The 115,343-nt window shown below is 65.6% G+C and carries 95 protein-coding genes and 1 tRNA gene (2 of these 96 only partly in view); 35 read left to right on the top strand and 61 right to left on the bottom strand.

What is annotated here, in order from left to right; translation table 11 throughout:
* Positions 1–269 carry the 3' end of a hypothetical protein gene (locus QX048_RS18380; protein WP_316200592.1) on the top strand. 574 nt of this gene lie to the left of the window's left edge, so only the last 269 of its 843 coding nucleotides appear in the window; its start codon lies beyond the left edge, outside the window; its stop codon occupies positions 267–269.
* Between the two features lie 674 nt (positions 270–943).
* Here the strand turns inward: QX048_RS18380 and QX048_RS35260 are convergent.
* From QX048_RS35260 to QX048_RS18365, 4 genes are all read right to left on the bottom strand, one after another.
* Positions 944–1,120 (bottom strand): helix-turn-helix domain-containing protein, encoded by a 177-nt coding sequence (locus tag QX048_RS35260; protein ID WP_410052172.1) that lies wholly within the window; start codon positions 1,118–1,120, stop codon positions 944–946.
* Positions 1,121–1,661: 541 nt separating this feature from the next.
* The gene (locus QX048_RS18375; RefSeq protein WP_316200591.1) at positions 1,662–2,549 is read right to left on the bottom strand and encodes a hypothetical protein; all 888 of its coding nucleotides are present in this window, start codon (positions 2,547–2,549) and stop codon (positions 1,662–1,664) included.
* Between the two features lie 517 nt (positions 2,550–3,066).
* Positions 3,067–3,354 carry a conjugal transfer protein TraD gene (locus tag QX048_RS18370; protein ID WP_316200590.1) on the bottom strand — a complete coding sequence of 96 codons (288 nt, stop codon included), beginning with the start codon at positions 3,352–3,354 and terminating at the stop codon, positions 3,067–3,069.
* A gap of 1 nt (position 3,355) precedes the next feature.
* A complete protein-coding gene (locus QX048_RS18365) occupies positions 3,356–3,682 on the bottom strand; it encodes a conjugal transfer protein TraD (RefSeq protein ID WP_316200589.1) in 327 nt (108 codons plus the stop codon).
* Between the two features lie 171 nt (positions 3,683–3,853).
* Here QX048_RS18365 and traA point away from each other — a divergent pair, with 171 nt between their 5' ends.
* The 3 genes from traA to QX048_RS18350 all read left to right on the top strand — a co-directional run bounded on the left by traA (position 3,854) and on the right by QX048_RS18350 (position 9,401).
* Positions 3,854–6,865, top strand: coding sequence for a Ti-type conjugative transfer relaxase TraA (gene traA / locus QX048_RS18360; protein WP_316200588.1), 3,012 nt, complete (start codon positions 3,854–3,856; stop codon positions 6,863–6,865).
* 129 nt (positions 6,866–6,994) lie between these two features.
* On the top strand, positions 6,995–7,210 hold the full coding sequence (locus tag QX048_RS18355; protein ID WP_316200587.1) for a helix-turn-helix transcriptional regulator: 216 nt from the start codon (positions 6,995–6,997) through the stop codon (positions 7,208–7,210).
* A gap of 484 nt (positions 7,211–7,694) precedes the next feature.
* A complete protein-coding gene (locus QX048_RS18350; protein ID WP_316200586.1) occupies positions 7,695–9,401 on the top strand; it encodes a P-loop NTPase fold protein in 1,707 nt (568 codons plus the stop codon).
* 1,965 nt (positions 9,402–11,366) lie between these two features.
* Here QX048_RS18350 and QX048_RS18345 read toward each other — a convergent pair.
* Positions 11,367–11,603, bottom strand: a complete 237-nt coding sequence (locus tag QX048_RS18345) for a helix-turn-helix domain-containing protein (RefSeq protein ID WP_015663696.1) — start codon at positions 11,601–11,603, stop codon at positions 11,367–11,369.
* Between the two features lie 202 nt (positions 11,604–11,805).
* Here QX048_RS18345 and QX048_RS18340 point away from each other — a divergent pair, with 202 nt between their 5' ends.
* On the top strand, positions 11,806–12,324 hold the full coding sequence (locus QX048_RS18340; protein WP_316200585.1) for a hypothetical protein: 519 nt from the start codon (positions 11,806–11,808) through the stop codon (positions 12,322–12,324).
* A gap of 61 nt (positions 12,325–12,385) precedes the next feature.
* On the opposite strand, the gene QX048_RS18335 is transcribed toward QX048_RS18340, so the two are convergent.
* The gene (locus QX048_RS18335; protein ID WP_316200584.1) at positions 12,386–13,621 is read right to left on the bottom strand and encodes a tyrosine-type recombinase/integrase; all 1,236 of its coding nucleotides are present in this window, start codon (positions 13,619–13,621) and stop codon (positions 12,386–12,388) included.
* A 161-nt stretch (positions 13,622–13,782) separates the two neighbouring features.
* A tRNA-Ser gene (locus QX048_RS18330) sits at positions 13,783–13,872 on the bottom strand.
* Positions 13,873–14,093: 221 nt separating this feature from the next.
* Between QX048_RS18330 and QX048_RS18325 the strand changes: the two genes are divergently transcribed.
* Positions 14,094–14,438 (top strand): hypothetical protein, encoded by a 345-nt coding sequence (locus tag QX048_RS18325; RefSeq protein ID WP_315717023.1) that lies wholly within the window; start codon positions 14,094–14,096, stop codon positions 14,436–14,438.
* A gap of 38 nt (positions 14,439–14,476) precedes the next feature.
* Here QX048_RS18325 and QX048_RS18320 read toward each other — a convergent pair whose 3' ends face one another.
* The 4 genes from QX048_RS18320 to QX048_RS18305 form a co-directional block, all read right to left on the bottom strand.
* Positions 14,477–15,937 (bottom strand): trehalose-6-phosphate synthase, encoded by a 1,461-nt coding sequence (locus tag QX048_RS18320; protein ID WP_316191841.1) that lies wholly within the window; start codon positions 15,935–15,937, stop codon positions 14,477–14,479.
* A 216-nt stretch (positions 15,938–16,153) separates the two neighbouring features.
* The gene (gene otsB / locus QX048_RS18315; protein ID WP_315717021.1) at positions 16,154–16,975 is read right to left on the bottom strand and encodes a trehalose-phosphatase; all 822 of its coding nucleotides are present in this window, start codon (positions 16,973–16,975) and stop codon (positions 16,154–16,156) included.
* Positions 16,976–18,490 carry an MFS transporter gene (locus QX048_RS18310; RefSeq protein ID WP_316191842.1) on the bottom strand — a complete coding sequence of 505 codons (1,515 nt, stop codon included), beginning with the start codon at positions 18,488–18,490 and terminating at the stop codon, positions 16,976–16,978.
* Positions 18,491–18,890: 400 nt separating this feature from the next.
* Entirely contained in the window at positions 18,891–20,927 is a 2,037-nt protein-coding gene (locus tag QX048_RS18305; RefSeq protein WP_315828358.1) for a HAMP domain-containing methyl-accepting chemotaxis protein, read from the bottom strand.
* Positions 20,928–21,223: 296 nt separating this feature from the next.
* Between QX048_RS18305 and QX048_RS18300 the strand changes: the two genes are divergently transcribed.
* The 4 genes from QX048_RS18300 (at position 21,224) to QX048_RS18285 (ending at position 26,369) form a co-directional block, all read left to right on the top strand.
* Positions 21,224–21,709 (top strand): (2Fe-2S)-binding protein, encoded by a 486-nt coding sequence (locus tag QX048_RS18300; protein WP_315717018.1) that lies wholly within the window; start codon positions 21,224–21,226, stop codon positions 21,707–21,709.
* Positions 21,710–21,808: 99 nt separating this feature from the next.
* A complete protein-coding gene (locus tag QX048_RS18295; protein WP_315717017.1) occupies positions 21,809–24,154 on the top strand; it encodes a xanthine dehydrogenase family protein molybdopterin-binding subunit in 2,346 nt (781 codons plus the stop codon).
* Between the two features lie 18 nt (positions 24,155–24,172).
* Positions 24,173–24,973 (top strand): xanthine dehydrogenase family protein subunit M, encoded by an 801-nt coding sequence (locus tag QX048_RS18290; protein ID WP_315828359.1) that lies wholly within the window; start codon positions 24,173–24,175, stop codon positions 24,971–24,973.
* Between the two features lie 283 nt (positions 24,974–25,256).
* Positions 25,257–26,369, top strand: a complete 1,113-nt coding sequence (locus tag QX048_RS18285; protein WP_316173287.1) for a CaiB/BaiF CoA-transferase family protein — start codon at positions 25,257–25,259, stop codon at positions 26,367–26,369.
* Positions 26,370–26,736: 367 nt separating this feature from the next.
* Here QX048_RS18285 and hppD read toward each other — a convergent pair whose 3' ends face one another.
* Complete coding sequence (gene hppD, locus QX048_RS18280) at positions 26,737–27,855, bottom strand: 4-hydroxyphenylpyruvate dioxygenase (RefSeq protein WP_316200583.1); 1,119 nt, start codon at positions 27,853–27,855, stop codon at positions 26,737–26,739.
* A gap of 122 nt (positions 27,856–27,977) precedes the next feature.
* Between hppD and QX048_RS18275 the strand changes: the two genes are divergently transcribed.
* A complete protein-coding gene (locus QX048_RS18275) occupies positions 27,978–28,457 on the top strand; it encodes an Lrp/AsnC family transcriptional regulator (RefSeq protein WP_315717012.1) in 480 nt (159 codons plus the stop codon).
* Positions 28,458–28,549: 92 nt separating this feature from the next.
* On the top strand, positions 28,550–28,861 hold the full coding sequence (locus QX048_RS18270; protein WP_315717011.1) for a DUF1272 domain-containing protein: 312 nt from the start codon (positions 28,550–28,552) through the stop codon (positions 28,859–28,861).
* Positions 28,862–29,039: 178 nt separating this feature from the next.
* On the opposite strand, the gene fahA is transcribed toward QX048_RS18270, so the two are convergent.
* The 5 genes from fahA to QX048_RS18245 all read right to left on the bottom strand — a co-directional run bounded on the left by fahA (position 29,040) and on the right by QX048_RS18245 (position 34,718).
* Positions 29,040–30,314, bottom strand: coding sequence for a fumarylacetoacetase (gene fahA, locus QX048_RS18265; protein ID WP_315717010.1), 1,275 nt, complete (start codon positions 30,312–30,314; stop codon positions 29,040–29,042).
* Positions 30,315–30,512: 198 nt separating this feature from the next.
* Positions 30,513–31,859, bottom strand: a complete 1,347-nt coding sequence (gene hmgA / locus QX048_RS18260; protein ID WP_315750768.1) for a homogentisate 1,2-dioxygenase — start codon at positions 31,857–31,859, stop codon at positions 30,513–30,515.
* Entirely contained in the window at positions 31,859–32,815 is a 957-nt protein-coding gene (locus tag QX048_RS18255; RefSeq protein WP_316187908.1) for an MBL fold metallo-hydrolase, read from the bottom strand. Before QX048_RS18255 ends, hmgA begins: the two co-directional genes overlap by 1 nt.
* A gap of 27 nt (positions 32,816–32,842) precedes the next feature.
* A complete protein-coding gene (locus QX048_RS18250; RefSeq protein ID WP_315750764.1) occupies positions 32,843–33,070 on the bottom strand; it encodes a DUF2783 domain-containing protein in 228 nt (75 codons plus the stop codon).
* A 13-nt stretch (positions 33,071–33,083) separates the two neighbouring features.
* Positions 33,084–34,718 carry an FAD-dependent oxidoreductase gene (locus tag QX048_RS18245; protein WP_316200582.1) on the bottom strand — a complete coding sequence of 545 codons (1,635 nt, stop codon included), beginning with the start codon at positions 34,716–34,718 and terminating at the stop codon, positions 33,084–33,086.
* A 173-nt stretch (positions 34,719–34,891) separates the two neighbouring features.
* Between QX048_RS18245 and QX048_RS18240 the strand changes: the two genes are divergently transcribed.
* Positions 34,892–35,449, top strand: coding sequence for a MarR family transcriptional regulator (locus tag QX048_RS18240; protein ID WP_315750760.1), 558 nt, complete (start codon positions 34,892–34,894; stop codon positions 35,447–35,449).
* Positions 35,450–35,583: 134 nt separating this feature from the next.
* Here QX048_RS18240 and QX048_RS18235 read toward each other — a convergent pair whose 3' ends face one another.
* Both QX048_RS18235 and QX048_RS18230 read right to left on the bottom strand, forming a co-directional pair.
* Complete coding sequence (locus tag QX048_RS18235; RefSeq protein WP_315828367.1) at positions 35,584–38,037, bottom strand: adenylate/guanylate cyclase domain-containing protein; 2,454 nt, start codon at positions 38,035–38,037, stop codon at positions 35,584–35,586.
* Between the two features lie 259 nt (positions 38,038–38,296).
* The gene (locus tag QX048_RS18230) at positions 38,297–40,378 is read right to left on the bottom strand and encodes an AsmA family protein (protein WP_315828368.1); all 2,082 of its coding nucleotides are present in this window, start codon (positions 40,376–40,378) and stop codon (positions 38,297–38,299) included.
* Between the two features lie 212 nt (positions 40,379–40,590).
* Between QX048_RS18230 and QX048_RS18225 the strand changes: the two genes are divergently transcribed.
* Positions 40,591–41,265: a Crp/Fnr family transcriptional regulator gene (locus QX048_RS18225; protein WP_315717001.1), complete on the top strand. Its 675-nt coding sequence runs from the start codon at positions 40,591–40,593 to the stop codon at positions 41,263–41,265.
* Between the two features lie 267 nt (positions 41,266–41,532).
* Positions 41,533–43,167: a glycosyltransferase family 39 protein gene (locus QX048_RS18220; RefSeq protein WP_316200581.1), complete on the top strand. Its 1,635-nt coding sequence runs from the start codon at positions 41,533–41,535 to the stop codon at positions 43,165–43,167.
* A 24-nt stretch (positions 43,168–43,191) separates the two neighbouring features.
* Here the strand turns inward: QX048_RS18220 and QX048_RS18215 are convergent, their stop codons facing one another.
* From QX048_RS18215 to QX048_RS18200, 4 genes are all read right to left on the bottom strand, one after another.
* A complete protein-coding gene (locus QX048_RS18215; RefSeq protein ID WP_315750752.1) occupies positions 43,192–46,344 on the bottom strand; it encodes an efflux RND transporter permease subunit in 3,153 nt (1,050 codons plus the stop codon).
* Positions 46,344–47,270: an efflux RND transporter periplasmic adaptor subunit gene (locus QX048_RS18210; protein ID WP_316162491.1), complete on the bottom strand. Its 927-nt coding sequence runs from the start codon at positions 47,268–47,270 to the stop codon at positions 46,344–46,346. Before QX048_RS18210 ends, QX048_RS18215 begins: the two co-directional genes overlap by 1 nt.
* Positions 47,271–47,430: 160 nt before the next feature.
* The gene (locus tag QX048_RS18205) at positions 47,431–48,108 is read right to left on the bottom strand and encodes an OmpA family protein (RefSeq protein WP_316173300.1); all 678 of its coding nucleotides are present in this window, start codon (positions 48,106–48,108) and stop codon (positions 47,431–47,433) included.
* A gap of 130 nt (positions 48,109–48,238) precedes the next feature.
* Positions 48,239–49,783, bottom strand: a complete 1,545-nt coding sequence (locus QX048_RS18200) for a caspase family protein (protein ID WP_316200627.1) — start codon at positions 49,781–49,783, stop codon at positions 48,239–48,241.
* Between the two features lie 351 nt (positions 49,784–50,134).
* Here QX048_RS18200 and QX048_RS18195 point away from each other — a divergent pair, with 351 nt between their 5' ends.
* Positions 50,135–50,941 (top strand): N-acyl homoserine lactonase family protein, encoded by an 807-nt coding sequence (locus QX048_RS18195; protein WP_315828372.1) that lies wholly within the window; start codon positions 50,135–50,137, stop codon positions 50,939–50,941.
* A gap of 60 nt (positions 50,942–51,001) precedes the next feature.
* Positions 51,002–51,202 carry a hypothetical protein gene (locus tag QX048_RS18190; RefSeq protein WP_315828373.1) on the top strand — a complete coding sequence of 67 codons (201 nt, stop codon included), beginning with the start codon at positions 51,002–51,004 and terminating at the stop codon, positions 51,200–51,202.
* Positions 51,203–51,749: 547 nt separating this feature from the next.
* On the opposite strand, the gene QX048_RS18185 is transcribed toward QX048_RS18190, so the two are convergent.
* Complete coding sequence (locus tag QX048_RS18185; protein ID WP_315716992.1) at positions 51,750–52,727, bottom strand: L,D-transpeptidase; 978 nt, start codon at positions 52,725–52,727, stop codon at positions 51,750–51,752.
* A gap of 200 nt (positions 52,728–52,927) precedes the next feature.
* Between QX048_RS18185 and QX048_RS18180 the strand changes: the two genes are divergently transcribed.
* Complete coding sequence (locus QX048_RS18180) at positions 52,928–53,806, top strand: efflux RND transporter periplasmic adaptor subunit (RefSeq protein ID WP_315716991.1); 879 nt, start codon at positions 52,928–52,930, stop codon at positions 53,804–53,806.
* A 249-nt stretch (positions 53,807–54,055) separates the two neighbouring features.
* Here the strand turns inward: QX048_RS18180 and QX048_RS18175 are convergent, their stop codons facing one another.
* Positions 54,056–54,916 carry a caspase family protein gene (locus tag QX048_RS18175; protein ID WP_315716990.1) on the bottom strand — a complete coding sequence of 287 codons (861 nt, stop codon included), beginning with the start codon at positions 54,914–54,916 and terminating at the stop codon, positions 54,056–54,058.
* 430 nt (positions 54,917–55,346) lie between these two features.
* Between QX048_RS18175 and QX048_RS18170 the strand changes: the two genes are divergently transcribed.
* From QX048_RS18170 to QX048_RS18155, 4 genes are all read left to right on the top strand, one after another.
* Entirely contained in the window at positions 55,347–57,071 is a 1,725-nt protein-coding gene (locus QX048_RS18170) for a hypothetical protein (RefSeq protein WP_315716989.1), read from the top strand.
* A 212-nt stretch (positions 57,072–57,283) separates the two neighbouring features.
* The gene (locus QX048_RS18165) at positions 57,284–58,009 is read left to right on the top strand and encodes a thermonuclease family protein (RefSeq protein WP_316200580.1); all 726 of its coding nucleotides are present in this window, start codon (positions 57,284–57,286) and stop codon (positions 58,007–58,009) included.
* A 155-nt stretch (positions 58,010–58,164) separates the two neighbouring features.
* On the top strand, positions 58,165–59,352 hold the full coding sequence (locus QX048_RS18160; RefSeq protein WP_315716987.1) for a pyridoxal-phosphate-dependent aminotransferase family protein: 1,188 nt from the start codon (positions 58,165–58,167) through the stop codon (positions 59,350–59,352).
* Between the two features lie 8 nt (positions 59,353–59,360).
* A complete protein-coding gene (locus QX048_RS18155; RefSeq protein ID WP_316200579.1) occupies positions 59,361–61,460 on the top strand; it encodes a S9 family peptidase in 2,100 nt (699 codons plus the stop codon).
* Positions 61,461–61,676: 216 nt separating this feature from the next.
* Here the strand turns inward: QX048_RS18155 and QX048_RS18150 are convergent, their stop codons facing one another.
* The 5 genes from QX048_RS18150 to QX048_RS18130 all read right to left on the bottom strand — a co-directional run bounded on the left by QX048_RS18150 (position 61,677) and on the right by QX048_RS18130 (position 66,951).
* Positions 61,677–62,396, bottom strand: a complete 720-nt coding sequence (locus tag QX048_RS18150; RefSeq protein WP_316200578.1) for a ribonuclease activity regulator RraA — start codon at positions 62,394–62,396, stop codon at positions 61,677–61,679.
* A 154-nt stretch (positions 62,397–62,550) separates the two neighbouring features.
* The gene (araD, locus tag QX048_RS18145) at positions 62,551–64,287 is read right to left on the bottom strand and encodes an L-arabinonate dehydratase (RefSeq protein WP_316200577.1); all 1,737 of its coding nucleotides are present in this window, start codon (positions 64,285–64,287) and stop codon (positions 62,551–62,553) included.
* Complete coding sequence (locus tag QX048_RS18140) at positions 64,284–65,144, bottom strand: ABC transporter permease (protein ID WP_315716981.1); 861 nt, start codon at positions 65,142–65,144, stop codon at positions 64,284–64,286. The genes araD and QX048_RS18140 overlap by 4 nt, the downstream gene beginning before the upstream one ends.
* Before the next feature lie 11 nt (positions 65,145–65,155).
* Positions 65,156–65,920 carry an ABC transporter ATP-binding protein gene (locus tag QX048_RS18135; protein WP_316173306.1) on the bottom strand — a complete coding sequence of 255 codons (765 nt, stop codon included), beginning with the start codon at positions 65,918–65,920 and terminating at the stop codon, positions 65,156–65,158.
* On the bottom strand, positions 65,920–66,951 hold the full coding sequence (locus QX048_RS18130) for an ABC transporter substrate-binding protein (protein WP_316173307.1): 1,032 nt from the start codon (positions 66,949–66,951) through the stop codon (positions 65,920–65,922). The genes QX048_RS18135 and QX048_RS18130 overlap by 1 nt, the downstream gene beginning before the upstream one ends.
* Before the next feature lie 124 nt (positions 66,952–67,075).
* On the opposite strand from QX048_RS18130, the gene QX048_RS18125 reads away from it, so the two are divergent.
* The 3 genes from QX048_RS18125 (at position 67,076) to QX048_RS18115 (ending at position 72,195) form a co-directional block, all read left to right on the top strand.
* Positions 67,076–67,786, top strand: coding sequence for a GntR family transcriptional regulator (locus tag QX048_RS18125; protein ID WP_316173309.1), 711 nt, complete (start codon positions 67,076–67,078; stop codon positions 67,784–67,786).
* Positions 67,787–68,168: 382 nt separating this feature from the next.
* Complete coding sequence (locus tag QX048_RS18120) at positions 68,169–68,603, top strand: response regulator (RefSeq protein ID WP_316173311.1); 435 nt, start codon at positions 68,169–68,171, stop codon at positions 68,601–68,603.
* Positions 68,584–72,195 (top strand): PAS domain S-box protein, encoded by a 3,612-nt coding sequence (locus QX048_RS18115; protein ID WP_316200576.1) that lies wholly within the window; start codon positions 68,584–68,586, stop codon positions 72,193–72,195. Before QX048_RS18120 ends, QX048_RS18115 begins: the two co-directional genes overlap by 20 nt.
* Before the next feature lie 114 nt (positions 72,196–72,309).
* On the opposite strand, the gene QX048_RS18110 is transcribed toward QX048_RS18115, so the two are convergent.
* The 10 genes from QX048_RS18110 to QX048_RS18065 form a co-directional block, all read right to left on the bottom strand.
* Positions 72,310–72,945, bottom strand: a complete 636-nt coding sequence (locus QX048_RS18110; RefSeq protein ID WP_315750719.1) for a response regulator transcription factor — start codon at positions 72,943–72,945, stop codon at positions 72,310–72,312.
* A 461-nt stretch (positions 72,946–73,406) separates the two neighbouring features.
* Positions 73,407–73,916 carry a response regulator gene (locus QX048_RS18105; RefSeq protein ID WP_315750717.1) on the bottom strand — a complete coding sequence of 170 codons (510 nt, stop codon included), beginning with the start codon at positions 73,914–73,916 and terminating at the stop codon, positions 73,407–73,409.
* 197 nt (positions 73,917–74,113) lie between these two features.
* Positions 74,114–74,437, bottom strand: coding sequence for a PilZ domain-containing protein (locus QX048_RS18100; protein WP_315716973.1), 324 nt, complete (start codon positions 74,435–74,437; stop codon positions 74,114–74,116).
* A 34-nt stretch (positions 74,438–74,471) separates the two neighbouring features.
* The gene (locus QX048_RS18095; protein ID WP_315750716.1) at positions 74,472–75,341 is read right to left on the bottom strand and encodes a protein-glutamate O-methyltransferase CheR; all 870 of its coding nucleotides are present in this window, start codon (positions 75,339–75,341) and stop codon (positions 74,472–74,474) included.
* A gap of 29 nt (positions 75,342–75,370) precedes the next feature.
* Positions 75,371–75,760 carry a response regulator gene (locus QX048_RS18090; protein WP_315716971.1) on the bottom strand — a complete coding sequence of 130 codons (390 nt, stop codon included), beginning with the start codon at positions 75,758–75,760 and terminating at the stop codon, positions 75,371–75,373.
* A 30-nt stretch (positions 75,761–75,790) separates the two neighbouring features.
* A complete protein-coding gene (locus QX048_RS18085; RefSeq protein ID WP_315800634.1) occupies positions 75,791–76,264 on the bottom strand; it encodes a chemotaxis protein CheW in 474 nt (157 codons plus the stop codon).
* Positions 76,265–76,290: 26 nt separating this feature from the next.
* Positions 76,291–79,059, bottom strand: coding sequence for a hybrid sensor histidine kinase/response regulator (locus QX048_RS18080; protein WP_315714011.1), 2,769 nt, complete (start codon positions 79,057–79,059; stop codon positions 76,291–76,293).
* A gap of 257 nt (positions 79,060–79,316) precedes the next feature.
* The gene (gene flbT, locus QX048_RS18075; protein ID WP_315740791.1) at positions 79,317–79,712 is read right to left on the bottom strand and encodes a flagellar biosynthesis repressor FlbT; all 396 of its coding nucleotides are present in this window, start codon (positions 79,710–79,712) and stop codon (positions 79,317–79,319) included.
* 216 nt (positions 79,713–79,928) lie between these two features.
* Positions 79,929–81,479 (bottom strand): flagellin, encoded by a 1,551-nt coding sequence (locus QX048_RS18070; protein ID WP_315729343.1) that lies wholly within the window; start codon positions 81,477–81,479, stop codon positions 79,929–79,931.
* 294 nt (positions 81,480–81,773) lie between these two features.
* Entirely contained in the window at positions 81,774–82,523 is a 750-nt protein-coding gene (locus QX048_RS18065; RefSeq protein WP_315825811.1) for a histidine kinase dimerization/phospho-acceptor domain-containing protein, read from the bottom strand.
* A 669-nt stretch (positions 82,524–83,192) separates the two neighbouring features.
* Between QX048_RS18065 and QX048_RS18060 the strand changes: the two genes are divergently transcribed.
* The 5 genes from QX048_RS18060 to QX048_RS18040 all read left to right on the top strand — a co-directional run bounded on the left by QX048_RS18060 (position 83,193) and on the right by QX048_RS18040 (position 88,129).
* Positions 83,193–83,915, top strand: coding sequence for a Crp/Fnr family transcriptional regulator (locus QX048_RS18060; RefSeq protein WP_316173644.1), 723 nt, complete (start codon positions 83,193–83,195; stop codon positions 83,913–83,915).
* 237 nt (positions 83,916–84,152) lie between these two features.
* Positions 84,153–84,542 carry a response regulator gene (locus QX048_RS18055; protein WP_008968243.1) on the top strand — a complete coding sequence of 130 codons (390 nt, stop codon included), beginning with the start codon at positions 84,153–84,155 and terminating at the stop codon, positions 84,540–84,542.
* A gap of 223 nt (positions 84,543–84,765) precedes the next feature.
* A complete protein-coding gene (locus tag QX048_RS18050) occupies positions 84,766–85,080 on the top strand; it encodes a response regulator (RefSeq protein ID WP_316173645.1) in 315 nt (104 codons plus the stop codon).
* A 6-nt stretch (positions 85,081–85,086) separates the two neighbouring features.
* On the top strand, positions 85,087–87,636 hold the full coding sequence (locus QX048_RS18045; RefSeq protein ID WP_316173315.1) for a hybrid sensor histidine kinase/response regulator: 2,550 nt from the start codon (positions 85,087–85,089) through the stop codon (positions 87,634–87,636).
* Between the two features lie 247 nt (positions 87,637–87,883).
* Positions 87,884–88,129, top strand: a complete 246-nt coding sequence (locus QX048_RS18040; protein ID WP_006614403.1) for a hypothetical protein — start codon at positions 87,884–87,886, stop codon at positions 88,127–88,129.
* 123 nt (positions 88,130–88,252) lie between these two features.
* On the opposite strand, the gene QX048_RS18035 is transcribed toward QX048_RS18040, so the two are convergent.
* Positions 88,253–88,858 carry a helix-turn-helix transcriptional regulator gene (locus tag QX048_RS18035; protein WP_315825808.1) on the bottom strand — a complete coding sequence of 202 codons (606 nt, stop codon included), beginning with the start codon at positions 88,856–88,858 and terminating at the stop codon, positions 88,253–88,255.
* 315 nt (positions 88,859–89,173) lie between these two features.
* On the opposite strand from QX048_RS18035, the gene QX048_RS18030 reads away from it, so the two are divergent.
* The gene (locus QX048_RS18030; RefSeq protein ID WP_315750707.1) at positions 89,174–90,325 is read left to right on the top strand and encodes a hypothetical protein; all 1,152 of its coding nucleotides are present in this window, start codon (positions 89,174–89,176) and stop codon (positions 90,323–90,325) included.
* Positions 90,326–90,357: 32 nt separating this feature from the next.
* Here the strand turns inward: QX048_RS18030 and ipdC are convergent, their stop codons facing one another.
* The 4 genes from ipdC to QX048_RS18010 form a co-directional block, all read right to left on the bottom strand.
* Entirely contained in the window at positions 90,358–91,995 is a 1,638-nt protein-coding gene (gene ipdC, locus QX048_RS18025; protein ID WP_315715990.1) for an indolepyruvate/phenylpyruvate decarboxylase, read from the bottom strand.
* 156 nt (positions 91,996–92,151) lie between these two features.
* A complete protein-coding gene (locus QX048_RS18020) occupies positions 92,152–92,343 on the bottom strand; it encodes a hypothetical protein (protein ID WP_315715989.1) in 192 nt (63 codons plus the stop codon).
* Positions 92,344–92,484: 141 nt separating this feature from the next.
* Complete coding sequence (locus tag QX048_RS18015) at positions 92,485–93,396, bottom strand: acyl-CoA acyltransferase (RefSeq protein ID WP_316173317.1); 912 nt, start codon at positions 93,394–93,396, stop codon at positions 92,485–92,487.
* A 195-nt stretch (positions 93,397–93,591) separates the two neighbouring features.
* A complete protein-coding gene (locus tag QX048_RS18010; protein WP_316195963.1) occupies positions 93,592–94,812 on the bottom strand; it encodes a hypothetical protein in 1,221 nt (406 codons plus the stop codon).
* 147 nt (positions 94,813–94,959) lie between these two features.
* Between QX048_RS18010 and QX048_RS18005 the strand changes: the two genes are divergently transcribed.
* The gene (locus QX048_RS18005) at positions 94,960–96,144 is read left to right on the top strand and encodes a glycosyltransferase family 4 protein (protein WP_316169913.1); all 1,185 of its coding nucleotides are present in this window, start codon (positions 94,960–94,962) and stop codon (positions 96,142–96,144) included.
* On the opposite strand, the gene QX048_RS18000 is transcribed toward QX048_RS18005, so the two are convergent.
* From QX048_RS18000 to QX048_RS17960, 9 genes are all read right to left on the bottom strand, one after another.
* On the bottom strand, positions 96,145–97,323 hold the full coding sequence (locus QX048_RS18000; protein WP_316173318.1) for a glycosyltransferase: 1,179 nt from the start codon (positions 97,321–97,323) through the stop codon (positions 96,145–96,147). It lies immediately after the preceding gene.
* Positions 97,316–98,338, bottom strand: a complete 1,023-nt coding sequence (locus QX048_RS17995; protein WP_316173320.1) for a polysaccharide deacetylase family protein — start codon at positions 98,336–98,338, stop codon at positions 97,316–97,318. Before QX048_RS17995 ends, QX048_RS18000 begins: the two co-directional genes overlap by 8 nt.
* Positions 98,335–99,855, bottom strand: a complete 1,521-nt coding sequence (locus QX048_RS17990) for a lipid II flippase MurJ (protein ID WP_316173322.1) — start codon at positions 99,853–99,855, stop codon at positions 98,335–98,337. The genes QX048_RS17995 and QX048_RS17990 overlap by 4 nt, the downstream gene beginning before the upstream one ends.
* On the bottom strand, positions 99,852–100,031 hold the full coding sequence (locus QX048_RS17985) for a hypothetical protein (protein WP_316173323.1): 180 nt from the start codon (positions 100,029–100,031) through the stop codon (positions 99,852–99,854). Before QX048_RS17985 ends, QX048_RS17990 begins: the two co-directional genes overlap by 4 nt.
* Positions 100,028–101,185, bottom strand: a complete 1,158-nt coding sequence (locus tag QX048_RS17980) for a glycosyltransferase family 4 protein (protein WP_316173324.1) — start codon at positions 101,183–101,185, stop codon at positions 100,028–100,030. Before QX048_RS17980 ends, QX048_RS17985 begins: the two co-directional genes overlap by 4 nt.
* Complete coding sequence (locus QX048_RS17975; RefSeq protein WP_316169917.1) at positions 101,182–103,452, bottom strand: exopolysaccharide transport family protein; 2,271 nt, start codon at positions 103,450–103,452, stop codon at positions 101,182–101,184. The genes QX048_RS17980 and QX048_RS17975 overlap by 4 nt, the downstream gene beginning before the upstream one ends.
* Before the next feature lie 26 nt (positions 103,453–103,478).
* Positions 103,479–104,633 (bottom strand): glycosyltransferase, encoded by a 1,155-nt coding sequence (locus QX048_RS17970; protein WP_316173326.1) that lies wholly within the window; start codon positions 104,631–104,633, stop codon positions 103,479–103,481.
* A 376-nt stretch (positions 104,634–105,009) separates the two neighbouring features.
* Positions 105,010–105,702, bottom strand: coding sequence for a DUF2848 domain-containing protein (locus tag QX048_RS17965; RefSeq protein ID WP_316200575.1), 693 nt, complete (start codon positions 105,700–105,702; stop codon positions 105,010–105,012).
* A 69-nt stretch (positions 105,703–105,771) separates the two neighbouring features.
* Positions 105,772–107,097 carry a DUF3422 domain-containing protein gene (locus QX048_RS17960; RefSeq protein WP_316200574.1) on the bottom strand — a complete coding sequence of 442 codons (1,326 nt, stop codon included), beginning with the start codon at positions 107,095–107,097 and terminating at the stop codon, positions 105,772–105,774.
* 1,181 nt (positions 107,098–108,278) lie between these two features.
* Here QX048_RS17960 and QX048_RS17955 point away from each other — a divergent pair.
* Complete coding sequence (locus tag QX048_RS17955) at positions 108,279–109,583, top strand: sorbosone dehydrogenase family protein (RefSeq protein WP_316173330.1); 1,305 nt, start codon at positions 108,279–108,281, stop codon at positions 109,581–109,583.
* Between the two features lie 61 nt (positions 109,584–109,644).
* Here the strand turns inward: QX048_RS17955 and QX048_RS17950 are convergent, their stop codons facing one another.
* The gene (locus QX048_RS17950) at positions 109,645–109,890 is read right to left on the bottom strand and encodes a hypothetical protein (protein WP_315750682.1); all 246 of its coding nucleotides are present in this window, start codon (positions 109,888–109,890) and stop codon (positions 109,645–109,647) included.
* A 186-nt stretch (positions 109,891–110,076) separates the two neighbouring features.
* Here QX048_RS17950 and QX048_RS17945 point away from each other — a divergent pair, with 186 nt between their 5' ends.
* On the top strand, positions 110,077–110,250 hold the full coding sequence (locus QX048_RS17945; RefSeq protein WP_316173331.1) for a hypothetical protein: 174 nt from the start codon (positions 110,077–110,079) through the stop codon (positions 110,248–110,250).
* A 124-nt stretch (positions 110,251–110,374) separates the two neighbouring features.
* Here the strand turns inward: QX048_RS17945 and QX048_RS17940 are convergent, their stop codons facing one another.
* Positions 110,375–111,259 carry an NAD-dependent protein deacetylase gene (locus QX048_RS17940; protein WP_316200573.1) on the bottom strand — a complete coding sequence of 295 codons (885 nt, stop codon included), beginning with the start codon at positions 111,257–111,259 and terminating at the stop codon, positions 110,375–110,377.
* A gap of 38 nt (positions 111,260–111,297) precedes the next feature.
* Here QX048_RS17940 and QX048_RS17935 point away from each other — a divergent pair, with 38 nt between their 5' ends.
* A complete protein-coding gene (locus QX048_RS17935; RefSeq protein WP_315715974.1) occupies positions 111,298–111,453 on the top strand; it encodes a hypothetical protein in 156 nt (51 codons plus the stop codon).
* 6 nt (positions 111,454–111,459) lie between these two features.
* Here QX048_RS17935 and QX048_RS17930 read toward each other — a convergent pair whose 3' ends face one another.
* The 5 genes in view from QX048_RS17930 to QX048_RS17910 are tightly spaced (at most 4 nt apart) and all read right to left on the bottom strand, a layout consistent with a single transcriptional unit that may run on beyond the window.
* Positions 111,460–112,365: a polysaccharide deacetylase family protein gene (locus QX048_RS17930; RefSeq protein WP_316200572.1), complete on the bottom strand. Its 906-nt coding sequence runs from the start codon at positions 112,363–112,365 to the stop codon at positions 111,460–111,462.
* Between the two features lie 4 nt (positions 112,366–112,369).
* The gene (locus tag QX048_RS17925; RefSeq protein WP_316187923.1) at positions 112,370–113,170 is read right to left on the bottom strand and encodes an ABC transporter permease; all 801 of its coding nucleotides are present in this window, start codon (positions 113,168–113,170) and stop codon (positions 112,370–112,372) included.
* The gene (locus QX048_RS17920; protein ID WP_316173334.1) at positions 113,167–114,033 is read right to left on the bottom strand and encodes an ABC transporter permease; all 867 of its coding nucleotides are present in this window, start codon (positions 114,031–114,033) and stop codon (positions 113,167–113,169) included. The genes QX048_RS17925 and QX048_RS17920 overlap by 4 nt, the downstream gene beginning before the upstream one ends.
* 2 nt (positions 114,034–114,035) lie before the next feature.
* Positions 114,036–115,106 carry an ABC transporter ATP-binding protein gene (locus QX048_RS17915; RefSeq protein ID WP_316200571.1) on the bottom strand — a complete coding sequence of 357 codons (1,071 nt, stop codon included), beginning with the start codon at positions 115,104–115,106 and terminating at the stop codon, positions 114,036–114,038.
* Positions 115,103–115,343, bottom strand: partial view of an extracellular solute-binding protein gene (locus QX048_RS17910; protein WP_316200570.1) — the 3' end only. It continues 794 nt past the right edge of the window; the window shows 241 of its 1,035 coding nt (coding positions 795–1,035); its start codon lies beyond the right edge, outside the window; its stop codon occupies positions 115,103–115,105. The genes QX048_RS17915 and QX048_RS17910 overlap by 4 nt, the downstream gene beginning before the upstream one ends.

Below are 115,343 nucleotides of genomic sequence, written 5' to 3'. Positions count from 1 at the left end.
TTGATTTTGGAGATGTCGAACTCGCGGACTATATTAAATGCAGGGCTGGCTATTGCCCGATCATCACCAGCAACGGTCAGCCGCTTGGCCATCACGCATGGGTCGAATGCAACGGCTGGGCTATCGACGCGGCGAGCGGTGGCCTCGGTCAATCCGTGATATTTCAGCGAATAGATGACTACGTTGCCATGCGCCAGCTAACGGATATCGTCGATTACGACCAGTATGCCAAAATGCGAGGCGGAGAAGCGGGCACCCTCACAACCTAAAGCGACAAACGCCGCGCTGCGACAACGCGGCGCTGCGACGTGACGGTGTTTTCTAGTACCGAGGCGGGAGACAAAGAAATGATCCCGATGCAATCAGATAGAAAATTCGACAGCTTCGGTCCGCCCTCGTGTATCTTGCTCGTCATGGCTTGCGATCGCGTGCGGTCGATGCAAGGCAAAGCGCCAAGCTCAGCTCTAAAAAGCTTAAACACATGATGGCTAATCGTCTCCTGTGCCTCTCGTCACGCCGACCCGTTTGCAATGTTCAGTCCAGTTACTTCGCCGAAACACCCTCCAGCGCGTCGCCCATTAGGAAGTGTGACAGCATGCCGGGAATGCCAATCTCGACGTGAAGCGTATTGAACGTGTGGCGTTGAGCATTGCCAGCGCCAGGCAGGCCCGTTCTTGACGGCATCTGCCGGCAAGCTGAGAAGAACGAAATCGCGTAGATATCGCGGGATGCCCCCTCTTACTCACGATATGGCGGATCTCGCCGCAATTTGTCCGCGAGATCTTATATCTTGATCGTCTTGAGCCCCAACGACGACTTTCGGGATGGAGGCCTTCCACGGTCGAACTCAGCAACCCGCGACGACAACGGGCCGTCGTCTTCTAGCAGATCGTAGCGGAAACGGACGTACATCCGCGGGCCAAGTCTTACAAACCACGGAGTGCTACCTAATCTTCTTCATACCTCCCGGTTCCGAGGGGTTCACGTTGAACAGTTCTTGGAGCGAGCTCACGAGCACTAAACGCCGACGCCCGACGGTTGTCGTAATGAGATGCCCTGTCGCTATCAACTCGTAAAGCTTCGTGCGTCCCAAGCCGGTGACCTCGCTTGCTTCGTTAATGGTGCAGGTGAGCCGTTGGACGAACGGGACCGGCCTTGATCCTTTTGGATGGGGTAATCGGCAACCCTTCGCTTCTGTCTCCCCCTCTTCGACTGCATCCCATAGCCCCTTCTACTTCACAGAGCTCGGCGGGACGAGAGTTTGCTGGGGCGGCGATCAACGTCAATGCGGACGCTCGAGGGCTCCCCGTATACTGGAGCACAGCAGCGGCCATTCGATCGCATTTGGATATCAACGGCGGCAAGATAATTTTTTCGTGATTGAGGAGTTGATGAGCGTTCGCAGCGAGCTATTGTTTTGGAGGCCTCCGTCAGCTTGGAAGGTTTTCGACAGCTGGAATGCTCTCAACGCGCATTTGGACAACGGCAGCTCGAAACGCTATCGAACCGCAATGGCCTTTCGGCTTGTCTGAATTGGGACAGGCCCCAAGTCGACGCACTCACCCCGCGCATCCATAGGCTGGAGCCGATCAGCCAACCCTGGGCCTTGCGACTTTTGGCCTAGACAGGCGGGGATCGAAATCACGCAGTCGGAAGCGAAATTACGCAGTCTGCTCGCCGACCATCGAGAGCAGCGACGTCTGCGCCTCGGCATAGGCCTTGTCACCGGGATGGCGTGGCCTGGCCGGTGGGGGATTGAACGTGACATCCAGCAACGGCAGCGGATTGCGGCCGTTGAGGTAAAGCTCGATAAGGGCTTCGTGGAGCGCGCGCAGGAATCCAAACATGCGCTTCATCTCGTCGATGTTGGTCTTCGCGAGAAACGAATCGATCTCGGAGCCACCCTGCTTGTTATGCGCGAGGTGGTCTCGGACCTCACCGTAGACCGGCTCATAGATCTTGCGCCACGCCTTTACCTTCTTCCGCAGCTCGCGCACGTCATCAATGACAGTGTCGTGCTGCGACGACAGCGCACGCCGGTCGCCGTCGTTAGTCGCGACCACGATCTGCTCGACACCGCCATACTTGCCTTCGCCCCAGCAGCCTTTGCCGAATCCGAAGCCGCCCGGAGCGATGTCGTTCGACGCGTCGATGCGGCCGGTCCGCGGGCGGTGGTGCTTGAAGGCGACGGAAACGTCCCGCAGCAGATACACGTCGGCGACGTGCTTGCCATTCCGCAGGAATTCACGCTTCGCGTCGATCGCGATGCGGACGGGACCGACGTCGGGGAACGGCAGTATCCATTCGTGCTGCACGAATTCGGCCAGATGATGCAGCATGTCGACCGCCTGGCGGGCGGCCAGTTCGACGCTCCGGCGAGCCGCGTCGAGAGCGTCCGGATTGCCGACCTCCAGCGCGGCCGTCAGGGCCCGCTCGGCTTCCAGATAGCTCCGGAGGGAGGGTGCCGCCTTGTGCCACGCTAGTGCTATCGTCGACGGATTCGGTGGACCGAGCTTTCCCGGGTCGAGCAGCTTGTCGAGAGCAAGCAAGAACCCATCATCTTCTTTCTTATAGCGATTTCTGTGCGGGTTAATGCGCAACTTGATTCGCGATAAGATAACCAGGGCCTCATTTTGATGCGGAAGCAGCTCTTCCCTGTCTTTCTTACCTTCTCTTCGAACTCAACTATCACATTGATCTCTTCGTATTTTCGAACCCATTTGTGGGTGGCGCCCACATAAGAGGCGAAATCGTCCCGCAGTGAACCAATCCACTTTTGACGGAATTCCGAGATCTTCACGGAGCGAGAGAGCCGCCCGCTAATCACCTGCGCGAGAACACCGGCAACAACGCCGCCAAACAAGATTTGGGGCCAGATGTCCATGAGATACCCCACCAAAAAGGCAACCAACGCGCCCTCGAGTACTCCTCTATAGGCTCGGGTCCGCCACTCCCGCCATGAATATATGCATGTTGGAATTGAAGCTCGCCATCGCAGCCAGGATCGTCCTGTCATCGGTGTTGAAGCCGTACGCGAAAGGGTCAGGCAGCCATAATCGGATCGATTCAAACCATCTTGCCCGATTTCTCCCGCATCGAAGCTGGCCAGTCACAAGCTGTTCCCCCGTATGTTGCCGGGTCCGCCTCGAACGCCTGCTTCCCCTTCGCGGCCCAGAGCGCCCGCGCCCGTTCGCCCTGATCGCATTGAAGCTTGTCGGCGATGCAGAGTAGAGCGCCTAGGATGGTGGCGCGATCATCGCCGGTCAGCTCAACGACCCCAGCTTTCATGACGAGGCCACCGAGTTTGATGAGATGCCGCGTGCGCTTGCGGCGCTCGACCTGCCACGAGCGCATGTCATGTCGCGCCTTTGCGGCTTGATACCGGTTGCGCGCCGCTCGGTTGCGCAGAAGCGCCATCCATATTGCGGTCAATTGCTGGCGCATTTCGCCGCGCCCGGCTCCGAAAGAACGTGGCCCCGCGCCTCGCCCATGCCTCCCTCTTACCGGCCTCTTTCGTCTCGGCCAACACGATGAGTGCACCAGCCAATTCTTCAGCGGAGAGCATGTCGGCTCCGGTGGCGATGACCAATTCGCCCAGGTGTCGCACCTTGCGAGTTTTCAGCGTGCGCGCCTTGTCTTCGAGTGCCTTCAGGTCCGCATCAAAGTCCCTTGGTTTGCGCATGGTCGTCTCCATGGGTTCCGTTGGAGAAATGATAGCTTGGCTACCCGCGCAATGCTGTAAGATCGTCAAGATGGCCTGAGACGGGATAGTCCCTCCCGAGATTTTTTCGAGGGAGGGCGCGCTTATACGTCGTTCCGACGTACGCCTCGCTGTGTCAGTGATCTGATCGCGATGGCGATCTATCATCTTCACGTCAAGGTCATAGGCCGGAAGGCCGGGAGCAGCGCGGTGGCGTCGGCGGCCTACCGCTCCGGCTCGCGGCTGCGCGACGAGCGGCTCGGCCGTGAGCAGGATTTTTCCGGAAAGCGCGGCGTCGTCCATTCCGACGTGATGCTGCCGGAAAATGCGCCGCAGGCCTGGACGGATCGCGAGCGGCTTTGGAATGCGGTCGAAGCAGTCGAAATCCGCAAGGACGCGCAGCTGGCCCGGGAGGTGGAGTTTGCCATTCCGCGCGAGCTGACTGAGACGCAGGGGATCGAGCTGGCACGGGACTTCGTCCGCGGTGAGTTCGTGGGTCTCGGCATGGTTGCCGATCTCAATGTGCATTGGGACAGGGGTGAGGACGGCATGCCCAAGCCTCATGCCCATGTGATGCTGACGATGCGCGCGGTCGACGAGAACGGCTTTGGCCAGAAGGTGCGGGATTGGAATCGCACCGAGCTGGTCAATCGCTGGCGTGAAAGCTGGGCCGAGCTTGCCAACGAACGGCTGGCCGAGCTCGACATCGACGCGCGGATTGACCATCGCAGTCTGGAAGACCAGGGCATTGCGCTCGAGCCGCAAAGCCAGATCGGCGCGCCAGCCAAACGGATCGAGGTTCAGGGCATCGCAGGCGAAGGGTTTGAGGCTGACCGGGCCGAGATGCACCGCGAGATCGCGCGGAACAATGGCGCGCGGATCATCGCCGATCCCTCCCTTGGACTGGAGGCAATCACCCAGCAGCAATCGACCTTCACACGCCGGGACCTGGCAAAGTTTGCGCACCGGCACAGTGACGGGCTCGACCAGTTCAACCAGGTGGTGGTCGCGCTGCAGGGAGCGCTCGATCTGGTCGAACTCGGCAAGGACGCCCGCGGCGAGGGTCGGTTCACCACCCGCGGAATGATCGAGACGGAACAGCGCCTGCACCGGGCTTTCGAGCTGCTGGCGGACCGGGAGCGCCATGAGGTCCGCGACGCGGCTCGCAAGGCCGCTTTGGCGCGTGCGGAAGCGCGCGGCCTGGTCCTGTCATCCGAACAGTCCGAGGCACTCGCACATGTCACAGACGGACACGGTCTCAGCGTCGTGGTCGGCCATGCCGGGACGGGAAAGAGCGCGATGCTGGGGGTGGCGCGGGAGGCCTGGGAAGCAGCAGGCTTCGAGGTCCGAGGCGTGGCGCTGTCCGGCATTGCCGCGGAAAATCTCCAGAGCGGATCGGGCATTGCGTCGCGGACTATCGCCAGCCTTGAGCATGGCTGGGAACAAGGCCGTGATCTGCTCAAATCGGGCGAAGTGCTGGTGATCGACGAGGCCGGCATGGTCGGCACGCGCCAGCTTGAGCGTGTTCTGTCCCACGCTGCCGATGCTGGCGCCAAGGTGGTGTTGGTCGGCGATCCGCAACAGCTGCAGGCGATCGAGGCGGGTGCTGCCTTCCGGTCGATCCATGAGCGTCACGGTGGTGCGGAAATTGGCGAGGTTCGCCGTCAGAGGGAGGACTGGCAGCGCGACGCCACGCGCGATCTGGCGACCAGTAAGGTGGCCAATGCGCTCGAAGCTTACCGGACCCACGGCATGGTGCATGAGGCCAAGAGCCGCGAGCAGGCGCGCGGCGATCTGATCGACCGCTGGGACCGCGACCGGCAGACCTCGCCAGACCGGAGCCGGATCATCCTGACCCACACCAATGACGAGGTCCGGGCGCTCAACGAGGCAGCGCGCGAGCGGATGCGGGCTGCGGGCAATCTGGGCGATGAGGTGGGGGTGACGGTCGAGCGCGGCGCGAGAAACTTTGCCAGCGGGGATCGGGTGATGTTCCTGCAGAACGAGCGCGGCCTCGGCGTCAAGAACGGCACGCTCGGGACCATCGAGCAGGTCAGCGCGCAATCACTAACCGTGCAGACCGACGATGGCCTATCCGTGCGCTTCGACCTCAAGGATTACAGCCGGATCGACCATGGCTATGCGGCGACGATCCACAAGGCCCAGGGTATGACGGTGGACCGCGTCCATGTGCTCGCGACGCCCGGCATGGATGCCCACAGCAGCTATGTCGCATTGTCGCGGCATCGGGACGGGGTGGACCTGCATTATGGTCGCGACGATTTTGCCAATGCGGACCGGCTCACCCGCACCCTCTCCCGCGATCGGGCCAAGGACATGGCCTCCGATTACGACCGTGCCGATCCCATCCAGAGCTATGCCGAACAGCGCGGGATCACGTTCCGCGAGCGCGTGGCCGAGATCGTGCGCAAGATCGTGCCGGAGAAGTTGCGCGAAATGTTCGACGGCCTTCGCTCGCCTGTAGATGCCCCCGAGCCGGACCGCGGACGCAAGCCGGAGCAGGCAGCACAGGAAAGGGAAACGAGCGGTCCGGCAGCAGACCGGCGCGCAGCCGAATTGCCGGCAAGGAGCGTGGCGCAAGATACCGAAGAGAGCGCGCGTCGCGTGCGGACACGGGCTCTGGTGCGCCATGCCCGCGCCGTCGATGCGATCTTCGCTGCGCAAGAGACGAGCGGCGGGGTCACATCTGCGCAAGTCAAAGAGCTGCAGACGGCTCGCCAGGCCTTCGAAGAGGTGCGGCCCTTTGGTTCATACGATGCCGAAGCCGCCTACAAAAAGAACCCGGAACTGGCACGCGAAGCGGCGGGCGGCCAGGTTAGCCGCGCCGTCCGCGCGCTCCAGCTCGAGACCGAACTCCGCACCGATCCGAGCCGCCGCGCCGATCGCTTCGTGGAGCGATGGCAGAAGCTCGGGCAGTTGGGCCAGCGCCAGTATCAGGCCGGTGACATGTCTGGCTACAGGGCGACGCGCGCGGCTATGGGCGACATGGCCAAAAGCCTTGAACGCGATCCGCAACTGGAATCAATCCTTGCCAGCCGCAAGAAGGAGATCGGAATCGCGTTCGAGTCAGGCCGCCGGCTTGGCCAGGAATTGGCCTTCGCACATGGCATCGATCTCGGCAGAGGCCGGAGCATCGGCGTTTGACCCATCCTGTTTGCGCTCGGCCTTACGCCAGAGCACGGCGACGTGCCAAAGGCTATTGTGCGCCTAGAACTGTTTGGCTCGTCTGCTCTCACGAGACGTCAGAAACAGCCTGCAGGAGGCAGCGCGATCATGCGCGAACCAGACCGTATCGTTCGCTTGAACACCGTCCTCGCGAGGACTGGGCTGTCCCGGTCCACCATATACCGCAAGATCGCAGAGGGCACGTTCCCGGCTCAGCTCAAGATCAGCACTAACGGGAGCGGCTGGCATGAATCTGACATAAGCCGCTGGATTGCGGATCCGGTCGGATGGCGTCCGAAGGACCCGCTCGAGGAAATCCGGTGAGGACAGCGGCCTGTTCTTCTAACCAGCAGCAGTAGACCGCGGCCGGTGGCAGACCGTAGAGGCTGTCGCTATCGCGACCCGCTTCAAGGCTTCGCCCTTTACTACCTGCCATCAACCCGGTCAGAGCGCTCGAACGGCCGAAGCGTTTCGTGGGCGCTGTCGCGTTCCATCATGATACGGAACTGCGGGGCGATGTGTCGGTGTTATCCTTTCGTTTTGGCGAATTGGGGCGGCGGCAAGGACACACGTCAAAACCTGCTCCTGACGCCCTGTTCTTGGTGCCGTTACTGGGCACGGTGACGTAGTCCCGATCCAACCGCTTCCCCTGGTCGGCGAGCCTATGCCGGACACCCGAATGAACGTTTCCCGACTTTGGATTTCCTTTGCGATGTGCTCGCTTGGGCACGACGCTCCACTATACCGCCTTGGTGATGTTCGGCTAATGTTTGCTCGCTTAAGGCGAGTGGGGGGGGGGCCAGCCATCTTGACCGACGTTGAACGCACAGCGACTGACCGGGTAACCCGCGAGATTGTCCGTTTTCTGAAATCCTCCAAGTCCGAGGTACTTGCTCTCCGGGGGGCATGGGGCGTCGGTAAGACCCATCTTTGGAACAAGCTTCTTGAGGAGACCAAGGCCACCATTGGCCTCAAGAAGTACGCCTATGTCTCACTCTTTGGCCTGCAAAACCTCAACGAGCTAAAATACTCAATCTACGAAAACACTATCGACACCAAGGACGTCGGCATTGAGCCTTCGCTAAAGACGCTGCAGACCAACACCGATTTCGTCGTGAAGTCATTTGGCACGCAACTCATATCTGTCATATCGCGCTTCAAGGGTGCTTCGGCCACGCTCGAAGCCATCTCATTCCTTGCCGTCAGAGACCGCATTATCTGCATTGACGATTTGGAGCGCCGCGGCACCAACCTTAGGATCATCGATGTCCTTGGCCTTGTCTCCTACCTGACAGAGCGTCGCGGATGTAAAGTAGTTATGATCCTAAGCGAGGAGGCACTGTCCGACCCCGACGCTAAGGACCTTGCACGCTATCGAGAGAAAGTAATCGACCTGTCGCTCCTGTTTGCCCCAACCGAGGAGGAGAGCGTCAAAATAGCACTCGCCAATGACGCACCCACAACACACCTTCTCTCTGAACGGTGCATCTCACTCGGCGTTTCTAACATTCGTGTTATTAAGAAGATTGAACGGCTTTTCACTGACGTGCTGCCATTACTTAGCGGCTATCACGAAAAGGTCGCTGAACAGGCCGCATCCACCCTTACACTGTTCGGCTGGGCATACTTCTCAAAGACCGCAGAGGACGACAACGCCTTAATCGACTTTATCTTGGCCCGGCCTGAGGACTCTTTTGCCGGCATCCTTGAAGATGACGCCGAACGACCGGAACAGCATAAATGGGATATGCTTCTTGATAACTACGGCTACGCTTCAACTGACGCCTTCGATTTGGCCTTGTTCGATGGTGTCAAACGCGGCTTTTTTGACGAAGACCTCATCAAGCGTAATGCCGAGGAAATGAATGAGCGCTTGAAGCAGATGGACTCCACAAAGTCTTTCGCTGACGCTTGGGCACTCTTTCACGAGTCCTTCAAGGACAATACTCGCGATATCGTCCGCGCCTTGGTCAGCGCAATGCAGTTTCACGCAGAATTCGTGACCCCTTCGGAGCTGAACGGCGCGGTCAGCTTGCTGAAAACTCTCGGCCGCGAGCGGGCTGCCAAATATGTATTGAACCATTTTATGAAACGAAGGCAGCACGAAGATTACGCATTTTACGACCTGGCATCGCATCCCTTTGCCCAGAACATCCAAGACCCGGATGTAATTCATGCCTTTGCAGAAAAGCTCAAGACTTTCCGTGACGAGCGTTCACCGGAGGATATCCTCCACAGCATCGGCTCAAACCATGGTTGGAGCCAGGCAGATACCAAACGGCTAGCAACCCTGTCGGTCGATGATTATTATACCATGTTCAAAAGCATGGAAGGTGAGCGACTCCGTCGAGTCATCGGCGCCGCATTGGGATTTCAAGCTATTCGAGAACAAGACCAGACATATGGGAAGATAGCTGATACCGCTAAGGCAGCGCTTATCCTGATCGGAAAGGAAAGCCCGCTCAATGCTCGCCGCCTCCTCAAGTTCCATATCACTGCTGAGGATCTCGCCTGACGGCGCCACATTGGCGCTATCCGCGAACGCCGGCAGACTATGCTTCAGCAGGAAACCGCCAATTTCGGTCCCGCGACCGACAATGCGCTTCACAAGTAATGCTTAGGGCCTATCGCAGCACTCACATACGAGACTGGCACATCAAGGGGGGGGTCGTGTCAACATCAGCAGGATCGAGCGGTGATCTTTGTAGCTCGGAAATCATCGAGGTTCGCCGAGGTGCTCAAGGTCGAACCAGTCGAGCTCTCTATGACTCCTACCACCACGACCTGATCATCAGGCAATCCGGACAGGTCGCGATCAATATTCCGGGCCTTCATCACGCCGTCAATCGCTTTGGATGCCCCTGGCCTCCGTTCCCGCGTGAGGAGTACTACGAGCTCTTGCGGTTGATCTGCAGGTAATGTGCTCGCGCGATGCCGGAAGGCTCCGAGAGGTATTGCTGGCGATGAAGTTGGTCGAGGAGGCCCCCGAAGCTGCAGCCAATGGAGATCGATCCCACAGGCCTATTGATTTTTTTGAGATAATCTGCTATTGATATGCCGTTGTGTAGAAGGGCGTGATGCCCGCTTACAACAAACCCACCTGGGCTAACGTGATGTTGGCGCAGACGGTGGGCCGCCATTGAGCGTACCGTTTCTTGACTTGTGGCTGGGATCACCCGGCACCCTCTCAATCTCGGCATGGCGGTAAGCCCGAATTGAGGATCGCACTTCCCACTCGCTGGGAGGGGTGTTCCTCATGTTCGGAACCCTCTCTCGGCCTGTAAATGGTTGAGAGAATGAGCACAGATCCTCGATTTACCCCCACGCTTGTAGCGGTCATGGCTCTCACATGTGGCGCCGTGGCGATGTTGTCGGCCTATCTGTCAGGCGAAAAGCAACTTTTCACTGTTATCTCGAATGCGGCAACCCAGCTTTTTCTGGTGGGAGTTGGCGTTGTATTTGGCCAGATGGGCGGAAAGCGATGAAGTCGCTTTATCCGCAAAAGATTGGGCGCACAAAGCCGGCCAACTCAGTCAACTCAACAAATAGAATGCACGGGCTGGTTAGCGCTTTAGCGTTCGCCAGAGGCCCCCCTTGTTCAAAGGAGCATAGATAGCAAACGCTATGCACGTTGCAGCGACTGTGTCGGTCATTTAGCGAGGAAAACGTCGCGCGCCTTGCTCGTCTCTTTCATCTCCTCCACCGACCAAGTCGTCGGCTTGCCTTTGGCTGCCCAGGTGAGAGACGAATTCGTGTGCGAGCCATACTTCCGTTCGGCTTTCCGTCTTCCTCGCCGGCCAGTCATGAAGTGCCCCGAGCTCGGGGTCTTGAGAGGCCCTCCCTGCGTCCTTCGGGCAGCGGTTGCCGAGACGCCGTGCTGGGAAGCGTCATCCAACCTCATGATGTCGAGGAGTTCGCTGCCATCTGCCGCCGGCGGTCTGGTCAAAACTGGTTCATGCGGATGTCGACGCCCGTTCTCGTCCGGACAGTTTTACCTCACGAGTACGCATAACCCTCCAAGTACTGGCATTTGGGTTCGTGGAACGCTGGCGTCGGCCGCACCGCCCGGACGGGCATGCCGTCGTGAGTCCGCAGTTGGGCAGTCCGCCGACTCGTGCCGTCGTCGCCGCGCTGCTTTGCGCGATCGCATGTGATGTTAACGACCCGGTGAGGTGTGTTGCCGCCGGGCGCCCTGACCCGCATCAGCGGACTCCACGCGGATCAACTTTGGGACCAGCGCCTATCCTAATGGGAGCGCCGGCAAGCCGCGGCTCGACGATGGCCACGTCTGCGGAAACAATCGCACCAGCGTCGTCTTGCACGATGCGCGATCCGAAGCGGCCCGCATGTATCTTGCCATAGAGGCCTTGCGCCGTTGGTAAAATCTCGCATCTGAAAGGTCGGTAGAATCCGAAAAGATTCTGACGCGCCGGACAGGAAAGACCGCATCAAGGCGTTCCGGGCGAACTGACCGCGATGCCTATTTGCGACTCAGTTTCCTGACCACGTCGACCGGATCGAACCCTAAGATCTTCCCCAGCTCGATTAGCTCGACGACATCGATCCGACGCTGGCCAGATTCCATGTGGGTCACCCAGGACTGGTAGACACCCATCTTTTCAGCCAGGTCGACCTGTCTCAACCCTGCAGCCTTCCTGTGCTCGACCAGCATGGCGGCAAGCTTTTTCTGCAGTGGTGATGTTACCGATTTCGGCATCCTGGCCTCACGAGGGGGCCAGAGACATAAAACGACTTTTCAGATACCGATAAATTCGGTATTCTACGGGATCGACCCTATTTCCTTCCCAGCGTTCTCAGTGGGACTGCCGATCTTTCCCACCATCGTGGCTGCAGCGCCTCCTCTGGCCCACACCATGACGGGAAAGTGCAAACTTCCTCGAATCAGTATCGGGTGGTGAATGAGCAACGGCCCGTCGGTGCAGGCGATGAATTCAACGAGATCTCTGAGAGCAGAGGAATTGAATCTTCGGAATGAGCTTTCAGCTGATCAAACGGCTCCAGCAGAACAGCTTGAGCCTGATTTCGCCCTTGTCCAGTTAGATACGACTTTTGCCACGCTGCTGTCAGAGATGTCCGCGTTAGAGTTCCAGCACGATGATGATAGGGAGCCTCGAGAACAGGAGAACGTCCGTTCGGACGAGGCCAGCCGAGTGGAGAAGATGGAAGCGATCCTGGCTCGCGTGGCCCCTATTGAGCGAGCAATTATGGCTACTCCGGCGCAGACGATCGTAGGTCTTGGCATCAAGGCCCGCCACGCTGCCTACGTGGTGTCAGAGCATTGGGATGTGCCCATCGAACAAATCGAATGGGAAGCCCGAGCGGTTCGGCTCCTGATTGAAGCGATTTGCAAGGTTGCTGGCGTGCGGCTACCAGTTTCTATTGACGGGACTGATAAGACCAAAGATCTGCCCTGCTAGTCCAGACTACGTGAAGGCCGCCGAAGAAAAAGCTACACAGCTAGATAGGCGATCGGGCAGTTCATGCGCGGATCGAGATTATCTTTTGATCTGCACCACCACTTGACGCGCAGAATGTTGCCCAATCGGACATCAACGATTTCCGCTTCTCGAACAGATCACCGCGGCGATAAGCGGCCTCGACCTTGCTGTTGATCGTGTGGGCGAGTGCCATCTCGACCACCTCATTCGGATAGTTCGTGCGCTCGGCGGCCCAGTCTCGGAAGGTCGAGCGGAAGCCGTGCGCGGTCAGGTCCGATCGCCCCATCCGGTCGAGCAGCGCTAGCATAGCCATATTGCTGAGCGGCTTGTCGCGTTTGCCACCCGGAAACAGATACGCGCCACCCTGCTCCTTGCGTAGCTTTTCGACGATGGCGAGCGCCGCGGCCGACAACGGAACGCGGTGCTCCTTGGAGGCTTTCATGCGTCCGGCCGGCACCGTCCAGACGTTGTCTTTGATTTCTTCGGGTCGTGCGCCGATCACCTCGCCGGTGCGCGCGGCCGTAAGGATCAAGAACTCGAGCGCGCGTGCCGCGACGCCGTCTTGCGCACGCAAGGCTGTCATAAATGCGGGCAGCTCATCATAGGGCAAGGCGGCGTGGTGCTTGACCTTCCGCACCTTGGTACGTGCTGGCAGAAGCTTGTCGAGATGGCCGCGCCACCGCGCCGGATTTTCACCCTGGCGGAAGCCGCGCACAGTCGCCCAATCGAGGACGGCTTCAATCCGGCCGCGCAGCCGCGATGCCGTTTCCGGCTTCTTCGACCACAACGGCTCGATGATTTTCATCACCAGCGCAGTGTCGATGCTGTGCACCGGGAGGGAACCGACGACCGGCTCGGCATACGTCTTCAGCGTCGAGCTCCATTGCGCCGCATGCTTGGCGTTGCGCCAGCCGGCGCTGTGAGCCGCGAGATACTGCTTGGTGCACTCCTTGAAGGTTAGCGCGGCGGCGGCCTCCAGTGCGGCCTGCGCGCGCTGCGCTCGGCGCGCCTCGATCGGATCAATGCCTTCGTAGACCTGCCGTCGATACTCGGCCGCCTTCGCCCGCGCTTCGCCTAACCCAAAGATCGAGAAGGAGCCAAGGCCCATTTCGCGGGAGTGGCCGCGAAGGGTGAAGCGGAAGATCCAGGATTTGGCAGGCGTGTTTTCGCCGTCGCCTGTGACCTGCAGATAGAGGCCAGCGCCGTCGGCATACATGCCGGGCTTCTTGACCTTCGTCACCTTCAGTGCCGTCAGGCGGCCCACCAGATGCGCCATCTTTGCCTCGCAGCCCTATCCACGATGCTACCCACATCCTGCACGCGTTTACCCACGTTCTGGGGCGAACCTGCGCGGACGCGATGAAGCATCAAACGCTAAAATTGCGGCGATTTTTCAGGGGGTTGACGGACGGCAGCGAACATTTGCGAACGCTGGGATGGCGGAGAGAGTGGGATTCGAACCCACGGTACGGTTTCCCGCACACACGCTTTCCAAGCGTGCGCCTTAAGCCACTCGGCCATCTCTCCGGCGGCCCTCTCTTGGCGGGGTCGGCGGCGTTTTGCAAGCCGGGCGGGGGCCTCGGCGGCAAATTTCCCCCAAATCGCTGATAAAAATCATCAATCCGCCCTGGTTGCGGGCTCGGCCGGGGGCCGCCGCCGCTCGCCGGCCGATCGATGAACCGGCCGGCCGGCCGGCACGACCACTGATTTGCAGCCCGTCGGTCCGGCTGCACACGAGGGACCTCGCGATGCCGTCATCCACCCCTGCCCGTCTCGCCGTGCTGCTGGCGGCAGCATTCAGCCTGACTGCCGCCGGCCCGGCGCGCGCCGATCAATGCACCAAGCAGGGCGTCGACGTGACCTGCGACGACGGCCGCAAGGGGATCTGGCAGGGCGATGCGATCCTGTGGCCGGACGGGACCAAGTCCAGCCTGAAGCCGCACCCGTCCGTCATCGTCGGCAACAAGGCATCGGTGGTGGTGGGACCCGGCGTGTTCGTCGGACAGGGCAACGGGATGGTGCCGATGGACAATCCGAGTTCGCCAAACAAGCTGCGCTGCGCCGTGCTCGACGGCGTCTCCTACTGCCATTGAGCCTCGCCGCCGTGCGGCGGCGAGGTGTAACGCCCGGTTCAGTGATAGCGCGCGCCGGGCGACAGCATGCGGCCGGCCAGAAAACCCGCCGGCGCTGCAGGCAGAGGCTCGATCTCGACCTCGGCCGAGTCACCGTCCTGCAGGGTCTCGACGAAGTCGGCAAACCATTGCTGGATCGAATGGCGGCGCAGCTTCGTCATCATGATCTCATAGCGCATGCGGCGCTCGTTGAGCGGCATCGACAGCGCCATCGCGATGGTCCGCGCCATGCCGTCGATGTCATGCGGATTGACGATCAGCGCCGCGTCGAGCTCGTTGGCGGCGCCGGCGAATTTCGACAGCACCAGCACGCCGGGATCGACTGGGCTCTGCGCGGCGACATACTCCTTCGCCACCAGGTTCATGCCGTCGTGCAGCGGCGTGACGACGCCGACCTGGGCGCTGCGATAGAGGCCGGCCAGCACGCCCTGACCATAGCCCTTGTTGAGGTAGCGGATCGGCGTCCAGTCGACCTCGCCATGGCGGCCATTGACCTCGCTGACGAGGCGCGCGACCTCGCTCTGCAGATTGCCATAGGCCTCGATCGATTCGCGCGACGGCGTTGCGATCTGCAGCAGCGACGCGGCGCGCAGCAGGCTCGGGTGCATCGTCCACATCCGGTCGAACGCACTGATGCGGTTGACGAGGCCCTTGGAGTAGTCGAGCCGGTCGACGCCGATGGCGAGCTTCTCGCCATTCAGGCTGCGGCGCAGCCGCGACACGTCCGGATGCGCCACCGCCTTCGCCGCCTGCTGCGCAAACTTGTCGGCATCGATGCCGATCGGGAACACCGCCAGACGTGTGCGGCCGTGCAGCGACCTGACCACGCCATCACGCACCTGCAAGCCGAGATCGGCGCGGATGCAGGCGCTGAAGTTCTCGCGATCGTCCTCGGTCTGGAAGCCGATCAGATCATAGGCGAGCATCGCGGTGACGAGATCGCGGTGATTCGGCACGCTGTCGATGACGCTGCGCGCGGGCCACGGCGTGTGCAGGAAGAAACCGATCGGGCTCTTGACACCGAGCGTGCGCAACTCCGCGCCGAGCGACAGGAAGTGATAGTCCTGAATCCAGAACAAGGTGTCCGGCTTCTGGAACCGGAGCAGCGCGCGCGCCACGAAGGCGTTGACCTCGCGATAGGAACGATAATCATCATGCGAGACGCTGATCAGATCGCTGCGTGAATGCAGCGCCGGCCACAGCGCCGAATTGGCGAAGCCTTCGTAGTAGCCGGCATAGTGCGCAGCCGGCAGATCCAGCAGGGCAAGCGCACCTTCACCAATCTGCTCGATCTCTGCGATCGGCTCCGTCTGCGCGCCGTCGCGCACACGTCCCGACGATCCCACCCATACTGCCCCCGATTTCTCCACAACGGGCAGCAATGCTGCCGCAAGTCCGCCGGTCATTGGCTCGTTGGCTTTGCCACGTGCCACCCGATTCGAAACCACGACGAGGTTCACAGCTCCCTCCTGTTGGTCATGTCGGTTAACAGCTGTTCATCAATATGGTTCCAGGCCACCCTTTCAACCAAATGAAACCAAATTCGGGCATTCGCGCGGTGTAATCACAGCGTCAATCAAGTCAGAACGTTTCTAATCAAGAGCGACGCATGCAACATGCGAATGCATGGCGGATGGAACTAATAACGCGGCGATACCGACCCACTGCGCAGACCGCTAGGTCGATGAATTAGTTCCGTCGTCGGCGAGGCGCGCCAGGAACGCGCGCACGTCGTCCGGAGCGTCGAAATGTCCGTCGACACCGAGTGCCCGACGGCCGACCGAGAACGACAGGCCGGCGAAATCCGGCATGATCGCGAACACCGTCTCGTCGGTGACGTCGTCGCCGATGAAGAACGGCTTGCGTCCCTTGAAGGGCGCGTGCCGCATCAGCTCGCGCACGCCGCTCGCCTTGGTGAAGCCGGCATGCTTGATCTCGCACACACATTTTCCGGGCAGCACCTCGATCGGCGCCTCCGGCAACTCGGCGCGGATGCGCGACACCTCCTCGTAGATCGCCTTCTCCGCCTGCGGCGCGAGGCGATAATGCAGCGCCAGCGAGTACCCCTTGTCCTCGAGCAGAATGCCGGGGCTGAGCTTGGCGATCGCAGCGAGCCTGCGCTTCAGCTCCTTGTCCAGCGGCGGCGCCTTGATCGCATCTGCCTCACTGCCACCGCCGAGCCGCATCTCCGCGCCATGACCGCCGACGGCGGGGTAGACCTCCGGCGCGAAGATGAGATCGATGTCGTTGAGTGAGCGGCCCGAAACCAGCGCCAGCGCGCCGGAGGTTCGTTGCAGCAACGCGTTCAGTGCCTCGGCAAGGCCCGGCGGGACCCACACCTCGCGCGGTGTCGGCGCAAGATCGAGCAGGGTGCCGTCGATATCGAGCAGGATCGCCACCTCGCGAAGATGCGGCACGAGACTCACCGGCGTCGGAACGATCTCGGCGGGCTCCGCCGCAGGAGAACCGATCAGATCGGAGTTGTCGGACATCATCATCTACTCCATGACAGCGAGCGGGCGCGCCACCTGCTCGAGCGATTTACGCTCGGCCGCGATGGCATAGCGCCAAGCGACGAGCGCCGCCACCAGCATCAGCGCGGCACCGAACAGATAGCCGCCGAACACCGCGCCGCGCGCCCCGCTGTCGAGCAGCGCGCCGAACAGCGCGGGTCCCGCCACGCCGCCGATCCCGGTGCCGATGGCGTAGAACAGCGCGATCGCGAGCGCGCGCACTTCCAGCGGAAAATTCTCCGACACGGTGAGATAGGCGGCGCTCGCTGCCGGTGACGCGAAGAAGAAGATCACCATCCAGGCCGCGGTCTGCGTCGCGGCGCTCAGCACTCCGATCGAGAACAGATAGCCGGTGAGCGCGAGCAGCACGCCGGAGACGCCATAGGTGAAGGTGATCATGGCGCGGCGCCCGAGCGTGTCGAACAGGCGGCCGAGCAGCAGCGGCCCGAGCACGTTGCCGGCCGCGAAGGGCAGGATGTACCAGCCGACATGATCGGACTTGATGCCGTAGAAGTCGGTCAGCACCAGCGCAAAGGTGAAGAAGATCGCGTTGTAGAAGAACGCCTGGGCGATCATCAGCGTCAGCCCGACCAGCGAGCGCTGACGATAGACCGAGAACAGCGTATGCGCGACCTCTCGTAACGGCGTGTGGCTACGCATCCGCAGCCGCATCCTCGGCAATTCCTTTGCGCGCGCCTCGCGGTCGTGGCCGGTGACGTCGCGTTCGATCTCCGCCACGATCCGATGCGCCTCTTCGGGATGGCCGTGAATCATCAGCCAGCGCGGACTTTCCGGAATCCACATCCGCATGACCAGCACGACCAGGCCGAGACAGGCGCCGATGCCGTAGGCCAGCCGCCAGCCGACATCCGGGCCGGCGACATCAGGATCGAGCAGCACGATGGCGCCGACGGCGCCGAGCGCGGCACCCAGCCAGAAGCTGCCGTTGATCATGAGATCGGTCCAGCCGCGATAGCGCGCCGGCACCAGCTCCTGGATCGTCGAGTTGATCGCGGTATACTCGCCGCCGATGCCGGCGCCGGTCAGGAAGCGGAACAGCGCGTAGGTCGCGACATTCCACGACAGGGCGGTGGCGGCCGTCGCGGACAGATAGAGCGCGAGCGTGATGAAGAACAGCTTCCGGCGGCCGATGCGGTCGGTCAGCCAGCCGAAGCCGAGCGCGCCGAGCACGGCGCCGGCGAGATAGGCGCTGTTGGCAAGCCCGATCTCGAGATTGGAGAAATGCAGCGCCGGGCTCTGCTTGAGTGCGCCCGACAAGGCGCCGGCAAGCGTCACTTCGAGCCCGTCGAGCACCCAGGTGATGCCGAGCGCCAGCACGACGCGGGTGTGAAAGGCGCTCCAGCGGAGGTCGTCGAGCCGGGCGGGGATGTTGGTTTCGATGATACGATCCTGGCCAGCCGTGTCGCTCGGCGGCGCGCTGGATTGCGGCGCTGACGTGATGACGCGGAGGTGCGGAAAGGATGCCTGTCGGGGTGCCATGGAATCCCAATGCGACGGCGCGGGTCGCACCGCATGCTCGACCGAGAGGATGAAGCAAATGCGGCAATGAAACCCTGCCGCTGCGACCCAACGTCTCGCCGCGCGCCGGGTTCCCGGAAGTGGGGCGGGGTTCGGCGCTCGACCCGCCCGGGGGCGCAGCGTCTCCTGGGTGAGGCCCAGGCGCGCCTCATTTCAGGTGTCGTCCCGGGCAAGCGGGCGGAGCGAGCGCGACCTGGCATACCGCGTGATGCAAGATTGGGGCACGCGATCGATATCGCCCGCCACATATCGGCCGCGGCGTATGGATCCCGGCGTTCGCCGGGATGACAGCGGAGGGTTTGGCCGCGGGCTCGCCAACGCATCTGCGAGCGGTGTGAAGACCAGCCTGTCGCCGCAGAACTCACGCCGCGCGGATGTTCGCCATGAAGCGGTTGAGCTCCGCGCGCAGGCGGGCGCTTTCCGAGGACAGCGACTGGGCCGAGCGCAGCACCTCCTCCGAGGCCTCGCCGGTCTGGGTCGCGCCGCGATTGACCTGGGTGATATCGGCGGCGGCGGCCTGCGTGCCTGCCGCGACGCTCTGCACGTTCCTGGCGATCTCCTGGGTCGCGCCGCCCTGCTGCTCGACCGCGGTCGCGATCGACGAGGCGATGGTCGAGATCTGACGGATCGTGCCGCCGATCTGCTTGATCGCGGTCACCGACTCCTGGGTCGCTGCCTGCATGCCGGAGATGTGGTTGGAGATGTCGTCGGTCGCCTTGGCGGTCTGCTCCGCCAGCGACTTGACCTCGGAAGCCACCACCGCGAAGCCGCGGCCGGCATCGCCGGCGCGTGCCGCCTCGATGGTGGCGTTCAGCGCCAGCAGGTTGGTCTGCTCGGCGATCGCGGTGATCAGCTTGACGACGTCGCCGATCTCCTGCGCCGCGCGCGACAGCTTGCCGATGCGCCCGTCGGTCTCCTCGGCCTGGGCGACGGCGGATTCCGCGATGCGGCTGGACTCGCGGACCTGGCGGCCGATCTCGTCGACCGAGGCCGACAGCTCGTCGGTCGCGCTCGCGACCGAGTGGATGCGGCCGGTGGCCTGGTCGGAGGTGCCGCTCACGCGGCTCGCCAGCGACTGCGTGGTCTCGGCGGTGCGCGTCAGGGTCGAAGCCGCCTGCTCGAGGTGCTCGGCCGAGCTCGAGACGTTGGACACGATCGAGCCGACGGCGGTCTCGAACTCGTCGGCGAAGCGGATGAGCTCGGCCCGGCGCGCGGCGCCCGCAGCCTTGTTCTGGGCGTCCTGCGTCGCGGCGTCGCGCTCGGCCTTGGCCACCGCCTGGACCTTGAACTCCTCGACGGCGGCCGCCATCTCGCCGATCTCATCGGCGCGCCCGAGGCCGGGCAGCCGGACGTCGAAATTGCCCGAGGCGAGCTCGCGCATCGCCTTGCACATCGTGATCATCGGCCTGGAAATGCCGTTGCCGAGCATCAGCGCCAGCACGGCGCCGAGCGTCAGCCCGCCGATCGCCAGCATCGCGATCAGCCGCTCGATGTCCGCGATGCTGGTGTTGGCGGCGGCCTCGATGCGCTGCTGGTCGGACGCGACCTCGGATTTCAGCCCGTTCGACAGCGCGATGATCTCGGTCCCGACGACGCCCATCTCCTGTTCGAGCTTGTCGAGCGCTTTCATGTTCTCCGACAGCTTGATGAAGGCGGCGCGGTACTGCTTGATCAGGTCGCCGAGCTCGGCGACGCGCTGGGTGATCTTCTCGTCATTGGCATAGATCGTCACCAGCGAGGTTTCCAGGAAGCGCGTGCGCGCGATGGCGCCGTCGGCCGTCTTGGCATCGGGCTTGGCGATGTAGGTCCCGACCAGCGCGGACACGGTCAGGTACTGGCCGGTGAGGTCCTTGGCCGTCGTCTGCACGGACGGCAGGCCGGCGAGCGCGGCGGTGTCCGCCAGATCATCGAACTTGAAGCGGATCTTGTTGCCGATGATGCCGATCTGGTCGGTCGCCAGCTTCGCGTTCTCGCGGGTCAGGGCAACGATGCTCGAGAATGTCTTGGCGAAGGCCTGAAACTGCGCCTGCAGCTTGCCGACCTGGGCCCGCCGCTCGGCGCCGGTCGCGGCCATCGATTTGTCGATCGCGGCCTGGAGCGCCTGCTGGGCAGCGGTGGCCGCCGCCTCGTCGTCGGCTTTGCCGGTCAGGGCATAGTATCGGGCGAGAGCCTGGTACGAGACCAGCTCGCGATCGATGGTGCGGGTGGTGTCGGCTTCCGCAACGCTGCTGCGATAGGCCGCCACCGCTGCGGCGACCCGCTCGAACCCCAGATAGGAGAAGCCGATGCTGACGGCGGAGATGGCCAGCACCACGGCGAAGCCCAGGAAGATCTTGCCGCGAAATCGCAGGGTCAGAAAATTGGCACGCCGCGACTGCGGCGCAAGCTGCGCAGACATTCCCACCCCCGACACGCCATTCTTTATATTGGCCAGAAACCAACTGCCCGGCAGCAACGCACCAGAGCGTGATCAAAACTACGTCACAATGGCTAAGGGGCGGTAAATGGGCGGCATCGGCCTGCGGCCTGCGCTCACCCGCGCCGGTGCCGCCTCGCGTGGCGTGCCACATGCGACCGAATCGCCGGGGCCGCGCGCAAGACGTCGCAATGACATCAGAGACGAAAATTCGAGTTGCAAAGTCCTGAGGGCGCTGTTTCTAATCAGAATAAGAAAAATTCATCGGGAGGTTACTCGTGTCGACAGTCAAACTGACGGTGAACGGCAAGGCGGTCTCGGTCGAGGCCGAGGATCGCACCCTGCTCGTTCACCTCCTGCGGGATCATCTGAACCTCACCGGCACCCATGTCGGCTGTGACACCAGCCAATGCGGCGCCTGCGTCGTCCATATCGACGGCCGTGCCGTGAAATCCTGCACCGTGCTGGCCGGCCAGGCTGCGGGCGCCAACGTCACCACCATCGAAGGCATCGCCAAGGGTGACGAGCTGCACCCGATGCAGGCGGCCTTCCGCGACAATCACGGCCTGCAATGCGGTTATTGCACGCCGGGGATGATCATGTCGGCCATCGACATTGTGCACCGCCACGGAGGCGAGCTCGACGAGAGCACGGTGCGCGAGGAGCTGGAAGGCAACATCTGCCGCTGCACCGGCTATCACAACATCGTCAAGGCCGTGCTCGACGCTGCCGGACGGATGAAGGTCGCGCAAGCTGCCGAATGAGGCCGGCGAGAGCCGCCGTTTACCGCAATACCGAGACCACGACCGCTGCGCGCGATGGCCGCGGCGGGACAATAGAACTCCGGTAGGGGAGAGATTCGCATGGGTATGGAAGGCATTGGCGCCAGCGTCGTCCGCAAGGAGGACAAGCGTTTCATCACCGGCAAGGGCCGTTACGTCGACGACGTCAAGCTGTTGGGCATGACCTTTGCCCATTTCATCCGCAGCCCGCACGCGCACGCCAAGGTCAAGAGCATCGACTCCTCGGCCGCCGAGGCAATGCCCGGCGTGGTCGCGGTGCTCACGGGCAGGCAGATCGTCGACGACAAGGTCGGCAACCTGATCTGCGGCTGGGCCATCACCTCGAAGGACGGCTCGCCGATGAGGATGGGCGCATGGCCGGCGATGGCGCCGGAGACCGTGCGATTCGTCGGCCAGGCCGTGGCGGTCGTGATCGCCGAGAGCAAGAACCTCGCCCGCGACGCCGCCGAGGCCGTCGTGGTCGAATATGAGGAGCTGCCGGCGGTCGCCGACATGCCCTCCGCGCTGAAGCCCGGCGCGCCGCAGCTTCACCCGGAGGCCCCCGGCAACGTCGTCTATGACTGGCATATTGGCGACGAGGGGGCGGTCAACGCCGCCTTCGCCAAGGCCGCCAACGTCGTCACCCTGGAATTGACCAACAACCGGCTGGCGCCGAACGCGATGGAGCCGCGCGCGGCGATCGCCGAGTACGATGCGGCCGAGGAGCATTTCACGCTCTATACGACGTCGCAGAACCCGCACGTCGCTCGCCTGGTGCTGTCGGCGTTCTACAACATCGCACCAGAACACAAGCTGCGCGTCATCGCGCCCGACGTCGGCGGCGGCTTCGGCTCCAAGATCTTCATCTATCCCGAGGAGATGGTGGCGCTGTGGGCCTCCAAGAAGGTCGGCCGTCCGGTGAAGTGGACCGGCGATCGCACCGAGGCGTTCCTGACCGACGCGCACGGCCGCGACCACATCTCCAAGGCCGAGATGGCGCTCGATGCCGACAACAAGATCCTGGGGCTGCGGGTCAAGACCCACGCCAATTTCGGCGCCTACATGTCGCTGTTCTCGTCCTCGGTGCCGACCTATCTGTACGCGACCCTGCTGTCGGGCCAGTACAACATCCCGGCGATCTATGCCGAGGTGATGGGCGTCTATACCAACACCACGCCGGTCGACGCCTATCGTGGCGCCGGACGCCCTGAGGCGAGCTACCTGCTGGAGCGGCTGATGGAGACCGCAGCGCGTCAGCTTAAGGTCGATCCGGCCGAGCTGCGGCGCAAGAACTTCATCACCCAGTTCCCGCACCAGACCCCCGTGATCATGGCCTACGACACCGGCGACTTCAACGCCTCGCTCGACGCGGCGATGAAGGCGATCGACTACGCCGGCTTCCCGGCGCGCAAGGCGGCCGCCAAGGCGCAGGGCAAGCTGCGCGGCCTCGGCTTCTCCTGCTACATCGAGGCCTGCGGCATCGCGCCGTCAAAGGCAGTCGGCAGCCTTGGCGCCGGCGTCGGTCTGTGGGAATCGGCCGAGATCCGCGTCAACCCGGTCGGCACCATCGAGGTGCTCACCGGATCACACAGCCACGGCCAGGGCCACGAGACCACCTTCTGCCAGCTGATCGCCGAGCGCCTGGGCGTGCCGATCAGCCAAGTCTCGATCGTTCATGGCGACACCGACAAGGTGCAGTTCGGCATGGGCACCTACGGCTCGCGCTCGGCCGCAGTCGGCCTCACCGCGATCCTCAAGGCGATGGAGAAGGTCGAGGCCAAGGCCAAGAAGATCGCAGCGCATGCGCTGGAGGCCTCGGAAGGCGACATCGTCATCGAGAACGGCGAGTTCAAGGTGACCGGCACCGACAAGTCGATCGCGCTGCCGATGGTCGCGCTCGCTGCCTACACCGCGCACAACCTGCCGGACGGCATGGAGCCCGGATTGAAGGAGACTGCGTTCTACGATCCGACCAACTTCACCTTCCCGGCCGGCACCTATATCTGCGAGCTCGAGGTCGACGAGGCCACCGGCAAGACGTCGTTCGTCAACTTCGTCGCGGCGGACGATTTCGGCCGGCTGATCAACCCGATGATCGTCGAGGGCCAGGTCCATGGCGGTCTGGTCCAGGGCATTGGCCAGGCGCTGCTCGAGCACGCAATCTATGACAGCAACGGCCAGCCGGTGACGGCATCGTTCATGGACTACGCGATGCCGCGCGCCGACGACGTGCCGTCCTTCAAGCTGAGCCACACCACGACCCTGTGCCCGGGTAATCCGCTCGGCGTGAAGGGCTGCGGCGAGGCCGGCGCGATCGGCGCATCCGCCGCCGTGATCAACGCGATCACGGATGCGATCGGCAACAACAAGCTGGAAATGCCGGCGACGCCGGACCGCGTCTGGCACGCGATCCACGGCAACGCCTGATCGAACGGAGGAGCAACCATGTATCAGACGACTTATCATCGTGCCTCCTCGGTCGACGAGGCGGCGGCGCTGTTCGCCAAGGGCAGCGAAGCCAAGTTCCTTGCCGGCGGTCACACCTTGATCCCGGTGATGAAGCAGCGCCTTGCTGCTCCGTCCGATGTCATCGACATCGGCAAGATCAAGGACCTGATCGGGGTGCAGTTGTCGGGCGACACGCTCGTCATCAAGGCCGCGACGACCTACTACGACATCATGACCAATGCCGATGTGAAGAAGGCGATCCCCGCGATCGCCCATCTCACCTCGGTGCTCGGCGATCCCGCGGTGCGCGCCCGCGGCACGATTGGCGGCTCGATCGCGAACAACGATCCGGCGGCGGATTTCCCGGCGGCGCTGATCTCGCTCGGCGCCACCGTGAAGACGAACAAGCGGTCGATCTCGGCGGATGATTTCTTCAAGGGCCTGTTCACGACGGCGCTGGAGGACGGCGAGATCATCACCCAGGTGTCGTTCCCGGTGCCGGAAAAGGCCGGCTACGCCAAGATGCGCCACCCGGCGTCGCGTTTCGCGCTCACTGGCGTGTTCGTCACAAAGACGAAGGGCGGCGACGTCCGCGTTGCGGCCACCGGCGCTTCGCAGAGCGGCGTGATGCGCGTGCCGGCGATCGAGGCGGCGCTGAAGTCGAACTGGTCGGCCTCGGCGATCGACGGTGTCAGCGTCTCCGCGGCGGGCCTGCTCAGCGACATCCACGGCTCCTCCGACTACCGCGCCAATCTGGTGAAGGTGATGGCGCAGCGCGCGGTGCAAGCCGCGGGCTGACCTCACGACGCGGATCATTCCGCGCAACGGCACGACAAATTCCATGCGGCGCGCAGCGATGCGCGCCGTTTTGCTTTGCGGCATACGGCGCGCTTGCGTTGGCCTGATGCACGCGGGACAATCAAAGGATCAGGAAACGCATCGCGCGTGATGATGTTTGATTGATGCGGACAGCAGCCAAGCACACCCACCCTCCCCTGGAGGCGGAGGGTGAAGGTCACGGCGACCATCTTTGTCCGATCGACCTCATCACGCGCCGAAGCACCGCAGGGACAAGACAAACGTGCTCGACAAGACCGCACCACAGACCGAGACCCGCGCCACCGGACCGCTCGCGGGCTTCCGCATCGTCGAGTTCGCCGGCATTGGACCGGGTCCGTTCGCCTGTATGCTGCTGGCCGACATGGGCGCGGAGGTGGTGACGCTCGATCGCGTCGGTGCGCGCAAGACCATGAAGTCGGTCGCCGGCCGCGGCCGCAAGGTGATCGAGCTCGATCTCAAGGACAAGGGGGTCATCCCCCAGGTGCTCGATCTGCTCGCCGGTGCCGACGCGCTGATCGAGGGTTTCCGGCCCGGCGTGATGGAGCGGCTCGGCCTCGGCCCCGAGGTCGTGCTCGCGCGTAATCCGAAGCTCGTCTACGGTCGCATGACGGGCTGGGGCCAGGACGGACCGCTGGCGCATGCGGCCGGTCACGACATCAACTACATCTCGATTACCGGCGCGCTGGCCGCGATCGGACCCAGGGAGCGGCCGGTGCCGCCGCTCAACCTGGTCGGGGATTTCGGCGGCGGTGCGCTCTATCTGGTCGTCGGTGTGCTTGCCGCACTGCTCGAAGCCTCGAAGTCCGGTAAGGGGCAGGTGGTGGATACCGCGATGTGCGACGGCGCGGCCTCGCTGCTCGCGATGTTCTTCGACCTCACCGCGATGGGCCGCTGGACCGAGGGGCGCGAGCGCAACTTCCTCGACGGCGGCGCGCACTTCTACGGCGTCTACGAATGCGCCTGTGGCAACTTCATCTCCATCGGCTCGATCGAGCCGCAGTTCTACGCGCTGCTGCGGCAGCATGCCGACCTCTCCGATCCCGCCTTCGACGCGCAGATGGACCCGCGCGCCTGGCCGGCGCTGAAGGAGAAGCTGGTCGCGGTGTTCAAGAGCAAGACGCGCGAGCAATGGTGCGCGATCATGGAGGGCACCGACATCTGCTTCGCGCCGGTGCTGACGATGTCGGAGGCACCGAAGCATGCGCACATGGCCGCGCGTGGCGTGTTCGTCGAGCGGCACGGCGTGACGCAGCCCGCGCCGGCGCCAAGGTTCTCGCGGACGCCGTCGAATATCCGCGAGCCGGAGGTGACGGAGATCGGCGCTGTGGTGAGCGCTTGGCAGGCAGGGCGGTAAAGCTCGATCGCTGCAGCAGCGCCGATCGAGCGCTGCTCGACTGTTCCGATGTCAACGAGTTGGCTACGCCGTCGCCTCAATCTCAGTGTCGTCCCCGCGAACGCGGGGACCCATAACCACCGGCCGTCCTGAAACGACGATTATCTGTCGCCGTGCCTCATCGACGCACCCTGCGGTATGGGTCCCGAGTCGGTGCCCAACGCCGCTTACGCGCCGTCGGGCTGGCCCGGGACGACAGTTGAGAGTTTGGCGGCAAACTGCCTCCAATCACGCCGTCATTGCCAGCGAAGCCAAGCATTCCAGGGACAGACGGAAGTCTGGATTGCTCGTCGCTCCGCTTCCCGCAATGACGGCCTGCTTCCTTCGCCTACTCCGCCGCCTCCACCTTCAGCACGCCGCGGCGGATCTGGTCTTCCTCGATCGACTCGAACAGCGCCTTGAAGTTGCCTTCGCCAAAACCGTCGTCGCCCTTGCGCTGGATGAACTCGAAGAAGATCGGCCCGATCGCATTGGCCGAGAAGATCTGCAGCAACACCTTGGTGTGACCGCCAGCGACGACTCCCTCGCCATCGATCAGGATGCCGTTTCTCTGCAGGCGGGTGAGGTCCTCGCCATGTTTGGGCAGGCGAGACTCGATGCGCTCGAAATAGGTGTCGGGCGGCGACGGCATGAACGGCAGGCCTGATGCGCGCAGGCCCTCGACGGTGGCGTAGATGTCGCGGGCGCCGCAAGCAATGTGCTGGATGCCTTCACCGCAATAGATCTTGAGATACTCCTCGATCTGCCCGGAATCGCCGGCATCCTCGTTGATCGGAATCCGAATCTTGCCGTCGGGGCTGGTCAGCGCGCGCGAGAACAGGCCGGAGGCGCGGCCCTCGATGTCGAAGAAGCGGATCTGGCGGAAGTTGAACAGTTTCTCGTAGAAGCCGGCCCAGACATCCATTCGGCCGCGGCGCACGTTGTGGGTCAGGTGATCGATGTAGTACAGGCCGGAGCCTACGGGGCGCGGGTCGCGCGCGCCGGTCCACTCGAATTCGAGATCATAGGCCGAGCCCTTGGCGCCGTAGCGATCGACCAGATACAGCAGGCTGCCGCCGATGCCCTTGATGACAGGAACGTCCAAGGTCTTCTGCGATGCAGGCAGGTCGGCCGGCTCGGCACCGAGCGCGATCGCGCGGTCGTAAGCCTTGTTGGCGTCGACCACGCGGAACGCCATCGACGGTGCACACGGCCCGTGCGCGGCGACGAAGTCGTGGCCGTGGCTGCCCGGCTCCTCGTTGACGAGGTAGTTGATGTCACCCTGGCGGTACAGCGTGATCGCCTTGGTCTTGTGGCGCGCGACCGCGGCGAAGCCCATCAGCTTGAACAGCGCGTGCAGCTCGCTTGCTTCGGGGTGCGCATATTCGACGAACTCGAAGCCGTCCGTGCCCATCGGGTTGTCGGCGGAGATGGTGGCAGGAGGCGCATCGTGCGGAAATGGACCCATCGGGGGAAGCTCCTTCAGCTTGATGTGCCGATCATCTCCCGAATTCCGCGCACAGGGCATGCAAACCATTGTCATTTTCGCCTGGATATGCACGATCCATGCACGACCAGAGGAAATGGCGCATGATTTCGGTCGACAGCTTCGATCTCCGTATCCTGGCCGCGCTGCAGGACGACGGCCGGCTCACAAACCAGGAGCTGGCCGACATCGCCGGCCTGTCGGCCTCGCAGTGCTCGCGGCGCCGGATGCGGCTGGAGCAGGACGGCGTGATCGCGGGGTATCGCGCGCAGCTCGCCAGCCAGGCGCTCGGCTTCGAGCTGATTGCCTTCATCCAGATCACCCTGGCGACGCATTCGCCCGACAATGCGCAGAAGTTTCGCGCGCTGGTCAACCGCGTCGACGACATCCAGGAGGCCTACGCGCTGACCGGCGATTCCGACTATTTGCTCAAGGTCGTGCTGCGCGATCTCAAGAGCCTGTCCGACATCGTCAACAACGTGCTGATGCCGCACCAGAGCGTGGCGCATGTCCGCTCGTCGATCGTACTCGACCGTCTCAAGGAGAGCACCAGGCTGCCGCTGGCGTTGCTGCCATCGAGCTGATCCGGCCTGGCGCAAATCGAGGGAAATCCGCCATTCAACATCGCTGGCACCTCTGCGACACTCACCTGTTTCAATCACCCGGCGAGACGACCATGGCCCTGCAGCTTCGTCCCAACTGCGAGTACTGCGACAAGGACCTGCCGCCACAGGCGCAGGACGCGCGCATCTGCTCCTATGAATGCACCTTCTGCGCCAACTGCGTCGAGACGAAGCTATTCAACGTCTGCCCGAATTGCGGTGGCGGCTTCGCGCCGCGGCCGATCCGCCCCGAACACGAATGGCGGCCGGGCGTCTGCGCGGTGAAACAAGTGCCGTCGGACAAGCGCGTGCATCTGAAATATTCGGCCGAGGATGTAACTGCCTTCGTCGCTGGCGTGAAGGACGTGCCGCCGGTGGAGCGCTAGGCCCTTCCCCCCGTCATTCCGGGGCGCGCGTAGCGCGAGCGCGGAATCCATACTCACAAGCGAACGTGTAGCTCGAGCTATTCGTGGCTATGCCCTCCATCCACACTCTCGATCGTGATTATGGATTCCGGGCTCGGCCCTGCGGGCCGCCCCGGAATGACTGCGGAGGGTATGGCGGCTATTCGGCTACGACGATCGTCCCTTCCACCTCGCCGAAGCCGACGCGATAGCCCTCGCCCTGACACCAGCCGCGCATCACCAACGAATCGCCATCCTCCAGGAATGTGCGCTTGATTCCACCCGCGAGCTCGACCGGCTCGGTGCCGTTCCAACTGATCTCCAGCAGGCTGCCGCGCTGGTGCTTTTCCGGACCGGAGATGGTGCCGCTCCCCAGGAGATCGCCGACACTCATGGCGCAGCCGGACGAGGCATGGTGCATCAGCTGCTGCACGCTCGACCAGTACATGTACTTGAAATTGGTCTGCGCGATGGTCTGCGCGGCGTTGCTGCCGGAGGCGCGCAAGGCCACGTCGAGGGAGAGATCGTAGTTCTGCGCCTCCTTCTGCCGCAGGTAGGGCAGCGGCGTCGGATCCTGCGTTGGCCCCGACACGCGGAACGGCTCCAGCGCCTCCCGCGTCACCACCCACGGGCTGATCGACGTCGCAAACGCCTTGGCCTGGAACGGGCCGAGGGGCACATATTCCCATTGCTGGATGTCGCGCGCGCTCCAGTCGTTGAGCAGCACGAAGCCGAAGATCATCGCCTCCGCCTGCGCCTCGGTCAGCATCTCGCCGAGCGGCGAGGACTGGCCGATGACGACGCCCATCTCCAGCTCGAAATCGAGCCGCTTGCATGGCCCGAAGCTCGGCACGTCAGCGCCCGGCGGCTTCAGCTGTCCGCGCGGCCGACGCACTCGGGTGCCCGACACGACCACGGTCGACGCGCGGCCGTTATAGCCGATCGGCATGTGCAGCCAGTTCGGCTGCAGCGCATTGTCCTTGCCGCGGAACATGACGCCGACATTGGTGGCGTGCTCCTTCGACGAATAGAAATCCGTGTAGCCGGCGACATGGAACGGCAGATGCAGCGTAACGTCGGAGCGCGGCAGCAGCGCCCGGCTACGCAACGGCTTGTCGTCGCGCAGCCGCGGATTGTCCTGGCGCAAGAGGGCGCTGATCGCAGCCCGCGTCTTCGACCACACGGCGGGGCCGAGCGCCATGAAGGCATTCAGCGAGGATTGCGCGAACACCTCATAGGCCGGCGCCAGATCGAGCAGGCCTTCGTCCTCGAGCACCGCGAGGTCGAGGACGACGTCGCCGATCGCCACGCCGACGCGCGGCTTCGGCGAGTCGGCGGCGGAGAACACGCCGTAGGGCAGGTTCTGGATCGGGAAGTCCGAGGCCGGATCGACCGGGATGAAGGAGCGGAGCGAGGGATCGTTGGGGTGGGGCACAGCTGTCTTCCTGAGTTCGGACCATGTCTCCGCTCGTCATTCCGGGGCGCGCGCAGCGCGAGCCCGGAATCCATAGCAACGGGCAGATGTGTGGGGCACAGTGGTTGTGGCCGAGCTTTGCATCCCCACGGCCGATCGTGGTTATGGATTCCGGGCTCGCCGCTGCGCGGCGCCCCGGAATGACGGCGGAGGTCGTGGCTACGGCCGGTTCGGATCGAAGCGCTTTTCGAGCCCGTTCCAGCAATCGGCATAGTCCGGCTGCAAGGTGCCGGACTCCGCCGCATGCTTCGTGATGCGCTGGGGAAAGCGCGTCTCGAACATGAAGGCCATGGTGCCTGTGAGCTTGACCGGCTTCAACTCGCCATTGCTGGCGTGATCGAACGCCTCGCGATCCGGCCCGTGCGGCAGCATGCAGTTGTGCAGGCTCATGCCACCCGGCACAAAGCCCTGCGGCTTGGCGTCGTAGACGCCGTAGATCAGCCCCATGAACTCCGACATGATGTTCATGTGATACCACGGCGGACGGAAGGTGTTGTCGGCCACCATCCAGCGCTCGGGGAAGATCACGAAGTCGATGTTGGCGGTGCCGGCCGTCTCCGACGGCGAGGTCAGCACGGTGAAGATGGACGGATCGGGATGGTCGAAGCCGATGGCGCCGACCGGCGAGAAGGTGCGCAGGTCGTATTTGTAGGGCGCGTAGTTGCCGTGCCAGGCGACGACGTCGATCGGAGAATGTTCGAGCTCGGTCTTGAACAGCGCGCCGCCCCACTTGACGTAGAGCTCGGTCGGGGTGTCCTTGTCCTCGTAGGAGGCGACCGGCGTCAGGAAGTCGCGGGCATTGGCGAGGCAGTTGGCGCCGATCGGTCCGCGCTCCGGCAGCGTGAAGGCGCCGCCATAGTTCTCGCAGAGATAGCCGCGCGCCGGCCCCGCCGGGATCTCGACTCGGAACTTGACGCCGCGCGGGATCACGACGATCTCGCCGGGCTCCGCATCGATGCGGCCGAACTCGGTGACGAGCTTGAGGCGCCCCTGCTGCAGGACGAACATCAGCTCGCCGTCGGCATTGTAGAAATGCTGGTCGACCATCGACTTGGTGATGACGTAGACATGCGCGGCCATGCCGGCCTGCGTCGCGGCGTCGCCGGCCGTCGTCATGGTCTGCACGCCCTGCAGGAACGTCACATCGCCCGATGGCAATGGTGTCGGATCCCAGCGCAGTTGCTGCACCGTGATCTCCTGCTCGTGGCAGGGCGCGGTGCGCCACAGCCCGGCATCGACCTTGGCGAAGCGGCCGGAATGCTTCACCGACGGACGGATGCGATACAGCCAGGAGCGCTCGTTGGACCCGCGCGGCGCGGTGAACGGCGAACCCGAGAGTTGCTCGGCATAGAGCCCGTAGGCGCAGCGCTGCGGCGAGTTGCGCCCGATCGGCAGCGCGCCGGGCAGCGCCTCGGTCTCGAACGAATTGCCGAAGCCGGACATGTAGCCCGGCGTCACCTGCCCGGTGGCGCGGTTGAGCTGGTCAGGCGATGTGTTGACGTTCATCATCCTTCTCCTTGCAAGCGGGCCCACATCTCGCGGTCGCGCTCGGCGGTCCAGATCACGGGATCGTCGATGCCGCTGGCCTCGTCATAGGCGCGCGACACGTTGAACGGCAGGCAGTGCTCGTAGATGGCGAAGCTCGAGAATTTCGGATCCATCACCTCGCGCGTCGCCGCCATCGACTCCTTCAGGCTGCGTCCCTTCGCGACCGACATCTCGGCCGCGCCATACAGCGACGTGACGAAGTCGCGCGTCATGGCGATCGCCTCGCGCACGGTGGCCTCGCCCTTCAGCGCATCGCCGCGACCGGGCGCGATCGCCTTGGGATTGAAGTCGCGGATCTCGTTCAAGGTCGACGGCCATTCGCGCAAATAGGCGTCGCCGCAATAGCAGGCCGAGTGATATTCGATCAGGTCGCCGGAGAACATCACCTCGGCGTCCGGCACCCAGGCGACGATGTCGCCGGAGGTGTGGCCGGCGCCGAGTTGGATCAGCTGCACCTCGCGCTTGCCGAGATGGATCGTCATCTCGCCCTCGAAGGTCAGCGTCGGCCAGGTCAGGCCGGGAATGCTCTCGGCGTCCTGGAACAGGCGCGGGAAGCGGCCGTATTCGGAGTCCCAATCCTGCTGGCCGCGCTCGACGATCAGCCGGCGCGTCTCCTGCGAGGCGACGATGCCCTGCGCATGATAGGCCGAGGCGCCGAGCACGCGCACGGCGTGATAGTGCGACAGCACGACATATTTGATCGGCTTGTCGGTCACGGTCCTGACCCGCTCGATCACCTTGTTCGCCATCGCCGGCGTCGCCTGCGCGTCGAACACGATGCAGCCGTCGTCGCCGACGATCACCGCAGAGTTCGGATCGCCCTCCGCCGTGAAAGCATAGAGATCCGGGCCGATCTCCGAGAAGGTGACCTTCTTCTCGGCGAGATCCGTGGTCGATGCGAAACCCTTCGCCATCACTTCATTCCTTGTGTGTGCAGCAGCCTATTGCTGCTGCTGTTGTTGCTGTTGGCCGGCATCCGCCATGCTGCGTTTCGCCAGCGCGATCGCCTCGCCCAGCACACCGATGTCACCGATGTGATTGGCGAGGATCAGGACCAACGCCGCATCGAGATCGGCGCTTTCGAGGTCCGAGAGGCCGCGATGCGCTTCGACAATGGCGCGGAAGGCATCGTCGGGCTTGGCGAAATTGGAAGCGGTCGAGAGCGTCATCGTTGCGGCTTCCTCAGTTCAGGCCGGAGGCGCGTGCGACCGCCGCCGCGATCGCGGCGCGGCTCGGGTGCCGGAAGCGCGCCGCGACATAGCCATCCGGACGCAGCAGATAGGAGGTGCCGGGTTCGGCCCCGTAACGCTTGCCCGCGAAACCCTCGCCATCGGCAAGTCCATTCGGACCGCCGATGCTGACGACACCGACATCGTCGGGTACATCGATCGCCTCACCATTGGCAAAAGACAGCAGGGTGAAACGCCGGCCCTGAGCATTGAATGCATCGGTAAGGTGAAGGTGCCGTCCGTCTGCCGTCTCGAGGGGCGCATCCGGCATCGATGTTCCCGGACGAGGGCCACCGTGCCAGGCCTCGTCGTCTTCGGTCGACAACGGCGTCTGGTAGACCGAGGGAACCGACAGCCGGCCGCCATTGACCATGCGCTTGCCGAATTCGGTGTCCCTGGCGAGCGCGAGCACCACCTTGCGCAGCCGCGCTTCCTGGTGCGAATTCGGCGCCATGAAATCCGTCGCCCGCGTGGATTCGCGAATGTTTTCGTCGGCGGCCGCGCTTCGCTCCAGATGGTAGGTTTCGAGCAGCGTCGCGGGCGAGGTTCCGCGCAGCACGCGATCGAGCTTCCAGGCCAGATTCTCGGCATCCTCCAGCCCCGAATTGGCACCGCGCGCGCCGAACGGCGAGACCTGATGGGCGGAATCGCCAGCGAAGACGACGCGACCATGAATGAAGCGCTCCATGCGCCGGCACTGGAATTTGTAGAGCGAGATCCATTCGAATTCGAACTGATCATGGCCGAGCATGCGCGCGATCCGGGGCCGCACATTCTCCGGCTGCTTCTCGACGTTGGGATCGGCATAGCGGCTGAGCTGCAGGTCGATGCGCCAGACATTGTCCGGCTGCCGATGCAACAGCGCCGAGCGCCCGGCATGGAACGGCGGATCGAACCAGAACCAGCGCTCGGTGGGGAATTCGGCCGTCATCCTGACGTCGGCGATCAGGAACTGATCCTCGAACACCTTGCCGGAAAAACCCGCGCCGACCATCTGGCGCAGCGACGAGCGCGCGCCGTCGCAGGCGATCACATATTGCGCCGACAGCCGATAGGGGCCGTCCGGCGTCTCGATCGTCAGCACGACATGATCGTTGCGCTGTTCGAGCGCGGTGACCTTGTTGCGCCAGCGCAGCGAGATCTCCGGCAGCGCGTTGACGCGATCGACCAGATAGGCCTCGGCATAGAACTGCTGCAGGTTGATGAAGGCCGGCCGCTTGTGCCCGGGCTCCGGCAGCAGGTTGAACTGATAGAGCTCGGACGGACCGTGAAAGATGCGGCCGACGTTCCACACCACGCCCTTGTCGACCATCCGGTCGCCAACGCCGAGGCGATCCCAATATTCCAGCGAGCGCTTGGAGAAGCAGATCGCGCGCGAGCCCTCGCCGATCCGGTCGGCATCATCGAGCACCACGACCGCATGGCCGCGCTGCGCAAGATCGATGGCAAACGACAGCCCGACGGGACCCGCCCCCACGACGACGACCGGATGCGCGGCCGGCGTGGCCTGATCCTGGTCTTCGTGCCGATGATAGCCGAACTGAACCTTCGCCTGGCTCGCGCCCTGCCCCGGATTGGCCTGCACCATGGCTTGCTCGCCTTGTGGTTTTCTTGGACTTTCGAAGCGACGACTTTCGAAGCGACCGACATTTCCTCGGGCGAGGCATCTGGCCGTCTTGCCGTCTTGCCAGATAGTCTCACCTGCAACTATTCTAAAGCCGACGGCTTCGGCCGCGTCAACTCAAAAATCGGAGCGCGATCTTGGCGAAGCCATCTACCGCGGCGTCCAGGCGGCAGGCGAAGCCGGTCGAGGATGACCGAAATGCGGCAGTGCCGCAGGACGACGAGCGGCTCGACCTGTTCAAGTTCGCGCCATTTCGGCTCAACCGTCTGGCCGCCGAGGTGAGCGCGGCGCTCGCCGTCGAATATCGGGAGCGCTACGGGCTCGACATTCCGGAATGGCGCGTGCTGGCGACGCTCGGCTTCCGCCGCGAGGCCTGCAGCGCGCAATATGTCGCAGCGTGCACCCGCACGCACAAATCGACCATCAGCCGGGCCGTGACGTCGTTGCTGGAGCGGCGGCTGATCGAGCGCGTCGAGAACGCCGAGGATCGCCGCGAGTTCCGTCTGCGCCTGACACGTAAGGGCAAGACGCTGTACGAGGAGCTGATCCCGCGTTTGCAGCAGCGCGAGCGCGAAATCATGGCATGCCTGTCCGCCGACGAGCGCAAGACGTTCGACCGCCTGATCGGCAAGATCGAGGCAAGCCTCGATCTGATCCAGACCAGCGAGGAGGCCGATGCGAAGCAGGCCTATTGAGCCGAGCTTCGTCGGGTGGGTAAAGCGCCGAAGGCGACCCGTGCCCACCATCCTTCGTCAAACGACAGCGATGGGCACGGGGGGCGCGACACTGCCGTCGACGACGAGCAAGGCGCCACGCGCCTTTGCCCGCCCTACTTGTTAGTCGCCGACGATCGCCGCCGCTCCTCGACTTCGACCACGTCGGCGCCCTCCCCCCGCCAGCGCAGGATCTCCATCGCCAGCACCGGGTGATTGAAGCCCTTGAGATGAAGGTCGTCGATCGGCCTGGCATCGACCGACTGTTCGACGACGCCGAACACCCGGCGCGACACGATCACTTGGCCTGCCTTGGCCTCGTCGCACAGCCGCGAGGCGAGATTGGTGACGCTGCCGATCGCGGCGTATTCGAGCCGGTGCTCGAAGCCGACCTGGCCGAGCGTCGCATATCCCAGTGCGATGCCGACGCCGAACCCCAGGCTGTGGCCGCGATTTTTCCAGCGCTCCGTCAATTGGCCGATCTCGTCGCGCATTTCGAGCGCCATCTTCACCGCGCGCGTCGTGTGGTCCTCGAACGGGATTGGCGCATTGAACAGGATCATCACGCCGTCGCCGGCATAGCGATCGAGCGTGCCCTCATATTTGAAGATGAGCTTGCCCAGCGCGGCGTGATATTCACGGAGCACGTTCATCGCCTCTTCGGGCTCGGTCGTCTCGGTAAACGCTGTGAAGCCGCGCAGATCGCAGAACACCACCGTGACCTCGCGGCGGTGGCTTTCCAGCAGCGCATCATGGCCGTCCGACGACGCGATGATCTGCGCCACCTGCGGCGCCAGGAAGCGCTCCAGCCGCCTGATCCGCTCGATCTCCGCCAGTTGCTTCTCGACGCGCTCCTCGAGCGACTTGTTCCATTCGCGCAGCTGCTCGGTCTGCTCGGTGAGCTTTTCGGCCTGCTGCTGCACCGTCGCGTGGGTCAGCGCCAGCTCGCGGCCCTTCTGATCGACCTCGGTGAACAGTCGCGCGTTGCGCATCGCCAGCACGGCCTGGTTGGCGAACGTTCGCATCAGTCCGATCAGGTTCGGCGGGAACGTACCGGCCGACCGGCGGAGCACCACGAGCGCGCCGAGCACGCCCTGCTGATCGACCAGCGGCGTGAACAGCACGGCGTGAAAGCCGGCGGCAACCGCGACGTCGCGCAGCGGGTGATCGGGCGCGTTTTCCAGCTCGGCGATCGCGATCGGCTCGCCGCTGCGCACGGAGTCGGAGAGCAGGCTCGTCCGCTCGTCCAGCACATTGTGCGGGCCGTCCCGGTCGACGCCCTTGGCCTCCACCAGCCTGAAGCGGCGTTCGGCGGCCTCATAGGAATAGATCAGCACGGCGTCGGTCTTGGTGATCTCCAGCGCCCGGGCCGCCACCGTCGGCAGCACCGCATTGAGATCGAGCGAGGAGGCCACCGCGCGGCCAACCTCCTCGAGCACCCTCAGCTCATTGATCGACTGGGCCAGATCGCGCGTGCGTTCCTCGACCTTGGCTTCCAGCACGGCATAGGACTGCGCGAGCTGGCCGGCCATGCTGTTGAACTGATCGGCGAGCTCCTCCAGTTCGTCATGCGTCCTCACCTCGATGCGCTGGGCGAAATCGCCGGCGCCGAGCTTGCGCGCGCCGGCGCGCAACGCGGTGATCGGGACGAGCATGCGTCGCGCCAGCACCGAGCCCGCGAGGATCGCAACCGCAAGGCCGAGCGCGATCAACAGCGCCCCGCGCAACAGCTGATCGCGGATCGGCGCCAGCGCGTGAGCCGTGGACTGCTCGAAGAACACGGCCCAGCCGAGCTTGGGCAGCGTCGCGGCCGCCGAGAGCACCGCGTGCCCCTCGCCGTCGGTGCCGGAGGCCAGCGGCTCGCCATCCGGCGTGAGCACCGCCGCGACCTGCGGCAGCTTGGAGAGGTCCTGACCGACCGCCGGTCCCCTCGCCGAGCTCGCCAACACCTGGCCCCGCGGATCGACCACGTAGGCGGTGCCGACCTTGCCGATCTGCGCCTCGGTCATGGAGTCTTCGAGAAAGTCGAGGTCGATGTCGGCCACAGTCACACCGGCATTGAAGCCGGAATGCGCGACCGAGATCGACATCATCGGCTGCGCGCCCTTGAAGGTCACGGCGGAGAAATTGCTTCCGTGCGTGACGGTGTCGGTGAAGCGCAGATCGCGTGACAAGTCGTTGCCCGAGGCAAACGAGATCGAGGTGCGCGACACGCGGAGCTGTTCCCGGCCCTGGCCGTCGAGCTGATACAGCTGCCGCACAGCCGGCGCCTGACTCAGCAGTTGTACATAGTCGGCGCGGCGGAGCTCCAGCGTATTGGCGCTCGCCCGCGTCACCCAGCTGATCTGTCGCTGCAGATCCGAGAGCGCCTGATCGATCCGCCGGGCGCTGGCGTTGGCCTTTTCGGCCATGGCGGCGGTCAGGCTCGCCTTGGTGGACTGATAGCTGATCCAGGTTTCGGTCGCGCCATTCACGGCCAGGACGAACACGACGAGCCCGACCAGCGACACGACGTATTTGGCGAACAGGCCCTGCCGCAACGACCAGCCTCTGTTCTCGACCTCGTTCATCCGGACCCCTCACGCGCATCATCGCCGAGGTCAGCCCCGGACAAGCGCGTCCGCTGCCGTCCTCGCGGCAGCAACACTTTGGAGGCGGGACCGCTCGGGTGCGAGACGGTCCGTCGCCGGCACCCGTTTAGCACAGAATGGCATGCACAGCGGCGACCATGCCGGCGCCCCGCGCCAACTCGTTATTGCTCGGCTGGCCCTGAATCGCATGCACCGCTCGAGGAGATTCTCCGCAGGCTCGGTCGATCGCGGCTATATATTACCTATTGAAGATGCGCTTCAGAACGTCGTTCATCGGCTGGCTGTCCTGCACACCCTCCTGCAAGGGCTCGGCGGGAGCTGCCTCCGCCGCGCCCCGGCCGTCGTCGCCCGGAGGCCGAGAAACAGCACCGTCCTGAGGCGCAACCAGCGTACGGCCGCGGCTCTTGGCTGGCGGCTGCGCGGCCTGCAGTCCTTGCTGAATCAGATTGCCGATCGCCGATCCGAGATCGCCGCCGAGCAGGTCGGATTGGCCGGCCGCCGGGGCCTGCGCATTCGGGGCTGCCGTTGACGGCGCGCCGTTCGGACCAGCAGCACCGGTGGGCGCAGAATTTCCGATGAGGCCGCCGATGTCGTTGATCAAATTGTTCAGCCCGATCCCGTCCTTGCCGAACAGGCCCTGGCCCATCTGCTTGAGCCTGGCGTAGGCAGCATCCGGATTGTCGAGGATGCCGGCCATGTCGGGGTAAAAGCGCGGCTGACTCCAGGGGCCGTCGATGACGACGGGAATCCCGAGGCCTATCGGCTCCGAGGTGCGGCCCTGCCCCTCGGTCGTCATCACGAGCTTCGGCTCGACCCGCATCGCCAGCGCCCGATTCCCCAGATCGATCGTCCCCGTACCGGCGACCTTGACCAGCGGTCCGACCAGGTTGAGGTCACTGGTGGCGGCCTGTCCCCGCTCGACCTGAAACGAGGCCGAGAGCTGCGTGAGATCGGTCGTCAGTTCCTTCGAATCCTGCCATCCCGACAGCGGATTCGACGTCAGTGAGCGGATCATCTGCGCAACGTTGATGCCGCGGATCGCGCCGTCCTGGAACAGCAGGAACGCCGAGCCGCTCAGGTTGCTCATGAGAGCCTGCTGGCTGGCGCCGCTGGAGCGCAAGGCCAGCTTGCCCTGCATCCGCGCATCGAGCTTGTCGAATCCGGCGACGCTCGAGAGCAGCGGCAGCGCCCGGATGCCGACGAGATCACAGTGCATCGCATAGGCCGGATTGCCCGTGGAGGCGTCGATCACGACCTCGCCACTGGCCTGCCCCTCATAGGCGCCGAGATTGGCGACGGTCGCCTTCAGCAGGCCGCCGGCCAGCGAGGCTTCGAGATCGAGCGGCCCGAGGCGAGTCCCGGAGAGAACGACATCCGTCGCCGACAGCTTCACGCGCGCGTCGACGTAGTTCAGACCCCGCAAGTCGATTGCCGCCGTGCTCCATCCCGACGCGCCGGCAGAGCCCTGCGCGGCAGGCGCTCCCAAGTCGAGCCGGCGAACGTCGAGATCGACCTTCACCAGCGGCTTGCTCGCGAGATCGACCGAGGCCCAGCCGTTGAAATCGCCGTCGCCAAGCGTGCCGCTGAGGCCGTTGATCATCACCACCGGGCCATTCAGCCGAACGTCGGCGCGGCCGGAAAGACTCCCGCGGAATGCAGAAGCCATGTCGATTTTGAAATCGACCGGCAGCGTCTGGCGCTCAATAGGCAGCGCGGGCGCGGCCGCTGTGAGGTCGAAGGTCACCGGACGGTCGCCGGCCCGGGCCGTACCCGTGATCTTGACCTTGCCATCGGACAGAGACGCCGTCGCGCCGATGCCCTCGAGCCGATTCTCGACGCGGTCGCGCGGGTTGGAGAGGACGACGGCGCCGTCCCTGACGGTGACCCGTTCGATCCGGACCGCAGGCGCCGCTTCCGACTTCGCCGAGGCACGGCTGCGCGGCGCATTGTCCCGCAGCCGTTCGCGCAGCAGCGGCAGATAAAGTGTGGGCTTGTCGATGATGATCTCGCCGATGTCGGGCCGGCCGGACCACAGGCTCGACAGCGCCATGTCGGCCTGCAGCTTGCCGATCGTCAGCCGATTGTTGCCGTCCCGCTCCTTTGGATCCTGCAGGGTGATGTCCGTCAGGGTCGCATGCAGCGACGGCCACAGGCTGACGCTCGCCGAGCCGGCGATGCTCAGGCGATAGCCGGTGTCACGCTCGACGCGGTCCTGGATCGCGACCGTGAGGAAGCTCGCCGGAAGTCCAAAAGCCAGCGCTAGAGCGAGCACGACGATGACGGCGCCAATCAAACCGCCTGCGATCTTCAATGCCTTCATGTCGATGTCCCAAGCGCGAGGCGCGAGCGGTCTCCACGGGTTAGCGTGCGGCAATGCCGACCCGGTTCAATCCGAAATTTTCTCGGAACGAAGACCGCTCCCAGAGCGACCAAAATAGTCGGAAGCCCGTGCGTCATTATGTGACTTATGACACACTTCCGCCCGGGGGGTTTCTGTAACTGAGGCTTTGAACCGTTGCCGAAGGTATAGTGATGAGCAAGCAGGCCGAATTTGCGGTCATTCTGAAGATGAACCCGATGTTCGCCGACCTCGGCGCGGACGAGCTGCAGCGAATCTCGAGCCTCTGCCACACCCAGCATCTGTCGTCGGGCGAGGTGCTGTTCCAGAAGGGCGACCCCGGCAATGCCCTGTTTGGGGTGCGGCGCGGCCAGATTCGCATCGAGACCGGTGCCACCGACGGCAGCCGGCTGACGCTCAACTTCATGGGGCCCGGCGATCTGTTCGGCGAGGTCGCCGTGCTCGACGGGCAGGAGCGCACGGCCGACGCCACCGCCGGTGAAGCGACCGAACTGTTCGTGCTTCGCCGCGAGGATTTCCTCAGCTTCCTGGAACGCGAGCCCAAGGTGGCGATCAGGATCATTCAGCTGCTGTGCCAGCGCATCCGCTGGCAGAGCGAGCGAATGGAGGAATCGGTGCTGCAGCCGCTGCCGGTCCGGCTGGCACGCCGGCTGTGCGCCCTGGCGGAGGATTTCGGCTCCGAGGTTCATATCTCGCAGGAACAGCTTGGCGTCTTCGTTGGCGCGGCGCGTGAAAGCGTGAACCGCCAGTTGCAGGCCTGGCGCAAGGACAAGATCCTGGATCTGCAACGCGGCCGCATCCTTCTGCATGACCTGACCAAGCTGAACACGATCGCACGCAACGACTAATTGGCCGAGCGCGCAGCGTCGCTCACCGCAAATTTGTCGATTGCGGGTCCGGTCCATGGCGGGAACCGCCCGCCGTGCATCGTTTGGTATCAGCATCGGCCAAACATGATCGCAATTGGGCCACCACGCCTCACAATTTGCGACATGAACTCTTTTTAACAATTCTAACAGGGTTCAATCCGGCAGCGGAGAGTTCCATTTGCTCGCGCGCGGCGGCGCGCGGGGTGGAGCTTTGCGCGCCAGGCAAGCGTGGTTGGAAGTGACGTCATGAGTCTTGCGTTGCCGGCAATCGCCATCGAGGCCAGTGGTTCTGTTGGCCGTTGGCGCAGAGCTCTCGCGGTCTGGATCGACGCCGTGGAGGACGGCTGGGCCGTTCCGGCCTTGATCGTCGGGTTCGTCGCGGTCTGGATGGTGTATTTCTCGATCGCCTATCTCGGGGGCGATCTCCACCAGGACGTGATCGAGACCTGGTCGCTTGGACGCAGCTTCGACTGGGGTTCGACCAAGCATCCGCCGCTGATGGGCTGGGCGGCGTGGGCCTGGACCACCGTGTTTCCGCTGACCAACTGGTCGTTCAACCTGCTGGCGCTGACCAACGCAGCCGTCGGCCTCTTCGCCGTCGACCTCATCACCCGGCGTTTCGCGCGCGGTGACAAGCGGCTGGTCGTGCTGCTGTTGCTCATGCTGCTGCCGGTCTATCAACTGCATGCGCAGCGCTTCAACGCCAACGCCGTGCTGCTGTCGAGCTGGCCGCTGGCGACCTGGTGTTTCCTGCGCTCGTTCGAGACACGTCACGTCGGCTGGGCCATCGCGGTCGGCCTGACCGGGGCGCTCGCGATGCTCGGCAAGTACTACTCGGTCTTCCTGATCGCGAGCTTTGCGGTCGCAGCGTTGTGCCACGGCGAGCGTCGGGCCTATTTCACCTCGCCCGCGCCGTGGATCGCGGCGCTGTCCGGCCTGGTCGCGCTGGCGCCCCATATCTATTGGCTGGCCACGACCGGCGCCCAGCCGTTCTCGCATGCAATCGAGCATCACGTCGGCAAGACCGCCGCGGCCGCCCTGGTCGAGGGCAGCGGCTTCCTGTTGGCGATGGCCGGCATCGCCGGTATCCCCGGCCTCATATGGCTCGCCATGACGCGGCCTCGCCCCACCCGCGTGCTGAACGATGCGCTCAGCCTCGACTCCGGACTCCGGCTGCTGGCGATGATCAGCATCGGGACCGTGGTGTTCCCCGCACTGGTCTCGATCGTGTTCGGCACCGACATGCCGCCGCTGTGGGGCCTGCAGGGCATCTTCCTGTTCGTCATCGTGATCGTGTGTGGCGCGAGCTATCACGCCCCCCGCGACATCACGATCAATCTCGCCGCTGCGACGATCGCAATCGCCGCATTCGCGGCCACCGTCGTAGCGCCCTTCCATGCAGTGTACCGGAACTACGTTCCGTTGAACGAGGGTCGCAACTTCTATGAGCCGGCCGTGACCGAGCTGGACCGCCTGTGGCAGACGGCATCGAACGGCGTCCTTCCCGCCGTCGGCGGCGATGACGGCCTCGCCTTTGCCGCAGCGTTCTACAGTCCCGACCATCCGCACTATGAAATGGCGCTGGTGCACCCGCATGAGCTGCAACCTCCGTCCGAAGCGCTGACTGCGCAGGGCTGGGCGGCGCTGTGCTACGACACCGACATCTCCTGCATCTCCGGCATGCAAGCCGCGGCGGCGCAGGCGCGGCGTTCGGTGCGGGCCGATTTCACGCTCCGGACCAAGCTGTTCGGCCTGGAAGGCGCCAGCCAGGGCTTCGTTGCCCTGATCGTGCCGCCTGAGACCGCCGCGCCAGTCGACGGCGCCCCGAGCGGGGGTCTCGATCTCAGCGCACGCCGCCGCATGCCCTCGACCGCGAACTGAAACAGCTCGTTCCGGCACGTCATCTCATTCCGCAGCCGGCGACATCGCCGACGGCGGCGGCTTTGGCTGATGCGCCGCCTCCGGCCCATGGCCGGACTGCGCCTCGTCGGCGGCATCGCCGGAAGAGACGATCAGCTTGCGGCCAAGGCGGGCGAACAACGCGCCGACATCGTCCATCACCAGGAACATCGCCGGCACGAACAACAGCGACAGCACGGTCGAGAACACCAGCCCGCCGATCACCGCGAGCGCCATCGGCGAGCGGAATTCGCCGCCGGCACCGACCGCGAGCGCGCTCGGCATCATGCCGGCGACCATCGCGATCGTGGTCATCACGATCGGACGGGCCCGCTTCATGCCGGCATCGATGATCGCCTCGTCACGCCTGACGCCGGCATGGATCGCCTCGACCGCGAACTCGACCAGCATGATCGCGTTCTTGGTGACGATGCCCATCAGCATCATCATGCCGATATAGACGGGGATGGTGAGCTGCTTGCCCGTCAGCATCAGCGCGGCGATCGCACCGCCGATCGACAACGGCAGCGAGAACAGGATCGTGATCGGCTGCAGGAAGGTGCCGAACAGCAGCACCAGCACGGCGTAGACGATCATCAGGCCCGCCGTGATCGCCGTGATGAAGCCCGACGCCAGCTCGTTCAAGCTTTCGGCATCATCGGACGGGATCAGCTTGACGCTGGCCGGCATGCTCTTTCTGACCGGCAGCTCGTCGATCTGCTTGGTTGCATCGCCGAGCGCCGCAAGTCCGACGAGGTCGGCGGCGACGGTGGCCTGCCGCCCGCGATCGTAGCGGCTGATGCTGGTCGGGCCTTGGTCGAGCTTGATGTCGGCGACGACGGCCAGCGGCACGCCGCCCTTTTCGCCGTACTGCCCGAGCGGCACCCGCAACTGTTCGAGGATCTTCACGTCGCTGCGCGCCGCGTCCTCGAGCTGCACCCGGATCGGGACCAGCCGGCCGCCGGCGTCATACTTCGCCAGCGCAGGTCCAACATCTCCGATCGTGGCGACGCGGATCGTCTGCGACAGGCTTTCGGTCGAAACGCCCAGACGTGCCGCCAGATCCGCGCGCGGCTGCACCCGCAACTCCGGCCGGTCGAGCGAAGTGTCCGACACCACGTTGGAGATGATCGGAATCCGCCTCATCTGCGAGGCGAGCTCGCTCGCAACGTTGTCGACCAGCTTGGGATCCGAGCCCGTCAGCACCAGCTTGATCGGGCGCAGACCATTTTCGTCTGTGAACCAGAAACGGATGTCCGGAATGGTTTCGAGATCCTTGGTGATCTCGAGCTCGAGCTCTTTCTGGGTGATCTTGCGCTCGGTCTTCGGCGTGTAGTTGACGATCATTCCGGCGCGACGAACCTCCATCGCGCCCTGAAGCCGGCCGCCGTCGACGAACACGCTGCGGACCTCGGGCCGCTTGCGCAGGCGCGCGACGATGTCCTCGGTGACCTTCTCGGTGTAGGCGAGCTGCGCGCCTGGCGGCAGCTCGATCGCGAGCAGCGATCGCGCCGCGTCCTGCGCCGGCAAGAACCCTTGCGACAGCAGCGTCGTGCTCCAAATCGAGGCAGCGAAGATCCCGATGCCGAGCAGCACCGTGACAAAGTAGTGCTTTACCGACCACGTCACGATGCGCTGATAGGCACGCAGGATGAACCCCGGCGGCGGATCGTCGTGCTTGTGGTCCTTGAGGAAGTAGGCCGCCAGCATCGGCGTGACGAAGCGCGCCGCCAGCAGCGAGAAGAACACCTGCACCGAGACGGTGATGCCGAACTGCTTGAAGAACTGTCCGGCGATGCCGGACATGAAGCTCGCCGGCGCAAAGATCGCGATGATGGTGAGGCTGATCGCGATGACCGCGAGCCCGATCTCGTCGGCGGCATCGAGCGCCGCGCGATAGGGCGACTTCCCCATCCGCATGTGGCGCACGATGTTCTCGATCTCGACGATGGCGTCGTCGACGAGAATACCGGTCGACAACGTGATCGCCAGGAACGACACCATGTTCAGCGAGAAGCCGAGAATATCCATCGCCCAGAAGGCCGGAAAGATCGACAGCGGCAGCGAGATCGCCGCGATCACCGTGGCCCTGAAGTCGCGCAGGAACAAGAGCACGATGATGACGGCCAGGATCGCGCCCTCGAACAGGGTCGAGATCGCCGCTTCGTAATTGCCCTTGGTGAAATCGACCGACGTATCGATCAGCTTCAGCTCGACATCGGGATGGGCGGCCCTGACCTGGTCGATGCGCTTCTGGACCGCGGCGGCGACGACCACGTCGCTGGCGCCCTTGGCGCGCTTGATGCCGAGCGCGACCACCGGCTCGCCGTTGAAGCGCGCAAAGGTGCGCCGATCGGCAATCGTGTCGGTGACCGTCCCGAGATCGGCGAGCCGGACCTCGCCGCCGCCGAACAAGGGAATCATCGTGTTGGACAGCTCGTTCAGCGTCTTGGCGCCGGCAAGCGTGCGGATCGCCTGGTCGTTCTTGCCGATCTCGGCGCGGCCGCCAGCGACGTCCACATTGGTGCCGCGCAGACTCTGGCTGACATTGACGGCGGTGAGACCCATGGCCTGCAGCCGGTCGGGATCGAGCGAGACCAGAATCTCGCGCTCGACGCCGCCGATGCGCTCGACCTGGCTGACGCCGCGCACGCCCTGCAGCTCGCGCTTGACGACGTCGTCGACGAAGAACGACAGCTGCTCCGGGGTCTTGCCCGGTGAGATCGCCGCATAGGTGACGATCGGCAGGCCGATCTTGTCGACGCGCGAGATCAGCGGCTCGGTGACGTTCTGCGGCAGGTCGGAACGAACCCGGGTGACGGCGTCCTTGACGTCGTTGATGGCGCGATCGGTGTTGGTCTCGAGCGCGAACGTAATCGTCGTCACCGACAGGCCGTCGGTGATCAGCGACTGGATGTGGCGCGCGCCCTCGACGCCGGAGACGCCGTCCTCGATGATCTTGGTGACCTGGGATTCAAGCTCCGACGGCGCCGCGCCGAACTGCGCCACCGCGACCGAGATCACCGGAATGTCGGCGTTCGGCAGCCGGGTGACCGCGAGCTTGGTGAAGCTCATCCAGCCCAGGATCAGCAGGATGATGGAGAAGAGGATCGACGGCAGCGGGTTCCTGATCGACCATGCCGAAATGTTCAGTGCCATCAGCGTACCCGCGTGCGATCGATGTCTTCGGCAAACATGGTCTTGATCTGGTCGCCATCGTGCAGCGAGCTGCCAGCGTCGGCCACCACGATTTCTCCCTCTGTCAGCCCGTCGAGGATCTCGCTCGCCGTATCCGACACCAGGCCGACCCGCACCCGGCGGGTCTCGATCGTGTTGCCCTTCACGACCTGGATGGTGAGATGATCGATCGCCGTATTGGGCACGGCGACGCCGCAGCTCCGCCGGGCATCGATATTGGCGCGCGCGAACATGCCGGGCTTGAGCGACGGATTGCTGGTCAGCGCGATGCGAACATGGCCCAGCTGCGTGGTCCGGTCGACCTGCGGCGCCACCACGCGCAGGCGGCCGACAATGTCGGGTAGGTTGTCGCGAGTGATGCGCACCGGCGCGCCCGTGCCGAGCTTCAGGAGATGAACGCTCGGAACTTCGGCGTCGAGCTCCAGCTCGTTGTTCACGGCGATGCGGAACATCGGACCGGCCTGCGGCGAGGCCGGCGCACCGGCGATCGTGCGGACCTCGGTGACGAGTCCTGCGGCCGGCGCGCGCAGCGACACCGGCCGGTTCGCGGCCGCCGCCGGCGCTCCCGGCTGCGGCGGTGACGGCGTCAGGCGCGCCAGCTCCTGGTTCTCGGTAACGGTGTCGCCCTCCTTGACTAGGACGTCGATGACCCGCGAGCCTTCCTGGTCGGCGCCGACCACCGCCTCACGGCGGGCCACGACGAAGCCGGTGACGCGCACCAGATCTGAGAAGCAGGCCTTCACCGCCTTGGTCACCAGCACCTGGGCCTGCATCGGCGGCTCCTCGGCGGTGTGATGGGGACGATGCTCATACCAGTAATAGCCGGCGAACAGGGCCACGAAGACGACCGCACTGGCCGCGGACTTGAGGGATTTTGGCAGCTTCATCGGCAGGGGGATCCGGTCGGCGCGAGATGCGGGTTATGGATGCTGCGAATTTGGCACGGGGCGCTCCGACAAGGCGATGCGCCCCGCAATCCTGCGGGACGCACCCGGCCACCTCGATCTCCGGCCACGCGACCTCCGACGGCGCTTGATGGACGCGGCGCTACTTGGCCGCCGCCGTCTTGCTCTGCATGTTGACGACCTGAACGCGGCGATTCACCTCGGCGAGCGGCTGGCTCGGATCCTTCAGCTTGCTCTTGCCATAGCCCACCGTCACCAGGTCGGCGCCGGCGATGCCGAACTTCTCGACCAGATAGCGCTTGATCGAATCGGCGCGGCGCTCGGAGAGATCCTGATTGTAGGCCTCGCCACCGGCGGCATCGGTATGACCGGCGACGACGAAGGTCGACCCTTTCAGCTCGGCGTTGGTCAGCGCCCGGCCGAGCGCCTGCACCGACGGCAGCGACTTCTGGCTGATGTTGGCGGAGTTGTAGTCGAAGGTGATCTCGAGGTCGATGTTCGGCTTGGTCTTGGCGACCGCCGCGATCTCCTCGCGCTCGGCAGTGGACAGCGACCGCGTCGAGCGGCCGCGAATACTCTGCAGGAACTTGTCCTGCTCCGGCGCGACCGCGGGTGTGGCCTCCGACGGCGGCGACATCGACAGTCCCCGGGTCAGCGGCTTCTTCTGCCCGGCCAGGGCGCGGACGATCTGATCCTCGCTGACATCATCGGCCGCGAAAGCCGGCATCGTGCCGAACAAAGCGGCCGCGCTCAGGACCGTCGCGGCCAGGAGAGCCGTCAGGCCGGCGGTCATGGTCGAATTCGTTTTCGGTGCGGTCATTGCCAATCCCTCCTCACGCGAACTGATCGTCCCGGTCTCCGCCGCGCCCGGCGCGACACCCGGCTGTTCGCTGTTATGTCGGTCCGGCCTGCCGCATGGTTCGAGCCGGCCGGCCGACGCGCGCAACAAATCAGCGCACGCCGTAGGCTTCGAACTCGCGGACGATGTTGGGGTCCATCGCCTTGGCGTTGGCGATGTCGAGCGCCCCCTCCTGCGCGGCGCCGTTACGCTGTTTGGCGAGACCGCGGCCGTACAATGACGACGTCAGCCGCGGGTTGATCTTCAGCGCCGCATCGAAATCGGCGATGGCGTTCTTGACCGCGCCGCTCTTGAGGTTGACCAGCCCGCGGCTATCGAGCGCGTCGACGAAATTCGGCCGCAGCCGCAGCGCCTCGTTGCAGTCGCGCAGCGCAGGTTGCAGCTCGCCGACGACGGTGCGCGCCCAGCAGCGGTTGTTGAGCGCCTCGACGTCCTTTGGATTGATTCGGATGGTGTCGTCGAAATCGCGGATCGCCTGCGCGTAGGCGCCCTTGCTCGCATACACCTGGCCGCGCCGGTACAGCGCGCCGGCATCCTCCGGATTGGCCGCGATCTTGGCGCTCAGGCTCTTGATCGTCGGATCCTCGGCGAACGGATCCTGCGCGGGCGCTGCTGGGGCCGCGGGCGCAGCAGGCGCGGCGGGCGCGACGTTCGCGATCACGGGAGATGGCGCGGGCGCCGGCGGCGCCGGAGCAACCGGCGCGGGCGACGGGGTGTCCACCTTCTGCACCGGCGTCGGCTGCGGCGCGGGCGGAGCCGGCGGCAGCGGTGACGGCACCGGCGGCGCCACCACGACCTGTGTCGGGGTCGGCGCAGGTGCAGGTGCAGGCGCCGGCGCGGCATTGCTCTCGGCCGGCGGCGGCCTGACGCCATTGCCCGGCACGAAGGAGAAGTCCTCCGCCAGCGACGACGAGATCCACGGCACCTGCTCGCTGCGCGAGGCGCGGGTGACGCCGACGCGGGTGCGGTTCAGCGTCTCCTCGGCGGTGAGGTCGGGAACGCGGATCTCCTTCAGGAGCTCCTGCACGAACAGGCTGCGATCGCGCCCGCCATCCGTCACGACAGCGGACAGCGCCGCCGAGTACATCACCAAAGTACCGCTCGGTGCGATGACCGGCGCGAGGCCGGCCGAGGCGGTGCGGAACCTGCGCTCATAGGGATTGCGCCGGGAAGCATCGAGCAGCGCGATCTTCACGCCGGCGCCGCGGCTGTTGATCTCCTGCAGCACCTGCTCGAGGCCGATGCCGTCGCGCCGCACGTCGGCCTCCTGCCAGATCTGCGCATCGACCGGGATCATGTAGCTCTGCCGGCTCGACTGGATGCCGTAGCCGGAGAAGAACAGCAGCGCCACCGAGCCCGGCTTGATCTTGCCATAGAGCCGATCGAGGCCGCGGCGCATCGCGTCGCCGCCGGCATTTTCCAGCGTCTCGACGCTGAAACCGTCACGCTTCAACTCGTCGGTGAGATCGCGGGCATCGTTGACCGGTTCCTTGAGCGGCGCCTCGGCATCCGGATATTTCGCATTGCCGATCACCAGGGCGAAGCGGTCGCCGGCCGCGTGCGCGGGCCCGGAAACCACGGCCGAAAACGCGACGGAGAACATCAGGCCGAGCGGCAACAGCAGGCGGAAAGTCATCACGATGGCGGTCCAGCGGTCAGCAATCAGGCGCCGTCCAGCTTGCGCCGCGGCGACCATATCCCACGCGTCAGGCATTATCAAATCGCCGTGACGGCACGTCAACCGCTTGCAGAGGTTGACGAATCGTCTGAGGCGGCGACCGCCCGCAGGAGCCTCTTGCGAGCTGCGGGCCATGACACGAGCGGACCATGCAACGATCCCAATGGCTTGAAATGTGAGATGCCTCACGCTGTGTCGCGGCAGCGCAGCGTCCGGTTCGACGAGCACCGCGATTGACCTCGATGCGATTGACCTCGATCCGTGCCGATGGCTCGATGGTTGCCGCGCCCAACCAACGAGAAGGCCATCATGGGGAACGCCGCCGAGATCTACGCGCTGCGCTACGCGACGATGTCGCCGCGCACGTCGCACATGAACTTCCTGCAGCCCGATCCGCACGACAGCACGGCGCAGGACCTCGACTATTTCGTGTGGCTGATCCGCCGTGACGGGCGCGACATCCTGGTCGACACCGGCTTCAACGCCGCGGAGGCCGAGATCCGCCATCGCACCCTGACGCGCGATCCGATCGATGCGCTCGCTTCCTTCGGCGTCGCGGCGGCCGACATCCGCGACATCATCGTGACCCATCTGCACTACGATCACGCCGGCAATCTCGACCGCTTCCCGAACGCGCGCTTTCACCTGCAGGAGCGCGAGATGGCGTATGCGACCGGACGCTGCATGTGCAACGGCATGCTGCGCTACCCGTTCACGGTCGAGCACGTCACCACGATGGTGCGCCACGTCTATGGCGAGCGCGTCACCTTCCACAACGGCGACGGTGAGGTCGCGCCGGGCGTCACCGTGCACCGGGTCGGCGGCCATTCCGACGGGCTGCAGGTGGTGCGCGTCGACACCGCGCGCGGCCCGGTCGTGCTCGCCTCCGACGCCGCGCATTACTACGCCAACCTGCAGCGCCGCAGCCCGTTTCCGATCGTGCTCAACATCGGCGACATGATCCAGGGCTGGGAGATCATCGAGCGCCTCGCCGGGCATCCGGATCGATTCATTCCGGGCCACGATCCGCTGGTGACCGAACTCTATCCGCGCGTGAGCGAGGCGGCCGATGCCTACGCACTGCATGTGGCGCCGTCTCGGTCGTTTGCGAGATAGCGGCGCGGCAGGACCAAGTGACGTGACAGGAATGAGCATCGTTTCCGCCATCCCGAGGCGGTGCTGATTTTCTTCGCCGTCATCGCCCGGCTCGAACGGGCGATCCAGGACTCCGAGACGGACAGGCTCAATCACCACGGCCGCGGCGTACTGGACCACCCGCCTGCGCGGGTGATCGACGAAGCGCCGCGCGAACATGACACTTCGGTCTCGCGGCGCGTTTCGCGTCCGAGCTTTACTCATCGAGACACCCTCTTCTGAACAGAGGGCGCAGGGAGAGCCAGGCCTCGGCTGAGGCCTGCGGTCCGCCTGCGAGAAAAAATGCAGGCGGCAGAACCACAGGTACAGCCGGAATGACCCGGCCCTCCCCGCGCGATGGCTTTACGATTTATACGCAGTCTCCTCGGTGACCGGCTTGTTTGTCACCGTGGCGACGACGCGCGCATCACGCGCGCCGCGCGGACCTCAGCGTCGGGAGGCCAGGACCCTGCGACTTCACCGTCCGCAGCATGGCGTACGTCCGCGTGTTCTCACGCTGCGCCCCGCCGCGGCCATCGCATCCCACCTCAACGCGTCGTGACGTTCGCGAAAGCGCCCCTCTTCAACGAGGCGGGACGGGCGGAAGTCTCCACCTGATTTGCCCGACGGCACAAGCGATTTCTTTTTTACCGAACATCTGGACAGCCCAGATCAAGTTGAGATGACTGAATAAATTGGCCGCTACGCGCAGATGCAGATTGACGTGCTCCGTCATTGCGAGGAGCGAAGCGACGAAGCAATCCAACCGCCCCGGAATGATTGTGAACATTCAATGCAGCTCCACCTTCGCCTTCTTCGCCAGGTGGTCGCCGAGGAATCGCACGTCCCAATTGGTCAGCCGCACGCAGCCATGCGACTCCGACTTGCCGACCTTGGACGGCTCGGCCGTGCCGTGGATGCCGTAGCCGTTGCCGACCGACAGGCCGATCCAATAGGCGCCGACCGGGTTGTTCGGGCCGGGCTTGATGGTGAACGGCTTGCGCGACTTGACGCCCTTGAACTCGTAGTCCGGATTGTAGCGGTAGTTGGGATCGGCATCCCGCGAGGTGACCTTGAACGTGCCGTCGGGCGTCGGCTTTTCGTCGCTGCCGACCGTAGCGGGAAACACCGCCACCAGCTTGCCGTCCCGGTCGAACGCCTGCACCGTGCCGGCGTCCTTGCTGATGTCGAGCCGCATGATGTCCGGCGACTTCTCGTCCGGCCTGATCACATTGGCGACGGCGATCTGCTCGCCCTCCTTGTCGAAGCTGGCCTTCGGATTGAGCGCCGACAGCAGCGCCTCGCTCATGTGGAATTTCTCGGCCAGCGCCTCGCGCGGCGAGGTGTAGCCGAGCGCCGGCAGGTCCTTCATGTCCTCCATGTGCTGTGGCAGCTTCTTCAGGAACGGCCCTTTCACATCGTCACGAGTGATCGTGTAGGAGACGATCGCCGGCGCCTGGTCGCCGCGCAGCAGCGCCTCCCACAGCTCGGGCGTCAGCTTCGCATCACCGGCAAGCTCCTTGGCGCGCGCGAACGCGGCGAGCGCCTTGCGCGCATTGTCGCCGAAGCGGCCGTCGATCTCGCCGGGAGAGACATGCGCGCGATCGAGCAGCACCTGGGCGCGGATCGCCACCGGATCCATCTTCTCCTCGGCAGGCGGCCGCTTGCGCAGCTCGGCGCTGTTGACGGCGTCGGCGGTGAGCTCGGCGGAGACCGCAGGCGTGACGACGACGGCGCAGAGCAGAAGCGGTATCCAGAGCCGAAGCATGGTCGTGAGTCCCAGGTGAAAGACGGCTGACATTCGGCAGCGTCAACGTGGACCCGGCCGAGAAGTTCGGCACCATCGGCTGAACGTCGCGGCATCCTGGCGCGACTACCAGGGACGCGGGTCGGCTGGCCCGGCGGCGGTGCGTCTGCTATCCCGGCGACAGCCGTGCAATGAATTGGGTTCGCGAGGATCGGTTTCGGATGGGACATGCCGCAATTGCCGCCACGATGCGCCGGATGCCGATGCTCGCCGCCGCCGGCCTGCTGGCGATGATCCAGGCTGCGGCAGCCGATGACGGCGCGCCGAAGGGCGCCGCGGTCAGCGTGCTCAAGGCGACCAAGGCCTGCTTCGACAACACGGTCGAGGTGTCCGGCATGGTGCTAGCGCGCGACGAGACCGCCGTCAGGCCCGATCGTCCCGGCCTGAAGGTCGCGGAGGTGCTGGTCGATGCCGGCGACACCGTCACGGCCGGACAGAACCTGGCGCGGCTGACGCCGCCGGAGGGCGGCACGATCATGATCCAGGCGCCGGTCGCGGGCACCATCCTGTCGTCGAGCGCCACCATCGGCGCGTTCGCCTCCGGTCGCGGCGAGGCGCTGTTCTCGATTCTCGCCCGCAACGAATATGATCTCGTCGGCTTGGTGCCATCAGCCCAGCTCGGCAAGCTCGCGGTCAACCAGACGGCGCGGATCCGCATTGTCGGGGCCGGCGAGGTCGAGGGCAAGATCCGAAGGGTGGCGCCGACCGTCGAGCCGAACAGCCAGCTCGGCCAGGCCTTCATCGGCATCACCGGCACGGCGCGGTTGCTGGTCAATTCGTTCGGCCGCGCCGTGATCAAGATCGGCCAGAGCTGCGGCGTCGCGGTGCCGCTGACCGCCGTGCTGTACGATCCCGACGGCACGGTGGTGCAGGTGGTCCGGGCTCAGCGGATCGAGACCAAGCGGGTCGAGATCGGCCTGATGGCCGGCGGCCAGGTCGAGATCCGCGACGGCCTCGCCGAGGGCGACGTCGTCGTCACCCGCGCCGGCGCGCTGCTGCGCGAGGGCGACCCGGTGCGGCCGGTGATGGCGAGCAATTGAAAGACGCGACGCCGCAGGGGTCTGAGGGGCACGCGGCCCCACCCTCCCCTGGAGGGGGAGGGTCGTCGCGCGGCGCGCCAGCGTCGTGCGGCGGGGTGGGGTGGAGCCAGGGATGACGGTGCAAGTGGAGAGATCACCCCACCCCGCCCCACGGTTCGCTTCGCTCGCCGTGAGGCGACCCTCCCCCTCCAGGGGAGGGTGGGAGGCCGCCGAGAGGGCGGAGCATCTCAGGCGCGGGACAGGCTAAGCTCAGCTGCCGGCGTTGGCGACGTCGGCGCTGAAGCGGATGTCCTCGACCAGCGAGGACGACACGGTCGGCACCTGCTCGCCGTCGGAGCTGCGGGCGATGGCGTTGCGGGTCTTGTTGAACACGGTCTCGGCGCTCGGGCTCTTGCCGAGCTGGTTCAGCAGCTCGCCGACCAGCACGCTGTTCTGGCCCTTCGGATCGTCCAGCACCTTGCCCGGCGTCGCCGACGACAGGATCAGGGCGTTGGCCGGCGCATTGATCGGCGCCAGGCCGTGCGAATAGGCGCGGAAGCGGCGCTCATAGGGATTGCGGCGGGCGGCGTCGATCACCACCAGCTTGGCGCGCGCGCCCTGCTCGCGGACGGTGTCGAGCAGGCGCTCGATGCTGGTGCCGTCGCGGCGGACGTCGGCTTCCCGCCAGATCTTGGCGTCGACCGGGATCATGTAGCTCTCGCGTCCGGCCTGGATGGCGTAGCCACCGAAGAACAGCATCACGACCGAGTCGGGCTTGATCCTGGCCTTGAGGCGCTCGACCGCGCGGGCCATGTCGTCCTTGTTGGCATCCTCGACGACATCGACGTCGAAGCCGTCGCGGCGCAGCGCGCCGGTCAGCGCACGGGCATCGTTGATCGGCTGGACGAGCGGCGCGTTCGCGTCGGGATAGTGACCATTGCCGATCACGAGCGCGAGGCGCGCGCCGTTGCCGGTCGCCACGCTGCTCTGCTCGGAGGCCGCTGCCTTGGGCGCCTCGAGCGAACGCTTGTTCAGGGCAGCATGCGCGCCGATCGCGAGCGACACCGTGCAGAGAAGCGCGGCGGCGATCACGGCCGATCGGCGGGAAAGAGAAGGCTGCCTTGCGGTCATCACGTCAATCCTGGTCCGAGCCTGCCCATCGATGCCAAAGGGGTGCACCCTTTGGTCGCGCTGGCGCCTCTGAGGTTTGAGGGGTTGCGAGACGATGTGTCGTCTCAATGCGCGCAAATTGCGGCGCCGCAACGAAGAAAGGCTTAACCCGAACCCGCATCCCAAGCAACATCGGAACACCATTGACTTTTCAAGCACTTGAAGAGAAACGCAAATTTAACCATGACAGCGATCTCCGAACGGCCCCGGACGGACCGCCGGGAGACCACATTGCCGCCAAATCCGCCTCCCGCGCCGTGACCGCCGTCACGTTGTCTTTGGCCGTCCAGCGTGTCAGTTTGCCCGATGCATGCGCGTGACGCGCCGTTTGCCGGGCGTCTCGAGCAACGCATGCCGCTCGTCCCGCCTTCGACAACCCGCGAGTCCTCGCTTGAGTTTCCAGTATTTCGCCGGCGCGGCCTGTCGCGCACTGACGGCCCGGAAGGATGGGCCCTCGCTGTACGAGGTCTGCGATCCCATCCTGCGCCGGCCCGGCAGCGGCGACCCGCATCTGTCGAAATTCTACCGGACCGCGCTCGGGAACCCGGCGCTGCGCGCATTGCTGCGCCGTGCCGGCCTGCCCGAGTTGAACGATCCCGCTGTTCTCAATGCGCTGCGCGACGCGCTGGTCCTTGCCCGCGACAATCCGACGCCGGACTGGGAGCAGGTCGGCCGCCCCGTCGCCGATCTGGTCGACAGCGTCGCCTTGCACCACCCTGCCCCGCCGCGCCGGACTGCGGCGGCGGCCATGCCGCCGGCCGGCGAGGTCGATCGCGTGATCCGGGCCTGCGGCGCCGACCTGCTCGGCTCGTTCAGCCGCAATGGCTTCATCCCGACCTATGCCGCCTTCAACCTGATCGGCGATCCCGACATGAAGGGCCGCGAGGTCAAGATGGCGCTGCAGGGGCTCGACGCCCGCGGCTACAAGAACTCGACCTTGCTGTTCAACCTCGCCCGCGTCTTCATCGCGCGATCGCCGGCGGCCGCGGTGATCAATCCGCCGTGGCGCGGCATCGCCGAGCCGATGTGGGAGCCGGTGCAGATCCGCCACCGCTCGGCCTATTACGACGCGTTCTTCACCGAGGCGCTGCTGAGCTATCTGGAGACGGGCCTCGCGTCATCGGAGCAGACAAGCGCGGCGCGCAGCGCCATCGCCGCCATGGTCGAGTTCTGCCTGACCATCAGCCGCGAGGAGGTGCGCGGCGCCGACGGCAAGAGCTACAATGTCGTCACCGCGCTGGCGCCGCCGCCGCATCCGCGCTTCTCGCGCTTCTTCACCCAGATCAAGCAGGACCTCGGCTTCGGCATCTACGTGCCGGATTGCGACACCACGGCGTGCTCGTTCTCGGCGGCGACGCAGGCCGGCTCGGACGATCCGATGTTGAGCCAGCCGCTGCTGGATTTCTATGCGGGCTACCAGGTGCGCGCCGGCGGCAACGAGCCGCGCGTGACGGTGCCGATCAACGACAACATCGACTATGAAGGCGGTGTCGCGACCTGGATCGACAGCCTGGCCGGCGAGCGGCCCTACGGCAATGATCTCGATCCGACGTTGAACCTCGACGTGCTCGAGGTATCGTTCCGCAATCTCGGGCGCTGGCAGATCCTGGAGACGCAAGCCCGGCTCGACGTCGTCAGGCGGATCGTCGGCTTCCAGCAGCGGCTGGTGCTGAGCGGCGCCTTCGCCGACCCCCGCTCGCACATCTATTATCTGCCGGAGCTGTACTGCGCCTATTTCGGCCGCTGCTACCACGCCTTCATGGCGCTGCCGCCGGCGGCGCGGCAGGCGATCGATCCCGACGGCGCGTTCGAGCTCATTCGCCTGCGCGTGCTGGCCTATGTCGAGGACGAGTTGGTCGGCCGCGAGATGAACCCGTTCGACGCCGCGCTGGCGCTGATCGCGCTCGGCCATCTCGGCGGCGCTGCGGCGAGCTTCGCGCCCGCGGTGCATTGCATCGTGACGTCGTTCGGCGAGGGTGGCCGGCGGCATCCGTACCGCGCCTATGAATGGAACAAGATGAAGACCCCGACCCGCATCCTGGTCGGCGGCCCCGAGGTCACCTCGGCCTTCGTGCTGATGGGCCTGGCGCTGGCAAAGCGGGTGGCGGTGAACTGATCGAGCGATATGTCAGCGGCCCCGGCGGTGCACTCCCCTCCCCCTTGCGGGGAGGGGAGCACAGCGACGCCCTGGCAATAGCTCGGCTCCTCCTTTCAGCCGCCATCGCGCGAAGTTGAGCGGCTCAGCCAATCACGGCGCTGGAACCGCGGGCCGATCCGCCGCACAATTGCTCCAGCCTTCCCATCCCCAAGGACGACCCGCGCCCGTTGATGTCGATGAAACCAGCTTTGCTTGCGCTCCTCCTGCTGCTGCCCTCCGTCGCGTCCGCGGCCGACATCACCGGGATTCCCAAGATCCGTGAGGCCGATGGGATCACGATCGGGACCACCCGCATCCGGCTCGGCGGCATCGACGCGCCCTCCGTGGATCAGCTCTGCCTCAACAAGAACGGCGAGCGCTGGACCTGCGGCGTGGCGGCGCGTGACGAGCTGATCAAGTACGTCGACGGCAAGAGCTGGACCTGCCATCCGCGCTCGATCGACCGCCGCGGCCGCCAGGTCGCGCGCTGCGACGTCGATGGCGAGGACATCCAGAAATGGCTGGTGCGCAGCGGCTGGGCGCTGGCCTATCGCACCCTCTCGCATGACTACGAGCCCGACGAGGTGGAGGCGCGCGCAGCCAAGGCCGGCATGTGGCAGGGCGCGTTCATCGCGCCATGGGACTGGCGCGTGCGCAACAAGAAGACTGCGATCCTCGGGGCCACCAACCCGCCGGAGGGCGCGCGCAAAATCCTGCTCGCCTCGGCCTCGGGCCCGGTCGCGCCCTCGCCGGACTGCACCATCAAGGGCAATGTCAACGGCGCCGGCGAGTGCATCTATCACACGCCGCAGAGCCGCTGGTACGCGCAGATCAAGATGCACGTCGCCAAGGGCACCCGCTGGTTCTGCTCGGTCGAGGAGGCCGAGGCCGCCGGCTGCCGCGAAACGAGGCGCTGACGGCCCGACCCGCCGGCCTGCCGGGGCATGCCAGCCCCCCGGCTTCTCCGGCTTTTCTTAATGCGCCGCGCCACGTAAAACGACCATGGGCCGGCCGTGTGCGAGAGCCCATCACCACCCTCAACCGCCAAACCACATCGCCGAGGACACTGACAATGACCGTTCGCGCGGGCCGGGAGTTTCTGGCCATCCCGGGACCCACCACGATGCCCGACGAGGTGCTGCAGGCGATGCACCGCCCCGCGCTCGACATCTACTCCAAGCAGATGGTCGAGCTGACCGACGGCATCATGTCCGATCTCGGCAGGCTATTCGCCACCAAGGGCAAGACCTACATCTACATCGCCAACGGTCACGGCGCCTGGGAGGCGGTGCTCTCCAACGTGCTGGCGCGCGGCGACAAGGTGCTGGTGCTGGAGAGCGGCCGCTTCGCGATCGGCTGGGGCAATGCCGCGCGCGCGATGGGCGCCGAGGTCGAAGTGCTCCGCGGCGACTGGCGCCGCGCGGTGCGGCCGGCCGAGGTCGAGGCGCGGCTGCGCGCCGACAAGGAGCACAGCATCAAGGCGATCGTGGTGGCGCAGATCGATACGGCGTCCGGCGTCGTCAACGACGTCGAGGCGATCGGCCGCGCCATCAAGGCCGCGGGCCATCCGGCACTCTACATGGTCGACACCGTGGCCTCGCTCGGCTGCATGCCGTTCGAGATGGATGCCTGGGGCATCGACGTCGCGATGTCCGGGTCGCAGAAGGGCCTGATGACGCCGCCGGGTCTCGGCTTCGTCGCGGCCAATGACCGCGCGCTCGAGGCGCACAAGCGCGCCAACATGCGCACGCCCTATTGGGACTGGAGCGAGCGCGAGGGCACCGAGCACTATCGCAAATATGGCGGCACCGCGCCGGTGCATCTGCTGTTCGCACTGCGCCAAGCCATGGACATGCTGTTCGCCGAAGGACTGCCGCATGCCTTCCGCCGCCATGAGCTGTTGGCCGAGGCCGTGCGCCGCGCGGTGGCGAAGTGGAGCGAGGGCCAGGTGATCGGTTTCAACATCGCAGACGCCGCCGAGCGCTCCAACACCGTGACCACTGTGCTGGTCGGCGAAGGTTATGATCCGGCCGTGTTGCAGACCTACTGCAAGGAGCAGTGCGGCGTCGTGCTCGGCACCGGGATCGGCGATCTCCAGGGCCAGGCGTTCCGCATCGCCCATATGGGCCATGTCAACGCGCCGATGGTGCTGGGCACGCTCGGCGTGATCGAAATGGCGCTGGTGGCGTTGAAGATTCCGCACGGCCGCGGCGGCCTCGACGCCGCGATCCAATGGCTCGGCGAGAGCGTGACCCCGTAAAGGACGACATGACCGACTTGAGCACCAAGGCGCCGGTGGCGCCGCGCCATCCGCACAGCTTCACCCGTCACGGCATCACCGTAAGCGACGACTATGCGTGGCTGAAAGACGCGCGGTGGCAGGAGGTGCTGCACGATCCGTCGCTGCTGGATGCTGATATCCGCGCCTATCTCGAGGCCGAGAACGCCTATGCGGAATCCGTGCTCGGCCACACCTCACCGCTGCAGAAGAAGCTCGTCGCGGAGATGCGCGGCCGCATCAAGGAGGACGATTCCTCGGTGCCGTCGCCAGACGGGCCCTACGCCTATTTCCGCAAGTATCGCGAGGGCGGCCAGCACGAGCTGTTCTGCCGGACGCCGCGCAACGGCGGGGCGGAGACGATCGGGCTCGATGGCGATGCGCTGGCGCGAGGCCACGACTATTTCAAGTTCGGCGGCAGCAGGCATTCGCACGACCACAAGCGCGTCGCCTGGAGCGCCGACACCAAGGGCTCCGAATATTTCACCATCCGCGTCCGCGACTGGGATAGCGGCAACGATCTCGACGACGTGGTCGAGGAGACCGACGGCGGTGTGGTGTGGTCACGCGATTGCACGAGCTTCTTCTACGTCAAGCTCGACGACAATCACCGCCCGATGCAGGTGTGGCGGCATAAGCTCGGCACCAGGCAGGCCGATGACGCGCTGGTGTACGAGGAGAAGGACACCGGCTGGTTCACCCATGTGCACGAGTCGACGTCGGGCCGGTTCTGCGTCATCGCCGGCGGCGACCACGAGACATCAGAACAACGGTTGATCGATCTCGATGCTCCCGAGGCGCCGCCGCGCCTCGTGGCCGCGCGCGAGAACGGCGTGCAATATTCGATCGCCGACCGCGGCGATGAGCTGTTCATCCTGACCAATGCCGACGGCGCCATCGACTTCAAGATCGTCACCGCGCCGCTGTCCGCGCCCGAGCGCGCCAACTGGCGCGACCTCATTCCGCACCGCGCCGGCATCTACGTACTGGACCACGATCTGTATGCCGGGCACCTCGTGCGGCTGGAGCGCGCCAATGCGCTTCCGTCGATCGTCATCCGCGATCTCGCATCCGGCGAGGAGCACGCGATCGCCTTCGACGAAGGCGCCTATTCGCTCGACGCGATGGGCTCCTACGAGTTCGACACCACCAATCTGCGCTTTGCCTATTCGTCGATGACGACGCCGTCGGAGGTGTGGGACTACGACATGGTGACGCGCGCAAAAACCTTGCGCAAGCGCCAGGAGATTCCGTCCGGGCACAATCCGGCCGACTACGTCACCACGCGCATCATGGCCAAGGCGGAGGACGGCGCCGAGGTGCCGGTGTCGCTGCTGCACCGGCGCGACCTCAAGGCCGATGGCTCGGCGCCGCTGCTGCTCTATGGCTACGGCTCCTATGGCCATGCGATGCCGGCCTCGTTCTCGGCCAACCGGCTGTCGCTGGTCGACCGCGGCTTCGTCTACGCCATCGCCCATATCCGCGGCGGCACCGACAAGGGCTGGGGCTGGTATCTCGACGGCAAACGCGAGAAAAAGACCAACAGTTTCGACGATTTCGCGGCCTGCGCACGGGCGCTGATCGCGGCGAACTACACCAGCGCCAGGCGCATCGTCGGCCATGGCGGCAGCGCCGGTGGCATGCTGATGGGCGCGGTCGCCAACCGCGCGGGCGAGCTGTTCGCCGGCATCGTCGCCGAGGTGCCGTTCGTCGACGTGCTGAACACGATGCTCGACGATACCCTGCCGCTGACGCCGCCGGAATGGCCCGAATGGGGCAACCCGATCGAGAGCGAGAAGGATTTCCGCACCATCCTGTCCTACTCGCCCTACGACAACGTCGCCGCCAAGGAGTATCCCGCGATCCTCGCGATGGCCGGACTGACCGACCCGCGCGTCACCTATTGGGAGCCTGCAAAGTGGATCGCGCGGCTGCGCGCGACGATGACCGGCGGCGGGCCGGTCCTCCTGCGCACCAACATGGGCGCCGGCCACGGCGGCGCCTCCGGCCGCTTCAACCGGCTGGACGAGGTCGCGATCGTCTACGCGTTCGCGCTATGGGCGGTGGGTCTGGCAGATCGGAGCGTTTGAGCCATGATCGCGCCTGAACACCAATGTCGTCCCTGCGAACGCAGGGACCCATAACCACCGGCGGCAATTGTTGAGCGCGCTGGAGCTACGTCCCTCGTCATCACAACCGCCTGTGGTTATGGGTCCCGGCTCAAGGCCGGGACGACAGCGGAGTATGGGGCCAATCTCGCCTCGCAATCGGCGTCGCATCCGCAACGACAGCCGAGGACGTAGCGGCTACCGGTTGTTCTTCGCGCGCCACGCCGCGAAGTCGGCGGGCGTCTGCGGATCGGTCGCCGGATAGAGGCCGAGGATCGAGCGGCCCTTGGCAACTTCCTCGGCAACGAAATCCTCGAACGCGGTCATCTCGAACGTCTCGTCCGCGATCTCGTCGGCGAGATGGGCGGGGATGACGATGACGCCGTCGGAATCGCCGAGGATGACGTCACCGGGAAACACCGGCGCGTCGCCGCAGGCGATCGGGCCGTTGATCTCGATCGCATGATGCAGGGTGAGATTGGTCGGCGCGCTCGGACGCTGGTGGAAGGCGGGGATGCCGAGCTTGGCAATCTCGGCGGCGTCACGGAAGCCGCCGTCGGTGACGACGCCGGCGACGCCGCGCTGCTGCAGGCGGCTCACGAGAATTGCGCCGGCCGAGGCGGCGCGCGCGTCCTTGCGGCTGTCCATCACCAGCACGGCGCCGGGCGGACAATCCTCGACGGCCTTGCGCTGCGGATGGCCGCGGTCGCGAAACACCTCGATGGTGTTGAGGTCCTCGCGCGCTGGGATGTAGCGCAAGGTGAAGGCTTCGCCGACCATGGTCGGCTGCGCCGGGCTGAGCGGATGGACGTTCTGGATGCACTGGATGCGCAGGCCGCGCTTGAACAGCGCGGTAGCGACCGTGGCCGTCGAGACGGTCTTGAGCTTGTTGCGGGTGGCGGTGCTGAGTCTGGTCATGCGGTGCTCGTCGTTCTCCCCTCCCCCTTGCGGGGAGGGGTTGGGGGTGGGGGTCCACATCAACGGTGTCGCTTTGGGTACCCCCCTCCCCCGCAAGGGGGGAGGGAGCGCACCTCGATCGCGGAAACAGCGCGGGCTAACGCGGCGCTATGAACTAATAAATCGCGGGTTCCCCGACCGGCGCGCCGAAGCCGGTCTCCAGGAAGTCGAAGTCGCAACCGTCATTGGCTTGGCGGATGTGGCGGGCGAACATCCAGCCATAGCCGCGCTCGAAACGCGGCGCCGGCGGTGTCCAGGCGGCGCGGCGGCGCGCCAGCTCCTCCTCGGGCACGTCGAGATTGATGGTGCGCGCGGCGACGTCGAGCGTGATCAGGTCGCCATTCTTCACCAGCGCCAGCGGGCCGCCGACATAGGCCTCCGGCGCCACATGCAGGATGCAGGCGCCATAGCTCGTGCCGCTCATGCGCGCGTCGGACAGCCGGACCATGTCGCGCACGCCCTCGCGCACGAGCTTGGTCGGGATCGGCAGCATGCCCCATTCCGGCATCCCCGGCCCGCCCTGGGGCCCGGCATTGCGCAGGATCAGCACATGGTCGGCGGTGACGTCGAGATCGGGATCGTCGATCGCCTTCTTCATCGAGGGATAGTCGTCGAACACCAGCGCCGGGCCGGTGTGCCTGAGGAAGCGCGGATCGCAGGCAGAGGGCTTGATGACGCAGCCGTCCGGCGCAAGGTTGCCCTTGAGCACGGCGAGCGCGCCTTCGCGATAGATCGGGTTCGACTGCGGACGGATGACGTCGTCATTGTAGACGCCGGCGTCAGCGATGTTGTCGCCGAGCGTACGGCCGTTGACAGTGAGGCAGTCGAGATGGAGATGCTCTTTCATCCGGCTCATCAGGCCGGGCAGGCCGCCGGCGTAGTAGAAGTCCTCCATCAGATAGGTGTCGCCGCTCGGCCGGACATTGGCGAGCACCGGCACCTTGCGGCTGGCCGCCTCGAAATCATCGAGGCCAATATCGGCCCCGGCGCGGCGTGCCTGCGCGATCACGTGGATGATCGCATTGGTCGAGCAGCCCATCGCCATGGCGACCGCGATCGCGTTCTCGAACGCTGCGTGGGTCTGGATCTTCGATGGCGTCAGGTCCTCCCACACCATCTCGACGACGCGGCGGCCGCATTCCGAGCTCATGCGGATGTGCTCGGCATCGGCAGCCGGAATCGACGAGGCGCCGGGCAAGGTCATGCCGATCGCTTCCGCGATCGCGGTCATGGTCGAGGCCGTCCCCATGGTCATGCAGGTGCCGTGGCTGCGGGCGATGCCGGCCTCCATGGCATTCCAATCGGCGTCCGACAGCTTGCCGGCGCGGCGTTCATCCCAGTACTTCCAGGCGTCGGACCCGGAGCCGAGCGTCTTGCCCTTCCAGTTGCCGCGCAGCATCGGCCCGGCCGGGAGATAGATCGCCGGCAGGTTCATGCTGGTGGCGCCGAGCAGCAGCGCCGGCGTGGTCTTGTCGCAGCCGCCCATCAGCACGACGCCATCGACGGGGTGTCCGCGCAAGAGCTCCTCGACATCCATCGCCAGCATGTTGCGATAGAGCATCGTGGTCGGCTTCAACAGCGACTCCGACAGCGACAGCGCCGGCAGCTCGATCGGGAAACCGCCGGCCATCAGCACGCCGCGCTTGACGTCGTCGACGCGCTGCTTGAAGTGCATGTGGCAGGGCTGCGCGTCGGACCAGGTGTTGATGATGGCGATGACCGGACGGCCCTTCCACTCCTCCTGGGCATAGCCCATCTGCATCACCCGCGAACGATGGCCGAAGGAACGGAGATCGTCGGGCGCGAACCAGCGCGCGCTGCGCAGCTGATCGGGGCTCTTCTTGTGGCTCATGATTGCGTTCCCCAGGTCAGCACGGTCTTGCGCTCGATGGTGCGGAAGATCAGATTCTCGACCACGAGGCCGATCAGGATCACGGTCAGCAGGCCGGCGAACACCGCGGGGATCTCGAGCAGATTGCGGTTCTCGAAGATGAACCAGCCGAGGCCGCCCTGCCCCGAGGAGACACCGAACACCAGCTCGGCCGCGATCAGGGTGCGCCAGGCGAAGGCCCAGCCGATCTTCAAACCCGTGAGGATGGCGCCGAACGCCGCCGGAATCAGGATGCGGATCACATAGGAGAAGCCGCTGAGACCGTAGTTGCGCCCGACCATGCGCAGCGTGTTCGAGACGCTTTTGAAGCCGGAATGGGTGTTGAGCGCGACGGGCCACAGCACCGAATGGATCAGCACGAAGACGAGACTGCCGCTGCCGAGCCCGAACCAGATCAGCGCCAGCGGCAGCAGCGCGATCGCCGGCAAGGGATTGAACATCGCCGTGATCGTCTCGAGGAAATCGGTGCCGATGCGGGTCGAGATCGCGAGCACAGTCAGGATCGCCGCGAGAACGATGCCGGCGGCATAGCCCATGAACAGCACCTTCAGCGAGGTCCAGACGCGCATCGGGATGGTGCCGTCGCGGACCTTCTCCCACAGCGCCGCGATGGTGTCGGAGAAGGTCGGGAACAGCAGGGGATTGTCGAGATAGCTGCCATAGGCCTGCCAGATCGCGGCGAGCAAGACGATGATCAGGCTCTTGCGCACGAAGCCGTCGTTCCACAGCAGCTCGAGCACGCCGAGCTTGCGCGCGACATCTGCAGGCGCGGCGCTCGCGGGCGACGTATCGCGCAGGATGATCTTGGCTTCAGCCATGGGCGCCGTCCTCAATGCGTCGTTGCAGGTTCGGAGAACAAAAGATCATGGATCTGCTTCTCCAGGCGCGCCGCGCTGCCGTCCTCGGCCGAGACCTTGTCGACGTCGACCACCTCGGCCTTGACGCGGCCGGGATGCGGCGACAGCAGCAGAATGCGGTTGCCGATCTTGATGGCTTCGGCGATCGAATGCGTCACGAACAGGACGGTGAATTTCGTCTCGTTCCACAACTGCAGCAGCTCGTCCTGGCAGGTGCGCCGCGTCAGCGCATCGAGCGCGGCGAACGGCTCGTCCATCAGCAGGATGTCCGGCTCCATCGCCATGCCCCGGGCGATCGCGACGCGCTGCTTCATGCCGCCCGACAGCGTGTGCGGATAGGCATCGACGACGCGCGTCAGCCCGACTTTCTCGATATAGGTGCGGGCGCGGCTCTCGGCCTCCTTGCGCGGCATGCGCCGCGCCGTCAGCAGCGGGAACATCACGTTGGCGAGCACGGTCTTCCACGGCAGCAGCTGGTCGAACTCCTGGAAGATCATCATGCGATCGGCGCCAGGACCGGTGATCTCGCGGCCGCTGATGCGCATCCGGCCCTCGCTCGGCTTGATGTAGCCACCGACCGCCTTCAGCAAGGTCGACTTGCCGCAACCGGACGGTCCCAGCAGCACGAAGCGATCGGAGCGGTCGACGGAGAAGCCGACCCGCTCCGTCGCGGTGATCACCGCGCTGGAGGTCTTGTAGCGCAGGGTGACGCCATCGACGTCGAGCAGCGCGGACATCAGTTGCCCTTCAGATCATGCGCGACCGGCAGATAATAGTCGGTCCAGGCCTTGGGCTGGGTCTTGATGGTACCGATCTTGGCGAGATGGGCCGCGAACTTCATGGTGCCCTGCGGCTCCAGATTCCATTCCATCATGCCGGGCTCCTTGAGCCAGGCGAGCAGGTCATCGACCGAGGTCTTGTCGCCGGTGATCTCCTTGTAGATCTCGACCGCCGTCCTGGTATCGCTGCGGATCAGGTCCTGCGCTTCCTTGGTCGCATCGCGCACCGCCTGGATGATCTTCGGATTGGCGTCGGCGAACTTCGTGGTGGTGAAGAACTGCGCCTGGCTCAGCGGTCCGCCCATGACGTCGGGCGAATTCATCACGACATGCGCGCCGGGCACGTTCTTCAATTCGAGGAACGTGTAGGGCGGGATCGAGAAATGATTGTGCACCTCGTGCTGCGGGTTCGACAGCGCCGTATAGGCGTCGGGGTGACCGAGCTGCACGGTGTTGGCGTCGAGCTTGTTCCACTGATCGGCGCCGAACGCTTCGGCGGCCGCGATCTGCAGCACGATGGCCTGGGTCGAGACCTTGACGGTCGGCACGGCGATCTTGTCACTGGGACCGAAGTCCTTGATCGACTTGATGTTGGGATCGCGGCTGATCAGGGTCATCGGCTGCGCCGAGGTGGCGACGATGCCCTTCACGCCACCGCGGGTACGATCCCACAACAGCAGCAGATTGCCGGTGCCGGTGTTGAGGATGTCGACGCTGCCCGACAACAGCGCATCGGTCTGCGCGCCGCCGCCGGAGAAGGTCAGCCATTTGGTGGTGACGCCGGGCACGCCGAGCGCGGCCGCATGCTTCTCGATCAGCTTGTTCTTCTCGATGATGTGGCTCGGCATGTAGAAGATGCCAGGCTGGCGCGACAGCGAGATTTCGGTCTTCTGCTGGGCCTGCGCGGCGTCATTCCAGGCCGCCGCGACCAGCAGCGTGGCCAGCAGGCCGGCGGCTCGTGCGCCCGAGCGCGCGAACTTCTCGAACATGGGACATCCCTCCTCGCGTGCCGGCTCCTTCTTGACGGCCGGCGGAGAGATGCACTAATGCATTAGTGCATCTCTGACAAGGGCTGTTCTCCCCCTGCGACATTCGAGCCGGACGTCCCACCAAATGGCATTGCCCGCGACGCCTGCTGCGGTTCTCCCGCCCGAACGGCTCGATCCGAGCCGGCGCGCGGCACCGCAGGTCTTCGAGCGGTTGCGCGACCAGATCATCGCCCTCGCGCTCCCACCGGGAGCGCCATTGTCGCGGCCGGCGCTGCAGGCCGAGTTCGGCCTCAGCTCGACGCCGATCCGCGACGCGCTGATGCGCCTCGCCGAGGAAGGCCTCGTCGACGTGTTCCCGCAGCACGCGACCCTGGTCAGCCGCATCGATGTTGGTCGGGCGCAGCAGGCGCAGTTCCTGCGCCAGGCGCTGGAGCTCGAGATCGTGCGCCTGCTCGCGCTGCGGCCTGCGGCGGCGCCGATCGACGAACTCCATGCTCTGATCGCCCAGCAGCGGCGATTCGCCAGGGACGGCGACTTCGCGTCATTCACGGTGGTCGACAACGCATTCCACGAGCGGCTCTACACTGCCGCGGACAAGCACGAGCTGTGGACCCTGGTGCGCAGCCGCAGCGGTCACATCGACCGGTTGCGCCGGCTGCATCTGCCCTCACCCGGCAAGGCGCAGACGATCCTGCGCCATCACAAGCAGATCGTCGATGCGATCGCCGCGGGCCGGCCGAACGACGCGCAGACGCATCTGCGCGAGCACCTGACCGGGACGCTGAGCGACCTCGCGACCATTCGCGGCCGCTGGCCGGACTATCTCAGTGGCTAGCAGCCCCGCCCAATCGGAGGACGTGAGCGGTGTCACGCCGCACGCCGGCATGTCGTCTGTGGCCACTCCGTCCCGTGCTGGTCCGCACCGTCTGTCGCGCCGCCTGGGATCGCAAATCCTCAGACATGTGCTCAAATATTGTGCATTCGGCGCGAGGACGAGGCGATTATGGAGCGCTCCGTGCCATGCAACTACGGCGCGAGCGCCCCGAATGCAGGCCCGGCGCCCGGATAGTCCACCCTTGTCCCGTACAGGACATCGATCACCGCGCCCCATCCTGCATGTGACTTGCCCGGCGAAACGCTTGCGGCGCGCCGCGAATTGGGCAAAACCTTACAACTGACCGTTGGTCTTGCTGCCAGCCAATCGGGAGATGCGGAGCGTGGCGAAGATTCTGGTCGTGGACGACGATCCGCTCATGCAGCTGACAATTCAGCGCGTGCTCGAACGGGCCGGTCACGTCGTCGGCATCGCGGGCGACGGCCAGAAGGCGCTCGTCCGCTTCACGAGCGAGAGCTTTGACTTGGTGATCCTGGACATCTTCATGCCGGGCATGGACGGGCTGGAGGCGATGCGCTTGATCCTCAAGCACACGCCCGGCGTTCCGATCATCATGACCTCGGGACGTGCCCACAGCCCGACCTCAGTGATAGAGCCCGATTATCTTACCATGGCCACGAGGCTGGGAGCGGTGTCCGCATTGCCCAAGCCGTTCAAACCGGCAGCTCTCCTGACGATGGTTTCCGAATGCCTGGCATCGGCAGGCGATCGGGCTGCTCGACCCCGGCCAGGCCAAGATGCTGTTCCGAAATCCTGACGGCCGAACCGAAGGGCTCCTGCTCAGCGGCGCGCAGCGCGCGAGCGAGACGCCGCGGTTCGGCGGCCGCCTCACGCTGACGACGCGGCTGGCGATCGCGATGATCCTGCTGGTCGCGATCGCGGTGTTCGCCGTCGGCTGGCTCGGCTATCGCAGCCTCGAGCGGGCGCTGTTGCCGCGCGCGCTCGATCGAATCGAGTCGCATTCGCGCCTGATGGCGACCGAGCTCGAAAACTATGTCGGCGGCGCCCGGAACGACATCAACGGCTATCGCGCCTCGCCGAATCTGGCAACGTTGATACGCACACTGAAGACGGGAGCTCCCGATCCCCGCGAAGGGCTGCCGGCGCAGTCGTGGCGCGAGCGGGTCGCAACGCGCTACTTCGCCGAGCTACAGGCCAAGCCGACCTACGCGATGATCCGCCTGGTCGGGATCGAGAACGATTATCGCGAGCTGATCCGGGTCGACCGGCTCGGGCCGGGCAACACGGTTCGGATCGTTCCGGAGAACGAGCTGATCACGCGCGGCGAGCGCAACTACATCAAGGAGACGCTGAGCCTGCCGCCCGGCGGCATCCGGCTCTCGCCGATCATTCTCGACGGCAACACGACGGACCCCAAAACAGGCGTGCCGATGCTGTGCGTCGGCACGCCGGTGTTCGCGCCGGACGGCAAGCCGTACGCGATCCTGATGGTCGATCTCGACATGCGCCCGATCTTCGCGCATCTGCGCACGGCGGCCCGCCCGGGCGCGCAGCTCTATGTCGTGAACGCCCGCGGCGACTATCTCTTCCATCCCGAATCAGACCGGGAATTCGCCTCGAAACGCGGCCGATCGACGCGATGGCAGGACGATTTTCCGACGCTCGCAGGCGCGACCGGCAGCGCCGAGGGTTTCGCGCAGATCCTGCACGACGAAGCCGATCGCCCCGGCGGTGTCGCCTTTGCCCCGGCGCTGCTCGCGGGACAGGAATGGGTGGCGGTGATCGAGACGATCCCGAACACCGCCTTCATGGCGCCCGCCCTCGCCATCCGCAAGACGGCGATCGAGGTCGGCCTGATCGCGATGCTGTGCGCGGCCGCGCTCGCCTTCGTGGTCGCGCGCTCGCTGACGCGGCCGATCAACCAACTGACCCAGGCCGTCGAGGGCGTGGGGCGCGGCGAGGCGGTGAATATCCCGCTCGATGCGGTCGGCGAGACCGGCGTGCTGGCGCGCGCCTTCGCCCGCGTGCTGGACGAGGTTCGCACCAAGACCGCCGAGCTCGAGCGCGAGGTCCAGGAGCATTACCTGACCGAAGCAGCGCGCGACCATTTCGCCGCCCGCGAACGGCTCTACAGTGCCGCGGTGGAATCGTCGAACGACGCGATCGTGACGCTGTCGCTGGACGGCACCATCACCGCCTGGAATCCGGCAGCCGAGGCCATGCTGGGCTACTCCGCCGAGGAGGCCGTGGGCCGCCTTGCGGATTTCCTCGTGCCGCCCGAGCGCATGGCCGAGGCCCAGGACCTTCTGGCGCGCATGGCCCGCGGCGAGCGGATCCAGCATTTCGAGACGGTGCGGATCCGCAAGGACGGTGAGCTGGTCCAGGTCTCGCTCAGCGTCTCGCCGATCAAATCACCGACGGGCCAGATCATCGGCGCCTCCAAGATCGCACGCGACATCACCGAGAGCCGCCGGACCGAACTGGCGCTGCGCCAGCAGACCGAGGAACGGCGGCGCATCTTCGAGACGTCGCAGGACCTGATCCTCATCACCGACCGCAATGGCATCCTGGTTCAGGTCTCACCGAGCGTGGAGGCGATTCTCGGCTATACGCCGGCGGAGATGATCGGCCGCAGCGGCGCGGAGTTCATCCACCCGGACGATCTACCCAAAGCACGCGAGGAGCTTCGCGCCTCGCGCCTCGGCCTTCGGGCGCGCACCTCCGACTGCCGCTACGTCCACAAGGACGGCCGCGTGGTGACGCTGTCCTGGACCTCGAACTGGTCGGAGCCGGTGCAGCGCCACTTCTTCATCGGCCGCGACATGACCGAGAGCCGGCTGGCGCAGGAGACGCTGCGGGAGAGCGAACAGCTCGCCCGCAACATCGTCGAGACCGCGCTCGATGCCTTCGTCCAGGTCGACGACAACGGGGCCATTCTCAACTGGAACTCCCAGGCCGAGAAGATCTTCGGCTGGTCGCGCGCCGAGATCATCGGCAAGGACGTCTTCGACGTGATCACGGTCGGGGACGTCGGCGAGGAGCTGCGCGCCGCGCTCGGCCGCATCCTGATGACCGGACAAGCGAGCGCACTCGGGGTCGGCCGCCGACGCGAGGTCATGGTGAAGCGGCGCGACGGCCGCGAGTTCAAGGCCGAGCTCAGCGTGACCGCGCTGAAGACCCGCAACGGTGTCGTGCTGAACGGCTTCTTCCGCGACCTCACCGACAAGATCGCGACCGAGGAGCGGATCCGCCAGTCCGAGAAGATGGAGGCGATCGGCCAGCTCACCGGCGGCATCGCGCACGACTTCAACAACATCCTCACCGTGATCACCGGCACGATCGAGATCCTCGCCGCGGCCGTTGCCAAGGAGCCGCAGCTCGCCGCGATCACCCGGATGATCGACGAGGCCGCCGCGCGCGGGGCCGATCTCACCCAGCATCTGCTCGCCTTTGCGCGCCGGCAGCCGCTGCAGCCGCGCGAGGTCGACGTCAACACGCTGATGATCGACACGGCCAAGTTGCTGCGGCCGACGCTCGGAGAGCAGATCGAGATCGAGTCCGTCTTCCAGGACGAGACCTGCGTGGCGCACGTCGATCCGAACCAGCTCGCCACGGCGGTCATCAACCTCGCGCTCAATGCCCGCGACGCGATGCCGAATGGCGGCAAGCTCATCCTGGAGACCGGCTGGGCCGACCTCGACGAGAACTACGCGAGTCTCTACGACGACGTGCGGCCCGGTCGCTACGCGATGATCGCGGTGAGCGACAGTGGCAGCGGCATTCCCGCCGCCATCATCGACAAGGTGTTCAATCCGTTCTTCACCTCGAAGGGGCCGGGCAAGGGGACAGGGCTCGGATTGTCGATGGTGTACGGCTTCGTGAAGCAATCTGCCGGCCACATCAGGATCTACAGCGAAGAGGGCCACGGCACCACGATCCGGATGTACCTGCCGCCGGGCAGCGAAGAAGCGATCACGCAGCCCTCGGGCGACGCGCCGGCGATCGAGGGCGGCCAGGAGACGATCCTGGTGGTGGAGGACGACCGGCTGGTGCGCGGCTACGTTCTCGCCCAGCTCCATGCACTGGGCTATGCGACGCTGGAGGCGGCCAATGCCGCCGAAGCGCTGGCGATCACCAATGCCGGAGAGCCGTTCGATCTGCTCTTCACCGACATCATCATGCCGGGGACGATGAACGGCCGCCAGCTCGCATCCGAGATCCAGCGGATTCGTCCGACGCAGCGGGTCCTGTTCACCTCCGGCTACACCGAGAATGCCGTGGTGCATCACGGCCGGCTCGACGAAGGAATTCTTCTGCTGCCGAAGCCGTACCGCAAATCCGAGCTCGCCAAGATGATCCGCAAGGCGCTCGCCGCGACCGAGGCTTGAAAAACCAGGCTTGAAAAACGAGGCTTGGCCAATGCGGCCCGACCAACGCGGCCTGGCGCTTGCGGTTGCCGCTACTCCAGCTTGAGGCCCCGTGCGGGCGGCCCGGCCATCGGCTCAATTGGCGCGCGACGCCGTCATCACGATGCGGATCAGATCGGCCGCGTTGCGCGCGCCGAGCTTCTTCATGATGTTGGCGCGGTGATCCTCGATCGTGCGCGGGCTGATGCCCAGCGTGCGCCCCGCCTCCTTGTTCGAGGCCCCCGCCGTGAATTGTTCCAGGACCTCGCGCTCGCGCCGCGTCAGCGGCTCGCGGCCGGGGAAATGCAGCGAGCCGATCTTCGGCGAGGCATTCTCCTTCTGCCGCCGCGCGAACGCGCCGATCGCCTCGTTCAGACGGGCCACGATCTCACTGCCGCGGAACGGCTTCTCGATGAAGTCGAGCGCCCCGTTCTTGATCGCATTGACGGCCATCGGGATGTCGCCCTGGCCCGAGATCATGAAGATCGGAGCCGGATAGTCCTCGCCGTGCAGTTCCCTGAGAATGTCGAGACCGGACTTTCCGGGGATGTGCACGTCGAGCAGGATACAGGCCGGTGTCCTGCTCCGCGCCACCGCCAGGAGCGCGGCGCCGTCCGCAAAACAGATCACTTCATACCCACCTGCCGACAAGACCATCGAGAGGGTGTCGCGCACGGCTGGGTCGTCATCGACGACAAAAATCTCACCGCGGGAAGCTGTTTGTTCGGCCATGGGCGATTGCTCTTGCAAAGGAGAAGAAACAATGAAAGCGCGTCTTATGATACCATACTCGTCGGGTGCTTTGGGCACCCGTATTTGTACGGTTTATGATCCTAACCCACAAGTAGTAGCTGCAGATCGGTGATCGCCTTCACGAGACCATGATCTGGACACGATCTCAAGGCAGTCGTCTCGGGCAGCATGCTGCCTTGCAAAAACACATCAACGCCGACAGCGTCATGATCGACATCAAACTCTGATCGCATCGGCGTTGCCCACGTGCACCACGCCCACAGACATGCTCGGCGGCGGACGCGTGCACGGCCCTCAGCCCACGAAAATCTGCACGGCATTTGACACAAGACGTACAGCCGTCAGCCGGCCTTGCCCTCGTTTTGATCAGAGATCGGCGGGATTCGGACGTTGCATAGGATTGTGCGCCCTGGACCGCGGCTTGCGCCGATGCAGCTCTGTCAGGACCGATGCTTCGCGGCAACACTTTCGGCGGCGACGCCGCCCCAGGTGTGAACCACGGGCAGGCCGAGCACAGTCTTGCCGAGATTCGCCAGGCAGATGCGCAACGCTGCCAGATCGACTGGCTTCGGCAGGCTCTGCAGGTCGATCCCGAGCGAGCGCGCGAACAGCCGGGCCTCAATTCGCTTTGCCGCATCCATGCCGCTGATCACGATCACGGAACCGGCGAAGCGGGTATCTGCGATGACCTTGAGGACCTCGGTCCCCTCGCCATCCTCGAGCATGAGATCGAGCGTCACGCAGTCAAAGCGGTTGTTGCGCACCTCGCGGATCGCATCGCTGCACGTGGCCGCGACCGTCACGGCGTGGCCGGCCTGCTTGGCCGCCAGCGCGATCAGCGTCCGCTGCGCGGCGTCGTCGTCGACGACCAAGAGCTGCAGCGCGCGCCGTTCGCCATCATCGGCGCGCTCCGACCGGCTGGATGCAAGTTCCGAACTCATGACCGGCATTGGCCGTCCCTGGAAAATTTGACCGACGTCGTTGTCATACACGTCCGACCCTGCGGCGACGTAAAGCGGCTCTCGGAAAAAAGGCCACGCGTCTTAGGACTTGCGCAGGACCCGGGCTGGCGCGTCTCCTCGTCGCTCCGCGCGCGGAAGTTTCCCGAGCGGCGGGCGAGCAATGCGCCGTGCTGCCGCAAGGCGAACTAGTTGACGGTCGTTTCCTGGCCGGCGGAAGCGTTGCCACGTTTCTTCTTGTTCTTTCCCTTGATGAACTGGATGTCCATCTCGGAGCCGTTGACCCGGACCAGCTCGCAGCGGCGGTAGGCGAGCCCCGTCGAGGACAGCAGCAGAAAGAACTCTTTCAGATTCAATCCCTGGATCGATCCCTCGACCGTCAGCACCGCGTCGGTGTCCGAGATGGCGTTGAGCTGGCAGTCCCTGCGCCAGGTCCCGTCGATGCCCATGATGCAGACATCGTAACCACGGCTGAAGGTGACGCGCTCCGTACCTTTGTTGTCGTCAGACATCTTCGCGTCCTGCTCTATTGGGCTGCGGGAACATCTAGTTGCCCGCGGCCGCGATCCTGGGCATTCCCGGAGCGGACGCCTTCGCCGCGGAAGCGATCCCGCTCGGGCGATACAGGCCACGCCGGTCCGCGAGCGGCTTGAACACGTCGGTGAGGCCGACGACGGTCTCCGCCGCACCGAGTACGAGGAAGCCGTCCGGCTCCATCTGCTTGGCGAGCCGGCCGAAGATGTTGATCTTGGTGTCCTGATCGAAATAGATCAGCACGTTGCGGCAGAACACGACGTCGAACGTGCCGAGCTGTGAGAAGTCGTGCAGCAGATTGAGCTGGCGATGCTGGACCATGCCGCGCACGTCGGAATTGATCTGCCAGAGTTCGCCTGCCTGCTTGAAATATTTGACCAGAAGCTGGATCGGCAGCCCGCGCTGCACCTCGAACTGGCTGTAGAGGCCGGCCTTCGATTTCTCCAGCACCTCCTGCGACAGATCGGTGGCGATGATCTCGATGCGCCATCCACTGAGCGCAGATCCCATCTCCTTGAGCGACATCGCCAGCGAATACGGCTCCTGGCCGGTCGAGCAAGCAGCGCACCAGATCCGGATCGACTTGCGGTTGGCGCGCGCCTTGAGGAGCTCCGGCATGATCACGTCGCGAAAATGATCGAACGGGACCTTGTCGCGGAAGAAGAACGTCTCGTTGGTCGTCATCGCTTCGACGACCTGGCTGATCAAGGCGCTCGACCCGTCCTTCAGCTTCTGGACGAGATCGCTGATGCTGGCCAGGCCGGCCTTGCGCGCGAGCGGAAGCAGGCGGCTCTCGATCAGATATTGCTTGTCGGCAGACAGATCGAGACCGGACTTGTCTCGAAGCAGCTTGCGCAGGAACTCATAATCAGGCTGGTTCACGGGCGGCCTCTTCTGGGCAGACGAAGGGATCAGGCGGATTCGGCTGACAGCGCCTGGATGAGACCAACTTCCTGGAATTTGGCGGCCACAATCTCTTTGTCGAACGGCTTCATGATGTATTCGTTGGCGCCGGCGTTCAGCGCGCGCGAAATGTGATCGATGTCGTTTTCGGTGGTGCAGAACACCACCTTGGGGCCTTCGCCGCCCGGCAGCCGGCGCAGGCGCCCGAGGAAATCATAACCGTCCATGACGGGCATGTTCCAGTCGAGCAGAATGGCGTCCGGCAGGCTCTTGGTGCAGATCTCGAGCGCCCGCTCGCCATCCTCCGCCTCGACGACGGAGAAGCCCAACTCCTCCAGGATACGCCGTGCGATCTTGCGCACGACGCTGGAGTCATCCACGACCAGACAGCTCTTCATTGTTGTCTCCCCTATGGGACGGTTGACGGGCTAGGCGGCGATTGCTGCCTTCGGCAGGAGTTCGAGCACGCGATCGACGTCGAGAATGACCATCAGCTGGCCGTCGAGGCGGTGCACGCCGCCGGCGAATTTCGCCATGCGCGGGTCGAGATTGACGGGGTTCTCCTCCCGGCCCTCCTCGGGCAGCCGCAGCACCTCGCCGATCTGGTCGATCAGGAGACCGTAGGACTCGCCGCGCAGATCGACGCCGACCGCCATCGGCGGCTTGCCGTCCTCGGCGCGGGCAAGGCCGAGCCGCGCCCGCATGTCGACGACGGTCACGATGCGGCCGCGCAGGTTCAGGACCCCGGCGATCTCCGCCGATGACAGCGGCACCCGCGTCACCCGCTCCGGCATGAACACGTCCTGTACCCGGGAGATCGGCAGGCCGAACAGCTGGCCGCCGATCATCGCAGTGACGTATTCGACGGCGGCGCCCTCGGTGGTTTCGATCTTGCTGCTCATCGCACGCTACTCCTGTCCGCTTGCTGTCACGCGGCCCGCCGGTTGGCTTCGGCGCGGGCCCGTTCCTCGATCTGTTCCTTCAGCGCCGCGATCAGGCCTGGCCGGTCGAACTTGGCGATGTAGTCGTAGAGGCCCGCCTGGCGGCCGCGCTCGATCGCCGCCGGCGACACCAGCGACGACACCGCGATGACCGGCATCTGGCTCAGGTTCTGGTCGGCGCGGATCGCCTCGGTGAACTCGAAGCCGTTCATCTCCGGCATCTCGATGTCGGTGACGACGATGTCGAAGCTGTGCCCGGAGCGCAGCGTGGCCAGGCCCTCGATCGCCGAGGCCGCCGTGCGCACCTTGTAGCCGGCCGACTTCAACACCGGCGCCAGCATGTTGCGGAAGAACGGCGAGTCGTCGACCAGCAGCACCGACTGCGTCTGCGCGTCGGTGTGCATCTCCTTGCGGATGAACCAGTCGGCGAAGGCCATCGGCAGGAAGTGGCCGACGTCGATCACCTCGGTCGCCTGGCCCTTGATCACCGCCGAGCCGAGGATGCCGTCCTTGGCGCCGGAGACCTGGATGTTGAGCCGCTCCTCGACGATGTCGATGATCTCGTCGACCACGAGGCCCATCGCGCGGGTCTCGTCGGCGAACACCAGGATCGGCTGCGAGCCCGACGTCTGCACCGACACGCCTTCCATCTGCACCAAGGGCATCAGCTGGTCGCGGTACTGCACCATGTAGCGGCCGTTGGAGATCTCGATCTTGTCGGCCGCGATCTCCTCCAGGCGCGTGACCAGCGCCAGCGGCACCGCCTTGGGCTGCGCCGTGCCGGCGCGGAACACCAGCAGCGAGGTGAGCTGCTCGCCGCCGATGGCGTGATGCGCGGCGTGCTCGTCGGACACCGCCTGCGAGGCCGAGCCGGCGGCGCCGAGCGCTTTCGCAATGCCGTTCGGATCGATGATCATGATCACGGCGCCGTCGCCCAGGATGGTGTTGCCCGAGAACATGTCGATGTGACGCAGCTTGGTCGACATCGGCTTGACCACGATTTCCTCGGTGTGGAACACGCAGTCGACCACGATGCCGAAGGTCTGGTTGCCGACCTGCGTCACCACGATGAAGCCGTTCTCCGGATCGGTCGACGAGCCGTCGTCGATCTTCAGGAGCTTCTTCAGATGCATCAGCGGCAGCAGCTTGTTGCGCAAGCGCAAGACCGCGGTGTCCTTGATGCGCTCGATGCGATGCTCGGAGTTGGCGCGCGCACGCACCAACTCGACGACCGACAATTGCGGGATCGCGAAGCGGTCGCCGCCGGCTTCGACGATCAGCGCCGAGACGATCGCGAGCGTCAGCGGGATCTTGATGGTGACCGAGGTGCCCTCGCCGAGCACCGACTTGATGTCGATGGTGCCGCCGATCTGGTCGATGTTGGTGCGCACCACGTCCATGCCGACGCCGCGGCCCGAGACCGAGGTGACGGCGGCCGCGGTCGAGAAGCCCGGCTCGAAGATGAACTTGTGGATCTGCGCTTCCGTCATCTTCTCGAGCTCGGCCTCGGTGACGAGGCCGTTCGCCAAGGCCTTGGCCTTGATGCGCTCGGTGTTGAGGCCGCGGCCGTTGTCGGCGATGCAGATGATGATATGGCCGCCTTCGTGATAGGCGGACAGCCGGATGGTGCCCTGCTCGGCCTTGCCGGCCGCGGCGCGCTCGGCCATCGTCTCCAGGCCGTGATCGGCGGAGTTGCGCACCATGTGGGTGAGCGGGTCCTTGATCAGGTCGAGCACCTGGCGGTCGAGCTCGGTGTCGGCGCCGTGCATCTCGAGCTCGATCTGCTTGCCGAGTTCGGTGGCGAGGTCGCGGACGATGCGCGGCAGCTTCTGCCAGGCATTGCCGATCGGCTGCATGCGCGTCTTCATGACGCCCTCCTGCAGCTCGGCGGTGACGTTGGACAGCCGCTGCAGCGGCACCTTGAACTCGGTGTCCTCGTTGCGGCGGGCGATCTCCAGGAGCTGGTTGCGCGTCAGCACCAGCTCCGAGACCATCGTCATCAGATGTTCGAGCGTGTCGACGTTGACGCGGATCGACTGGTTGGCGACCTTGTCGTTCTCGTGCACCTCGCCGTCGGCATTGACCTTCGGCCGCGCCGCCTTCTTCGGCTCGGCCTTGGCCTCTGCTTCCGCCTTGGCAGGCCCGGCCTTGGCGACCGGCGCCGGGGCAGCGGCCTTGGGCTCAGGCGCCTTCTCATGCGCGGGCGGCAACTCGATCGCGGTCTCGCGGAAGGCCCGCTCGAGCTCGTCGAGCGACACTTCGCCCGGACGCAGCGGACGCTCCAGCGTCTGGTCGATCAGCGAGCCGTGCGTCACCGCGGGGGCGGGCGGCGCGGCCGGCACCAGCGGCGGGGCCGCCTCGCCGGCGGCCATCGCCGCCATGCCGCGCTCGACCATCGCCTCGAGCTCGCTGATGAGGTCGCGGTCCTCGCCCTCGGGCTCGGCCTCGTTGGCCTCGAGCTGTCCCAGGATGTCCTTGATGCGGTCGATCGTGGTCAGGATCAGCGTCACGGCCTCGCCGGTCACCGGCATGCCGTCGCGGAATTTGCCCATCAATGTTTCGGCGGCGTGCGCCAGCGCCTCGAGCCGCGGCAGGCCGAGGAAACCGCAGGTCCCCTTGATCGTGTGCACCAGCCGGAAGATGTTATCGAGGATCTTGGCGTTGTTCGGCTCCTGCTCGAACCGCACCAATTGATTGTCGACGGTGTCCAGGCTCTCGCTGGTCTCCGTCAGGAACTCACGCAACAGATCGTCCATGAAACTGGCCTTCCAAGAATTGGCGCCGCGGTCACGGGGCGACCGCTGATCCTGTCAGAGCGACGGTCGGTCACGGCCTTCACCAGCAGCGCGGATCGATACCCGGCCCTCGGCGACTCCGGCTGAACAGACTTTTGTCCACGCCATCGTTAGGTGGGGCTTTTATCCGTCCCGTTAATTTTATTGTCCGTGCTAATACGGACGTAGTACCAACCTCTCAGGCTGTGGCGAGCCCGGCTCCTTCCGCGGCCGGAATGTCAAGGCATCGCTTCGGCCGGCGCGACTGCGCGATCCTCTCGCTCGATCAGCGCCCTGATCTCCTTCAGAGCCTTGTACAGCGCTCCTTCCGTGACATGGCGATCCACCGTCTCGGCTTGGCCGGCGGCTTCCGGAATCGCCCTGCGCAACTCGTTCATACAGGCGAGATAGGACGCGCGATAACGGATCGCGTCGTTCTTCAGATACATCGTCTGGACGCAGAGATAGAGGCGCTTGGCCGGCGTATCGGCGGTCTCGGCGGTGACGGTGTCACGCTCGCGGAGGATGGGCGCGTCGCCTTCGACGATGAAGCGGGCGCGCGTATTCGAATTAACGATGACGCTGTCGCCGATCACGATGCGCTCGAAAGGCTTCAGCTCGACCCGCAGGGGCATGGCCCAGTCTCCTCTCAGAAGGCTCCTCTCGGGAGTCTCCTCTCGGGAGCGGCGTCGTCGGCAGGCTGCATTCGCGTCGACACGACGTTGCTCTCGTGCTCGCTGTCCGGCTGATCCGGCGCCGCAGCCGAGCGGCGTCAATTTGCGAATAGTCTAGAGCCGAAAACGGCGGGGCAAGCCCCGCCGCCTCCGATATTCGTGGGTGCCGCCCGCGCCTTAGCGCAGGAGCTGCAGCACGCTCGCCTGCGACTGGTTGGCGAGCGACAGCGCGGACACCGCGATCGACTGGCGGGTCGACAGCGCCTGGCTGTTGGCCGCTTCCTCGTTGGTGTCGGCCAGCGTCAGGTTCGACGAGCCGGTCTGCAGCACGTTGATCAGGTTCTTGTTGAAGTCCTGACGAACCTGCACCACCGAGAGGTTCGAACCCAGCGTGGAGGCCTCGTTGCGCAGCGTGGAGCTCGCCGAGTTGAGGACGCCGATGACCTTGTTCGCCGAGTTGTTGTCGAGGAAGTCGGTGCCCGAGGTCAGGTTCGACAGGCCGAGGCCAGCCGAGTTGAACGTGACACCGGTGATCGACAGCGTCGACTTACCCGTTTCGTTGAAGGTCAACTTCAGCGTGTCGCCGTTCAGCAGGTTGATGCCGTTGAACGAAGCGTCAGCCGCGGTCGTGTTGATCTGCGCCAGCACGTTGTTGTACTGGGAGACCAGGCTCGCGCGCTGCGTCTGCGCGGTCGCGTCCGCCACCGGAGCCGCCGCCGTCAGACCGTTGAAGGCCTGGCTGGATGCAGCCGACGTACCGCCGATCGCACCGATCGTGGCCGAAGCCGCGTCGTTGGTCGTGGTGATCGAGATCTTGCCGGTGGACGAGTCGACCGTGGCCTGCAGGTTGTTGGCTGCGAGCTTCGCGTTGAGATCGTTCAGCGACTTGACCTGTCCTGTCCCTAGACCGAACGTGATGCTTGTCGCCGTGCCACCTCCTGTGGCGCCGACCGTCAAGGTCTGACCTGACAAGCCGTCGCCGACGGCAGTCAGCCCGAGCTTGCCCAAGGTGCCGGTGCTGCCCGAGAGCGTCAATCCCGCCGCCGGCGGCGTCAGGGTGATCGCACCCGCGGTGATCGACGCGGTCACGCCGGTCTGGGTCTGGATCGCCGACAGCAGGTTGCTGACGCTGTCGCCGATGCCGATGTTGGTGCCCGTCGAGGACGTGCCGGTGATGAAGGTGAAGGTGGTGCCGTTGACGACCAGCGTCTCACCCGAGGTGATGCCGGAGGCGAGGTTGTTCGACGCGGTGCCCGCCGTGCCCGACAGCTTGGTCGAGCCGGTGATCGCCACCGCGCTCGAGGTATTGTCGTTGTTCACGACCGAGCCGGTCACAGCCGTCGAGCTGGAGCCGAGCAGGTCGGTGGCGGTCGCACCGGTCAGAGCCGCCGAGGTCACGCTCGACTTGGTGGAGTAGCCCACCGCGCTCTGCAGAACCTGGTTGGCGATCGACTTGGCGCTGTCGACGAGCTTCTGCAGCGAGGTGATGCCGGTGTTGGCGGCCTGCAGCACCTGCACGCCGTTGCCGATGCCGTCGAGCAGATTGGAGATGTCGGAAGCGCGGTTGTCGAGACCCTGGGCGGTGAAGAAGTTGGTCGGATTGTCGAGCGCCGAGTTGACCTTCTTGCCCGTGGAGAGGTTGTTCTGCGTGGTGGCGAGGAGCTGAGCCGTCGACTGGAGCGAGAGCAGGTTCTGGCGAACCGACGCAGAGAGTACGATACCTGACATTGTCATTCCCTTCTGGATGAACATGAGTAGACATCGCCGCACCGTTCTGTCGGCGATGGCGCAGACTGGTCCGCGGAATCCTACCCGTTCGTTAAATTGACTTCGGAACGGCCGCGCGCAGCCTCCCCCGCCGCCGTTAATCCTAATTGGCCGCTAATCAGTTTGATCAAATGCGTGCAGGCCGCCGCGATTCACGGTAAAATGGCGCACGGATCCACGTCTGACGGGCGCGCGCCGATACGCGGTGCGACCGTTAAGGCAGTGCTAACTATGAGCTTGCGGAAGAGCGGCCGGTTACGCGGGGGTGCGGTCCGCGTGCGGGAGGACGATCTCGACGCTGGCGGTCCGGCCGTGCGGCTCCTGGAGCTCCAGACGTCCGTTCGAGCGCCTGACGAAATCCTCGACCAGCCGGATCTCCGAGAACACGGGATCGGCTGGACCGGCCTCCGCCGCACTCACCGACGCCGTCAACACGATCTGCACGTCGGAGGAGATGCCGCCGGCGCCCGAGGCGTCCGCACTCATGCGCCTGGCCTGGATGTCGATGCGGCCACCGTGCTCCAGTCGATGTCGGGCCCCGATCGCAAGACACAGCAATGCCGCCATCAACTGGCCCGGATCAGCGAAGACGGCCGGCACGTCCGCGTCCACCGACGTCGTCACCTCGACCTCGGTGCCCAATGTCGGACGAAGCAGGCGAGCGACGTCGACCAGGAGCTCGTTCAACTCCACCGCACATGGCTGCGGCGGCCGGCCCCTTGCGAACGACAGAAGCTGCGACGTCAATCGAGCGCCCCGGGTCGCGGCCTCGTCGATCAGACGCGCGACGGCCGCCAGTTCAGGCTTGTCCTCGACCGCTTCGGCGAGAATGTCGATGGTCCCCGTGATCACGGTGAGAATGTTGTTGAAGTCGTGCAGCAGGCCACCGGCAACCTGACCCACGATGGCCATCCCGGGGTGGATGTCCGGCGTCGCTGCAGCCGGAATGTCTGCGCCCGGGCTCGGTAGCGACTGATTGGATCGCTGGTAGGTGGAAGAGGCCATGAATCGTGCAATACCTGTTGGGGGGGAGGACGGCGGGGCTATCGGGACGCAAACGCACGGACGCCGCTGCGATGTTCAGCTTCGTCTTGATGCTCAGCCTTGGCGCTCAGTCTCACCGCTGACCATCGATCGCGCTCCGGCTGGATGCAGCATCAGTCGGACTCCCGCTCCTGCCAGGACGACAACCTCGTCACGCCAGTCGCAGGACACCGGCCGATGCCTCCACTCGCGACGAGAGTTGCATCCGACAGAAAAAGATCCGTCAACGAATCAGCGCGCTTATTAGCGATTTTGGCCTCAAGATGTCCGCTGTCAATTGCGGCGCTTGCTACGTGGCGTCCGTGCCCATCGGAGCTGCCGCGGCCGGAGCAACGAGACGTTCGCCGCAAGTGTGCTGCGCTGCTTTCACGAGCCGAGGCGGAGGCCGGATGCGTGCCGACTGTATACAACCGCGCGCGATCAGATCAGCACATCGCACACACGTTGACGGCCCAAATCCGCAAAGCGCATTCGCGCCTGTCTGCACGACAACGCACACAGCAGGAACGAATGGCCTTTACTGGGAATATTACCCGTGATTCTTCTTGTCAGCGGATGGGACGCAGTTCTATGGAACCATGAGGGCATTGAGATCTGCGAGGCTCCGATACTGCAATGCAGGAGATGGCTTTGGACCCCAGCTTGCGTTCTCCGAACGGTTTCCTGTCGTCGTTGACCGACGATGATTTCGAGCTGATCCGACCCTATCTGCGGACCGTGGATCTGGTGCAAGACTCCATTCTCGCCGAGGTCGGCGAAAAGCTTTCGCGCATCTACTTTCCTCATCGCGGCGTGATCTCGCTGGTCGTGAACCTCGCGCGCGGAGAGCGCGTTCAGGTGGCGATGATCGGTCGCGATAGCTTCTTCGGAAGCATGTCCCTGCTCGCGGGCGGCGATCTGGTGGTGCTGAACAGCGCGGTGGTCCTCGTTCCCGGTGCTGCATCGGTCGTCGACATCGACAGGGTACGGGCAGCCGCCGAACAGAGCCCCTCGTTTCGCGCGCTGATGTTGCGCCACGCACTCGCCATCTACGTGCAGAGTCAGCAGACCGCCGGTTGCAACGCCGCCCACACCGTCGAGTCGCGTCTCGCCCGTTGCCTGCTGCAGACGCATGACCTTTCAGGCGGCAACAAGCTCTACATCACCCAGGAGTCCCTGGCCCAGATGATCGGCGCCCGGCGCAACAGCGTTTCGCTGGTGGCGAGCACGCTGCAGCAGGCGGACTTCATCCACTATAGCCGCGGCCATATCGAGATCATCGATCTGGAGGGGCTGAAGAAGACGGCGTGTGAGTGCTACGGCGCCGTGAAGGCCCACTACGAGAATCTGGTCCGGCCGCGCAGCCTGCCGTAAGCAGGCGTCGTTCCGGCCGTCGCGCGCCGGCGCCTCGCCGAACGCCCTTGCCTCCGTACAACTACGGCCCATTGCATGATCCCCATCACCGCTGCGGACGGAATTAACGCGCTGTTCAACGGGCGCTGATAATTGTCGACGTGCTGACGAGCGCGAGTTCCAAGAAGCGTCGAATTATCTTCGTGCTGATATATCTCGCCCGTGTTCGGCTTTTGACCAGACGCGCGGAGTAATGACATGGCCTTTGATCTGTCGATGCCGATCCTGGTGGTCGATGACTACGCCACTATGATCCGGATCATCCGCAACCTGCTGAAGCAGCTCGGATTCGAGAACGTCGACGACGCCAGCGACGGATCGGCCGCGCTCTCCAAGATGCAGGCGAAGAAGTATGGCCTCGTGATCTCCGACTGGAACATGGAGCCGATGACCGGCTACGACCTGCTGCGCGAGGTGCGCGCCAGCCCGGAACTGTCGAAGACGCCGTTCATCATGATCACGGCCGAATCGAAGACCGAGAACGTCATCGCCGCCAAGAAGGCCGGCGTGAGCAACTACATCGTCAAGCCGTTCAATGCTGCGACGCTCAAGACCAAGATGGAAGCCGTGTTCGGCCCGGCCGAATAGCCGAACTCCACGGGAATGCCCTGCGCGGCGGCCGGACCGGTGTTCGGCCGCTTTCTCTTTGGCGGACGAACACCGCGCGGTTGACGACGGCAGGACGCATGCATCGCCGCACCCTCCCCGTAGTCGTACGGAAACCAAAATTTACGAGGGGGTCAGAGCCGGCCGGTAGACATGATCCTGCTTGCCGATGACCGTGTCAGGGTGGCAACGGGACAGGGAATTCATGCGCAACGGACTCCTCGTGATCGAAGATGCCGCCGTGCATCTTTCAATCTTGCGAAAGATTGCAGCACAGGCCGGCTTCAACACGACGGACGTGAGCTCGGTCGACGCCGCCTCGATCGTCCTGCAGAAGAGGAGCTTGGACTGCACCATGCTGGACCTCTCGCTGGGCAACCGCCCCGGCACCGAGGTTCTCGAGCTCAACATAGATCCCCCCTTCTCGAAGCCGATCGACCTGATGCGGCCCCGGCAAACTCTGAAGCAGATCGCGCAGCAGACCGATCGCCGGCGGCTGGTCCGAGCGGCGGGCTGGTAGCAGGCGATGAGCAAAAAGAAGCGCTTTCTGGGAGCGCCTGCAGCGATCGCGCTGATCCTCATCTGCGTCATTGCCGGCAGCAACCTCTTCTTCCTCACCAATCTGCGCGAGAACGCGCTTCAGCACGCCGAGGAAGATCTCAGCCGCCATAGCCTCACGCTTGCCGAGAACGCCGACCGTTCGGTGAAGTCCGTCGACCTCGTGCTCACGAGCGTGCGCGACTACCTGGTGCGCGGCGGCGCCATCGACGCTGCGGCGTATCGCAAGGTCGCGTCAGACCATCAGACCCACCTCCTGCTCAAGGAAAAGATCGCGGGACTGCCGCAGATCGATGCGGTGACGCTGATCGACGCGCAAGGCAGGCTCCTGAACTTCTCGCGCTACTGGCCGATCCCGGACGTCAACATCGCCGACCGCGACTACTTCAAGGCGCTGAAGGCCGACCCTGCACCGCACACGTTCCTCAGCACGCCGGTTCAGAATCGCGGCGACGGCACCTGGAACATCTATTTTGCCCGCCGGCTCGACGATTCCAATGGCGAGTTCATGGGCATGATGCTCGGCGCCATGTCGGTGCCCTATCTGGAGAACTTCTTCGGCTCCACCGCGCAGGGTCTCGATGCCGCGGTGTCGCTGATCCGCGAGGACGGGACGCTGCTCGCGCATTTTCCGCCCACGAGCGAGATCGGCAGGCCGACCTCCGGCTTCGGTCAGCGCGCGCTGTCGGCCGGCGGCGTGCTGCGCGAGCCCTCCGCACGAACCGGCGAGATGCGCCTGCGGGCGGCAAAGATGCTGCCCAATTATCCCGCGATGATCGTGGTGTCGGTATTCGAGCACGACGTCCTGAAGGCCTGGCGCGACATGGCGACGCTTCTGGTCATCGTGTCGCTGGTGAGCGCGATGGCCGTGCTCGCGGCCGCGGTCCTGATCTCCCGCTGGTGGGAACGCCACGAGCACCTGATCGAGGCCGCCGAGGCCGCGAATGCGGCGAAGTCCACCTTCGTCGCGATGATGAGCCACGAGATCCGCACGCCGATGAACGCGGTGCTCGGCCTCGCCACGACGCTGCTGGAAACCAATCTCGATCCCGAGCAGCGCCGTTCGGTGGTGGCGATCCACAATGCCGGCGACAATCTGCTCGAGATCCTCAACGACATTCTCGACTTCTCCAAGCTCGAATCCGGCCAGCTCTCGCTCGAGGACATCGCGTTCTCCGCCGAGGCCCTGGTCCACAACACGCTCAGCATCATCGGGCCGCGGGCTTCCGCCAAGGACCTGAAGCTGAGGAGCGTCGGCGACCCGGCCGTGCCGCCGGCGCTGGTCGGCGACGCCGGCCGCATTCGCCAGATCCTGCTCAACCTGGTGTCCAACGCGGTCAAGTTCACCTCGTCCGGCGAAGTGGTCGTCACGACGCGCTGCATCGAGAAGCATGACGAGAAGGCGACCGTGGAATGGACGGTGACCGACACCGGCATCGGCATTGCCGCCGACAAGATCGGCTCGCTGTTCGCGAACTTCGTCCAGGCCGACAATTCGATCAGCCGCCGGTTCGGGGGCTCCGGACTCGGACTCGCGATCTGCAAGCGACTGATCGAGCAGATGGGGGGCGATATCAGGGTCACCTCGACGCTGGGCAGAGGGTCCACCTTCTCGTTTCGCCTGACGCTGCCGATTGCCGAGACCATCGCGGTGCCAGAGCAGAACGACGACGGCATCTACACCTCGCTGCAGAACCGGATCGCGGCGTTCGGCCGGCCGCTGCGCGTCCTCGTGGTGGACGACAATCCGACCAACCGCCTGGTCGCGACCAAGATGCTCAAGGATTTCGACATCCAGACCGACACGGCCTGCGACGGCGCCGAGGCCGTCACCGCCGCCAGCCGCTTCAACTACGACCTCATCCTGATGGACGTCCGCATGCCGGAGATGGACGGCTTCCAGGCGACCCGGATCATTCGCGCGCGAGGCGAGCGCCGCTCCAACGTGCCGATCATCGCCTTCACGGCGAACGCCTTCATGGAGGATATCCGAGCCTGCCGGGAAGCCGGGATGAACGATTTCGTCGTCAAGCCCGCCCGCAAGAAGGCGCTCGTGGAGGCCATCCTGCGCGTGCTGCCCCTGCCCGTTCCGGTGCCGGAAACCGCGGCGTCAGACGCCCCGCTGGTGCCGGCTCAGGCGGATGCCGCGGCCGCCGACATTGGCGCCGATACCGAAATTGCTCCCGAAGCTGCGCTGGACCGCGAAGCCTACGCCGAGCTGGTCGGCGAGATCGGAGACGAGGCGGCGCAGGAGATCCGCGACGTGTTCTTCAGCGAGACGGATGCGCGGCTGAAGCAGCTCCGCCAGCTGACGCTCGACGGCGAGCGCATCAAGATCGGCCGCGAGGCGCATTCGCTGAAGAGCGCAGCCGGAACCTTCGGGTACCGCCGGCTTGCAACCTACGCGCTGGCGCTGGAGAAGAGCGCACCACGCCTGTCCGCCAAGGAGTATGCCGAGCTGCTCGACAACATCGAGGCCGCCTACGCCGCCGCCCGCGCCCAGGAGCTGCAATATTGAAGCGGGGAGGCCGCAGGCCTCCCTGGCGCATGCCGATCCGCGCGACGTCCCCGCACGGCGCGCCGCGGCGACGAGGACGGGCTCCGACGATCGAGATGGCAAACGAGACGTTCACGAACGCGGATTCGCCGAACCTGACCTTCATAATCCCTTACAATGGGTTGACGCCGTACTTCTACGGCTCACGATTTTCACAATCAACTAATCATGAGCTGCGAGACTCGGGGTCACATAGGAGATGTGTCCCATGTTTACTTTTGAAACCGCCGACCAGAAGGAAGTCAGGCGTTTCCGAATTGCGCAGTTCAACGGCCGGACCGCGACCGTGAAATCCGGCGGATCGACGATCACCGGCCACGTCCGTTCAGTCATGGAAAAGGAAGCGAGCGTACCGCCGCGCTGGACCATTACGATCGTGCCGACGCCGCCCAAGGCGCAAGCGCCGCTGCGCCCGACCTCCCGGGTTCGTCCCTTCGCCGAGGATTATTTCTGACAGCACGGACATCCGCGTCCGCAATCAGCGCGTTCGACCGAGCCGGTCGGACGCCGATTGTCGTTGTCTGCATCGCAGGGCCCACCTCGAAGGCACGAGCGCGGCATTCGCGCTCGTTCGCCGTCATCCGATCTGATTGAGGAGTGCTGCGCGGACGAGTTCGGCGGTATTGCGCGCGCCAACCTTGCGCATGGCTTCGGCGCGATGGCTCTCGAAGGTGCGGGGGCTGATGCCCATGCGCAAGGCGCCCTCCTTGTTCGAGTGCCCCTCACTGATCAGCTTGAGGACCTCGTATTCGCGCGGGGTCAGCGACTTGCTGGCCCGGCCGGGTGGCCGCCCGGGCACCGCGCCCTCCTCGAGAGCCGGCGCCGCCCGTGACAGCGGTCCGAACTGCCCGTGCGCGCCGGACATCTGGTTGACCAGGGCGCAGATCCGCTCGGTCTGCAGCAACGCGTTGTCGACGACGAGCTGGACATGCCGGCGCTCGCCGGGCGTCCTGGCAATCTCGTCACTGCGCTGCTTGATTTCCTCCATGTAGAGCATCAGGGCGGTGAGCGAACCGTTCAGCTGACGCGCCAAAGCGAGCCTGCCCTGGTCGTCGTGACGTCCCATCGCGAGCGGCGCAGACATGCCGGAACGGGTCGCCAGGAGATCCGGGTCGTTAACCCCTTGGCCGCCCGGAGCAGGTGCGGCGTGAGCGTCGGAAAGGCTGTTGTTCAGCTGTGCCATGCCTCATTCTGACGCGAGGGCGGCTTTAACATGGTTAATTATGTCGTCCGTAGCAATACGGGATTGTTCCGGCAACTCGCGCAACCGTCGATCATTTCCCCAAAAAGTTGCAAGCTGCAATGGTTAAGCCGGGGCGTGATGCCACCCTTCAAGGAGACGTCCGCGGCGCGTGCGGCGGCGGCTGTCCACGATGCCGCGCATTACTACGATTGTTTACTGACATTAATTTCGCACCAACTGTTTCGTGCTTCCATGCGTTCCGTGCCCGTCCGTGGAGACGAGCGACCTTGAGATATAGCTGACAGCCTGACGCCAATGGGACCGGTCGACCGGATCTGGGAATTCCTGCAGCGGTTGTCACCGCTGACACGAAGCTGTCTGCTCAGCGAGCTCGAACGGCTGGAGCTGAGCGGCGTCGACATGCCGGGATCCGCCGACCTCCAGGCCCGGCTGCGCGCCGAGATCCGCAACAACAATGGCGCCGGCGGCCACCGCACCATCAATCCTTCGCGCTACTTCTTCATGCCGGTCGAGCAGCTTCTCATCGACGGTTCGCCGGAGCATGCCAATGAGGGCCGCATTGCCCGCGGCTCCCTCACGCCGATCTGGGAATGGATCTCGCGCGATCTGCTGCCGACCATGGCGCGCGACTATAATGCACAGATGAAGGACCTGATCGCGGCGGACAAGCAGCGCGAGATCCGCCAGACGGCGAGCGCGTTCCAGACCAAGGTGACGAAGTCGCTGGAAGGCACGTTGGCGCGCGCCGAGGGCATCGAGCAGGTCCGCAGCAAGCTGAAGGCCTATACGGCCTCGCCGTCGGTGTTCGACGATGTCGTCAAGCTGATGAAGGCGCTGCGCGCCCGCGAGGAACTCGCGAAGTTCGCCGATTCGCTGCCGGACCGGATCGCGGAGTTCGACGATCCGCAGGTGAAGAAGATGGTGCTGCTGCTCGATGCCCTGCGCAAGAGGCAGCCGGAAGCCGTGCCCTTTGCGTTGACGCTCGTCGCCAAGCGTCTGAAGGAGCCGTGGCAGGTGATGCGGCTGGCGACGAAGGCGGCGCGCTCGAAGAACATTGCCGACGTCATCGCGGCACCCTACGCGATGACCGTGCCGATGGTGCTCGACCAGTTGGAGGACAAGCGGCTCGCGCTCCGGATCGCGTTGAAGAACAACCGCGTCGTGACCGCCAAGGAAATCCTGACCAGCATCTATGACATCGAATATGCGATCCAGGTCCGCATCGATCGCATCGAGGACTCGGACTGGGGTACGCGCCTGAGCACCATCATGGCCAATACCGACAGAATGGTGCAGGCCGAGGTCAAGCGCTTCCCCGAAGAGGTCGGACACGTGCTCGGCTCGAACAGGCTGCGCAGCCATCGCTCGTTCGGCGGCCGCCTCACCTATTTCGCCTGGAAGGGCCGCGACGCGATCAAGACGGTGCTGCGGTCTGCAACCGGTTGACGGCGGCGCGTCGAGACGGCCTTCCGGCCATCCTATCCCTGGGCCATGCGTTCGCGCGCCGACTTGAAGCCCGCCACGAAGCGCGCCAGCGTGTCCGAGGTCTTGCCGCGCGGCAGCATCACTTCGATCAGCGAGAAGCGTCCGCGCCGATGCACTGCGCGCTCCAGCGCGGCGACGAGCTCGCTGCGGGTGGCGACGCGCTCGCCGGTGCCGCCGATGGAATTGGCGATGTCGGCATAGTGCCAGTCGTCGAGATCGTTGAACCGCGATTCCGGCTGGAACACACGCAGCATCTCCCAGCTGCAATTGTTGAACAGCACGACGATCGGATCGAGCCCGTAGCGGCGGCAGTTGCCGAGCTCCCATCCGGTCATCTGGAACGCGCCGTCGCCGACCAGGATCAGCGGACGAAGTCCGGTCGCGGCCACGCCGATGCCCGCCGGCACGCCGAAGCCCATCCCCGCGTAGTAGCCCGGCGCGGCCAGCGCGGTATTGTCGATCTCCATCGCGGTGAACAGGCAATCGCCGATATCGGAGGTCATCGGCATCCGGCCGTGGCGGTCGAACATGTCGTTGACCGCGGTCGCGATGTCCGAAGGCGCAATCGGCGCGCCATCGGCAGCGAGGCCGCGCGGATAGGCCGAGCGCTGCCGCGGCAGGCCGGGAGCTGCGGCCCGGGGTGCCGCGCGCTCGTCGAGCGCATCGATCAGATCGCCGAGCGGCATGTCGCGATAGGCGTGATGACCGATCTGCACCTCACGGCTGGCGGCCAGGATCATGCGGCGCGGGTCTGGCGCCCGGTTCGACAACGCGAAATTGGTATCCGACAGGATGACGCCCAGCATCAGCACGAGATCGGCATTCTCGACCAGCTCCGTGATCGCCGGATTGCCCGCGGCGCCGAGATAGGTGCCGGCGACGACATCGTCGGCCCTGTCGAGCAGGCCGCGGCCCATGAAGGTCGTCACCAGCGGGAGACCCAGCTTGCGCGCCAGCGCGGCGATCCTGTCCTCGACACCGTAGCGGCGGATTTCGACGTCGACGACGATCACGGGACGCTCTGCCTGCGCGATGCGGGCGAGGATCTCCTCGACGCATTCGTCGAGCGCCTCGCGGCTGGCCCGCCGCGGCGGCAGCGGCACCACCGGCTCGACCTCGGCATCGACCATGTCGCGCGGAAATTCGAGATACACCGGCAGCGACATCTCCTTCGCGCTGCGCAGCACGCGCGCAATCTGGGCCGGGGCGGTGGCCGGATCGCTCAGCACCGCCTGATCGCAGGTGATCTCCTTGAACACCGCGAGCTGCGTGTCGACGGTGCGGGCCTGGTGGTGCAGCAGAAAGCCGGAGACGCGCTCACGCGCGCCGGGCGCGCCCGCGATCACCACGACGGGCGAGCGTTCGGCATAGGCGCCGGCGACCGCGTTCACGACGTTGAAGGCGCCGGCGCCGTAGGTGACGACGGCGACGCCGAGGCCGCCATGATAGCGCGCGGCCGCATCCGCGGCGAAGCCGACCGCCGGCTCATGGCTCAGCGTGACGCTCGGCAGGATGTTGCTCTCCTCGATGACCTTGAACAGCGGCAGCACGAAGTCGCCGGGAATGCCGAAGATCTCGCGGGCGCCATGGTCCTTCAGGGCGGCGAGCAGCGCATGGGCAAGAGCAGGCATCCGGATCCCCTGAGCGTGGCGTGAGGTTCAGCCGGTGCTACACGATGAGGGGCGGACTGCCAACCGGCGGCCGTTCGATCTGCGAGCCGTCCCGTCTGGATCGCCCCGTCCAAACATCATGCTCGAGCGGCAAGGCCGGAGCTCACCCGCGCCACATCAGTTTGCCGTCAGCACCAGGGCGTGGGCGGATGGTGCGCCGCCATGCGGGACGGCCAGCGTAACCGTGAACAGGATGGCGACGACCATGATCATGCAGAGCTTCATCATGACCGTCCTGCGATCGGTGATCGGCAGGAACAGGAAGAACAGCAGCATCGCCGCCAGCGCGAGTTCGAAAACGTAAGACATGGATGACCTCCTCCGTTGCCAGGAGGATGGCGCATGCCGGAAGCCCAGACTGTGCGTGCCGTCACACCGGTCCCATAGACCACGCGAGCGAGTATCCCGGCCGCCGCAGCGGGACCATGCAACCCAATCGATTGCCACCTCTCAGCCGTCGAACAGCGCGGCTTCGGTGAAGGCGAGATCGCCGAGATGCGGCGGATGCGGACCTTTGGCATATTTGCGTCCGCGCTTGTCCGAGTACCAGCCGGCCAGCCCTGCGATGGGCCCATTGGCATCGAGCCGCACCAGCAGGCCGCCGCGCCGCAGCAGCAGCCAGCCGATGTTGCCGGCCAGCCGCACGAGGTCAGCGACATCCCGGCAATACAGCAGGCGATACACCGGCAGCGCATTCATCACCCGGTGCTTCTGAAACACGAACGGATACGCCGCATCGGCCTCGCGCGCGACGAGACCGAGACACCCCCATTGCGCATGCTGCCGCAACAGATCCGCCTCATCGGGAGAGAGCCCGTGCACATCGTCCTCGGAGAATTCTTCGATACGGACATCCGAGCGCGGTCGCGACAGGGCCAGCGCGGCGTAGACCTGTCCCTTGCAGTAGACCGAAAAGCCCTGAGCCTCGACCTGTGGCCAAGTGTGCGGGGCCGGCGTGATGTTGAAATAGGTCACCGTCTTGTCGCGCGTCGCCGCGCGCACCAGCATCGAGCTGAAGGCACGGAACGCCGGCTCGACATACCAGCTCGAGACATTGGCCCTGACGATCGGCTCACCGCCGATGTGGAGCTCGGAGAACAGCAGCAGGATCACGCCGACAGGCACCCCGGCTTGGTCGAGACAATAGCCGAATGCCGGATAGCCGGCCGGCCGCGGGCGCGCCGCGTGGCGTTCGAGTCCGCGCAACCAATAGGCCTCGCTGCGAAAGGCGAATCCGCGCGTCAGCAGTGCGGCGACCGCCGGCAGATCCGCCGCGCCGATCTCTCGGATGCGAACGCCGGTCACGGCCTGCGCGGGAGCCGGCCTGTCATTTGCAATCTCAGCCTTTTTGATTGGCTGCATTCCAGCATCACCCGAGAGAGATCCGGCGCGCCACCCATGGCGCGGCGGGATCGTCATGACGGCAATTATCGTAAAAAGCTTTGGCGGCAGTGAACCACGTCGTGCTGGCCTTACTTTTCAGTTAATGGAACATGCGAGCCACACCCGACAGGCTTCGATCAGCGCCGACATGATCTTCGCGATCCGAGCCGCCGCTCACGGCCGCGGCACGCGAAACATGTAGGTTTCATCGGCATTGAGGCCGTCGACGAAGAAACGTCCGGGCTTTGCCTCGATCCGGCGCCGCAGCCCATCCCAGCCCCAGACCTCGAGGCTGCGCGTCCCTGCGGGCAGCTCGAGCTCGACCGCGCGGCCCGGCCGCTCGGTCCAGCCGGCAATGTTCTGCCACACGATCAAATCGGCATCCGATCCGCGCAGCGTGTACAGCGCCAGCCGCCGGTCGATGGACACGATCCTCATGTGACCGGCGAGCTGCAGCACCGTCTTCACCACGAGGCTGCGCGCCTCCGGGGTCCAGGGATCCTTGCCCGTCGCCATCGCATAGGCCAGGCCGTCGACATCGGGCGTGTCGCCGAGATTCCAAGGAAACGCCAGCATGGACACCGGCATGCTGCCATCCTTGCCAACCACCGCAAGCTGGTCCCACATCGCATTGAGAAACAATCTCGCCGCGTCCGTATCGCTGTCCCACGCGCCGGCGCGCGCGACGTTGAACTCGGTTGCGTAGAAGTTGATGTCGCGGCTCAGCCCCATCGCCTGCTTGATACGGTCGAAGCAGGTCTGCACCGAGAACTCGCGGCCGCGGGTCATCGGATACCATTTATCATTGTAGTAGGTATGCAGGTCGATGCCGTCGAGACGGCCGTCCTCGAGCAGATCGGCGATCGCCGGACCGTAGCCGCGCAACGTCGCGTCGCCATGCGAGTTGCAGGTGGCAAAGCCGCCGGGAACGACCCGCAGCTTGGGGTCGACGCTGTGAACACCGTCGGCAAGCCCGGCCAGCGCGTCGTGATAGTCCTGGCGCGGGATCGTGGCCTGCACATCGGGCTCGTTGATGGCGGTGAAGACGGTAGCACCCCAATCGGGAATACCGTTTTCGCGGCCCCATTCGCCGCCGGGGCGGAAACGTCTCGCCATCGCCTGCCCAGCCGCGAACCAGTCCTGATAGGACCCGATCGGCTGCGGCGGAGCCAGGCTCTGATAGCTGCCTTCATACTCCAGCAGGATCAGCGGCATGATACCGTTCTTGTGCGCCTCCAGCATCGCGGCATCGAAATCGTGCGGCGTCGGTACCCGCGCCAACGTCCGCCAGCCGTAGGAATCCATTCGGCCCATCCTGGCACCGACGCCGTGCAGTGCCTGATAGATCTGCGCGCTCTTGCCGGCCAGATGCGTGACCAAATTGCCGCCGCCGATGCGCTCGTCGATCCGCAGCGCCGAGGCGTTCGTTTCGCCGGCGTGGACAGCGCTTAGCCATGGCGACGTGACAAACGTTAACAGGGCTGTGCTAATGACCAGCAGATTGGAACGAAGTCGCAATGTCTGATCCCTTAGATTTCCGCTATGACGTTTGAGATCGTCCAGGTCGTTCAAGAGATAAGCAATGCCGGCGGCGTGGAAACAGTCGCTATCGAGCTGGCGCGCGTTTTCGGCCGGAATGGTTTATCGAACATCGTGCTTGCGAGCACCGTCGCGGACAATCTCGAACACACGATCCGAGTCGAGCGCGTTGCGCCATGGCTGGCGCGGATTCCGACTCGCGGACTGTTCCGGCACATCGGCCGCGCCATTGTCGTGCCGCTGTTCACGCTGGCCGCGACACGGGCGCTGGCGCGTCACCCCGACGCCGTCGTCATCAGCCACGGCGACAGCCTCAAGGGTGACGTGCTGATCGTGCATGCCGTCAATGCGCAGAGCCTCGCCGAGAAACGCGCCGCCGGCAGTCGGCGCTGGATGCTCAACCCTATGCATCTGTGGGTCGCGCTGCGCGACCGGTTCATGATCGGAGGCCTGCGGTATCGGGCGTTCGTGGCGGTGTCCTCCCGCGTCACCGCGGAGCTGCAGCGCTTCTTCCGCGTGCCGGCCGCCCGCATCCACGTCATCTCCAACGGCATTGATCTCGCGCGCTTCAAGCGCGACGCCGTCGGCGGCCAGGCGATCCGGCGTGAGTTCGGCATCCCGGAGAACGCGCGCCTGCTGCTGTTCGTCGGCCACGAATTCAACCGCAAGGGACTGGCGCATGCGATCGGCGCGCTCGATCGGCTCGGCAACGACGTCTGGCTGCTGGTCGTCGGCTCGGACAATCCCGCGCCCTACCGCAGACTGACGCGCAACGCCCAGCAACGACTGATCTTCGCCGGCCCACGCTCGGACCTGCCGGCGCTGTACTCGGCGGCCGATGCCTTCGTGCTCCCCACGAGTTATGAGACCTTCTCGCTGGTCTGCATGGAGGCCATGGCCTGCGGGGTGCCGGTGTTCGCAACGCCGGTCGGCGGCATCGAGGACTATCTGCGCGACGGCGTCAACGGCTTCCGCATTTCAGCAGACGCCGATGACATCGCGGCCAAGCTCGCGGCCGTCTTCGCCGACCCCGCACTGATGCGCCGGCTGCAGGACGGCGCCCAGGCGACCGCGCAGATCTATGGCTGGGACCAGATCGGGCTGCAATACATCGAACTGCTCAAGCAGATCGATGCCGCCAAGCGCCAGTCCGGCCGCGCAGCGATGGCGCTGCCGGTGAAGGCCTAGCTAATTCGTCTGCAGCCGCTGTGGGCGGGCGAGGCCGGATGCGGTTCTCGACTGATGCGCCGCGCGGCATGCCGTTTCAATCGCCGCCGCGACCGCATCATAGGTGAAGCGCCGAAGCACGTTCGCACGGGCCGCCTCACTGCGAACAGCGAGCTCCGCCCGCTGGCCGCTGAGCTCATCGATGAGCCGACACAGGCTGCCGGGATCCTGCTCCGGCACGATCCAGCCGCCGTCGCCGACGACATCCGGAATCGCTCCGCAGGTCGATCCGATCACCGGGATGGCGCAGGCCTGGGCCTCGATGATCACCCGGCCGAACTGCTCGCGCACCGCGTCCGTGGTTCGCGTCAGCAGCAGCAATGCGTCCAGGCGGCGCAGAAAAGCCGCGACTGCAGCGGATGAAGCCCAGCCCTGGATGGTGACGCGCCCGCCCAAACCAAGTTCGGCCACGCGCCGGCGCAGATGCGGCTCGTGCGGACCTTCGCCCATGATGCTCAGCGTCGCCACCGACTTGCTGCGCGCGAGCGCTTCGAGCGCATCGTCGAGGCCCTTCTCGACCACCAGCCGGCCGACATAGCCGAGCCGCAGCGGCGAGCCGGCCGTCGCATTCGATCGATCATCCGCCGGCATGAAGGTCGCGAGATCGACACCATAGCCGATCGGCGTCACCGGACCCGTGTAGCCGCACGCCCTCACGACCTCAGTCGCATCGGGACTGCGCGACAGGATGTGGGCGGTGCGGCCGAGGACGAATTTGCGGATCGCCTCGAATGGTGGCGGCAGCCGTTTCAGGATGTTCTGGTCGACCTCGAGCACGAGCGCCGCACGGCCGCGCAGCATCTGCGCCTGCAGCGCGACGATGCTCCAGGGCTCTTCCCAAAGGTGAATCACGTCGGGATCGAGCTCGCGCAGCAGGCGGCGCAGCGCCGGATAGAAGTGCAGGTACCATTTCATCGGACCCGCGTCCGGGAGTCGGATCGGGAGCCGATGGATGGGAAAGGCTTCGTTGGAGTGAGCCGCGGTGATGGTGCGGCCGAATTCCTTCCACACCTCGGGCGTCACGAGATGCAGATCGACGTCGGGCCGGGACGCGAGATGGCGGTAGCGCAGCCGGCCGGCCTCGCTGCTGGTGGCCGGATGCGCAATCGAGACGATTCGCAAGCGCCCCCTGCTAGACACGGCCCATCACCTTCGCTGCAGTCCCGCTGAAGCCCGTGAGATGCAGCTCCATCGCCGCAAGCGTACGATGCGCGCCATTCATGGTGTTGCGCGGAATCGAGAACGCATCCTGCCCTGCTTTGACAAGGCCCTTGCGCGTGGTCGCGGCACTGGCGAATCCGGCCTGCCGCGCCAGCGCAAAGTCCCGCGGTCCGCAATCGGCGGCGCGCCCGTAAGGAAACGCGAAGTGCCGGACGTCGATGCCGAGCCGCTCGTTCAATCGCAGCCGCGCGCCGGCCAGCTCGCGAAGGGCGTCTTCGGAAGACAGCGACGAGATGCGCGCATGCGAGACGGTGTGGGCTCCGATCTCGATGAGCGGATCCCCCGCCAGCACTTCCAGCATGTCCCAGGAGATCGCATGCTTCCAGTGCATTGCCTCGATGTCGATGGCGTTGGCGGCACAGAACGCGGCGTAACGATCCGCCGCCTGCGGGCCATCCCAGCGCGAGGCGATCTGCGCGAACACCGCGCGGCGCTGCTCGGCGCTCGACGGCGCGATCCGCTCATCGTCGACCGTGACATGGCCCCTGTGCAGCAGCGCATCCTCCAAGCCAGCGCCCCACAGCGGCAAGGTGCCGTCGGGAATGCCGGTCGTCACGAACAGCGTCACCGGCACCTTGCGCCTGCGGAACACCGGCACAAGCAGATCGAACGTATCGCGGTAGCAGTCGTCGATCGAGAAGTTGACGTAGCGGCCGGACGGCTCGGCGCTTGCCGTCCGGCGCAGCGCCTCGCTGATCGTCACGACATCCCAACCCTGGTCGAGGACATAGCCGAGGAAGCGATCGAGAAAGTCGGCATCGACGTAGAAGTCGCGATTGGGCAGACGCTCCCACTGCTCTGCCGGCGCGGTGCGATGGAACGTCAAACAGCAGCCGCGCGGGCCGAGCACACGATCGATCACTTTGGCGACGGGAAGGACGAAGGCGCCGGATGCCATCATCGCTTTGGCAGCAGCGAGGGCCAGCAGGGTCAACTCAGCTCTCCCTTCATCTTGAACGTACGACGAACATGACGGAGCGCCGTGCCGACCACGGCCGGCAGCAGGATGCCGATCGCGAAGGCCAGGCAGAGGAGATACGCCAATCCGCCGGCGAACAGGCGCGGCAGCAGGCCCGGCACGGAGGTCTGAATCATCAGGCCGAGCACGACCATCAATGCGGTCGGCAGCAGGGCCAGGCCGATCACGAGCAGGAGCTTTCGCGCATCACCGAGCACGAACACCACGCCCGACAGCAGCACGAGGCTGCGGATCGCTTCGCCGATGCCGAGCAACTGCATGCCGGCCGCCGGCGACGGATCGAACAGCGGCATCAGCAGGTTGAAGCCCATGTTGGCGAGATAGGCCGAGACGATGATGACCGCAGCGACGCCGTTGCGCCCCGCGCCATTGAGCAGACGGATCAGGATCCAGCCGAGGGTCGCGGCCCAGACGCCGCAGGCGATGCCCTTGAGCGCATGCGAGGTCAGCAGCAGGGCCTCGTCGCCGAACGCGCCGCGGAAATAGATCAGGCGGACGATGTCGGTCGAGAAGACCAGCAGGAACGCCGAGGCCGGCAAGATCAGCGCGAGCAGCGGCCGCAGCAGCGCCTCGGTCTGCGCACGCGGATCGCGTGGGGCATGCTGCGACAGCACCGCCATGCCGAGCGGTTGGCTGATCAGCAGCAGCGCGCTCTCGGTCAGCGAGCGCGCGTAGTCCAGCGACGCGACGGCGCCGGTCGTCAGCCGCGATGCCGTGAAGCGCTCGATCCAGACATTGCCCTGCTCGGCCAACGGCAACGCCAGCAGGACGCGCAGCCGGCGGAAGAATTCGATACCCTTGTCGATCACCATGCCGGCGGTCAGGCCGGAGACGCTCAGCGCGCCCTCGCGCCACAGCGTGAACAGACCCCAGGCGGCGAGGCCATTGAAGGCGGCGGTGAAGGCGCAGGCGAGCATGTAGGCGTCGCCGGTCAGCACCAGCAGGCCGATGCCGCCGATCACCGCGACGTTGAGCAGGCTGGCACGGACATTGGTAAGCCGCGTGCGGCCGAGCGCGATCTCGCCGGCGGCAAGCACATTGAGCACCGCCGACGCCGGCATGCCGAACGCCATCATGCGCACGAAGTGCAAGGTCAGCGCGCGCCCCTCCGCCGAGAAGCCGCCGACGACGGCGTTCACCCAGAGCTCACCGAGCAGCAGGATGATCGCGGTCACCAGGCTCGAGACGACGGCAATGACGATCGTCAGCGCACCGAGGCTGCGCGCGGCATCCGGCCGCTGCAGCGCCTCGCGATGCATCGGGATCATGATCGCCGGCACGCTCTCGTTCTGCAGGAACGCAAGCGGGATGAGCACGGCCGCCATGGCGGCCCGGAAGCCGTCGGCGATGAGCGAGGTGCCGAGCACATGCGCCATCAGCACCTCGCGGCCGAAGCCGAGCATCTTGCTCGCCAGCGCACCGCTGATCAGCAGCGCACTGAAGCGCTTGAGCGAAGGACCGGAGGCGCTCATGCGGCATCCTCCGACACGGCCGGCGGCCCTTTCCATCGCGCAGGGACTTGTCCGTCCTCGAGCAGTCTCGGCCACGACGGCACCGGCGCGAGAATGGCGAACGGCGGGCCGCAATCCACGACGAGATCGACCATGCGCCGCTCGGAGGCCGGGGCAGGTGTGACGATCGTGCTCACACCGCCGCTCCCGCACCGACATTGCGGATCAGCAGCCCGATCGAGTCCAGCATGCGTGCCAGGCTGTAATGGGTGCGCGCGCGGCGCGACGCGTAGTCGAGCTGGGGCGCGAGGATCTCGGGTTGAGCCAGCACCGCGTCCAAGGCCTCGGACAGCGCACGCGCGTCGCCAGGCGGCACGAGCAGACCGGCCCGGCCATGTTCGAGGATGTCCGGCGCAGCGCCGGCGTCAGTGGCAATCACCGGCACGCCGGCGAGCATCGCTTCGACCAGGGTGCGGCCGAACGGCTCGGGATCGATCGACGGATGCACCATCGCGTCCACCGCCTGCATCAGCAGCGGCACGTCGCTGCGATGCCCAAGGAAGTGAACGCGATCGCCGAGGCAAAGCTTCGCGACCAGCCGTCTCAGCTCAGCCGCGTAGTCCTGCTCGCCGAACAACGCGTCGCCAACGATGATACCGTGCACGTTCGGCAATTCGGCCAGCGCCTCGATCAGGATATGCTGCCCCTTCCACCGCGCGAGCCGGCTGAATACGCCGACCAGCGGTCCCGACGGCAGGCCGAGCCGCCGCCTCAGCTCCTCGCGCGACGCGGGCACGGGTTCGACGGCGAGACCATTGGGCACGACCTCGACGAGAGAGCGTCGACCTCCGGCCTCGATGAAGGCGGCTGCGGCAGCTTCGGAGGGGACGACGACCTTCGCCGCGAAGCGGTTGGCGAGGAAGATCTGCATGCGACGCTGCAGCGCGCCGAAATGAGCCGGGCTGATGATGTCGTGCAGATGCCAGATCAACGGCCGCCGTGCCGCGATGTTGGCGATGGCCGACAGGACAAAGGCCTTCTGCGAATTGGCATAGAGGACGTCATGCTTGCGTGCGACATGCGCGAGCTCCGCGGTGATCGCCGCGAGTCTGCCGAACAGCGGCAGCGCCTCGAGCCACGAACTGTCGCGTCTGAACTGCCCCAGGCCGTGGCCCCAGCGCGACGTGGCGACCGACATCCCGCGCTCAGCCAGCACCTGGCCGAGCGGGCCCGGCTCGAACAGGAACACCGACGAATCCTTGCGGCCCTGGACGACATCGAGCAGGATCAACTCGGCGCCGCCGATCTGCCCGGTGTGATCGACGAACAGGACACGCTCGGTCGACATCACCCGGCTCCGGCGTAGGCCGCCACGGGCGCGGTCTGGACCACAGGCGCGCTGCGGTGCTCGACGTCGGTCATGGTGACGACGATGCCGACATCGCGGGCTCCGAGTGCCCTGCTCCTGTTCACCGTCGCGACCGCCGGCTCGATCAACGACCGGTCACTGCGCACGCAGACGATCGCCCAGTCCGTACCGGCAAGGAAGTCGTTCCGTTGCGACGGCAATGGTGTGTCGACGATCACGGCATCATAGCCATCGAGACCAGCGAGGAGACGGTCGAGGCTGATCGCGTCGAGAATGTCGCCGACCGGACCGGTCGCCTCACCAACCGGCAGCACGTCGAGCGAGGGATGCGCGGTGGGCAGAACCATGTCCCGGAGCGGCGTCCCGCGCTCCAGCGCGCCGAGCCATCCGGGGCTTGCCGGCAGCGCCATGATCTCTGCAAAGGCGGGATGCGAGACGTCGCACTCGACGACCAGCACGCGCCAGCCTGCGGCCGCGAGGTGCTCTGCCAGCGCACAGGTCGTGGTCGTCTTGCCATCTGCTGCATCGGGAGAGGTCACGACGATGCGCTGCGATCGGGCGGACCGCTTCAAACCGAGTTCGTGGACGAGATCATGCAGCGTGTGCTGAAAATCAGTGTCCTCGGAGGCGAGGCGCAAGACGCGCGGGATCGCCAGCGGTTGGTGGCTTTGCAGGATCGCGCCGAGCGCCGACATCTCACGCAGGCTCTTCAGGCGCGGCAGGCAGGCCAGGATCGAAACGTCGGCGACGCTCGGGAGATGGGACCTTCGTTCAGGCGCTGCCGGTGGCGTCGCCGCTTGCGGTGCGGTCACACGCTCGGCCAATTCAGGGACGATGGCCGGAGCTTCGTCGACAGCGGGCGCCTCGACCTGCTCGGCCGGCGCTTCCGGCGTGACGGGCACGGGCGGGCTGATCAGGCGCGCGCCGAGCCTGTCGGCGAGCAGCGCAGCGCCGACACCGAAGATCAACGCGAGCGTCGTGCCAGCGGCGAGGAACGGGATCTTCTTCGGGAAGAACGGCTTGCTCGGCAGCTCAGCGAGGCTGACGAGACGCGTGCTGCCGCGCAGGACACGCCGTTCGGTCTCGAGCTCGCTCGCCTTCTTGTAGAGCTCGGCATATTGCTGCCGCTTGATCTCGGTGTCGCGCACCATGCTCTCGATGGAGGCCTCGTCCAGCGTGGCCGAGCCGGCCTCCGCCTTCGCCGTCTCCATCTGCTTCTTCAGCGAGTTCACCAGCGCGGTGTTGGCATCGTACGTCTTCTGCGCGCTCGCCGCGATGCTCTGCATCTCGGCGATCAGCCGCTGCTGGATGATCGCCTGCTCGCGCGTCAGCGCCAGGATCGAGGGGTGCTTCGGCCCGAGCACACCGGCCGCACTGGCGAGCTGCGCGCTCACGGTCGTCAGTTGCTGCTTGAGGTCGGCGATGGTGCGGCTCTGCAGCACCGACGGGGCGTCGGTCGGCCCGCGCTCCTGCTCCGACTTGATCTCCTGCAGCCGCGCCGCGGCGTCGGCGCGCGCGGCCTCCGCCTGCGACAGCTGCTGGCCGATGCTGGTCAGCCGCTCCGAGGAGATCGGCGCATTGGCGCCACGCATCAGGCCCTTGGTGCGGCGGAACTTCTGGATCTTGTCGTCGGCCTCGCGCAGTTGCTGGTCGAGTTGCTTCAATTCCTTCCAGAGCCAGGAGCTCGCGACCTCGCGGCTGTTGGCGCCTTCGGTGCGCTGGTCCTCGAGAAAGGTCTGCGTCAACGCGTTGGCGAGCGTCTTCGCAGCCTCGGGACTGCTCGACTGATAGGAGATGTTGATGACGCGCGAGCGGCCGGCCGAAGCAACGCTGAAGCGACTGTCGACGTGATCGATGAACGCGCCCGGATCGGTCTTGAGGCGCTGGCACGCATCGCCCGAACCCATGAGACGGCCGCGCTCGCATTCGCCGACCACGGCGTCGACCACGCCGGGCGACGACATGATCTGACGCAGCAGGCGTGGCGAGCGGATCACCAGGAGCTGGCTTTCCATGTCGGCGGGATCGCCGATCTTCTGCGCCCACGCCGCCGAGGTGTTGGCACCCGGCTCCTGCTCGGCGATGATCACGGAAGCGGTGGCGAGATAGCGCACCGGCAGCAGCACGAGCGCGGCCACGGCAAGCGCGAGAACGGCGCCGGCCACGATGGCGAACACGCCGCGGCGGCGCCAGATCCGGGCGACGGCGTCAATGCCGGACAAGGCCTCGCCGAGAGCCGCCTGCCTCATGATCTGCACCCGTACCACATCCAATATTACGCAATCAGCCGCGTCGCGCGGCCCTGATGTCCCGCACGGAAACTGTCGATCTCCTCGTTGACCGCCGCGACGAACTGGCTGCGGAAACGCTCGGCCGAGAAGAAGCTGGCGCGCTGGCGGCAGTCGAGCCGCGAGATCGATTTCTCCTTGGCCACGAACGATCGCACGCAGGCCGCGATCGCCTCGGGCTCGGGCGAGCCGAAGAACATGCCGGTCGGCCGCGGCCCCGTGGTGAGGATCGACTCGCGTGCACCGCCGCGGCCGAGCGCCAGCACCGGTGCGCCTTCGGACTGCGCCTCGACCGGGATGATGCCGAAATCCTCTTCCGCCGCAAACACGAAGGCGCGGGCGGTTGTCATGAGGTCACGCAGCTGCTTGTCGGGCACGAAGCCGGCGAACTTGACGTTCGGCCCCGCGATCGACTTCAGCCGCGCGGCTTCCGGACCGTCGCCGGCCACGACCAGCTCGAGGTCCGGCATGGTGTTGAAGGCGCGCACGATCGGCTCGATGCGCTTGTAGGGCACGAGCCGGCTCGCGGCGAGGAAGTGGCTGCCGACCGGCAGGATCGCATCGCGCTGCGCGATGGTCACCGGCGGATAGATCACCTTGGCGTCGCGGCCGTAGATCTTCTTGATGCGGCGGGCGACGAACTGCGAATTGGTAAAGATGGCGTCGGGACCGTGCGCGGTGCGCGCATCCCAGATCCGCATCTTGTGCAACAAGGAGCGGGCGATCAGGCCCTTCACGCCGGTGGCGTAGCCGCTCTCCTGCAGATACTGGTGCTGCAGATCCCAGGCATAGCGCATCGGCGAATGCACATAGGCGATGTGCAGCTGCTCCGGCCCGGTCAGAACGCCCTTCGCCACCGCGCAGCTCGAGGAGATCACCAGGTCGTAGCTCGACAGATCGAGCTGCTCGATCGCGAGCGGCATCAGCGGCAGATAGGAGCGGTGATACTTCCGCAAGAGCGGCATCTTCTGCAGGAAGCTGGTGTGCGACTTCTCGAATCCCAGCTTGGCGCGGTCCTCGGGACGCAGCAGGTCGAACAGCGTGAAGACGTCGGCGCCGGGATAGCAGCGCAGGATCTCCTGAAGGACCTTCTCGGCGCCGCCGAGAACGTAAAGCCAATCGTGGACGATCGCGACGCGCACCGCACTCTCCCAATTCCCGGGGTATTTAATAAAACCCTTAAGGGAGGCGTTCACGCGCACAAACCCAATCCTAAACTTCTAGTTAATCGCCCTTGTCGTCCGACCTGTCGAATCCGCTGCTATCAGGTAAGGATCGATTAAGGATATGCCAGCCGCATTGCGTCTCATGCCGTGACATGGTGTGCCGGACCAGAACGCGAAACGAGGCCATGGTCCCGCTTCGGCACACTCCGCACCATAGGCCGCCTTGCTTAACAGGCCCTTGCGGATCGCAACGCCTGCGCGAATGCAGCCATGCATGGCGACGGCCGCGACGACGCGCCGCGGCCTGATCGTTAGCGCATTCCGCCGCACGCGAACGTGATCGCGCGCCGCCTCAGCCGGCGATGACGAGCTGCTCGATCGCGTAGCCGTGGCGGATGGCGCGGTTCAGCACGGGATCGACGAGCTCGAAGTCGAAGCGGTCGGCGGGGCGGATGCCGCCCTTGGCGGCAAAGGTGCCGCCGAACATCGCGGTGCCCTCGGGCAGGCCTGCCTCACCATAGCGGCGCGCGATCAGGTCGAAAGGCGCCAGCATGCCGCTCAGCGCACCCTCCTGATACAGCACGCGCTCGCCGTCGATGGTCGCGTAGGCGCGCAGCATCAGTCGGTCCCAATGCGCGGCGACATCGTCGACCAGCCACAGCTCGGGCGCCACCGGCTTGTCGCACATCTGCTTGGAGACGGTGATGTTGTAGGTCTCGACCTTGCGGTCGGTATGATCGGAGCCGACGCCGACCAGCAGCCTTCCGCCCGCTTGCACCAGCACGAACTCGACCTCGCCGGAGGAGTCGCCTCCGCTGACCTCGATGCTGCGGGATGTCGTCAGGCGGCTCGCCGCGGCCTCGTAATAGATCGGCGTCGTCGCCGGCCGGGCAATGCCGAGCTCTTCCAGTTCGGCGATGTGCTTGTCGCGGGCGACCGGATCGCGCCCGGTCCAGCCGGCGATGACGAGGCGGTTCAGCGTGATCCGCTGCCGCGTCGCCGCACCGCTTGCATGAACCAGGAATTCGATTGTCGTGCCGCTCATCGTCTCATCGCCTCTGTCCCGTCAGACCGCCGCTTAGCCGCCTCGCCGCGCGCTGGCAAGCGCCGCGCGTCACTCGCGCTCGGCCTTTTCCGCCTCGTGGTCCTCCTTGAGATGCCGCTTGCGGATCTGGTGGGTCGTGAACCAGATCAGCGCGATCGCGACCGGCACGAAGGCGGCGGTGGCCAGCGTCGGCTCGACCGGCAGGCCGGTGTCATGCGCGCCCTTGGCGAGATAGCCGAACAGGCTGACGACGTAATAGCCGATCGCGGCCACCGACAGCCCCTCGACCGTGCTCTGCAGGCGCAGCTGCAGCTTGGTGCGCTCGTTCATCGAGCGCAGCAGATCGCGGTTCTGCTGCTCCAGCTCGACATTGACGCGGGTGCGCAACAGATCGGCGGCGCGCGCCAGCTTGAGCGACAGGTTCGACTGCCGTCCCTCCAGCGCGTTGCAGGTGCGCATCGCCGGCGCGGTGCGCCGCGCCAGGAACGACGACCAGCTCGAATACGGCGCGACCGGCTCGCCCTCGATTACCGCCAGGCGGGCCTGCACCAGGTCGTAATAGGCGCGGCTGGCGCCGAACCGGAACAGGCTGCCGGTGGCGCCGCGCTCCAGCAGCGCTTCGAGCTCGGTCAGCTCGCGCAGCAGGTGGTTGTTGAGCTTGAACGATTGCGCGCCCTGCATCTCCGCGAGCACCTCGACCAGCCGCCGCTCGATGCGGTCGACGTCCGGCGCCAGCGCCAGCGCCGCCGGCAGGCCGAGCAGCGCCAAAGTGCGGTAGGTCTCAAGCTCCAGCACGCGCTGCACCAGCGCGCCGAGCCGCTCCGGGGTCGGGCCGTCGGCGCAGACCAGGATGCGGGTGAAGCCGTCATCGTCGAGACGAAAATCGGAGGCGACCGCGCCGGCGCTGCCCTTGATCGTCACGATGGCGAGGCTGCTCTTGTCGAAGATCTCCTCCGCGCGCGCCACCGGATCGGCCGCATTCTCGACCTCGAGCTTGACCGCGACCAGCAGCTCGCCGGCCTGCGGCAGCGCCGCGATCAGCGCCTGCAGCTCGGGCGCAATGGCCCCGAAGCGGCGCGGGCCTGAGTCCGCGGGCGGGCTCCAGATCCAGGTGAGGGTGGCGAATTCCGAATGCTGCTCGAAGCGCAGCCTGACAGGGCCGACATCGACCTGGTGATGCTTGACGCCCGGCTCCGGCGGCGGCGCACCGCGCTGCGCGCAAAACGCGGCGAGGCTGGCGCGGTCGGTCGTGGCGCTGTCGCCTTTCGCCATGAAGGCGAAGCGGATCACCAGCACCGGCTGCGTCAGCGGCGTGAACGGCCGCGCATGCACCTCGTTCAGCACGCTCTCGCGCAGGGCATGCGGCGTGAAGGCGGACTTGTCGAGCGACGTCATCGGGAGAGTCCGCGCGTGAGAGCGACACCTGACGCAGACGATCGCGCTGCGCCTGAATTGATCACCCCCGTCATGCCGTGCATCCCCCTGACTTCCATTGTCGTCCGGCCGGCCAACGCGCCGGCAGCGTGTGACACCAGTGTAGCGCAATTCGATGACGGCGCCACGGCTGCGGCGACATTGTGCGCGCTGGCGGCTCTCTCAGCGCCACGGCAAGTCGATCATGATGCACGCAGACACACCAACACCTCCCGCGGCGCGATCGCGCCCGAGATTGCTCTCATCAAAACCCTCCGGAAATGCCGAGGGCGCAGGGAAGGCCGGACCTCGACTGAGGCCCGTGGCCCCCGTGCGGAAAAATTGCACGGGGCAGGAACCACAGGTTCAGCCGGACAGACCCGGCCCTCCCTGCGCGATGGGTTTAACGTCTGCTCCGAGCTCTCCCCGGGGACCGGCTTGTTTGCCCCCGTCGCCTGATGACACGTCATGTCATCCAGACTTGGCGCCAGCATCGGGGCGCCAGGACCACACGGCTTGAACGTCCGCGAGCTGCCAATCGTCCAGCGCATCAGCACCTGACAACACTCGCGGCCACCGCTCCCCGCCTCAACGTATCGTGACGACGCGTACGCCCCTCTGCATGAGGACGGGATGCAGGGAGTAGAGCATGATTTCGGAAAAATAGCAAGGAAGAATTTTGACGAGATGGGCTGGCCGAGGATGATGCGGGGCGACCGCATTTCGGGAAGATCGTGCCTGTCTCTTTCCTCATCGTCATGGCCGAGCTCGTCCCGGCCATCCTCGTCGTTCGTCGGGGAGAGACGTGGATGCCCGGAACAAGCCCGGCATGACGGGCAACCGATCTGCGCGCTTCAGCGTCGCAACGACCCATTTCGTTGCGAGCAATGGCGCCGATATAGTTGGGCTTGACCAAGCCACGCCAATTGCCGATCGGCACTGCACGATCAACCGCAGCGCCCCGCATGCCAGACGCCGCCGGAGGTTGGCTCTGATACGTGAATGCGTGCCAGGTGAAAGCCCCGGGTTCCGCAGCCCCGATCCGCGACCCATGCAATTGTCACGGTGGGCGTGGTAGATCATAACAGATTGGCCCTTTGCCATCGCTCGATGGTCCCTCGCCCATCAGATCCCATTTGCATCAAAGCCCTCACAGGACTCCCATGACAACCCTCTCCTCGATCGTTGCGCGCGGTGTCGCGCTGGTTGGCAATGCGGCGCTGCAGTGGCGCAAATTGCAGGGGGAGACGCCGCAGCCGGCCTGGGGCGCGCAGCCGCAGATTCCCCTGGCGAAGCCGCAGGGCCTGCTGCCGACCTTGAAGATGCCGACGGCGCGCGGCTGGCGCGACGGCGAAAAGCCGGTGGCGGCGGCGGGGCTGAAGGTGAATGCGTTCGCCACCGGGCTCGATCATCCGCGCTGGATCTATGTGATGCCGGACAAGTCGGTGCTGATCGCCGAGGCGACGCAGATTCCGAGCCCGGTGCGCAACATGTTCGGCTATGCGATGCAGGCGACGATGCGCCGCGCCGCAGCGCTGGGCGTCAGCGCCAACCGCATCACAAGGCTGGTCGATGCCGACGGCGACGGAAAGGCCGAGCGCCGCAACGCCTTCATGGAGAATCTCAGCCAGCCGTTCGGCATGGCGCTGGTCCGCGACACCTTCTATGTCGGCAACACCGACGGCATCGTCGCCTTCCCGTACAGCGCGGGCGCCGAGCGCATCACCGCGCAGGGCAAGCGTCTCACCACGTTCAAGCCGGGCGGACACTGGACGCGCAGCCTGCTGGTCAGCCCCGACGGCAGCAAGGTCTATGCCGGCGTCGGCTCGCTCACCAACATCGCCGAACTTGGCTTCGAGGTCGAGGAGGGCCGCGCCTGCATCTATGAGCTGGACATCGCAAGCGGCGCGAGCCGCATCTTCGCATCAGGCCTGCGCAATGCGGTGGGGCTGGCGTTCGAGCCGTCGACAAAGGTGCTGTGGACCGTCGTCAACGAGCGCGACGGGCTCGGCGACGAGACGCCGCCGGATTACCTCACCTCGGTGCGCGAGGGCGGCTTCTATGGCTGGCCCTATTGCTACTGGGGCAGGACGGTCGACGACCGCGTGCCGCAGGATCCGGCCCTGGTCGCGACCGCGCTGACGCCGGACTACGCGCTCGGCGGCCACACCGCCTCGCTCGGGCTGTGCTGGCTGCCCGCGGGCACCCTGCCCGGCTTCCCCCAGGGCATGGTGATCGGCCAGCACGGCTCGTGGAACCGCAGCAAGCTGTCCGGCTACAAGGTCGTGTTCATCCCGTTCGAGAACGGCAAGCCGTCCGGCCCGGCGCGCGACATCCTCTCCGGCTTCCTGGCGCCCGACGAGAGCTTCTCCTATGGCCGCCCGGTCGGCGTGACGCTCGGCCCGGACGGCTCGCTGCTGGTGGCCGACGACGTCGGCAACTGCATCTGGCGCGTGACGGGCGCGTGAGGCAGCAGGCTGCGACGATCGAGGCGGCGCGCGGCCTCGATCGTGCCTGCAACTGTCATCTTCAATCGTGGCCGTAGTACTGGCGGTTGCAGTAGCGGCGGCCGGCTTCGTGCTTGGCCGCGCGCTGGGCCGGGGTGGCGTTTGCCGGCATCAGGAAGTTGCCGCTCGCGAACAGTTGCAGGCAGTTGATGTAGTTCTTGTTTCCCAGCCATTCCCAGCCGGCAGACGCCGGCGATGTCGATGCGGATGCGAGCAGGCCCGCGCCGGCGACGATGGCGGCGGCGAAAAGACGAATGCTGGACGTCATGACCTTGTCCCTCGTTGCTTGCGGCTGCCCCTGCAGCCCATGCGAGGATCATGACGGTCAGGGCGCGCTGCTTCCGTGATGGTCCGCACAGAGAGGGGTGATGCCGCATGAACGGCGCCGCGGCGCTCGGCCGCGGAACAAGCATCACGCCCGCGACGTTGTCCGGCACAGCGACAGGAGAGTTTCATGGCCGACAACGTCAATCCCGAGCAGAATCAGCCGGGCGAGCATCACGAAGGCAAGTTCCACTACAATCCAGGCAACCAGGCTGGCAAGACGGTCGAGGTCGGCAAGCCGGAGAACGAGCAGGTCAACAACAAGGACCGCATCGAGAACCGCGAGAAACCGCAGTCGCGGTGAGGCGGACACCATTTTAGTTTTTCGTCATGCCCGGGCTTGACCCGGGCATCCATCTTCTGAAGCACCGAGGAGATGGATGGCCGGGTCAAGCCCGGCCATGACGGCGGAGAGAGGGCGGCCCGCCCTACTCCTCCAGCAGAAACGCCAGCGCCTCGTCGCACGGCGCTTCCACCTTCAGCGACAAGAGGTCATCCGCGCGGGTGCGGCCGAGATTGACGGCGGCGATGGGGATGTTGCGGTCCGCGGCGGCGCGGACGAAGCGGAAGCCGGAATAGACCATCAGCGAGGTGCCGACGACGAGCATGGCGTCGGCCTGCTCGACATGCTCGCGCGCGGTGGCGACGACCTCGCGCGGGACGGTTTCGCCGAAGAACACGACGTCGGGCTTGAGGATGCCGCCGCAGGCGCGACAGGCCGGCACATTGAAGTCCGCGAAATCGACGCCGTCGAGATCGGCATCGCCATCGGGCGCGGCGGCCGCATCATGCGCCAGCCAGCGCGGATTGGCGCCGGCCAGTTCGTCCTGAAAGTCGGCCCGCGACACCATGGCGCCGCATCCCAGGCAGCGGACGCGATCGAGCCGTCCGTGCAGATCGATGACGTTGTTGGTCCCGGCGGCCTGGTGCAGCCGGTCGACATTCTGCGTCACCAGCAGCGAGCTCTTGCCCTGCGCCTCCAGCCGCGCCAGCGCATGATGCGCGCCGTTCGGCTGGGCGCGGCCGAACCGCCGCCAGCCGACCATGCTGCGCGCCCAATAGCGGCGGCGCGTATCGTCGCTGCCGACGAAGGCCTGATAGGTCACCGGCGGCGTGCGCTTCCACTGCCCGTCGGTGTCGCGATAGTCGGGAATGCCGGAGTTGGTGCTGCAGCCGGCGCCGGTGAGCACGACGATGCGGTGGTGATTATCGAGAAAGGATTTCAGCGCGGTGGGATCAGCCATGGCGCAGATGTAGTCGCCGGAACCGGCCTGCGCCAGTCCGCCACACCCCGGCCGGATCGCATGAACCATTGCGCGCGCCCGATCTTATCCCGGCGGGAGGACCTGCCATGACACCACGCAACGGGCATGATCGCGGATTGTGGCCGCTCGACGCGGACGAACGGGATGGCGAGCCGATCGATGACGAGCGCGACCTCGCGACCGGCGAGGGCGGCACCATCGAGGTGCCGCTGACCGACGAGGACATCGCCAACGACGATTGACCGCGCTCAGGATTCCGGCGGCACCGTCGCCAGCCAGTGCCGGGCGATGTCGGCGCGCGGCGCGATCCACGCCGCACCGTTGCCTGTGATGTGATTGAGGATGCGGTCGAGCGCGCCGATCCGGCCGGGGCGGCCGATCATGCGCAGATGCAGCCCGATCGACAGCATCTTCGGCGCCGTCGCGCCCTCGCGCACCAGCCAGTCGAAGGCGTCGATGACGTAATCGGCGAAGTCCGCGCCGCGGAAGCGCGAGCCGTTGAAGAACTGCATGTCGTTGCTGTCGAAGGCGTAGGGCAGCACCAGATGCGGCCGGCCGGCAACCTCGACGTAATACGGCAGGTCGTCATTGTAGGCGTCGCTGTCGTAGAGGAAGCCGCCCTGCTCGACCAGCAGCCGCCGCGTGTTGGGCGAGCTCGCCGAGCGCGTGTGCCATCCCAGCGGCGGCCTGCCGGTGACGCGCTGGATCGTCTCCACCGTGCGCGCGATCACGCGGCGCTCCTCGGTCTTGCCCATACCGGCGTGGCTCTGCCAGCGCCAGCCATGCGCAGAGATCTCATGGTCGCGCGCCACGGCATCGCGGGCGAGCTCCGGCGAACGCTCCACCGCGCGGCCGCAGGCGCTGACGGTGACCTTGACGCCATGGCTGTCGAACAGGTCCATGATGCGCCACCACGCCGCCCGCGTGCCGTATTCGAAATGGCTGTCGATGCAGGGGTCGGGGCCGTCGAGCCGGTGCACGACCTCGTAGATCGCCTCGTTGCTCGTATCGCCGTCGCACATCGAGAATTCAGAGCCCTCCTCGAAATTCACCACCAGCGACACCGCGACGCGTGCGTCGTGGGGCCAACGCGGATGCGGCGGCCTGCCGGCATAGCCCGTGAGATCGCGGCGGAAGGCAGGCTGTGAGGTCATCGTGTCAATCCGCGGTTCCGGCCATGCGGTGCAGGCCGACCAGGCGATCGCTGATCAGCAGCAGCACCAGGGTGCCGGCAAGAATGAGGGTGGAGAGCGCGGCCAACGTCGGATCGGGCGCCTCCTCGATATATTGCAGCATGCGGATCGGCAGCGTCTTGGAGCGGACGTCGGTGAGGAAGATCGAGACCGGATAATTGTCGAACGAGGCCAGCAGGCTGAACAGACCTGCGATCAGGAACGACGGCGCCAAAGCCGGCACCATCACCCTCATCACGCTGCCGGCATAGGTGCAGCCGAGCGTGCGCGCGGCTTCTATCAGGGTGAAGTCGAAGCGAGAGAGCCCGGCGATCATGGTGCGCGCGACGTAAGGCAGCGTGACCACGAGATGCGCCACCAGCAGCGCGCTCCAGGTCGCGGTGAAGCCGATCATGCGGAAATATTGCAGGAGCGCGATGCCGAGCACGAGGCCGGGCATCATCAAGGGCGACACCAGCAGCGTGCCGAGCGCCGTCGCGCCGGGCAGCCGGCCACGCGCGATCGCGATGGCGGCGAGCGTGCCGGCGACCAGCGACAACGCGGTCGACAGAACCGCGATCTGCAGCGACAAGAACAGCGACGGCCAGAAGCCGTCGAGCCGGCCGATGCGGCCATACCAGCGCAGCGATGCGCCCGACAGCGGCAGGTCGAACACCGGCGTCGGCGAGAAGCTGGCCGCGACGATCACGACCAGCGGCAGCAGCAGGAACAATGCGAGCCCGATCGCGAGCACCCAGCAGACGATGATGGCAAGCCGCGACATCATTTGGGCTCCCGCGACAGCGTCGCGCTGAGCGCGACGACGATGACGGCGATCGCCAGCAGCACCACGCCCGCGGCGGCGCCGAAGCCGGGCTCGCGCGCCAGCAGATAGGCCTTGGCGATGGTGGTGGCGAGCGTCGGATATTTCTCGCCGACGAGCAGCGTCGGCACCACATAGGCCGACACCGACAGCGAGAACACCAGCGCCACGCCGGCGATGATGCCCGGCAGGGTCAGCGGCAGGATGACACGGAAGAACACGACCAGCGGCGAGGCGCCGAGCGTCGCGGCGGCTTCCGCATAGCGCCCGTCGAGCTGTGCCACCACCGCGTAGATCGGCAGCGCCATGAACGGCAGGAAGATGTTGACGGCGCCGACGATCAGCGCGGTCTGGGTGAAGATCATGCGGATGGGGTCCTCGATGATCCCCACCGCGATCAGCACCGCGTTGATGAGGCCGTCGCTGCGCAGCAGGATGGTCCAGGCGAAGGCCTTGACGATGACGGAGGCGGCGAGCGGCAGGAACAAGGTCGCCAGCAGGATCGAGCGCAGCGGCCCGCGCGCGCGCGCCAGCGCGAACGCCGCGGGATAGGAGACGAGGAAGGCGATCAGGGTCGTCAGCAGGCCGAGCCGCAGCGAGTTCCAGATCACGCCGAGGTAATAGGGCGTGCCGAGCAGCCGGACGTAATGCGCCGAGGTGACGCCGCCCTTGGGGTCGAGCACGCTGACGCCGAGCAGCAGCGCCAGCGGCAGCACGAACACCAGCGCGATGATCAGCAGCGATGGCGCGACGAAGCCGAACGCCGCGAGCCGCTCGCGATCCGGCGCGGGCTTGACGATCGGCGCTGATAGCACGGCGTCGGTCATGGTCAGGCCTCGGCGGCGAAGGCGAAGGTTTCGGCGATGGGCCAGGCGAAGCGGACCTCGTCATGCACGCGCGGCAGCTCGGCCTCGCGGCCCGACAGCTCGGCGAGCAGGCTCGCGCCAGCGCCGGCATCGACGTCCACCAGGGTCCGCGAGCCCTGGAACACGACCGACCGAACGCGGCCGGTCGCGGAGTTGGCACCGTCACCAGCGCCCAGCCGCAACTGCTCCGGCCGCGTCGCCACGATCACCGAGGCGCCCGGCTGGAACGCGCCGCGCGCCGACAGACGGCCGACCGGCGTCACCACCTCCACGGTGCCGTCCTGCGCGCCGACAACCTGGCCGGCGATGCGCGTCGACAGCCCGACGAAGTTGAGCGCGAACAGGCTGGCCGGCCGGGCATACAGCTCGCGCGGCGCGGCGAGCTGCTCGATGCGGCCCTTGTTCATGACCGCGACCCGGTCCGACATCGTCAGCGCCTCGTCCTGGTCATGAGTGACGAAGATCGCGGTCGCCTTGACCTCCTGCAGCAGGCGGCGCAGCTCGACCTGCATCTCCTCGCGCAGCTTGCGATCGAGGGCCGACAGCGCCTCGTCGAACAGCAGCACGTCCGGCTCGACCGCGATCGCCCGCGCCAGCGCGACGCGCTGCTGCTGGCCGCCCGACAGCGCCGAGATGCGGCGGCCGCCGAGATGGCTGAGCTTGACCAGCGCGAGCGCGCGCTCGACCGCGCGGTCGGTCTCGGCCTTGGGCGTGCCGCGCACCTTCAGTCCGAAGGCGACGTTGCCGGCGACGGTGAGATGCGGAAACAGCGCATAGCTCTGGAACACGACGCCGACATTGCGCCGGTGCGGCGGCACATGGGTGACGTCGCGCCCGGCGAGCGCGATCGTCCCGGTGTCGGGCGGCGCGAGGCCGGCGATCGCACGCAGCAAGGTGGTCTTGCCGCAGCCGGATGGGCCGAGCAGGGTCACCAGCTCGCCGCGGCGGATCGTGAGATCGACGCGATCGAGCACGGTCGCCGCGCCAAACCGCTTCGAGACCCCGCTGATGACGAGATGCGGAGCGGCGCTCATGTCATCTCCTTGCTCCAGCGATCGACCCAGCCGGCGCGGTTCTTCGCGATGAAGGCCCAGTCGGGCGCGAACAATGTCGCGGGATCGGGATAACCGGCCGGCAGCGGCGTGGCCTGATTGGTCGGCGCGATGAACGCCGTCTTGGCGAGGATGCTCTGCGCCTCCGGGCTGAGATAGAAGTCGATCGCGGCGTCGGCGAGGTCGCCGGCCGGCGCGCCGCTCACCTTGGCGATGCCC

The organism is Bradyrhizobium sp. SZCCHNS30572 (assembly GCF_032484415.1).
Classification (GTDB): Bacteria; Pseudomonadota; Alphaproteobacteria; order Rhizobiales; family Xanthobacteraceae; genus Bradyrhizobium.
Note: the sequence above shows the minus strand (reverse complement) of the source record. Positions and strands in the feature narration are given on the sequence as shown.

Coding starts and splice junctions, on each gene's coding strand:
- QX048_RS17950 (WP_315750682.1), bottom strand. CDS start 109,890: ATGACGTCCAGCATTCGTCTTTTCGCCGCCGCCATCGTCGCCGGCGCG.
- QX048_RS18135 (WP_316173306.1), bottom strand. CDS start 65,920: ATGTCCGCGCTGCTCGACGTCGATGGCGTCACCCTGCGCTACAAGACC.
- QX048_RS18245 (WP_316200582.1), bottom strand. CDS start 34,718: ATGGTGCAGGCCAATCCGGGGCAGGGCGCGAGCCAGGCGAAGGTTCAG.
- QX048_RS18175 (WP_315716990.1), bottom strand. CDS start 54,916: ATGACCGCAAGGCAGCCTTCTCTTTCCCGCCGATCGGCCGTGATCGCC.
- QX048_RS18130 (WP_316173307.1), bottom strand. CDS start 66,951: ATGTTCGAGAAGTTCGCGCGCTCGGGCGCACGAGCCGCCGGCCTGCTG.
- QX048_RS18140 (WP_315716981.1), bottom strand. CDS start 65,144: ATGGCTGAAGCCAAGATCATCCTGCGCGATACGTCGCCCGCGAGCGCC.
- QX048_RS18020 (WP_315715989.1), bottom strand. CDS start 92,343: ATGTCTTACGTTTTCGAACTCGCGCTGGCGGCGATGCTGCTGTTCTTC.
- QX048_RS18275 (WP_315717012.1), top strand. CDS start 27,978: ATGATTTCGGTCGACAGCTTCGATCTCCGTATCCTGGCCGCGCTGCAG.
- QX048_RS18195 (WP_315828372.1), top strand. CDS start 50,135: ATGGGGAACGCCGCCGAGATCTACGCGCTGCGCTACGCGACGATGTCG.
- QX048_RS18365 (WP_316200589.1), bottom strand. CDS start 3,682: ATGCGCAAACCAAGGGACTTTGATGCGGACCTGAAGGCACTCGAAGAC.
- QX048_RS17925 (WP_316187923.1), bottom strand. CDS start 113,170: ATGATGTCGCGGCTTGCCATCATCGTCTGCTGGGTGCTCGCGATCGGG.
- QX048_RS18035 (WP_315825808.1), bottom strand. CDS start 88,858: ATGGCACAGCTGAACAACAGCCTTTCCGACGCTCACGCCGCACCTGCT.
- hppD (WP_316200583.1), bottom strand. CDS start 27,855: ATGGGTCCATTTCCGCACGATGCGCCTCCTGCCACCATCTCCGCCGAC.
- QX048_RS18305 (WP_315828358.1), bottom strand. CDS start 20,927: ATGTCTGCGCAGCTTGCGCCGCAGTCGCGGCGTGCCAATTTTCTGACC.
- QX048_RS18080 (WP_315714011.1), bottom strand. CDS start 79,059: ATGGACGATCTGTTGCGTGAGTTCCTGACGGAGACCAGCGAGAGCCTG.
- QX048_RS17930 (WP_316200572.1), bottom strand. CDS start 112,365: ATGACCTCACAGCCTGCCTTCCGCCGCGATCTCACGGGCTATGCCGGC.
- QX048_RS18110 (WP_315750719.1), bottom strand. CDS start 72,945: ATGGCCGAACAAACAGCTTCCCGCGGTGAGATTTTTGTCGTCGATGAC.
- QX048_RS18345 (WP_015663696.1), bottom strand. CDS start 11,603: ATGCCGAAATCGGTAACATCACCACTGCAGAAAAAGCTTGCCGCCATG.
- QX048_RS18090 (WP_315716971.1), bottom strand. CDS start 75,760: ATGAAGAGCTGTCTGGTCGTGGATGACTCCAGCGTCGTGCGCAAGATC.
- ipdC (WP_315715990.1), bottom strand. CDS start 91,995: ATGCCTGCTCTTGCCCATGCGCTGCTCGCCGCCCTGAAGGACCATGGC.
- QX048_RS18215 (WP_315750752.1), bottom strand. CDS start 46,344: ATGGCACTGAACATTTCGGCATGGTCGATCAGGAACCCGCTGCCGTCG.
- hmgA (WP_315750768.1), bottom strand. CDS start 31,859: ATGAACGTCAACACATCGCCTGACCAGCTCAACCGCGCCACCGGGCAG.
- QX048_RS18070 (WP_315729343.1), bottom strand. CDS start 81,479: ATGTCAGGTATCGTACTCTCTGCGTCGGTTCGCCAGAACCTGCTCTCG.
- QX048_RS18105 (WP_315750717.1), bottom strand. CDS start 73,916: ATGCCGGTCATGAGTTCGGAACTTGCATCCAGCCGGTCGGAGCGCGCC.
- QX048_RS18295 (WP_315717017.1), top strand. CDS start 21,809: ATGGGTATGGAAGGCATTGGCGCCAGCGTCGTCCGCAAGGAGGACAAG.
- QX048_RS18180 (WP_315716991.1), top strand. CDS start 52,928: ATGGGACATGCCGCAATTGCCGCCACGATGCGCCGGATGCCGATGCTC.
- QX048_RS18340 (WP_316200585.1), top strand. CDS start 11,806: ATGAGCAACGGCCCGTCGGTGCAGGCGATGAATTCAACGAGATCTCTG.
- QX048_RS18055 (WP_008968243.1), top strand. CDS start 84,153: ATGGCCTTTGATCTGTCGATGCCGATCCTGGTGGTCGATGACTACGCC.
- QX048_RS18045 (WP_316173315.1), top strand. CDS start 85,087: ATGAGCAAAAAGAAGCGCTTTCTGGGAGCGCCTGCAGCGATCGCGCTG.
- QX048_RS18165 (WP_316200580.1), top strand. CDS start 57,284: ATGTCGATGAAACCAGCTTTGCTTGCGCTCCTCCTGCTGCTGCCCTCC.
- QX048_RS18310 (WP_316191842.1), bottom strand. CDS start 18,490: ATGGCACCCCGACAGGCATCCTTTCCGCACCTCCGCGTCATCACGTCA.
- QX048_RS17990 (WP_316173322.1), bottom strand. CDS start 99,855: ATGAGCGCCTCCGGTCCTTCGCTCAAGCGCTTCAGTGCGCTGCTGATC.
- QX048_RS18155 (WP_316200579.1), top strand. CDS start 59,361: ATGACCGACTTGAGCACCAAGGCGCCGGTGGCGCCGCGCCATCCGCAC.
- QX048_RS18270 (WP_315717011.1), top strand. CDS start 28,550: ATGGCCCTGCAGCTTCGTCCCAACTGCGAGTACTGCGACAAGGACCTG.
- QX048_RS18290 (WP_315828359.1), top strand. CDS start 24,173: ATGTATCAGACGACTTATCATCGTGCCTCCTCGGTCGACGAGGCGGCG.
- QX048_RS18040 (WP_006614403.1), top strand. CDS start 87,884: ATGTTTACTTTTGAAACCGCCGACCAGAAGGAAGTCAGGCGTTTCCGA.
- QX048_RS18250 (WP_315750764.1), bottom strand. CDS start 33,070: ATGACGCTCTCGACCGCTTCCAATTTCGCCAAGCCCGACGATGCCTTC.
- QX048_RS18100 (WP_315716973.1), bottom strand. CDS start 74,437: ATGTCTGACGACAACAAAGGTACGGAGCGCGTCACCTTCAGCCGTGGT.
- QX048_RS18210 (WP_316162491.1), bottom strand. CDS start 47,270: ATGAAGCTGCCAAAATCCCTCAAGTCCGCGGCCAGTGCGGTCGTCTTC.
- QX048_RS18005 (WP_316169913.1), top strand. CDS start 94,960: ATGACGTTTGAGATCGTCCAGGTCGTTCAAGAGATAAGCAATGCCGGC.
- QX048_RS18335 (WP_316200584.1), bottom strand. CDS start 13,621: ATGGCGCATCTGGTGGGCCGCCTGACGGCACTGAAGGTGACGAAGGTC.
- QX048_RS17960 (WP_316200574.1), bottom strand. CDS start 107,097: ATGACGTCGCTCGACAAGTCCGCCTTCACGCCGCATGCCCTGCGCGAG.
- QX048_RS18015 (WP_316173317.1), bottom strand. CDS start 93,396: ATGCAGCCAATCAAAAAGGCTGAGATTGCAAATGACAGGCCGGCTCCC.
- QX048_RS18200 (WP_316200627.1), bottom strand. CDS start 49,783: ATGACTTTCCGCCTGCTGTTGCCGCTCGGCCTGATGTTCTCCGTCGCG.
- QX048_RS18125 (WP_316173309.1), top strand. CDS start 67,076: ATGGCATTGCCCGCGACGCCTGCTGCGGTTCTCCCGCCCGAACGGCTC.
- QX048_RS18185 (WP_315716992.1), bottom strand. CDS start 52,727: ATGCTTCGGCTCTGGATACCGCTTCTGCTCTGCGCCGTCGTCGTCACG.
- traA (WP_316200588.1), top strand. CDS start 3,854: ATGGCGATCTATCATCTTCACGTCAAGGTCATAGGCCGGAAGGCCGGG.
- QX048_RS18050 (WP_316173645.1), top strand. CDS start 84,766: ATGCGCAACGGACTCCTCGTGATCGAAGATGCCGCCGTGCATCTTTCA.
- QX048_RS18325 (WP_315717023.1), top strand. CDS start 14,094: ATGCCGTCATCCACCCCTGCCCGTCTCGCCGTGCTGCTGGCGGCAGCA.
- otsB (WP_315717021.1), bottom strand. CDS start 16,975: ATGATGATGTCCGACAACTCCGATCTGATCGGTTCTCCTGCGGCGGAG.
- QX048_RS17945 (WP_316173331.1), top strand. CDS start 110,077: ATGGCCGACAACGTCAATCCCGAGCAGAATCAGCCGGGCGAGCATCAC.
- QX048_RS17965 (WP_316200575.1), bottom strand. CDS start 105,702: ATGAGCGGCACGACAATCGAATTCCTGGTTCATGCAAGCGGTGCGGCG.
- QX048_RS18230 (WP_315828368.1), bottom strand. CDS start 40,378: ATGAAGGCATTGAAGATCGCAGGCGGTTTGATTGGCGCCGTCATCGTC.
- QX048_RS18085 (WP_315800634.1), bottom strand. CDS start 76,264: ATGAGCAGCAAGATCGAAACCACCGAGGGCGCCGCCGTCGAATACGTC.
- QX048_RS18235 (WP_315828367.1), bottom strand. CDS start 38,037: ATGAACGAGGTCGAGAACAGAGGCTGGTCGTTGCGGCAGGGCCTGTTC.
- QX048_RS18115 (WP_316200576.1), top strand. CDS start 68,584: ATGCTGTTCCGAAATCCTGACGGCCGAACCGAAGGGCTCCTGCTCAGC.
- QX048_RS17915 (WP_316200571.1), bottom strand. CDS start 115,106: ATGAGCGCCGCTCCGCATCTCGTCATCAGCGGGGTCTCGAAGCGGTTT.
- QX048_RS17920 (WP_316173334.1), bottom strand. CDS start 114,033: ATGACCGACGCCGTGCTATCAGCGCCGATCGTCAAGCCCGCGCCGGAT.
- QX048_RS17955 (WP_316173330.1), top strand. CDS start 108,279: ATGACAACCCTCTCCTCGATCGTTGCGCGCGGTGTCGCGCTGGTTGGC.
- araD (WP_316200577.1), bottom strand. CDS start 64,287: ATGAGCCACAAGAAGAGCCCCGATCAGCTGCGCAGCGCGCGCTGGTTC.
- QX048_RS18150 (WP_316200578.1), bottom strand. CDS start 62,396: ATGACCAGACTCAGCACCGCCACCCGCAACAAGCTCAAGACCGTCTCG.
- QX048_RS18030 (WP_315750707.1), top strand. CDS start 89,174: ATGGGACCGGTCGACCGGATCTGGGAATTCCTGCAGCGGTTGTCACCG.
- QX048_RS17940 (WP_316200573.1), bottom strand. CDS start 111,259: ATGGTTCATGCGATCCGGCCGGGGTGTGGCGGACTGGCGCAGGCCGGT.
- QX048_RS18255 (WP_316187908.1), bottom strand. CDS start 32,815: ATGGCGAAGGGTTTCGCATCGACCACGGATCTCGCCGAGAAGAAGGTC.
- QX048_RS17975 (WP_316169917.1), bottom strand. CDS start 103,452: ATGAGGCAGGCGGCTCTCGGCGAGGCCTTGTCCGGCATTGACGCCGTC.
- QX048_RS18220 (WP_316200581.1), top strand. CDS start 41,533: ATGAGTCTTGCGTTGCCGGCAATCGCCATCGAGGCCAGTGGTTCTGTT.
- flbT (WP_315740791.1), bottom strand. CDS start 79,712: ATGCCCCTGCGGGTCGAGCTGAAGCCTTTCGAGCGCATCGTGATCGGC.
- QX048_RS18205 (WP_316173300.1), bottom strand. CDS start 48,108: ATGACCGCACCGAAAACGAATTCGACCATGACCGCCGGCCTGACGGCT.
- QX048_RS18355 (WP_316200587.1), top strand. CDS start 6,995: ATGCGCGAACCAGACCGTATCGTTCGCTTGAACACCGTCCTCGCGAGG.
- QX048_RS18370 (WP_316200590.1), bottom strand. CDS start 3,354: ATGCGCTCGTGGCAGGTCGAGCGCCGCAAGCGCACGCGGCATCTCATC.
- QX048_RS18225 (WP_315717001.1), top strand. CDS start 40,591: ATGAGCAAGCAGGCCGAATTTGCGGTCATTCTGAAGATGAACCCGATG.
- QX048_RS18065 (WP_315825811.1), bottom strand. CDS start 82,523: ATGGCCTCTTCCACCTACCAGCGATCCAATCAGTCGCTACCGAGCCCG.
- QX048_RS17935 (WP_315715974.1), top strand. CDS start 111,298: ATGACACCACGCAACGGGCATGATCGCGGATTGTGGCCGCTCGACGCG.
- QX048_RS18160 (WP_315716987.1), top strand. CDS start 58,165: ATGACCGTTCGCGCGGGCCGGGAGTTTCTGGCCATCCCGGGACCCACC.